Below are 115,343 nucleotides of genomic sequence, written 5' to 3'. Positions count from 1 at the left end.
AGCGAGTATTTTATACGTGATAAATTCAATATCATAATCTGAAAAGTCTTTTATTACATCTTCAGAAACCGTTAATCCAGATAAATTTCTCATATATCTAACGCTATTCATTTTAAAAATAGCAATATGAAAATTGGGATTGTCATTATTTAACCAGTTGGTGTATAGCTTTTGAAAGTCAGTATAAAAATCATCACAAAGTGTATTTAGCAAATGACTGAAATATTCAATCTTTCTAGCATTATCAGCACTCATGGCTACCCAATCAGTAATAAAATCAACCACTAAACTTAAATTGGTTTTGGCTACATTTTCTAATCGATATGCCAATTGACTATATGCTCCAGCATGTTCTATATCAATGTGAAGCAATAATGGAAGATATTTTTTGAATAGGTGTATTTCGTTATCTAAATCGATATTGTAATCCAAGAAGTAAATAAGCTCTAATTGAATTTCAATAGTGGCAATAATTGATAGCTTATCTATAATTTTATCTGCATTTTTTAATTCATTTCTTTTATTTCTAATGGTAAAGAAAATTGATGGCCATAGCTTCTCTAAACTTTCATTATTAATAATACTACTGAATTGTTTCTCAATCCAGCTTACAAATGTTTTTGGTGTTGTTTTCGCAATTAAATCAATTTTAACGATAGATTTTATTCCTATTTCATTGAAGCTTATGTTATCATCTTTGATTAGGCGTTTAATTTCATCTATTACAAACTTTTGGTCTGAATGATATAATCCAGATAGAATATCCATTAATGTAAAATACGAATCAGGATTATTCGTTTCAAGTGTCTTTAAATAAATTTCTTTTCCAAAAGAAGCGTCCTCTTTTGCTTCGCGAGTTATGGCTACTTGAAGATTTCTTGTAGGATAGTTACTTTTTAAATTTTCAAGCAATTCTGGTAGTGCCTTAATATAAATATCAATGTCAACATTTTTAATTTCGTCACAAAAGGTTCTATAATCTTGCCATCGATTGGCAGGCTCTCTATTATCTAATAAGTCTTGTAGAAATTGCAAATGAAAAAGAATTAAATTTTTGACTAAAGTTAAAAAAGAATTGATACCGTTTCAGTAAACAAGGATAAAGTTTTTTACATGACACTAAATGAAATCAAAACATATCAAAAACTATTTAAAGAAAGAAAAAAAACAAAATGTTGTACCTATGTTGTACCTGAACAAAAAAAGCTCCTCAAAATTGAGAAGCTTTTGTCTACGATAACGCAGTTTAAAATGTGCGGGAGAAGAGACTCGAACTCTCACACCTCGCGGCACCAGATCCTAAGTCTGGCGTGTCTACCAATTCCACCACTCCCGCATTTTAATATTTTAATAACTTTTTCTTGCCTAATTCCTAAGTCTAGCGTGTCTACCAATTCCACCACGCCCGCTAAAGGACTGCAAATATAAACAAGATTTTTAAATTGCAAACTGCTTTACCAAAAAAAACATTCTTTTTTTTATACTTTTGATGAAATAACAACATTTACCCCATGAAAAGTATTCAAAATTACATCGCCGAACATAAAGATAGATTCCTAAACGAACTTATCGAACTCCTTAAAATGCCGTCCATAAGTGCAGACTCCGCTTATAAAACTGATGTTTTAAAAACCGCCGAAGCTGTAAAAACCAGATTAGAACAAGCAGGATGCGACACCGTAGAAATTTGCCAAACCGACGGCCATCCTATTGTGTACGGACAAAAAACAATAGATAAAAATCTACCAACCATATTAGTTTATGGCCATTACGATGTGCAACCGCCAGATCCAATTAACCTTTGGGACTCCCCACCATTCGAACCCGTAATAAAAACAACCGAAACACATCCCGACGGTGCCATTTTCGCCCGCGGTGCCTGCGATGACAAAGGCCAAATGTACATGCACGTAAAAGCCATGGAGTTTATGACTTCTACCAACCAACTGCCATGCAACGTAAAATTCATGATAGAAGGCGAAGAAGAAGTGGGCAGCGCTAACCTAGCTACTTTTGTGAAAAACAACCACGACAAACTTAAAAACGACGTCATTTTAATTTCCGACACCGGCATGATTGCGAATGATGTGCCATCCATAACCACCGGTTTACGAGGCTTAAGTTACGTAGAAGTAGAAGTTACTGGTCCAAATCGAGATTTACACTCGGGTCTTTACGGCGGCGCAGTAGCCAACCCAATAAACATTTTAAGTAAAATGATAGCCTCACTTCACGACGAAAACAATCGTATTACCATTCCTGGTTTTTATGATAACGTCGAAGAACTTTCAGCCGAAGAACGTGCACAAATGGCAAAAGCACCTTTCAGTTTAGAACACTATAAAAAAGCCTTAAACATTAACGATGTTTACGGCGAAACCGGATACACCACAAACGAACGCAATGCCATTCGTCCAACACTCGATGTAAACGGCATTTGGGGCGGCTACACCGGCGAAGGCGCAAAAACCGTAATTGCCAGCAAAGCCTACGCTAAAATCTCTATGCGTTTAGTACCAAACCAAGATTGGGAAACTATAACACAACTTTTTAAAACCCATTTCGAAAGCATCGCCCCTAAAGGCGTAACCGTACAAGTAACCCCACACCACGGCGGCCAAGGTTACGTAACCCCAATAAACAGCATAGGCTACAAAGCCGCAAGCCATGCTTACAGCGACACCTTTGACAAAGCTCCAATACCACAACGTAGCGGCGGAAGTATCCCCATTGTAGCCCTGTTCGAGCAAGAATTACAAAGCAAAACCATCCTTATGGGCTTCGGTTTAAACAGCGATGCCATCCACTCACCAAACGAACATTTTGGCGTATGGAACTACCTAAAAGGCATAGAAACCATTCCGCTATTTTATAAATATTTCACTGAGTTTTCTAAATAAATAATTAGGGCGTTACCACAACCTTGCTTTAAGGGCAAGGTTATGGTCGGGCTTTCGGCAGTCGCTTTTTTGTGCACCAAGTATTTCAACCATCTCATTATATTTTGGCAAGCTCTACATTCAGTCCTTTTCAACTATAATACATCCAACACAAAAAGAGCTTCAACAAAGCCTCAATCCCTAACGCAAATCTGCCAACACTTGTAATCAACCAAAAGGAAATAGTATATTTGCACCTTAAGTGAAAGTAATATCAAAAATGAAAAAATTTTTAATCGTCGGCTTAGGTAACATAGGCGAAAAATACGCAAACACACGTCATAACATAGGTTTTAAAGTTTTAGACCATCTGGCAAGCGAAGAGAATCTAACCTTCGAAACCCAAAAACTTGGCGACATAGCCACCTATAAATTAAAAGGACGCACCTTTATTTTACTAAAGCCAAGCACGTATATGAATTTAAGCGGTAAAGCCGTACAATACTGGCTGACCAAAGAAAAAATTCCATTAGAAAATTTACTAGTTATTACAGATGATCTTAATTTACCTTTCGGAAGCATTCGTGTAAAAACCAAAGGAAGCGATGGTGGCCACAACGGATTAAAAGACATTCAAGCCACTCTAAACACTACAAAATATAACCGTTTCCGTTTCGGCATTAGTGACACCTTTAGTAAAGGCAAACAAATAGACTATGTCCTTGGCGAGTGGTGCGATGAAGAAAACAAAATTCTACCAGAACGCTTATCAAAATCCATAGAACTTGTTAAATCTTTCGGTTTAGCTGGTGTAACCAACACCATGAATACGTTTAATGGCAAATAACTGGCCGTCTTAACACAGTAAAAAATACTAGCGTTAGTAGCAGAAAAACTAACATTTTTTCGATGCTAACAATCGCTAGTTTTACTCTTTTTTCTAATCAAACGATCCATTCTACGTTTGTTTTCCTGTTGCAGTAATGAAGGATATAAATTCATAAAAACATTAAAAATCATGATGGTGAACGCTAAAGAATAACTCCCCAAAACCCCTTTATAAAGCGCAACAATTGTCATAAACACAAACCCAATTAAATGCCCTATTTCCGCAATAGTCATCTCACGTCGTATCGTATTTAAATCGGCGTTCTTCTCTTTCAATTTTATTTTCTGATTAAAAAATTTAAAAAAGGTGTTTTTTACAATCCACTTAAAGTACCCAAGTCCAATAATTTTATTCCACTTATCTCGCTTTATAAAATTAAAGTTCTCTAAATAATGGTAAAAAGACTTGTTTTGAATTGCCGCATTTAAAATCAATCCAATTGTCCACGAAATAAAGGCTACCGAAATACTAAAAACAATAGATTTCATACATCACTCCATTTTTTTATCGAAATATACTTATTTAACAATAATTTTTTTAGCAATTTGCAAAGAGCCATCGCTAACTTTTAAAACATACATTCCAGATTGTACTTGATGTAAATTAATAGTTTCATTAATTAATTCTTCATTTATAAAATTTTCGGTGTAAACACGACGGCCTCGTACATCAAATACCTCAACATGCACATTATCAGATACGGGAGAAAAATTCAAATTAAATTCACCTGTATTAGGATTTGGGAACACCTTTAAATCTTCAAGACCAACAGTAACTACTTCTAATGGTTCTAAACTCGTTTCACAAATTTCAATAAACCAAGAGTTTAATGTTCCGGTATCACCAGCTCCTAAATCTACATACTTTAAACGCCAAGTGCCTTTAGCATTTTCACCATTAAAAACAGACAATTTATTTTCAGGTTGATACGTTTCATTAGTTTCGGTATTATTACAATCGAATGCGGTAGCACTATCATCAAACGTTACAAATAAATTCCCTGTTTTACAGAAAAAAGAAGATATTAAATTAACCTCCTCATTATTGGGGCCTACCAAAACAAGTTGCATATCTCCTTTATAGGTATGCGTAATATTAACGCCAACATTAATATCTGTAACGATTGCAGATTCACCGACTTCAATACTGCTTACTTCGTAGATATTTGTATTATCGGGGATATCTATATTTGGTGAGGTAGAATATTCATCACACGTTTTTGTAACGGTATAACCAATTGCAAAATCTTCTTTATTTATAGCAAAAAATATATTCCCAACGGCTTCAACCATAATTCTGCAATTTGCAGCTTGTAAAATAGGCGCTGTAATATTTAAAGAACCATTATTATCGACGTTAGAAGCTAAGGTTGTAGGGTAAGTTAATCCGCCATCGGTAGATAATAAAATATTTACTTTATCTGTATTGATTCCGTTAGCGTTAGTTCCTGCTACATCCCAAGTTATAGTTTGTAAGCTACCACCAGCCCAACTTAATCCAGGTTCGTTTTGCGAGGTTACCACAAAAGGGCCTGCGACATCGGTAGTGGCAAACGTTATACCTGCCGACGATGTTCTGCCATATTCCGCATTATCTCTTACTGTGAGTTTAAAATTTATATCCCGACTTACTGAAGCTAATTTTTCCCAATCGGTAGATCCATTAGAATAAATTAAATCTTCCAACGCCGGAACATACCGTATAGGGTTGGAGGTGCCTTGATAGGAACGCACAAGAGGTCCAGTGCTATTGGTTTCCAATGGCAAACCAGAACTTCCTAAATCATACTGCTCCCAAGTATAAGTATGCGAATCCGTCCCGTCGGCATCAGTAGATGATCCCAATAATTTGTATGGTGTAGAGATAGGAATTACATAAGTTTTTTCTTCAACAAGTGCTACAGGTTCTGCATTGCCACTAGGCCTTTCAATAGCACAAGAGGTTCTAGAGTCGCTAATATGATTCCAAATAAGTTGCAAGCTATTTTGGTGAAAATAATCATCACTATTAGCTTGCACATTATCTGGACTACAAATTCCAGCATAAGCCATTATTGTGGTTCCACTTCCTGGCTCGTATGCACTTTCAGTTGTTCTATTACCACCTCCACAATTATCTTCAACACTATTAAAGGTGTGTAGCGCTCCAAACTGATGGCCTAATTCGTGAGCTACATAATCAATATCATAAGCATCCCCAACAGGAGAATCTGAACCGGTAACACCCTGCGCTTTTTTACCCGAAACACATACAGACCCTAACTCTGCCAAACCTCCAGCTCCCGTACTAAAGGTATGGCCAACATCATAATTTCCTTCACCAATAATAGCATCTATTTCCATTTGACTTTGGTATATTAATGCATCGGCATCATCATTAGAAAAGGTATCGGTATCAATAAAAATAACATCTTTATTATCGGCCACAAACTGCATACTAATAGATAATTCTCGCTCATAAAGCGCATTTACTCGAGTCATAGTAACAATCATGGCATTCATTACAGCATTTTTTTTATCATCAACAGAACTACTGGCTGTTAATCCGGCCGCTTTCCAATGAAATTCAGAATATTCTATAGTACTCGCAATGGCTAATCGGTAAGTTCTTAAAAACCCATCATTTAAAACAGCGGCAACTTCTTTATTATCTTCCGTTTTTTTTGAAACTTCTATATTTTTAAAACCACAAGAAAAAGGGGCGTCTTGTGCTGGCAAATCACTTTTATTGTAAACTACATAATCGCTTTCACCATAATTTATAGGATCTATAAATTGCGTACTAGCTTCGGAAGACATCAACATAGTGTGTAAACCTTGTGGTGTGACACTAAACCGAATGGTATGTCCTGGATGTTCGATACTTTTCCCTATATAACTTCGAGAATTAGGCATTTCAGCTTGAAGATCGGGGTGTAATACAGAAGCTTCTTCTATTTCAAATTGCTCAAAATCTCCGTTAGCTGTAGGGAAGCTTAAAACAACCTCAACCGCCGATTCACTATCACGCTTTGGAGCATCTTTTAAATAATCCTTCAACCCTTCAACATTCAACGTATAATTTATAGCTTTTTCAGGGACGGTTATATTTTCTGAAATTTTAAGTTTAGCAGCCCGACTTTGGGAAGTCTTTGTCCATAAAGCTTTTCCGTTCTGGCTATAACCAAAAATAGAGAATAAAAAAACGAGAAATAAAAAATAAGTGGTTTTAAAGTATAGTCGCTTCATTCTAATATTTTTAAAAAAGGGCATAAACAATAAAAATAGGTTGTTAATTTATGAATAACAAAAAAACGCTCTATCATTTTAAAAATTATACATTTATTGCAATTATTTTCAGCTTTTTAAAATAGTCGGTTTTATTCATGGTTTAATACAGAGTTAATAATTAAATTTGTGCAAAATTGATACGTTGAAATTAAGTAATTCTGCAAACACGATAGAAAACCAGGACACCATTGTAACCATTGGCACCTTTGATGGCGTACACATTGGGCATCAAAAAATAATTAAGCGATTAATTAATGCCGGTAATTTACAGGATTTAAAATCTGTGGTACTCACTTTTTTTCCACATCCACGTATGGTTTTGCAAAAAGATTCGAACATAAAGCTCATTAATACTATAGACGAACGTCATGATATTTTAGAAGCTTTAGGTTTAGATTATTTACTAGTTAAAAAATTTACCACGGCATTTTCACGGCTTTCGGCAGAAGATTTTGTAAAACAAATATTAGTAGATAAACTGCATGCAAAAAAAGTTATTATTGGTTACGACCATCGCTTTGGACGCAATAGAAATGCCGATATTAACGATTTAAAAAAATTCGGGGAACAATTTGGTTTTGAAGTTGAAGAAATTTCGGCTCAAGATATTAACGATGTTGCCGTGAGTTCTACCAAAATTAGAGCTGCTTTATTAGCTGGGGATATAGCCAAAGCGAATAGCTTTTTAGGCTATCCTTTTATGCTAAACGGAACCGTAGTAAAAGGAAAAGGCTTGGGCAAACAGCTTGATTACCCAACGGCAAATATTAACATTAAAGAAGATTACAAACTCATTCCAAAACAAGGCGCTTATATTGTAAATGCAAACATTAACGGCCAATTGGTTTTCGGCATGATGAATATTGGCATGAACCCAACCGTTAACGGAAACAAGCAAACTATTGAAGTGCATTTTCTGAATTTTGACAACGATCTTTATGAAGAAACCCTTCAAATAAATTTATTAGAACGTATTCGTGATGAGGAAAAATTTGAATCGGTAGACGCTTTAAAAGCCCAACTTGCAAAAGATAAAATCTTCACACAAGATTATATCGCAAAACAACATGATTAATAAGTTTCTATTCAAATCTATTGATAATTCGGCACTCATTGTATTCCGAATTATTTTTGGTTTACTCTGTTTTTTAGAATCGGTAGGCGCTATTTTTACGGGTTGGGTTTCCAAGACTTTAGTAGAACCTAAATTCACGTTTTCATTTATTGGTTTCGAATGGCTGCAACCCCTTCCCGGAAACGGCATGTATTTTTATTACGCCATTATGGGCGCTTTTGCCTTTTGTGTTATGCTTGGTTACAAATATAGGTTTAGCATTATAGCATTTACATTAATGTGGGCGGCAACCTATTTCATGCAAAAATCGTCGTATAACAACCATTATTATCTACTTATGCTGCTTAGTAGTATTATGGTTTTTATGCCGGCAAACCGTTATGCTTCTATAGATGCAAACCAAAATGCAAACCTTAAAAAACTCTATATGCCACAGTGGTGTAAATGGGTGTTTGTTTTGCAATTATTTATTGTTTACACGTATGCATCGGTTGCAAAATTATACCCGGATTGGCTCGATACCACGGTTATTGAACTTTTAATGCGAAATAAACAAAACTACCCCTTGGTTGGCGAAATACTTCAGCAAAAAGCTGTGCATTATGTTTTAGCTTATGGCGGAATTTTATTCGACGGATTAATTATTCCATTGCTACTTTTTAAACCCACTCGGAAATACATGTTTTTCATTTCTGTGTTTTTTCATCTATTTAATGCCATTGTTTTTCAAATTGGAATTTTTCCTTTTTTATCATTAGCCTTTTCACTTTTCTTTTTTGAAGCTAAAACCATTCGGAATCTGTTTTTAAAACAAAAGCCTTTTTATTATGAAGAATCCGTAAATCTTCCGAAGCATAAAAACCCATTAATCATTTTATTTTCAATCTATTTTATAATCCAAATAGGCTTACCGCTGAGACATTATTTTATTGAAGATAATGTACTTTGGACCGAAGAAGCCCATCGGTTATCGTGGCGCATGATGCTAAGAATAAAAAGTGGAAGCACCTCTTTTGCTATTGAAAACAAAAAAACAGGTAAACGATTTATTGTTAAATTGAATGATTATTTAACAACGAAACAAAAACGTTCGGCAAGTACAAAACCCGATATGATGTGGCAATTTGCGCAACGATTAAAAAAAGAATACAAAGCAAACGGACAAGATATTGCAGTTTATGTACATTCTAAAGTGAGTGTAAATGGCAGACCGTTTAAACAATTTATAAATCCGAAAGTAGATTTAGCAAGTGTAGAATGGCAGACTTTTAAGCATAGTAATTGGATTTTAAAGTCGGATTTAGAATCTAAATAAGCACCTCCTTTTGGTTAAAACCTTTTCTAATTTACAATTCCTGTGAATTCGTAAAATTCATAGCTAGTAAAAGCCCAAAATAATTCCCAATTCCCTAAATTTGTGGCTTAAATTTTTAGCAGATGTTACAAGTACCTTTTATTAGAGAAAACAAAGATTTGGTTATTAGTCGAATGGAAAAAAGAAACATCGACGCCACAAGTATGATTAACGACGTTATTGCGCTAGATGAAGATCGTAAACGCATTCAAACCGAATTAGACAATACTTTAGCCGAATCCAACGCCATTTCTAAAGAAATTGGAAACTTATACAAAACAGGACAAGCTCAAAAAGCGAATGTTTTAAAAGAAAAAACAAGTCAGTTAAAAGAAACCTCGAAAGAACTTAACGATACATTAAATTCTACCGTGGAATCTTTAACGCAATTACTATATAAAATCCCTAATGTTCCTAACGAAACCGTTCCAAAAGGAAGTACCGAGGACGATAACGAAGAGATTTTTAAAGAAGGAGACATTCCCGTATTGCACGATGGCGCGTTACCACATTGGGAACTTGCTAAAAAATACGATATCATCGATTTTGAGCTTGGTAATAAAATTACTGGTGCAGGATTTCCAGTTTATAAAGGGAAAGGCGCACGCTTACAACGCGCTTTAATTGCTTACTTTTTAGACAAAAATACAGCAGCTGGCTACACCGAATATCAATTACCCCTTTTAGTAAACGAAGCTTCAGGTTTTGGAACCGGGCAATTGCCAGATAAAGAAGGGCAAATGTACCACGTGGGTGAAGATAATTTATACCTAATCCCAACTGCCGAAGTACCGGGAACTAATATTTTTAGAGATACCATTGTGGATGAAAGCGAATTACCAATTGGTATTACAGGCTACACCCCTTGTTTTAGACGCGAAGCAGGAAGCTACGGCGCTCACGTTCGTGGTTTAAATAGATTGCACCAATTTGATAAAGTTGAAATTTTACGTGTAGAACATCCATCACAATCCTACAAAGCCTTAGACGGCATGGTAGAACATGTAAAAGGTATTCTTCAAGAACTAAAATTACCTTACAGAATTTTAAGACTTTGTGGTGGCGATTTAGGATTTACATCGGCTTTAACTTTCGATTTCGAATTGTTTTCTACAGCGCAAGACCGTTGGTTAGAAATTAGCTCGGTATCTAATTTTGAAACCTTTCAAGCGAATCGATTAAAACTTCGATTTAAAAATGCTGAAGGTAAAAACGAATTGGCACATACCTTAAATGGAAGTTCTTTAGCATTACCACGTGTACTTGCTGGTATTTTAGAAAACTACCAAACCGAAGATGGTATTGTAATTCCGGAAGTACTTCAACCATACACCGGTTTTAAGATTATAGATTAAAACACACTTTAGTTTTATAAAAATAATTAAATGGTTTTCATGAATTTGAAAGCCATTTTTTTATGATAATTATTAACCTTAAAAAATTATTTGTAAGTTGCAGTTCCTCATGGTTTAAATAACTATTAGACAGCAACATGGCAGAACATAACGAACTTGGTAAAATAGGCGAACAATTGGCTATCGATTTTCTACTGAAAAACGACTATGATATTTTGGAACGCAATTATCGTTTTCAAAAAGCTGAAGTTGATATTATTGCTCAAAAAGAAGATATTCTCGCCGTTATTGAAGTTAAAACACGATCGACCGCCGATTTTGGAAACCCACAAGATTTTGTGAAACCAAAACAAATTCAGCGCTTAGTAAAAGCGATTGATGAATACGTGACTTCCAACGATCTCGATGTTGAAGTACGTTTTGATATTATCGCGATTGTAAAAGAAGCTAAAGACTTTAAAATTGAACATTTAGAAAATGCGTTTTATCATTTTTGAATTGATCATAAACTTCTGTCGACATTTGCCATTAAAAAAGTTAAACAACAAACCCAACCAAATCTTCAATTTTAGAAATTAACTGAATTGAAATAGTGGTGTTTTTAAGTGAAATTTTATTGTATTTAGATACAAAAATAGTGGCGAACCCCAATTTTTCAGCCTCTAAAATACGTTGCTCTACACGTTGCACGGGACGAATTTCGCCAGACAACCCTACCTCGGCCGCAAAACAAAAATCTTTTTGTAAAGCCACATCTTCATTGGATGATAAAATAGCAGCCACCACCGCTAAATCTATCGCAGGATCGTCCACAGTAATGCCGCCAGTAATATTTAAAAACACATCTTTTGCTCCCAACCTAAAACCTGCACGCTTTTCTAAAACGGCCAAAAGCATATTTAAACGCTTGGCATTAAAACCCGTGGCGCTACGTTGTGGCGTACCGTAAACCGCTGTACTCACTAAAGCTTGCACTTCTATCATTAACGGCCGCATGCCTTCGAGCGTGGCGGCAATGGCATTACCCGATAACTCTTCGTCCTTTTTAGAAATTAAAATTTCGGAAGGATTGGTTACTTCACGCAAACCCGAACCTTGCATTTCGTAAATCCCTAATTCACTAGTAGAACCAAAACGATTTTTATTGGCACGCAAAATTCGAAATATATGATTTCTATCGCCTTCAAATTGTAAAACGGTATCCACCATGTGCTCTAAAATTTTAGGCCCAGCAATGTTGCCATCTTTGGTAATATGCCCAATTAATAATACAGGGGTTGCTGTTTCTTTTGCAAATTTAATAAGCTCCGTAGTACATTCTTTTATTTGTGAAATGCTTCCGGACGAGGATTCGATATAATCACTATGCAAGGTTTGAATAGAATCAATAATCACAATATCGGGTTCTAAAGCTTCAATTTGCTTGAAAATATTCTGCGTTTTCGTTTCGGTTAAAATATAACAATTATTGTTATTCGGATTAATACGTTCGGCACGCATTTTTATTTGTTTCTGGCTTTCTTCACCTGAAACATACAAAGTTTTATAAGGTAATTTTAAAGAAATTTGAAGCAACAATGTACTTTTTCCAATACCGGGTTCGCCTCCCAAAAGCGTTAATGAGCCTGGTACAATACCGCCGCCCAAAACGCGATTTAATTCCCCATCAAACGTGTCTAATCTGGCTTCTTTAGAGGTATCAATATCCTGAATTCTAAGTGGAATAGACGCTCTTTTTGCTGGAGATTTTGGCGTTTTCCAATCGCTTTTCTCTGGCTTTTGCACGACCTCTTCAACTATAGTATTCCAATTTTTACAGGCATTGCATTGCCCCTGCCATTTTGCGTACTGTGCACCACAATTTTGACAAAAAAAAGTCGTTTTTACTTTGGCCATTTTCTAATTTGAAATTATTACCTGCTATTATATTTCTATTATCAGATTTTCAGCTTATTAATATCCGAAATCTTGTTTAATTAAGTTTGCTCTGTAAAGCATATCTTCTCGAGTAATCCCGCCAATTTCATCTAAAACATAAGCAGATTGATAGGTACGCAATGCTCTTTTAGGCTCTCCAGTTTCCTCATAAAAACGTGCAATATAATACGTTCCTAAAAGGGTTTCGGGATATGCTTTTCGCGCTAGTTTACCTAGTTCTTCATAATCTGTAAAACGCTTAGTTTTTTCAATGGCTGCAGAAATGGCTTTAAAGTCGTTAACTAGAATTTTCTTATCAATCCCAAATAATTCATTAATTGTTTTATATTTTTCCTTAAGAAATAAAAGTGGTGAGGTTTCTAATTTAAGAATGGTTTCTTTATATACTTTTTTAGAAATAGGTTGATACACATAAAAAATACTTTCAATAGCATTTGGTATCGCATGTGCTGGTAAAGCGTAATGAGACAACCCTTCAAAACTATCAAAATGATAAACCACGTTATCGTTGTTTACTACTGCTATATCCATATTTAAAGTTGTAGTCATCTGTTTAATAGAAGATAAATCGTCCGTGGTGTTTGCTAAATAGTAAAATATTTTAGAATCGGCTTTAGATAATTTTTCGGGAATATAATCGAGCATATTAGGTGCTAATTCTGGGCTTATTACCACATAACCTTGAAATAATGGATTTGATTTCAGCAAATAATAATTAATAAAATTAGCGGTTTGTCCGTGACCAACAGCCACTCTAAAGTTAGCCGTACGATAAGTCTTTTCTATATAAGGAATAAGTTCCATACCTATAAACTCAAAAAAAGCAGCTCCAGTTTCAATAGGCATCGCGTTTTGTTCGGAATATAACGTATCATAATACCTCGTCCCTATTTGGTTTATCCCTATTACTATAGACTCGGGCATATCTTCCCAATACGCATAATAATCGGCATTTCCCGCGACCGCTTCAAATAAATAATCGGCATCAAAAACCACAATAAGCGGGTAATTTTTATCTGGATTATTATTATAATTACGTGGAAGTTGTATTTTAATCTGGCGTGTTTGACCTAATCGTGGCGAGTCGAAGTTTTCATATTTAACTTGTGCTTCAATCGTATTGAAAACAAGTAAACATAGAAAAAATAAAATACTGAATTTCTTCATTTTAAAAAATGATTAGAGATTGAAACGGCAAGGTATGAAATAAGCAATTACAATTCAAAAAAACAAAAACACTTCTGTTATTTGGTCAAATTTTTTGCTTTTTTTCTATTATAAATGGGTAAATAAATTAGAGATATTCCGCCAAAAACAATTACCATTAAAGTTTGTGAAGCCCACATAATCCAACCGAAAGCAATACTTGGTTGTTCTGCAATTCCAAAAAGCGAAAAAGCGGCATAAATAGCAAGTGGATAAGAGCCTATACCGCCATTAGTGGCAGCAATACTAAAGCTTGCCGAAATAAAACCAATTAAAATGGCGCCTATGGAAATATGATGTAATTCGGTAATAGCAAAAGATGTTACGTAGAACATGAGTAAATACATAATCCAAATAAAAAGCGTATGAAAAATGAATGCCCACTTCTTTTTCATTTTAAAAATACTTAATGCGCCTTCAATTAATCCGTTAGCAAACCCTTTAATTTTTAATGCTAGTTTCGATTGGCTTCTTTTTATTAATCTTAAAAACAAAAGCCCTAATAAAGCACATAGCGCAAGAGCAATTCCAATTTTTACGGGATTAAATTTTTCAACTAAAAAACCATAAATAAAATCGAATTGCAAAAACAACGTAATAGCAATAATGGACAGCATAATAATCATGTCGGCAATACGTTCGGCAACAATGGTTCCAAACCCCTTTTCAAAAGGGACGCCTTCATAATTTGTAAGGATAGATGCTCTGGCAACTTCGCCCGCTCTTGGTATGGTATAATTTATTAAATAGGTAGCAAAAACAGCCATAACGCTATTGCCAAATTTAACTTTATACCCCATGGGTTCTAACATAAAAAGCCAGCGATACGAGCGAGACAAATGACTTAACAACCCTAAAAAAACACCGAGGATAATATAAATATAATCAGCATTTTGAGCGTATTCAATTATTTCTCCAATAGACACTTTGGACAGTGAATACCAAACTAAAAAAACTCCCAATACTAATGGGAGTGTAATTTTAAGGATACTTTTTATTTGTTTATTCAAATGGTTTATTTCAATAAATTAGTGGCTTCATCAGGAAATACTAACGATGGTTTAAACACTTTAGCCTCCTCGATATCCATAAAGGCATAAGTTATTAAAATAAGGACATCTCCAGGGGCAACTAATCGTGCTGCAGCCCCGTTAAGCGTGATTTCCCCACTATTTCTTGGTCCAGGAATGGCATAAGTTTCTAGCCTAGCTCCGTTATTGTTATTCACAATTTGAACCTTTTCACCTTGAATAATATTGGCGGCTTCCATTAAATCTTCATCAATAGTGATACTACCAATATAATTTAAGTCGGCACCCGTTACTTTTACTCGGTGTATTTTAGATTTTACTACTTGAATTTGCATGTGGCAAAGATAATTAATTTAGTGCAATATTATCAATAAGTCTAATATCGTCTGCATATACAGCAATAAATGCGCGATACGCTTTGTTATTCGATTTTCGTTTTACAGGTTTTAAAGTGTCAACTTCAGAAATTATAAAATATTCTAATGTTAATAAATCATGATTTTCAAATTGCTTCTCTACCCATTCCTTAACTTCATTAGCACTTTTTGTGCCAAATTTTTCTTTGGCAGTCTTTAATGTTTTATATATGAAGGGAGCAGCGGCACTAAATTCTGGTTTTAGTCGCGTATTTCGAGAACTCATAGCCAAGCCATTTGCTTCACGATGAATTTTGCATCCCACTATTTCTAAAGGCATTTGATGTTTTTCTACCAGTTTTCTAATAATTTGAAGCTGCTGAAAATCTTTCTCACCAAAATACGCCTTATTTGGTTTTACAATTTCAAAAAGGCGTTTTACAATAGTACCCACACCATCAAAATGACCTTGACGAAATTTGCCTTCCATTTCATGTTCCAATCCATCGAAATCGAAAATTTCAGAAACCGTATTTCCTTCGTAAATATCATCAACGGTAGGCGCATAAACCATAATTTTGGTTTCACTTACCGTTTTCAATAATGTTATATCGTTTTCTAAAGTTCTCGGGTAGGCATCGAGATCGTTAGGGTTATCAAATTGGGTTGGATTAACAAAAATGCTAACCACGACACAATCATTTTCTTCTAAAGCTTTTATTACTAATTGTAAATGTCCTTGGTGCAAAGCACCCATAGTAGGCACGAATCCTAAAGTTAGTTTTTTAGCTTTTACAGCATCAATTGCAGCCGTAATTTGTTGTTTTTCTGAATAAACTTCCACCTTCTAATTAAAATTTAACGCATGCAAACTTAAGATTTTACAAGCAATCTGCATAAAATTTTGTACTTTTGCGTGTTTTTTAACAACAATTAATAACAAACTCAACCTTTTTGATATTAATTATTAAAAAAAAATACGTTAAAAGTCATCAAAAATAAACATATGAAAGATAAGAGGGTATTATACGTATCATCTGAAGTAGTTCCTTATTTACCAGAAACAGAGATTTCGTCAATGTCGTTTGAAGCACCTAGACTCGTAAATCAACAAGGCGGACAAATAAGAATCTTCATGCCACGATACGGGAATATTAATGAAAGAAGACACCAATTACACGAAGTTATCAGGTTATCGGGTATCAATTTAGTAATAAACGACCTAGATATGCCGTTAATTATAAAGGTAGCATCTATTCCGAAAGAACGCATTCAGGTTTATTTTATTGATAATGAAGAATATTTTAAAAGAAAAGCAACATTAACAGATGAAGCTGGAAAATTATTTTCAGATAACGATGAACGTGCTATTTTCTTTGCAAAAGGCGTTATTGAAACGGTTAAAAAGTTAAACTGGGCTCCAGATATTATACATGTACACGGTTGGTTAGCATCGCTACTACCTGTTTACTTAAGAGAATACTACAAAGATGAACCTTTATTTAATGAAAGTAAAATTGTGACTTCCATATATAATCAAAGTTTTAACAATACATTAAATAAAGATCTTATTAATAAAGTTAAATTTGACAATATTAATGATGACGCTATTAAAGTACTCGAAGAACCAACTTATAACAACTTAATGAAGGTTGCTGTAGATTACTCCGATGCCATAATAGTAGGATCTGAAGACATAGCAGAAGACGTAGATGCTTATATAAAAGCATCTAAAAAACCTATATTAGAGTATAAAAGCAAGGATGAATTTGGCGAAGCTTATACAAGCTTCTTTAATAACGAAGTTTTAGGCTAGCCTTCTCAAATTCATTTTAAAATAACTTATGAAAAAAACATTTAAAGCCCTTAAATTTTCGGCTATTTTTCTATTTACATTCACTGGTTTTGTTGCTTGCGACAAAGAATTCGCAGAATTAGATAGCGCCGTTCTTGGAAAAGATAATGCTAATTTTAGTACAGACTTATACCAAGTTCCAATTGTATCTTACAATAAAAAACTAGAATCGGTTCAAGTTAACAACCTATCTTCATATTTATTAGGCGTATTTAATGACCCCGCTTATGGACTAACAAGTGCTAGCATTGTTACCCAAGTAACACCGTCTACTTACGATCCTGATTTTGGAGAAAATGCAACCATTAAATCGGTAGTTTTAACCATTCCATATTATAGCAGAATTAATAATTATGACGATGAAGGCAATGCAGAATACACCATACAAGACTCTTTATACGGTGATTATAACGGCTCTGTAAAACCTTTTAAATTATCCATTTATAAGAATGATTATTTTTTAAGAGATACCGATCTCGATGGAACTACTGCTCAAAAATATTATTCCTACTCCGATGGAGGCTCTGATAACTTGGCGTATAACGGAACTTCTCCTATTAATTTTGACACCCAAAAAAGCACCTTAATATTTCAGGACGACAACGTAATTCCAAGTGCCGATGCTATTGTAACCGTTACAGATGAAGGTACAGACAATGAAGTAACTTCAAGAAGTGTACCTGCATATGTAGCAACACTAGATAATACCTTTTGGGAAAATTTAATTTTAAAAAAAGAAGGCAATATCGTATTAAGTAATGCTAATGAATTTAAAAATTACTTTAGAGGGCTGTTTTTTAAAGCAGAAGCTATCGATAATGATGGAAATATGGTTTTACTTAACATGGCTTCAACAGGAGCTAATATAACCATAACTTATAGTTATGATTCCACCGTAACCGAAGGAGAAACTATAGAAGCAACCTATACCTTATATTTTACAGGAAACACCTTAAATACATTTGTAAACAACATTACCAATGTAACTCTAGAAAATGGAGATGCCACTAACGGCGATAAATCACTCTATTTAAAAGGGGCCGGAAACTCTATGGCTATTGTAAATTTATTTGAGAACGATGAAGCTAAAAAGAATTTCTTAGATGAATTTAGAGTTCCAGAAGGCAACAGCTACAAAAAAGATGACGACGGAAAATTTGTTTTAAACCGCCTAATAAATGATGCCCATTTAGTGATTTACGAAGATGATATTATGCAAACCTTTGCCGATGATGGTAACGGAAACGACTACAGTTTTTTCGATAGAATTTATGCCTACGATGTTAACAACAGTAGTCCAACATATGATTATGCCATAGACCAAACCGAATCTACAACCACACCATTTAGTTCAAAAGTAATTAGTCTTGGCCAACGTATAAGTGATGAAAAAGGTAACTATAGATACAAAATTCGTTTAACAGAACATTTAAACAGAATTTTATTAAACGATTCAACAAATACTAAAATAGGCTTAACCTTATCCACTAACGTAAATTACACTACAAATGCAGCCATTCCTAATAGCGATGGTGCTCATGTAACCAATATACCTGCCGCATCAATAATAACGCCGAAAGGAACCATATTACACGGCTCAAACGACGACGATGACGATAAAAGAATGAAGTTTAAAGTATTTTATACAGAAACCAATAATTAAAAACATCAACATATGTGCGGAATTGTAGGTTATATCGGTTATAGAGAAGCTTACCCCATAGTCATTGAAGGATTAAAACGCTTAGAATATCGGGGATACGATAGTGCCGGAATAGCTCTTTTTGATGGAACAGATCTAAAAATATCAAAAACAAAAGGTAAAGTAGCCGATCTAGAAGAACGTGCCAAAACCGAAATAACCAATACAGGTAATATTGGCATTGGCCATACACGTTGGGCAACACACGGTATCCCTAACGATATTAATTCTCACCCGCACCTTTCAAATTCTGGCGAATTAGTAATAATTCACAATGGGATTATTGAAAATTATGACGCGCTTAAACAAGAATTAATTAGTAGAGGCTATACATTTCAATCGGATACAGATACAGAAGTACTTGTTAATTTAATTGAAGATGTTAAAAAGAAAGAAAACGTTAAGCTTGGAAAAGCCGTACAAGTAGCATTAAACCAAGTTATAGGAGCTTATGCCATAGCCGTTTTTGATAAAACAAAACCCGAAGAAATTGTTGTAGCGCGCTTAGGAAGCCCACTAGCTATTGGCGTTGGCGAAAACGAAAACGAATTCTTTATAGCCAGTGATGCTTCACCCTTTTTAGAATACACAAAAAACGCCGTGTATTTAGAAGATGAAGAAATGGCCGTTATTAGATTTCAAAAAGGAATTAAAATAAGAAAAATAAAAGACGACTGCTTAGTTGAAACCTATGTTCAAGAACTACAATTAAACCTAGAACAAATAGAAAAAGGTGGATACGAGCACTTTATGCTTAAAGAAATCCACGAACAACCTAAAGCTATTACAGATACCTATAGAGGACGATTATTAAGAAACGAAGCTATTATTAAAATGGCAGGTGTTGAAGATAACATGAAGAAATTTTTAAACGCCAATCGTATCATAATTGTTGCTTGTGGAACCTCTTGGCACGCTGGATTGGTTGCCGAATATATTTTTGAAGATTTAGCAAGAATACCTGTAGAGGTTGAATATGCCTCAGAATTTAGATACAGAAATCCTGTAATTACAGAAAACGATATTGTCATCGCTATTTCACAATCTGGAGAAACAGCAGACACATTAGCTGCTATAAAACTCGCAAAATCCAAAGGCGCTTTTGTTTTTGGGGTTTGCAATGTGGTAGGCTCTTCTATTGCAAGAGCATCAAATGCTGGTGCATATACACATGCCGGCCCAGAAATAGGCGTGGCATCTACCAAAGCATTTACAACACAAATTACAGTTTTAACTCTTATAGCTTTAAGGTTAGCAAGAGCTAAAGGAACTATTAGCAGTTCAAATTTCCGCCAACATTTATTGGAATTAGAAATGATTCCTAAAAAAGTAAAACAAGCTTTAGAATCTGACACCATTATTAAAACCATTGCAGACACCTATAAAGGAGCAAGAAACATGCTTTATTTGGGAAGAGGTTTTAACTTTCCAGTAGCCTTAGAAGGCGCATTAAAACTAAAAGAAATTTCATACATTCACGCCGAAGGTTACCCTGCTGCAGAAATGAAACATGGCCCTATAGCTTTAATTGATGAAAACATGCCTATTATTGTAATTGCGACTAAAAAAGGACATTACGAAAAAGTAGTAAGTAATATTCAAGAAATTAAATCTAGAAAAGGAAAAATAATTGGTATTGTTACCGAAGGTGATGTACAGGTTAAAGAATTAGCAGACCACGTAATTGAAGTTCCTGAAACGCTAGAATCGCTTTCACCCTTATTAACCACTATTCCGCTACAATTATTATCCTATTATATAGCAGTACTTTTAAACAAAAATGTGGACCAACCACGTAACTTAGCAAAATCGGTTACGGTGGAATAATTACTTTCGAAAAAATAAATAAATTTCAATAGCTTGGCTTCATTTAGAAGCCAAGCTATTTTTATTAAAGTTCATTTTAACAAAATCATAATTTTACCCCTTATAAATTACGAATAAATACTATGCATGCATATATTTTTCACTATTTTATATAAAATAACCCAAAATATACATATATTGGTATTCTAATACTAAAACTAATTCTTAGAAATGAAAACAATTCTTCCCCTCATCATGTTGTTTTTCTATGTAACAACATTTTCACAAACTACCTTTACTGGTTCAGTTGTAGACGAAAATAACCAACCCATTCCGGGTGCCAACGTTATAATCCTTGGCTCATCTACAGGAAATGTAACCGATTTTGATGGTAATTTCTCATTAACTTACAGCAAAAAACCACCCTTTTCAGTACAAGCCAGTAGCGTTGGATTTGAAACCGTAACCATAGAAATTATAACCAACAATCAAAAAGTAAATTTTATTTTAAAAGAAGGTAATTCGCTAGACGAAGTTATTATATCGGCTTCTAGAACTCCAGAACGTATCTTTGAATCTCCAGTAACCGTTGAACGTTTTGGGATAAAAGAAATTAAAAACACAGCCTCTTCTGATTTTTACGGTGGTCTTGAAAACTTAAAAGGTGTAGATGTTAACACTAACAGTTTAACTTTTAAGTCTGTAAACACCAGAGGTTTTGCAACCTTTGCCAATAATAGATTTATGCAGTTAGTCGACGGTATGGACAATTCCACACCCGCATTAAACTTCCCTCTAGGGAATTTGGTAGGGATGACAGAAACAGATGTATTAAGCGTTGAATTACTTCCAGGCGCCTCCTCAGCCCTATACGGTGCTAATGCCTTCAATGGTATTTTATTTATGCGAAGCAAAAATCCATTCGACCACCATGGCATAAGCGCTTCAGTAAAACGTGGTATTACATCGCAGAAAGCCGCTGGTGATAATGAATACACCGATGTTAGTATCCGTGCCGCCTATAAGTTTAGCAATAAATTTGCTGCAAAAGTAAACTTTGGATATCTAAAAGGAACAGATTGGGCTGCTACTAGCGAAGAAGATAAATTAAACCCTGGAGGCACAAGAGCAAACATAAACTATGATGGTATTAATGTTTATGGTGATGAAGTGTCAACCAACCTAAAAGCAGTTATAGAGAGTCAAGATTTTTTAGATCAACTGCCTAACCCTGCTTTAGTAAATTTAGTACCTTTAGTAGAGGTAAGCAGAACGGGGTATAATGAACGGGCATTAACCAATTATAACGCACGTAGTATTAAGGCTGATTGGGGAGTATATTACCGTCCTTGGGAAAATGATTTCGAAATATCATATGTAGGCAAGGTAGGAACAGGAAACACCATTTATCAAGGTACCAACCGATATAACATTAATAACTTCTTTCAAGAACAACATAAAATTGAATTTAAAAATGATAACTTTTTTCTTAGGGGTTATGTTGTAGGAGACAAAGCAGGTGACTCTTACGATATGGTATTTACAGGTATCAATATTAATAGAGCTTGGAAAGACGACAAAACTTGGTTTGGAGAATATACTGGCGCCTTTATTACAGCTACTTTAGCTGGGGCCAATGAAACCCAAGCACATGCAACAGCAAGACAAGTTGCAGATACAGGCATGTATTTACCCGGATCTCCCGAATTTATAGCAGCATTTAATAAAAGCATCAACGATCCCGATTTATCTACAGGCTCTAAATTTCAAGATGCTTCTAAATATTATCATGTTGATGCCAATTACAACTTTAGCCATCTTATAGATTTTGCAGATATTCAAGTAGGTGGTTCGTATAGAAAATATAACTTAAACTCCTCAGGAACCATTTATACAGATATAGATGCTCCAATTAGCTATTCCGAATTTGGAATTTATACTCAAATTCAAAAAAACATAGAGCTAAACGAAGAAATGGAATTAAAATTAACAGGTTCGGCTCGTTTTGATAAATCTGAATTTTTTGACGGATTTGTATCTCCAAGAATCTCCGCAGCGCTAACACTTAATCAGGATCATAATATAAGAGCATCTATTCAAACAGGATTTAGAAATCCAACAACTCAAGATTTATTTATTGGTTTAAATGCGGGTAGAGCTATTTTGGTTGGTGCTGCCCCTACTAACTTAGACCGATGGACAAGAAATTATAATGTATCACCAGCAGGTATAGCCATCCAGCAACCTGCAAGTATTACACAAACAGGAGCTGCAGCCTACAACAACTCATATACCGCAAGTTCTGCACGAGAACTTGCCGAAACCGGCAACCCAGCAGTATTAGAAATTGCAAACCCAGACCTCGTAAAACCAGAGCAAGTAACCTCTGCAGAGATTGGTTATAGAGGAAAATACAGCAATATTACTATAGATCTTAGTGCTTATTATAACAGTTATCAAGATTTTATTTCTCAAGAAGTGGTTGTTGCACCACTGTATGGAACTGTTGGAGATGGCAGTTTATCTATTGCAGCATTAGCCAATGGAGATAGCCAAGCCTATAGTACATACACTAATTCTGAAGCTAACGTAAATTCATACGGAGCTTCTATCGGCTTATCAACCAAGGTGTTTAGTGATTTCGATTTAAGTGGAAGTTACACTTATGCAAAACTAGATTTCGACCAAAACAAATACCCGGATTTTGCAACAAACTTTAACACACCAGAGCATAAATTTAAAATGACTTTTGGTAATACAGATCTATTTAAAAATTTCGGGTTTAACGTAGCATATAGATTTAGCGACGATTATTATTGGGAAGCTACTTTTGCCAATGGTGTTGTTCCAGAATTTCATGTGGTAGATGCTCAAATTAACTTAAAAATTCCATCCATTAAATCTATTTTCAAGGCAGGCGCTACAAACCTTTTAGGCGATGAATATTTCACAGCAGTAGGTACAGGTCATATTGGATCAATGTATTATGTTTCATGGACAATTAATAATTTATAAGATGAAAAAAACAATAATAAACCCCAAGTATATAGTCATATTATCAGCTTTAATCGGCTTTACAAGTTGTAACGACATTGAAGATGTAAGTAGAGATGATATAGAAATAATTCCAGAACTAACTTCTGGAACAGCCAATTTTTCAACCTATGTATCCTTAGGCGCTTCGTTTACGGCAGGCTATACAGACGGTGCACTTTTTATAGCTGGACAAAACAATTCTTTTCCAAATATATTAGCAAATCAATTTGCCGCTGTAGGAGGTGGAGATTTTACCCAACCCTTAACCAGTGATAATTTTGGAGGCTTGGCAGCAGGCGGTACACGAATAGCAGAGCCAAGACTTATTTTTGGTGGAGCAGGCCCTGTACCCCTAGAATCTTTAATAGGTGATGTTACCGTAACAACAGATATTGTTCTCAATAATCCAACCGGACCATTTAATAATTTAGGTGTTCCCGGCGCAAAAAGTTTTCATTTACTGTCAGATTCTTATGGAAATCTTGAAGGTGTAGGATCGTACGCTAACCCTTACTTTGTTAGAATGGCTTCAAGCTCAAGCGCTACTATGCTAGGCGATGCTATGGCACAAAACCCAACCTTTTTCACCTTATCAGAAATGGGAGCAAATGATGTTTTAAGTTTTGCCGTTTCTGGTGGAAGTGGGCAAGATCAAAAAGGAAATTTTGACCCTTCCACATACGGAAGTAATGATATTACAGATCCAATTGTTTTTGCAAATGCCTTTGAATATTTAGTTACCACATTAACAAGTGGCGGCGCCAAAGGTGTTGTTACCAATGTACCTTATATAACAGATTTAGCACATTTTACAACAGTACCCCACAATCCAATTCCATTAGATGCCAATACGGCTGCATATTTAAATAGCACAGCAGCCTATGGTGCATATAACGCAGGAATTGTTGAAGCTTTCGCTTATTTGGTGAGTAAAGAATTAATTACCCAAGAGCAAGCTGATGCCGAAATTGCAAAAAGAACTATTACATTTTCTGAATCGGCAACAAATGCAGTGGTTATTATAGATGAAAATTTAACCGATTTAACAACTATTGATGAAAACTTAATAAACATACGACAAGCAACTGCCGAAGATTTACTTGTTCTTAGCGCTTCATCCTTTATAGGTACAGAAGCTGTTCAAGGAAATGCACTATCTATAAACGGTGTCGCCGTTCCTCTTGCTGATAAATGGGTTCTAACTCCAGAAGAACAACTAGCTATTAAAGATGCTAGCGATGCTTATAATGCAACTATTAAAACCATATCAGATGCTAATGATAATATTGCATTAGTAGATTTAAATACTATTTTAACCGAGTTAGCCTCTTCCGGAATAGCTTTTGAAGATTACTCGCTAAATGCCAATTTAGTAACCGGTGGTGCCATTAGCTTAGATGGTATTCATTTAACAGCCAGAGGATATTCATATATGGCATATAAATTCCTAGAAGCTATTGATACCGCTTTTGGATCTAACTTCATTGCATCTGGCAATATCCCAAACCCTGGAGATTACCCCACAAATTATTCACCAACACTACCATAAATAGCAATTAATAAATACTTAAAAAGCGTATTCCATTAGGACTACGCTTTTTTATTATAAAAACAACTTTCGTTTTAAATTAAAACCATTATATTTGCACGCGAAAACACAAACGGTTTTCATTGAATTAAAACGCATAATATTAAACACATAAGTAATGTCTAAAGTTACAGGTAAAGTTGCACAAATAGTAGGTCCAGTTATCGATGTTGAATTCGGAGCTGGTGCTGAACTTCCAAAAATTTATGATTCATTAGAAATTAAAAAAGCAGATGGATCGCTTTTAGTATTAGAAGTACAATCTCACATTGGTGAAGATACTGTGCGTACTATCGCTATGGATTCTTCTGATGGGTTAAGTAGAGGAACAGAGGTAACTGCTACTGGTGCACCTATACAAATGCCAGTTGGTGATGATGTTTACGGACGTTTATTCAATGTAATTGGAGATGCTATCGATGGTCTTGGAGATTTACCTAAAGCTGGAGAAGCGGGGTTACCAATTCACCGTCAAGCACCAAAATTCGAAGATTTATCAACTTCAACTGAAGTTTTATTTACTGGTATTAAAGTAATCGATTTAATTGAGCCTTATGCAAAAGGTGGTAAAATTGGTTTATTTGGTGGTGCTGGTGTAGGTAAAACAGTATTAATTCAAGAGTTGATTAACAATATTGCAAAAGGACACGGTGGTTTATCTGTATTTGCTGGAGTAGGTGAAAGAACTCGTGAAGGAAATGATTTACTACGTGAAATGTTAGAATCTGGTATTATTAAATACGGTGATGACTTTATGCACTCTATGGAAGAAGGCGGATGGGATTTATCTAAAGTTGATAAAGCTGGAATGAAAGAATCTAAAGCGACTTTCGTATTCGGACAAATGAATGAGCCTCCTGGAGCTCGTGCTCGTGTAGCATTATCTGGTTTAACTATTGCTGAATATTTCCGTGATGGTGCTGGTGAAGGCCAAGGAAAAGATGTATTATTCTTCGTTGATAATATCTTCCGTTTTACACAAGCTGGTTCTGAGGTATCTGCATTATTAGGTCGTATGCCTTCTGCGGTAGGTTACCAACCAACATTAGCAACAGAAATGGGTGCTATGCAAGAGCGTATTACTTCAACAAAAAGAGGTTCTATTACATCTGTACAAGCGGTTTACGTACCTGCAGATGATTTAACGGATCCTGCACCGGCTACAACCTTTGCTCACTTAGATGCAACAACTGTACTTTCTAGAAAAATTGCTGAGTTAGGTATTTACCCTGCGGTAGATCCATTAGATTCTACTTCTAGAATTTTAACTGCTGATATTTTAGGTGAAGAGCATTATGCTTGTGCACAACGTGTAAAAGAGTTATTACAACGCTATAAAGAATTACAAGATATTATTGCTATTCTTGGTATGGAAGAATTATCTGAAGAAGATAAACTAGCCGTAAGTAGAGCAAGACGTGTACAACGTTTCTTATCTCAACCATTCCACGTAGCAGAACAATTTACCGGTATCCCTGGTGTATTAGTTGATATTAAAGAAACTATCAAAGGATTTAACATGATTATGGATGGTGAATTAGACCACTTACCAGAAGCAGCGTTTAACCTTAAAGGAACTATTGAAGAAGCTATTGAAGCTGGAGATAAAATGCTTGCCGAGGCATAGCCAAAGCAAGTACTGAACTTGTTTCAGTATCATTTTTAATATAACTTTCAATAAAAATTAAAAAGACCCTGAAATAAATTCAGGGTAGTAAAACAAGTTTTACTATGTATTTAGAAATTGTATCACCAGAAGCTACTTTATTTAGCGGAGAAGTAACTAGCGTTGCTGTTCCAGGCGTAAATGGCGAATTCGAAATGTTAAATAATCACGTGCCTATTATTTCTACTTTGAAAGCAGGTTTTGTGAAAATTACAGGAAACGTGGAATTAGATGAAACGGTTCAAGATAAATTTACTAAAAACGCAAAAGGAGCTACTTTGTTAAAAATTAACTCTGGAACGTTAGAATTAAAAAATAATAAATTGATTGTTTTAGCAGACTAAAACATCAAATTATAATATATAAAAAATGCGAAGCTTTACACTTCGCATTTTTTTATACCTAAAATTTAGGATAAAAACCTATACCTTTTTAATCACATTCGTTACAATACCCCAAATTAAAAATTTGTTTTCGGGTGTAATTTTAATAATGGGATAATCGGGATTTTCGGGTTTCAACCACATCTCGTCCCTATCTACTTTTAAACGCTTCACCGTAAATTCGCCATCCAAAAAGCAAACAGCAATTTTATTATTTGTTGGTTCTATACTCCTATCTATTACCAATAAATCATTATCATCTAGCCCAGCACCAATCATCGATTGTCCGCTAACACGGGCATAAAATGTGGTTTCTCTATTCCGAACAAGCTCCGTATCTAAAGATAAATGCTGATGTTGCTGACTAAAATCTTCGGTGGGCGCAGGATAACCCGCCGAAATTCCTGTATCGAAAAAAAGCGCACCTAAATTTTCGGTTTGTTCAGGGTTAAAAAGCGTTAAAGGTGCTGATTTTTTTAACTGTATAGCCATGGGTTTTGGTTTTATTTTTAATGATATTTTAGTCTTAAAAAATATAGATTACTATCATTATTTAGGTTGGTTAAATATAATATTAAAATGAATGCCATTATTATAAAGCATAATTTTCTAAACCTTTAATCGATTTTAATTCAATTTTAAGTTCCTGAAACATATTTATAATACTGCTTAATTTAAGCTCTTCTTCACTGTATTCTTGGGTGTTAATACAACAAGTAAACTCCCAAATTTCCATTATATCAGCTATTTTCACATCGTAAGGCGCATATAATTTATTATCCGAATGAAGCTCCAAACAGCCTTTTTCTTCAATTTTATTATAAACACGTTTATAAACTAAGCCATCATCTTTAGTTAAAACAATATATGTGCGTCCATTTTTAACGTCATCTATTGAATCCATAAACTTTGCTACAATAAAAGAACCATCTTTTACGGGCAACATAGAATCGCCACTTATTGGAAAAGCACGATGCGTTCCCGTAGGTAAAAACGGTAATTTTATTTTCTGAAGTTGCTCAATATATTCCGGATCGGCATACCCTTGTAAATAACCTGCCGAGGCTTTGGTTGGCACAATTTCTATTAAATCTTCGTCCATATCGTTTACCGTTACCGGGAACAACACTCGCTTGTTCCCTACTTCGATAAAAGAAGTGTTTTTAGTGCGACGTAAGTCGTTTTTAACCAAAATATCTATCGGTATATTAAAGTAAACAGAAAGTTCAATTAAACGATCTATTGGCGGTTCTGAGCGTCCTTCTTCATAAGACCCCACAATGGAACGTGTCCACCCTAATTCGTCTGCAAAACGCTCCTGTGAAAAACCTTTCAGGCTTCGTAAATGTTTAATATTCGATTGAATGAATTTCATTAACCTTTTAATATTTAATTTGATTTACTACAAATATAAGCAACAATTACTTTTAAATGTAGCTAATTTTGTAAAACTTATGTATTTAAATTGTCATTCATATTTCAGCCTACGTTACGGAACGATAAGTCCCGAAAAACTGCTTGCCATATCTTCGGAACATGGCTTTAAAACCATGGCATTAACCGACATTAATAATACATCGGCTTGTTTAGATTTTGTTCGATTATCTAAAAAATATAAAATAAAACCCGTTTTAGGTGTCGATTTTAGAAACGGTGCACAACAGCAATTTATAATGCTCGCTAAAAACAATAACGGCTTTCATAATATAAATAGCTATTTATCCACCTTTTTGCACGACACCAAATTAATAATCCCGAAGAAAGCAGATATTTTAGAAGACACCTATGTTATTTATCCGTATAAACACGGCAAAAATTTCAACTTAAAACCCCATGAATATTTAGGTATAAAACCTAAAGATTTAAATACATTCAAATTCTCTAAATGGCATAAAAACAGAGATAAGTTAGTGATTTTACAATCGGTTTCTTTCGAAAGTAAAAAAGGGTTCAACATTCACCGATTACTGCGAGCTATCGATAACAATACGCTGTTAAGTAAATTACCCAAAAGCGAAGAAGGGCAAGAAACCGACGTTATACTTTCAGCTAAAAAGCTAAGTGAAATTTATAATGAATTCCCCGAAATTATTGAAAACACAAAGGTACTTTTAAACCAATGTACTGTAAATTTTGATTTTTCGGGCGATGTACCAAACAATCAAAAATCGTACACAAAAAGTGAAGATTTAGATTTTAAACTCTTAAAAAAACTCACTTATGATGGTTTAGACTACCGCTACCCAAAACCAGATGCGGTAATTTTTAATCGCATAGAAAAGGAGCTCGGTATTATTAAAGAGAAAAACTTTGTGTCCTATTTTTTAATGAATTGGAAAATTTTAAAATATGCCCGAAGCAAAAATTATTATTACGTAGGCAGAGGAAGTGGCGCCAACAGTATTGTAGCGTATTTGCTGCGTATTACCGATGTGGACCCTATAGAACTCGATTTATATTTTGAACGTTTTATAAATCTCTACAGAAAAAACCCGCCAGATTTTGATATCGATTTTTCATGGACCGATCGGGATGACATCACAGAATTTATCTTTAAAACTTTTAAAAACACGGCGCTTTTAGCGGTTTATAACACCTTTAAATTTAAAGCATCGGTACGCGAATTGGGTAAAGTTTTCGGGTTGCCAAAATCGGAAATAGACACGCTAAGTAAAGGGCATTACAACATTAAAACTTTAGATAAATTATCAAAACTAGTCCTTATTTACAGTGAATACCTTCAAGGATTTCCTAATTATTTAGGGATTCATGCTAGCGGTATTATCATTTCAGAAAAGCCTATTCATTATTACACGGCAACGTTTTTTCCGCCGAAAGGCTTTGCTACCACACATTTTGATATGGTAGTTGCTGAAGATATCGGATTATATAAATTTGATATTTTAAGTCAGCGTGGTTTAGGTAAAATTAAAGATACCGTAGCTATTGTAAAATACAATCACCCCGAAAAACCACCTATTGACATCCATGATATTAAACGTTTTAAAACCGACGAAAACATAAAACACATATTACGAAACGCACAGGCTATTGGTTGTTTTTACGTAGAATCGCCTGCCATGCGCATGCTGTTAAAAAAACTACAAGTAGATAATTATTTAGGTTTGGTGGCAGCTAGTTCTATAATTCGTCCGGGTGTTGCAAAATCGGGTATGATGCGTGAATACATTTTACGCTATCGCCATCCCGAACGCCGGAAAACAGCGCATCCGGTATTGCTTAATATTATGCCCGAAACCTACGGTGTCATGGTGTACCAAGAAGATGTTATTAAAGTAGCTCATTTTTTTGGCGGTTTAACGTTAGCCGAAGCCGATAAATTACGTCGTGGTATGTCGGGTAAATTTAGATCGAGAGACGAGTTTTTATCCGTAAAACAAGGCTTCTTTAATAATTGTAAAGCAAAAGGAGAACCACAAGCTGTAGTTGAAGACATCTGGAAACAAATTGAGAGTTTTGCGGGCTATGCTTTTGCAAAAGGACACTCGGCATCCTATGCGGTAGAAAGCTATCAAAGTCTTTTTCTAAAAGCTTATTTTCCGTTGGAATATATGGTGGCAACCATTAATAATTTTGGTGGTTTTTACAGTACCGAACTCTACGTTCACGAAGCCCGAATGCACGGTGGTATTATTGAAGCGCCGTGTATTAACACTAGTTTCAATGACACTATTATTAAAGGAAAAACAATTTATTTAGGATTTATGTTTCTGCATGGTTTAGAGGTTAAAACCATTAATAAAATACTCTCGGAACGCGAAAATAATGGCCCATTTAAACGTTTGGATGACTTTATTGAACGCGTATCAATATCCGTAGAGCAAACAGCACTTCTTATTAAAATAAATGCCTTTCGGTTTACAGGAATTAATAAGCGTGAATTACTTTGGGAAGCCCATTTAAAAACTAGTAAAACCGTAATTCAAGACCATGTTATCAATTTATTTGAAACCAAACGCATAGATTATAAAACTCCAGAATTACCAAGCTCAACACTAGAAGATGCCTTTGATGCTTTAGAACTTTTAGGATTTCCTTTATGCAACCCATTTTATTTATTGGATCAAACTGCTGTGCAACCGTTGCGTGCCCAGCAACTTTCACAATTTAAAAATCGTATTATTTCTATCGAAGGCTATTTGGTTACCACAAAAAACACACGAACATCCAACGGTAATTACATGCATTTTGGAACCTTTTTAGATTACGATGGGCATTTTATAGATACCGTTCATTTTCCGCCAATAGCAAGTAAATATCCTTTTAGAGGAAAAGGGATTTACACGATTACCGGGAAAGTCATCGAGGAATTCGATTGCATAACTATCGAGGTAATCGCCATGGAAAAACTTGCCATAGTGCAAGATCCACGCTATAGCGATCCCTCACCAAAATTTATTACCAAAAATAAAAAAACACCTACAAACCCACATTTAAAATGAATAAAAACCGCTCCATTGTCCACATGGATTTAGACACTTTTTTTGTGTCTTGCGAACGCCTACTCGACAGCCGATTAATTGGAAAACCGGTGCTTATTGGCGGCACATCCAGTCGGGGCGTAGTCGCATCCTGTAGTTATGAAGCACGAAAATTTGGCATCCATTCTGCTATGCCTATGCGTTTAGCAAAATCTCTTTGTCCCGAAGCCGTTATTTTACGCGGAAATGCGGGTATTTACAGTAATTTCTCTAAAGATGTTACCGATGTTATAAAAGATAGCGTTCCGCTTTATGAAAAATCGTCCATCGATGAGTTTTATATCGATTTAACCGGAATGGATAAGTTTTTTGGTTGCCACAAATTAGCTTCGGAATTGCGACAACGTATTATGAAGGAAACCGGACTCCCTATTTCTTTTGGGCTATCCATTAATAAAACAGTCTCTAAAATAGCCACGGGAGAAGCCAAGCCCAACAATGAAATTAAAATTGTATCGGGTACCGAAAAACCATTTTTAGCCCCACTTTCCGTTCGAAAAATCCCTATGGTTGGCGAAGTTACTTATAAATCCCTTTGCGATTTAGGCGTAAAACGTATTAAAACCGTGCAAGATATGCCTATGGATTTAATGCATAAAGTCCTCGGGAAAAACGGTTTAAGCATTTGGAAAAAAGCGAATGGTATCGACCTCAGCCCCGTGGTGCAATACCAGGAACGGAAATCCATTTCTACAGAGCGTACTTTTAATAAAGACACTACCGATGTTTTAAAACTAAAAGGCATTATTATTGCGATGACCGAAAATTTGGCTTATCAATTACGCCGAGGCAATAAGCTAACGGCTTGCATCACGTTTAAAATTAGATATTCCGATTTTCAAACCTACACCCAACAACAGCGTATTCCGTATAGCGCTATGGATCATAGTATTATTCCTGTGGTTTTAGATTTGTATAAAAAACTGTATAACCGTAGATTATTAGTGCGGTTAATTGGCGTAAAATTTAGTCATTTAGTTGAAGGCGGCTATCAAATTAATCTGTTTGAAGACAATGAAAAACAACTGCAGTTAACCCAAGCTATCGATACTATGCGCCAACGCTACGGCGATCGTGCCGTAATAAGCGCTGCTGGTATGGGTGCTAAAAGCATTAGCCGATGGAATCCATTTAATGGCGAACCACCTCCGCTTTTACCAAATAGACGTCGGTAAAACCTGAAAGGCCATTATATTTTAAAAATGTCTATTCTTTTTTCACTGAACCTTAAACACTTACAACTAACCATTTATGCAACATATTAAACAATTCTTCTTTTACAACTGGTTTTGATAAAAAGCCAACACAGCCTTTTTTAAAGCATTTTTCTTTTTCATCATGCATTACGTATGCTGTTTGCATTATAATTTTAGCATCTGGATTTAAATTTAAAATTTTATCCAATGCCACTATCCCACTCATTTCTGGCATTCGTATATCTAATAAAACCAAATCAATATTTGCTGTTTCTTTATAAATACGTACAGCTTCTGTTCCTGTGTTTGCAAATAATATATTTACACCTTTTCCTTTTAATACAATTTTAAAAAGCAACCGAATTAAGGCATCATCTTCAGCAATTAAAATGGTTTTCCCTTTAAGAAAATCAAAATTTTCAACATCTTCTTTTTTCTCTTCTATATAATTAAGTTTTTCTAATTTTAGTGGTATAGTAAACTCAAACAATGCCCCCTCATTAAACTCTGAACTCACCATAATATGACCTCCTAGTAAAGTAACAATACCTTTACAAATTGAAAGTCCTAAGCCTGTGCCTCCATATTTTGTACTACTCTCGTAATTTACTTGCTTAAAACGTTCAAATATTTCATGTTGCTTACTTCTTTCTATTCCAATACCCTGATCTTTCACAAAGAATTTTAAATAATCGGTTTCTACTTCAAAACCAAAAAATATTTCTCCTTCTTCAGAAAATTTTAAAGCATTATTTAAGAGGTTTGAAATAACCTGTTCGAGCCTTCGTTTATCGGTAAGAATTACTAAATCTTGATATGAATTAGGGATTTCAGTTTTAAATAAAATATTTTGCTTTTGTTCTGCTATTTTTAATTGATTGTATGTAATTTCTAGATTCTTAATTAAATCCGGAATATGACACGGTTTTTCAATAATTTTAATTTCGTTCGATTCTATTTTAGCAACATCAATAATATCATCAATTAAATTTAAAAGCTGTTTTGAATTACTATCTATAATTTCTAGATATTTAATACGCTCATCCCTTGTTAAATCATCTCTTTTCAATAATTCAGAAAACCCTAAAACCCCACTCATAGGCGTTCTAATTTCATGGCTCATATTGGCTAGAAAATAATTTTTATGAATATTGGCATATTCAGCCAACTTTCTCGCTTTTATCAACTCGATTTCATTATGCTTTTGTTGTGTTATATCTTGTGCTGCACCACGCAAAGCAATAATATTATTTTCCTTATCTTTTACCGCTTCGCCTTGAGCCCACATCCACCCTTTATCTTCTTCATTATTGCGCATTTGCAATTCTAATTGATAAGGTTCTCCTGTAAGTTTAGTATTTTCAATCGCTAAAATTAATCGTTCCCAACTTTCTTGAGTAAATAAATTATGATGTTCTGAGAAAACAGGCACAGGTTTGTTTGGATCTAAATTATACATTTTAAACAACTCTGCGGTCCATGTTACTTGTTCTGTTTCTAAATCAAAATACCAGCTACCTATATGGGTTATTTCCTGAACCCTATTTAGTTCTTTATCACTTTTTCTAAGCGCTTCTTCTTTATTGTGTAACTCTGTAATATCTGTAAAAGTTGCGGCAAACTCACCTTTTGTTGGTGAAAATAGATGTAAATAAAAATGTTTACCATCTCGTGTTTGGTAATCTTCAATAAATTGCTCTTCTCCCGTTAAAGCCGTTTTTCCAAAGGTTGGAATCCATACCGAAGGATCGTCTTTCAAATACTCTAAAACATCTTTAAGTTTTTGACCTTTTAACACACTTGCATCGACCCCAGCAAGTTCTTCGTATTTTGGGTTGACATCCAAATACTCCCAACCAATAGGTTCGTCTTTAAAATTTGTTATAATTTTTGCATGTAAAAAGCCTTCATTTAAGTTTTCAAAAAGCCTATGATATCTTAAATCTGTAACGGCTAATTCTTCTTCAATTTCTTTAAGTTTATTTATATTATCTAGAGTAATTACCACCCCATTTATCGCTTTATTTGCTGTAATAAAAGGACTAATTCTTTTTAAATAATAATTATCATTTACATCTTTTACTTGCTTTTCTATTACAATAAGTTTTTCTAAAACCTGTTTAGAATCTTCAATAATTGAAGCTCTAGTTTCTTCATTAAAATTTGAAGTAAAGGTAGAAAGCGGCCTACCATAATCTAATTCGGTTAAATTAAAGACTTCGGTAAGACCAGGTGTAAATTTTCGAATGCGTAAATCTGTATCCAAAAATAATGTGGCAATATCTGTATTATCAAGCAAGTTTGTAACATCGTTACTAAGGTTAGTTAGTTCTTTGTTTTTTTCTTGCATTTCTGTATTTACCGTATACAGCTCTTCGTTTACAGACTGTAACTCTTCATTTGTACTTTGTAACTCTTCATTGGATGCCATTAACTCTTCGTTGGACGACTGTAATTCTTCATTACTTGTTTCCAGCTCTTCTATAGCATTTTGTAATTCTGTTTTTACAACTTTTAATTCGTTTTCTAAATCTTCTAATCGTTGGTTTGAAACATCATTAATATTAATAGTTTCAATTTCTAAAGGCTCGTACTTACTTATTTCTTTATCGTTACTAAATTCTATTAAATAGCAATCGCTACTGCTATCATCGATAACAGCTTTATGAAAATTTAGATCGAAAGAAAAATGCTGATCCTCCTTTCTATTTACAACGCCCTTAATGACAATATCTTGTTTTTCACTTTCAAGACGCCTAACACCACTTCTAATAATAGAGGCAATATCTGGATTTACTGTTTTTAATAAATTATTTTGAAAAACACCTTCGGTGTGTGTTAATCGCTTTCCGGCATCGCCTTTTATAAAAAGAATATTAAAATTTTTATCAATAAAGATAGATGCTGGACTAAACTTTTTACTTAAATATTTATGATAAATTAACTCTGGACTATCTTTAGACTTATACTGTGGCGAATGATGAGGTAGCTCCATTGAGGGGTATTTATACGCAATAGTGGAAATACGCTCTCCGTCGTTTGTATGACTTGGAATATGCTTAGATTTAGACATATTTTGGAATATTTTCCACTTTACATCAATAGATTTAAAACACTCTGAAACCTCTCCTAAAGATTCACTATTTCCTAAAAACAAATAAGCAAATTGATTTAACGCAAATTGAAAGTTAAACATCACTTTCTTTTGAATTTTATTGTCGAAATAAATCAATAAATTTCGACATGAAATTAAATCCATCCTTATAAAAGGCGGGTCTTTAATTAAATTATGATTTGAAAACACAATTTTTTCACGAATCCGTTTTATAATTTGAAATTTATCGCCACTTTTTACAAAGTATCGATCTAAGTATGATTTTTCTATTTCGTTTATAATATTAACATGATACATACCAAGCCCAGCAATAGCAAGTGCTTTAGAATCTATATCGGTTGCAAATATTTTAAAATCTAAATTAAGTTGATGTGTACGAATATAATCGTCAATTAAAATAGCTAAAGTATATACTTCCTCTCCTGTAGAACAACCAGCTACCCAAACACGTATTGTTTCATTACTGGTTTTCCTTTTACATATATCTGGTATAACTTCTTTTTTCAACGCTTTAAAAGCATCACTATCTCTAAAAAATCGTGTTACGCCTATTAAAAAATCTTCTTTCAAAGCCTGCTGCTCTGCTATATTGCTAGCTAAATATGTTGAATAATCGAACAGATGTTCAATATTATTAATATTCATCCGCTTTTCTAGCCTACGCAACAGTGTGTTTTTTTTATATTCCCTAAAATCGATACCGGAGTACTTATAAATTACTGTAAGAATATCATAAATTAGAGATTCATTTGATGAGTTCTCTTGAAGTTGCTCCGTTAACAATGGTCTATTTATAGGTTTTTTATAAAAAATTTCTGCAATTTTTTTCGGACTTAAAATATAATCTACTATGTTCGTAGAAATGGCCGAATTAGGCATGCCGTCAAATTGTGCCGTAATGGGGTCTTGTACAATTACAGTCCCGCCTTCTTCTTTAATGGTTTTTATTCCCCGCGAACCGTCGGAACCTGTTCCCGACAAAATAACCCCAACAGATTTATCTTGGAACTCTTCACCCAAAGTATGAAAAAAGATATCTATAGGAAGGTTTAAGTTATGTTTAGGGCCCTTATCCAACAAATATAATTCCGAACCTTTTACATGTAAGTTTTTACTTCTTTGATTTAAATAAATGCAATTAGGCTTAATGGTTTGCTTATCCTCGGCTGTAAAAATAGGCATACTAGTATGCTTACTTAACAACTCGGGCATTAAACTCTTAAAATCTGGAGAAAGATGCTGAATAATAATAAAAGCCATCCCGGTATTATTAGGAACGCTATCAAACAGTGTTTGTATCGCATCTAACCCTCCTGCGGAGGCCCCAATACCCACAACGTAAAAATCGGATTTTTTATTTTTCATACCTTCCAAATCTAAATTTGCATCCTAAGATACAGTTTTTTACTTTTTATTTTTTTTGTGAAAACATCAAACCTGAAAGAACCAATTCAAAAAAAATCATAACACACTATATTCTAAATACATACACTGTTATTATTTTTGTTTTATTTTTTTTATTAAATAATTTAGGGCATCAACATGCTAGATAAGCCCCTTAAAAACGATGTATTTTCTTATTTTATATGGTAATATCAGCTTAACTATAACAAGGCAAAATCATTAAGAAAAACCTCTCAAACCCCGAGTATTTATAGTGTTTTTTATACATTTTAAAACCTACGTAATTTTATACAAAAAATAGACTCTAATTTTTTTAATACGTCCTTTGAATTAAAAAAAACTAACTCAATTATACAGACAAAAAAAAAGCTATCCCGAAAAGAATAGCCTCTAAATTAATTGTTAAAAAATCCCGCTTATTGTCCAGCTTCAGTTTTAGCATCTTCAATCATTTTTTCGTTTGGAAGAATAGCAATATTTACTCTTCTATTTTTAGCACGACCTTCTGCTGTAGCATTATCATGCGTTGGCTGGGTTTCACCATACCAATTAGTTGTAAAACGCCCTGCACTTAATCCTTTTCCTAAAAAATAATTAGTAACAGCCTCTGCTCTATTTTTAGATAAGGTTAAATTAGAAGCTTCGCTCCCAACACTATCGGTATGCCCAACAACTAAAACATTGGTATCTGGATATTCTTGAAAAACAGCAACTAATTTATTTAAAGTTTCTTGCGACGCTGCATTTATATTATACTTTGCCGTATTGAAATACACACCACTATTTTCATCGAAAGTTACCACAATACCATCGTCCACACGTTCTACGGTTGCACCAGGAATTTCGTTTTCAATTTGTTGCGCTTGCTTATCCATTTTATTTCCAATAAGCACACCAGCACCACCACCAATAACACCACCAATAACAGCTCCTAATTCGCCATTACCGCCTTTACCAACGTTATTACCAATAATAGCACCCAAAATACCACCAGCAGCAGCACCTATAACCCCACCTTTTTGCTTGTTATTTGCGTTCTGAACCGATGCACAGCTTGTTACATTTACAGTAAGCATTACTGCTAAAAGGATTAATCCTACTTTGTTTAATATTGTTTTCATAATTAATTTTTAGTTTTTAATAAAATTCATTGAAATGGTAAATGGTTTCCCCTCTACACTAACGGTTTGTTGCCATTGCATACTATAGTTATCTAAATGCACCAATTGCATTCTGTAACCGTAATTGGTTGGAGATTTTCCTTTTTCGTCGGTTGGTTTTAACAGAAAATCGTACAAATCTGTTGTTGGATCTACTTCTTGAATTGTGAAGATAAAATTACGCGCACCAACACTACACTCTGTATTGTTAATGGTATAAATTCCTGTGTTATTATTAGGAATAAATTGCCAATCACTACCTTCAAAACACATTTTTGATGCATCACCAAGTAACGAGACGTTATAAGTTCCTTTTTCACTATAAGAAATAGTACTTAAGGTCCAGTTTCCTTTCATTACTTTTTTTGAAGTACGTACCACTTTTGAAGCTCCGCATGAAACCAATGCCAAGGCTAAAATTAATAAAATTGCTGTTTTTTTCATTTACATGGGATAATTAAATTAATATTCGAGTTTAAAAAATTATAGCTTCTATATCCATTTTCTTTACATAAAAAATGTTATTGTATACGCAAGTTAAGACCCCTATTTGATACAAATAGTCACTTTAAATTATTTTTTTAACGCTATCGAAAAATTATGCTTAACAACTACAAGATACGGAAGATTCTTTGTTAAGTCTATTTTTAATTTTGAAAGAAATTAGGCTACTTTTTTAAGTAAATCGAAACAAGGGCATTTTTTACAACGCTTGTTTTCCCCTTTTTTAAATTTTTTACAGCAGCTACTTTTTACTTTATCAGGAAGGTTTATCCCCGATTTACGTAACATTTTAATTGCCTTTTTTTGTTTTTTCTTGCCCAAAATAGAATATGAAATTTAATAGACCTCAAATTTATCTTGGACAAAAATAACTATTTTTATTAAATCTAAATAAAATTACTTGTTAAAATTACTGCAACCCTTCTGCAGATGCTGACGTTACAGTCAGGTTTTGGATATCTCTATCAAAAAGATACAGTCCACCTTTATCATCACCAATCAAGTTTATTTTATCTAAAATGGTGCGTGCTACCGCTTCTTCTTCTATTTGCTCGGCCACATACCACTGTAAAAAGTTATGTGTTGCATAATCTTTCTCCTCTAAACTAATATGTACTAATTCATTGATACTTGAAGAAACAAATACTTCGTGCTCGAATAACATTTCAAACATTTCTTTAAAGGATGTAAACGTCACATTAGGTGCTGCTAATTCTGAAATTTTAGCATGCCCACCACGCTCGTTTACAAATTTCACAAGCTTTAACATGTGCTCACGCTCTTCGTCCGACTGTGCATACATAAAACTTGCCACACCTTCCAAACCTTTAACCTCGGCCCAACACGCCATAGCTAAATAGATTTGAGAAGACTCTGCTTCTATTTTTATTTGATTATTTAATGCGTTTTCTATCGCTTTTGATAACATAGTTTTTTTGGTTTTTAGTAAAGTTAAGAAATTCTTTTAAAGTCTTTAAAATAAATTTTAAATCGACCTTAGAACCTTACAAGTTTATAATTTTCATTTTTTAAGTCATAATACCCAAAGAGTAGCTTATTATTATGAAAAAAGACATCTTCTGCCGAAACATATTTAAGACTATCACTATATAGCTTTATTTTTTCGAAAACATTTTCATTTACATCTCCCTTTACATAATTGAAATCTAAATCTAATTTTGTTTTAAAATAGGTCGATTTGGTCGTTGTATACGAATTGAAACTCGAAAAAACAGGATTATACATAACAACAGGCACATTGTTAGGTAAAGTGATTGTTGTAGATGTAGTCATCGGCATCATCATACCACCTCCTTGCCACACCTCTTTTACTCCACCAATAATAAAGTGATAAAAATTATCTTTTTTATAACCAGAAACACCTAATTTTCCTGATGAAATTTTCCGAAGAAATTTAGATGTTTCTTCAAATTCACGTGTCGTTACAAAAGGCAAAGCGGTTTTCCCATCTTGAATTATAGCCGAATTTTTAATATTTATCGGCGTCTCTTTATTGAAGTAATAAGATCTTAATACATCACCATCAAGAGACGTAGCAAGTAAAGCCATTTCTTTATTAGAACTTGCTATTTGAAATAATACGTTGTCTAAAAAATAAGAATTTTGTTTTTTAAAATCCTGTAATTTCCCTTTAGGGTATGGAAATTCTTTTCTTTCAATTGAAAAATCGGACAAATTAATAATATACATCAATGTCGATTCTGTTTTATTATCAAAGGTTAGATATAAATTACCACCTTGCTTGTATATTTTATTGTCTTTAGAAACCTGCTCGATAGCATTAGGTATTCTATTATCAATTTTAAATATATTACTCGCTTCTTTTTCTGCGAATATACCCGTCCAATTTTCTAGATAAGAATACTTATTTAAGTTTAATTTTTGTTTCTTATCTAAATCTAAAACCTGCTTATTAACAACTTCTAAACTAAAATCATCATTAAGTTTTTTAATACTAATTTCCTGATCTCCGGTAGCTGTTAAAACGTATAAGTTATTATTATCGCTTACTGTTATAAGATAAGTATCATCATTAAACACAAAATCTAACTCCTGAACACGTGTTGTTTTAGAGCCGAAATTAAAAGTAATAATGCAAAATTTAGTGTAATTAGAATTAGAGTATAATAAACTATATTCTTCTCCGCTAATTTTATTTCCTAACAACACATTATACTTCTTCTTTTTTGAAGATATGTATTGAAAATTAGATTTAACTTTAAAATTATTGTCAAATAAATACGCTTGAATATTCTTTTTCTCTCTAATGAAAATTGCTAAATCATTATTTAGACTATTCGAAATGGAATAAGTGTATTTTTGAAGGCGCTTAGATTCTTGTTCAGATTTTAGCTCCAAAACAATATCCTGACTTAGTAGTTTACTAAGGCAACAAAATAAAGATATAATAGAAAAAAAGATCTTTTTATTCATGTCTAGCTTATCGTCAACCCATTAGCAACATGATCTGTATCTGGGTTAACAAAAACCAATTTCCCTTCTTCACTTTCGGTCATTAAAATCATACCTTCGCTTTCTACACCACGTAAAGCTCTTGGTGCTAAGTTTACCAAAACGGTTACTTTTTTACCAACAACCTCTTCAGGTTTAAAACTTTCGGCAATACCCGAAACAATAGTACGCACATCGATACCAGTATCTACTTTTAAAACTAAAAGCTTTTTAGCTTTCGGCATTTTTTCGGCTTCAATAATAGTTCCAACACGCATATCGAGTTTGGTAAAATCATCAAAAGTTATCGTCTCTTTTTGAGGCTCTACTTCTTTATTTGCAGCTTCGTTTGCTTTTTTACTCGCTTCCAATTTATCCAATTGTTTTTGTATGGTTTCATCTTCAACTTTAGAAAATAACAGTTCTGCTTTACCTATTTTATGCCCAGCAGGAAGTAACACGCTTTTTGTAGTCATTTCATTCCAAGTGGTTTCAGCGTCAAGCTCAGCATGGTTTAATATAGTTTTCAATTTAATTGAAGTAAACGGTAAAAAGGGCTCACTTAAAGTCGCTAATGCCGAAGCGATTTGCAAGGCCACATACATAATAGTTTTTGTACGCTCCGCATCTACTTTAATCACTTTCCAAGGTTCCGCATCGGCTAAATATTTATTACCCAAACGTGCCAAATTCATCATTTCTTGGCTCGCTTCTCTAAAACGGTAACGCTCTATCGAGCTTGCAATAACATCTGGATATGCTTTTAAGGTTGCTAAAGTTTCTTCGTCTACCTGGGCAAATTCCGATGGAGTTGGCACCACACCTTCATAATATTTATTGGTTAAAACCACAACGCGGTTAATGAAATTACCAAAAATAGCAACCAATTCATTATTATTTCTGGCCTGAAAATCTTTCCAAGTAAAATCGTTATCCTTAGTTTCTGGTGCATTTGCTGTTAATACGTAACGTAAAACATCTTGCTGCTCAGGGAAATCTTCTAAATATTCTGGTAACCAAACGGCCCAGTTTTTAGAGGTTGATAATTTATTGCCTTCTAAATTTAAAAACTCGTTTGCCGGTACATTATCCGGTAAAATAAACGAGCCTTCGGCTTTTAGCATGGCCGGGAATATAATACAGTGAAATACAATATTATCTTTTCCTATAAAGTGTACTAATTTAGTGTCTTCATCTTTCCAATACGGTTCCCAATCTTTACCTTCTCGGGCGGCCCATTCTTTGGTAGATGATATGTAACCAATTGGCGCATCGAACCAAACGTAAAGCACTTTACCTTCGCCTCCTTCCGCAGGTACAGGAATGCCCCAATCTAAATCGCGGGTTACGGCTCTTGGGCGTAAACCATCGTCGATCCAAGATTTACATTGTCCGTAAACATTAGGTTTCCAATCTTTTTTATGCCCTTCAAGAATCCATGCTCTTAAAAAAGCTTCGTGCTTATCTAATGGTAAATACCAGTGTTTTGTTTGTTTTAAAGTGGGTACATTACCAGTAATTGCCGATTTCGGATTAATTAAATCCGTAGCATTATGGCTCGTTCCACAGTTTTCACATTGATCGCCATAACTTTCTTCGTTACCACATTTAGGGCAGGTTCCTATGACAAATCTATCTGCTAAAAATTGATTAGCAGCAGCATCATATAATTGTTCCGACGTTTCTTCAATAAACTCCCCTTTAGCATCTAAAGTTTTAAAAAACTCCGAAGCCGTTTCATGATGAATTGGAGCCGAGGTACGCGAATAATTATCGTAAGTTATTCCAAAATCTTCAAACGATTTTTTTATAATAGCATGATATTTATCTACAATATCTTGTGGCGTTACACCTTCATTCTTTGCTTTAATCGTTATAGGTACACCATGTTCATCGCTTCCGCCAACAAATAATACGTCGTTTCCTGTTAAGCGTAAATAGCGGGCATAAATATCTGCTGGCACATAAACACCTGCTAAATGCCCAATGTGTATGGAGCCATTAGTGTATGGTAAAGCTGCGGTTATGGTATATCGTTTTGGTGTGTTCATCAATTTAAAAATTATATTATGAAGTTATTGCGAAAGAAGTACGATTGTGGCAATCTTATGAATAGAAGTTCTATTTCAACAAATCCCCGCACTTCACTCGGAATAACAAGTCGTTTTCAAGCCGTAAAAGTAATCAATTTAAGCCCTATTTAGAAAAAAAATGTACTTTTACGATATGACACGATTTACCCGAATAACTTTATTAATTTGTTCTCTTTTTTTCTTCGGAAAAACAACAGTTTCGGCACAAGAACCTTCATTAAAAAATACTTCAACATTGATACGTCCACCCTATTTAAAAGCTGGCGACACGGTTGCCATTGTAGCACCTTCGGGTATTTTAAAAAACCGATTTGACGAGATAGAACACGCCAAAACCTTACTTAAAAGCTGGGGGTTACACACCGTTGTTGGTAAACACGTGTTTAGTCAAGCGAATCATTTTGCAGGAACCGATGATGAACGCTGTGAAGATTTCCAAAACGCTTTAGACCGTCCTGAAATTAGCGCCATTTGGTGTGCTCGCGGTGGTTACGGCGCTGTTAGAATTTTAGACAAGTTAGATTTCACCAAGTTTAAACAACAGCCTAAATGGCTTATTGGTTATAGTGACATTACCGCTTTGCACAACCTGTTTCATAATAAAGGTATTGAAAGTATTCACGCCATGATGTGTGTTAGCCTGCCTCAAGATGAAAGTAAAATAAAGGAAACCATAGCCACCTTTAAAGATGCTATTTTTGGAACACCTTTACATTACACTTTAAAAGGATCTACTTACAACAAACCAGGTAGCGTTACAGCGCCTTTAGTTGGTGGTAATTTAACCATGTTACACACTATGCTAGGCTCTAACACCAGTATTAATACTGCTGGAAAAATATTATTTATTGAAGAAATTGGCGAGTACAAATATCACATAGATCGTATGTTGCAAAGTTTAAAACGCGCGGGGTATTTTGACAACTGTAAAGGTGTTATTATTGGTGATATTACTCGAGTTAGAAAAAACACCACACCTTGGGGGACATCTATTGAACAATTATTTCTAGATGTTTTAGGTAACTATAATTTCCCCATTGCATTTAATATGCCTGCGGGACACGAAAAAGATAATCGGGCTTTAATTTTAGGACGACCAGTAAATTTAACTGTAACCCATACAAAATCTACCGTTGTTTTTAAAAATGAATAAAGAAGATATAAGGCTGTTGTTTTTGAAGTAAAAAGCTCCTCTGAAAAGTGTAATTCTATGTCATATTGAATCTGTAGACCTATTTTAACATTCCGATAAACCCTATCGACTTCAACAAGTCCAACCTAAAAAATAAAACACAACAGACTTTTTTAAATTTCGTTAAACGCCAAATTGGTTTAAATGATGATCCAAATGTTTGTAAAACATCACATTCCATTCTTTATTGGTTAAAGGTCCAAAGGAGTGGGATGCTTTATTTTCAAAATGATCGGCACCTAAGCGTTGGGTTCTATTAATAAAGTCTACCAATCTGTTTTTTTCTAATTCGAAATTTTTAGTATCAGTAATTATAAATTCGGGTGCTGTACGGCTATTCTTTTTATAAGGTTTATCGCCCACAACTATTGGTTTTACAATAGCTTTAAGCATCCAACGTTTAAAGGCATTTGGTTTAGGGTGTTTTTTATCGTAAACCATTTCATAAGTTACGTTACAATGCGCAAGCATTTGATCGACACTCATTTTGCCCCAAAGTGGTTGTGCTTCACTGTTCAACTTCTTAATCCTATCTACAACAGTTTGAGTTTCTTTCTCATTGAACATATTTTTCATAAGGCAATATTTTAAAATAGTTTAGCGCAATAAATTTATTACTTAATAGCCTTATAAACAAATGTTTTTAAATAAAATAAGCCCATTTATTTTAACACATTTAGACAACAAAAAACTAAACTTAAAACCCTCGTTCATTTTGTATTTTCTCGTAAGCCGCTTGCACTTGTCGGAATTTCTCCTCAGCCCCTTTTTGGTGTTCTTCTCCTAAGTGAAGCACCTTATCGGGGTGGTATTTTTTTACCATGCTGCGGTAAGCTTTTTTAATATCGTCTACGCTCGCACCTTTAGTAATCTCTAACACTTTGTACGCATTATCGCTACTATCGTAGAACATCGCTTTTATACTCTCGTAATCACGAGCACTAATTCCTAAATACCCCGCAATGGTATAAATTTGATTCACCTCACGTTCAGACACTACGCCATCGGCTTTAGCTATTCCGAAAAGAAAATGCATGAGTTGCAAGCGAGATGGGTGATCCATCATTTGCTTAATTTGCAAACACACTTGACGTGTAGAAATATTGCGTTGTTTATTAATATTTTTAAAAAGAGCAAAAGCCGAATTTGCACGTTCTTTTCCATACATATTAACAAATTGCATACGCACAAAATCCAGTTCGCGTTGGTCTTGTTTTCCATCGGCTTTAATAACAATGGAAGCTAAAATAAGCAGACTCACTTCAAAATCGCCCGATTGGGTTTGTGGGCGTTGTTGTGGTCGGGTACTATAAGTGGTTCGGCGATTTTGTTGTGGTTGCCCTTGATTTAAAAAAGGATTGCCTTTTCCATCGGACATAGCATCTACCACGCTACCTAATGCCAATCCTATTATAGCGCCTATTGGCCCACCAAACGACCAACCTAAAGTGGCACCTATCCATTTTGTAAAACTCATGTAGTATTCTTAATTTTTAATGTTTCAAAGATACTATTGTTAGTGGAACTTTTTGCGGTTTTGTTACAACATAAGCAATTTTGTGATGTTTTTAACGTCTGCTACAATTTGGCAGGCATGCGTGTTTTGGATAGTAATGGCCTCCTTTTTATATAGTTTTCTTGTGTTTAATATTTAAACCAGCACTATTGATGGCTATGATACTTTTATATAAGTCTGAACCTAATTTTAGACCAAAAGTAATGGTTGTGTTTATGTAAAAAACAAAGTTGTTTTTAAAAAGAACTATTCGAAGGGATTCGTGCGGTAGCGGAATCCTTATAATATTGTAGCCTTTAGAGCTAATACGCTAAGAAGCTAAAACATTTATCATTAATATCCAAATACATGGCACAGATTGGCACAATTTGGCACACATTGGCACAGTTTGGCACAACTCCAAAAAAAACAGGGGTTTTGTTCGAGTCTTGTTCGAGTTTTGTTCGTCTCTCGTTCGAGTGTATTTTGTTTAGATGGAGGTTTAGACAAACAAAGGAGGAATGAAGGTGTATTTAAACTTGAGGTGTTGGGTTTTCAGAGAGTTGCGGATAAGCCAAGAATTACGGGTTTTGAACTTTATTTCCTTTTTAAAGGAAGTCGAAAAAATAACAACCAGATGCTTTTAGTCATTAAATTCCAAATTAAAAAGTAATATATTGCATACATGAATGATATAACTAGAATTGAATAGCTATTTATTTTGGTTATGCAACTGTTGTACACAACCCAAAAAAATGAACTCAGAAGATTTCTTAAAAATAATAGAATTTGAAGCAGAAGAAATCAACCATTTCTTTAAAAAAGCTAGTATTGAAGGTAGAGGAACTTCACAAGAAGTAGCAGATAGAAGAGAAATTGCAGTAAAAAAATTTCTAGAGCGTTATTTTCCTTTTCCATACAGAATTGCTAAAGGAAATATAATTGATAGTTATGGATTGAGAAGTAACTCTATAGATTGTATATTACTTAACCCTTGTCATCCATATACCGTGACAGATGAAAGTAAATATTCTCTTATTTTTGCAGATGGAGTTGATACAGCAATCGAAGTTAAACCTGACTTATCAAATAAAAATGAATTATTTAGAAGTTTAGATCAAATTAAATCGGTTAAAAAATTAAGAAGAAAAAAAGATGACCATATCAAACTTTTAGGAAAAAAAATCATTGAAGAAATAGAAATCTCTCGTAAACAAATTTCTTCTGTAATTTTCGCTAACAAAACATTTTCTAACATTGAGACATTAATAAAACATATAGGAAATTATTACATTGAAAATAAAATTACTAAAAGAGAACAATTCGACTTAATAGTTATAAACGGAAGGGGTATATTATATAATTCAAGAAAAAATTACAACATTGACTTTCCTGGTTTTGAAGGTTTATATTTTATTGAACACAAGAAAAAAACATTAGCTTCCTTCCTACTTCAATTAAATAAATTTCCACAACCTGAAGAGAAATTTGGTACACCAGTTCTAAATTATTATTACAACGAAAATGAAAAACCTGTTGCAACTTACAATGCTGAAATAAACAAGGGGTTATTAGAAAATGGATAAAGGCAGTATACCCCGCTAGTGCGAGCGTCACGCTCGTACCCAATTAAGTGAAAAAAATGAATGAGGAAACAATTATAACCAAAACGGTAACGGCACAAGCGAGACGCTTGCGCTAGCCGAGGTAATAAAGTTATTCAACAAAAAATAGATTATGTACATAACAATCCAGTAAATAAAGGATTAGTTTATAGCAGTCCTATTGACTATACAGATCAAAAAGGACTTTTAGAAAACATAGTGATTTTTAGAATATACCACACGAAGGGATTCGTGCGGTAGCACAGGAATTTTCTATTCTGTTTTTGTTTGCTAAATTAGTTGCTTGAACAGGTTACCAACAAGCTGAAAAACCGAGCTAAATATGGCACTTAGAGAGTTAAAAAAGGAGTTAAACCAAATGGAAAAAACTGAAATCATTAAACTGATTTCGGAGATATATAAAAAAATTCCTGACGCTAAAAACTACTTAGATATATTCACAACAGGTGATATAAAAAAGTTGGCAGAAAAATATAAAAAAGAAGTTGAAAAATATATTTATCCAAATGGGAGGAATATGGTTTTACGTGAAACCGAAGCACGAAAAATAATTCGCTCAGTTCGCAAAATGAATATTACAGAACTAAATATTCAATTGGAATTACATTATGTAAGTTGCTGTTTAGAAATTATTGACGATTTTGGATATTGGGACGACAATTACTACATGGCAATAGAAAAAATGTTTGACAATGCGGTAAACGGAATATATGAAATGGGAATTGAAGAAAAGTATCTCGAACAAATAAAAACGCTATCTCTTAAAGCGAGTGAATTCGGAATAGAACTTGACTATTAGAACGAGAAAAACCAACGACTAACAACGTATTGTATTAATAAACCTTTAAATACTCTACTAGTGCGAGCATCACGCTCGTACCCGATTAAATAAAAAACATAAGTGCTAAAAAAAATGAATATTGAAAAATATTACAAACAAAGCGGTAACGGCACAAGCGAGACGCTTGCGCTAGCCGAGGAATTAGAAAAATTTAATTTTGACCACTTTTATGAGAACTATCCTTGGGCTGATTTACATAAAACGTCAGAATTTGCCTCTCACTTTGTAATACATAGAGATCATGTTTTATACTTAGAATATGTTAGATATGCTAGAGAATTCGGACATAAATTACCATAAATTATGAATAAATTAATATTTAAAATAACTTTTTTTTGTATTGGCAGCTTGATACATGCTCAAAATTTAGAGAACGTTTTAGAAGCTGACACTATCTACGTCAATATTAATAAAGGTTTTTCTACTTATGAAAGCAAAGATAGCAAATCAGCACATTTACCTTGTTTTCGATATATTTATATTGATCGTGAAATAGAAGAAGATATATTGTTTAGCACCTGTAAATGGTTAGATGAAACTCCTCCATATAAAAAAAATGTAAACACGTCATTTTTAAACAATAAAACAATTATAGATTTAGATTTAATTAAAAAGATAGGCTTCAAAATTGTTTCAAGAAAATTTAGAGGGAAAATATTTTATGTTGTAAAAAACTTAACCTGTGGAAAAATAGAGCTTACCGAAGCTGAATTTAGCAGTTCTTATAGCTCTGTAGAAGACTACCATATAGAATATATTGATATAAAAGAATAATTAATATTTAAAATATAAAATACTGCCTACAACACGTTATATAAAAAATAGCAGCTAAGAGCTAAACAAAAAGTTTGGTTCTTTTCTGCTATCTTTATTTACTAACCGAAAATTGACACATATAAATCTGCTACTTTTCATATAACCAAACGTTATGCAACAGTTAAAATCACGTTCAAAAATTGAATGTTTAGATTAAATTTGTAAATATGATATTATGGATTTAAGTTTAGAAAATAAAAAAATAGAATTAATTCAATGGTTATCAACTTTGAATGACACATCTTTGATTGACAAACTTATGAAATTAAGAGAGAAAGAGAAGAACGATTGGTGGAATGAAATTTCTGCAAGCGAAAAAGAGTCTATCGAAAAAGGAATTCAAGATGCTGATAACGGAAAATTGACTTCTCACTCAAACGTGAAAGGAATCTATGAAAAGTGGTTATAAAATTCTGTGGACTGACCACGCAATTTCTGAACTTAAAGAAACTATTGAATATCTTGAGAATAAATGGACAGAAAGAGAATTAAGAACATTCTCTGCAAAATTAGACCATACAATAGAACTGATTTCAAAATCACCAGAAATTTTCCCAGTATCATTCAAGAAAAAAAAATATTCGAAAAGCTGTAGTCGAAAAACACAACAATCTTTATTACCGAATGAATAAAAATTCAATTGAGATTGTTTCTTTGTTTTCAAACAGAAAGAATCCGAATAAGAAAAATCTATAAAACCATTGCATAACAAAGTACTGTGGTAAAAAACAAGTAAAAACTCATTAACTTTTCACTAAAACACTTCTATAATTATTTTCATAGGTTAGACCAGATTTTGCGATAGCAAAAGCCTGTTTTAAAAGTTTATTACAAACCGCTATTAAGGCTAGTTTTTTACGCTTTCCTTTGGCTACTAATCGATTGTAAATTGCTTTGCAAGCATGGTTATATTTACAGGCATTAAAACTACACATAAATAATAAATTTCTAAGTTTTTGATTTCCGATTTTACTAATTCGTGGACGGCCATTTACACTGCTTCCACTTTTACTAATCACTGGGGTTAACCCAGCATAACTACACAATTCGCTACCGCTCGAGAACCGCTCTCCCGCTAGTGCGAGCGTCACGCTCGTACCCAATTGAGTAAAAAACATAAGTGCTAAAAAAAATGAATGAGGAAACAATTATAACCAAAACGATAACGACACAAGCGAGATGCTTGCGCTAGCAAGGCTACAAAAAACACAATTAATTTGTACAACGAAATAAGATTACATTTATCTTTAGACTTTAAAACACCTAATCTGGCATATCAATTATCAGCGTAATTTCAATTTTAACCAGTAGCCATACTTTAGGATAAGAAACTTATTAGTTTCGTAAATTTAGATAACCAATTAAAATATAAATTATGGCTTCTAAGGATTGTAGTGCTTGCTCGGGAACGGGCCAGAGAAGTTTTGTAGGTGGCAGTAATGCGAGCTATGAACATTGTCCAACCTGTGATGGAACAGGTCGTATCCAATATTATGAACCAATTTCGGATCCAGTAGAACCTATATATAACCCTGACGATGATGACACCCAGACCATAAGTGAACCCAAAAAACCAGTAAGCTCAAAAAGTATAAGAATTGGCTGGTCTATAGCTGCCTTCATAACAGCTTATTTCCTTTTTACTGCTTTAGTTTTAGATAATCTTTATATATCCGGCGGTGTTGGTCTAGTGGCCTTTATGTTGATGTACAAATGGTATAAAATACTTGCGCCTTTAATTCTACTCGCTGTATTAGGTTTTGGTATGTATTCAATTTTTGCTTAGAATATTTTTTTGTGTTTCCAATCATTCCATAACCTTTATACATTCCCATCTGTTTAGAAGAATGTACTTGAATTTACCACGTCTAATTTAGGAATAAAAACAGGCATCAAACATTTCACTTAATGCATATACGGTGTCTTTATCGGCCTCTAATTTGTAATGATTTTCAGGGAAAACATATTCAAACCCATATCTTTTCCAAGCCTTAGCAGCACAGCCCATTTGACCAAAAAGATACTCTGATATTTTCATGAAACAGTCGTCCTTTAATTGACCCGAAACCACATGATGCATTTGCTCTAGGTTGTCTAGGCTAGTACCAAAATTACTAATATTAATGGCATAGGTATCAAAGTCACGAATACTGGCTTCTATAAAAGCTAAAAGAGCCTCTTTATCTACTACACTTGCATATAAGTAAACAATATTGTCCTTCTTTTTTTTAAATTCCATGAATTGTTCGTATTTATTTCGCCCTTTCTATTTAGATATGTTGTTATAAAAAAGTAGTAATGCCATTTAACTAGCCACTGGTAAGCATCTCATTTTGTCCGCTCGTATCCACAAATTTACCGTTTTCCTTATAAATCTCGCGTAGTTTTTTTGAATTGATTGTCCGCCGATAGTACGGGCGCGACGCTCCTACCCGATTGAATAAGAAATATAAGAGTAAAAAAATGAATTATAAAAAATATAATAACCACAATGGTAACGGCACAAGCGAAACCCTTACGCTAGCGGAGATAGCAGAGTAGCAAAGAAAAAACAATACATTTACCACTGCTATAACTTGGCAGATAGGCGCGTTAAGGATAGAAATGGCATCCTTTTTTTGTGCTTCTCCTGTACTTTATATTTAAGCTAAAATTTTTGACAGGTAGAATACTTTACAATACAACCAAACCTAGTTTGCACAAAAAAAGATATAATGGATAGCCTGACCCGCAGGGGAACGCCCAAAGAAATAAACGGGTAAATTTGTCAGGTTTTAAAGGGGGTTAACGACTTAAACCTGACAGTTGTCTTAAATCGCACGATTTTTGATTAACTTTGTACCGAGATTAATTATAAAATAAAAAAATTAAAAGATATGTATCCAGCAGAATTAGTAAAACCTATGCGTGAGGATTTAACCAGCGTTGGTTTTGAGGAATTACACACTGCCGAGGCGGTTGAAGCAGCTATTGCAAAACCAGGAACAACACTTGTGGTTGTAAATTCGGTTTGTGGTTGTGCAGCGGCTAATGCGCGCCCAGGAGCTAAAATGAGCTTAAAAAACGCTAAACACCCAGACCATATTACTACGGTTTTTGCAGGTGTTGATAAAGAAGCTGTTGATGCGGCACGTGGCTTTATGGTGCCTTTTCCTCCAAGTTCACCTTGTATGGCATTGTTTAAAGATGGCGAATTAGTACACATGTTAGAGCGTCACCACATTGAAGGTAGACCAGCTGAGTTAATTGCTGAAAATCTTGCCGATGCTTATAATGCCAATTGCTAGACGCATTTTTTAAACTTAATTCATTATATATTAAAACCACGATTTATCGTGGTTTTTTTACATTATTTATCGACTTTACTTTAATTTTGAGCCATGGTAAAACTAATTTCTTATCCGCTAACTATTATATATGCCTTTGCATTTTTATTAACCATTGTTATATTTCACCCTATACAAGCCTTTTGTTATAGAGTTTTTGGCTACGAGGCACTTAAGAAAAGTGTAGATGTTCTACAATTTTTTTTAATGCGCTGTTTGAATATTCTGGGTACGCGATTTACCTTCGATAACCCTTATGATATTCCTACAGATACCCCTTTAATTATTGTATCTAACCACCAAAGTATGTACGATATATCGCCGCTTATGTGGTATATGCGTAAACATCACCCTAAATTTATTAGTAAAATTGAATTGGGAAAAGGCATTCCCAGCGTATCGTACAATTTACGCCACGGAGGTTCTTGTTTAATAGACCGCAAAAACCCTAGACAGTCTTTACCTGCTATTATGAAATTTGGTGAATACATTGAAAAAACAAAGCGTGCGGCCGTTATTTTCCCTGAAGGTACCCGTAGTAAAGACGGTAAACCTAAGCCTTTTCAAACAAAAGGTTTAGAAATTTTATTAAAAAAAATACCTTCGGCAGTTATTGTTCCAATTACTATAAATAACTCTTGGAAAACATTACGTTATGGCAAATTCCCAATGGGTTTGGGGACCCACATAAAATTTACTGTGCATAAGCCTATAAAAGTTAGTACCTTTGCTAATAAGCAGGATTTGATAAATGTTGTGGAAACTACTATAATAGAACATATAAAACTTTAAAAATACACTCCGATGGCGTTAAAAAATAAACGAATTGAAGTAATGAACTTTTTGGAAAAGGATATTGATGCCTTGGTTCAGAAATATTTAATTCCGATTGAAAAAATATGGCAACCAACCGATTTTTTACCAAATACAGAAGGTAAAGATGAAGAATTTTTTGAAGACGTTCGAGAAATTAGAGAACTAGCCAAAGAGTTACCATACGATTTTTGGGTAGTTTTAGTAGGTGATATGATTACTGAGGAAGCCCTGCCAACTTACGAATCTTGGTTAATGGATGTTGAAGGTGTTGATCAAGTTAACGGTAAGAATGGTTGGTCTAAATGGGTGAGCCAATGGACTGGTGAAGAAAATCGCCATGGCGATGTCCTTAACAAATACCTATATCTTTCTGGTCGTGTAAATATGCGTGAAATAGAAATAACCACACAGCATTTAATTGCCGATGGTTTTGATATTGGTACCGATAGAGACCCTTATAAAAACTTTGTTTATACCAGTTTCCAAGAATTAGCGACTTATATTTCACACAACCGCGTGGCTAAAATAGCAAAAGATCATGGTAATAAACGCTTAGCTAAAATGTGTAAAATTATTTCGGGAGACGAAATGAGACACCACCATGCTTATTCGGAATTTGTAGAACGTATTTTTGAAGTGGATCCCAACCAAATGATGATGGCTTTCCATTACATGATGAAGCAAAAAATAACCATGCCGGCGCACTTTTTACGTGAAACTGGCGGAAAAATAGGATCGGCGTTTGAAGAATTTTCTAACACGGCACAGCGTATTGGGGTTTACACCTCTATGGACTATATTGATATTTTAGAACGCCTTATTAAACGTTGGGAAATTGATAAAATTGGAAATCTTAATGATGAAGCTGAAAAAGCTAGAGATTACCTTATGAAACTTCCATCGAGAATGACACGTGTTGCCGAACGTATGAAAATACCTGAAAACTCTTTTGAATTTAAATGGGTGCAGCCTGCCATTATAAAATAATTTTCTTTTAGTTGATTAACTACAATAATAAAAAATTTAAACCTGTTTTAATGTCTAAAAACAGTGAGGTTACCACTTCAACTGTTTTTAGATATAAACAAAACGGGGCTATTTTGACTTGTGATTATAGTAGCGATTCTATAATTTCTGGGCATTTAATAGCTTTGGTGGACGATAACGGCTGTTTAAACATGCGCTACCACCAGATTAATACCAACGGCGAATTAATGACTGGCACTTGCCAATCGACTCCCGAAATACTGCCAAACGGAAAAATGAGATTGCACGAAACCTGGCAATGGACTTCGGGTGACTTATCTAAAGGCTCTTCTATTTTAGAGGAAATTTAATTTATGCAACATCGAGATAAAGATTATATAAATCGCGTAAATAAAGCTTTAAAGCATATCGATTTACATCTCGATTCCGATACGCTTTCTCTAGAAAACATTTCTAAAGTCGCTTTATTTTCTCCGTTTCATTTTCATCGTATTTTTAAAAGTATCGTTGGCGAAACCCTAAATGCTTATATTAATAGAAAACGTTTAGAAAAAGCCGCTGCAGGCTTAATTCATAAAAAAGATTGCACTATCACCGAGCTAGCGTTACAAAGTGGTTTTAGTAGCAACTCTGCTTTTACCCGAGCCTTTAAGAAATTTTATAACGTTAGCCCTTCAGTATTTAGAAAACAAAACCCTGAAAAATTTAGCAAGATTGGTATAGTTGAAAGCAAGAACGGTCAAGAAAACTTTATGCTCGACAGTTATTTTTGCAATATTAATAACCATTTAAATTGGATTAAAATGCATTCAAAAATTGAAGTTAAAGCATTACCAGAATTACATTTCGCTAGCGTAACACAAATTGGTGTCGATAATATAGACAAAGCTTTTGAGCGGATTATAACATGGGCCACACCAAAAGGTTTAATGCAAAGCCCTGAAACGCGCTTGGCTAGAATTTTTCACGATAGTTTTAAAATTACAGCTGCCGATAAAGTCCGAATGAGTATTTCAATTTTAACAAAACAAGATATTTTAGTTGAAGAGGATATCCATAAAACCACCACAAAGGCTGGGAAGTATATTGTGAGTCGTTTAGAAATTATTCCTCAAGATTTTGAAAAAGCCTGGAGTAGTCTCTTTATTTGGATGCACGATAATGGCTATAAAAAAGCCGAAGCTAATCCGTTTGAAATTTATCAAAACGATATGCGCGAGCATCCGGAAGGGAAAGCTATTGTTGATTTCTATATTCCGGTTAACTAGCTAGTTCATTACGTTTAATAAAAACTAAAGTTGTTTACCCCTATCCAACAACAAACAGACATTAATATTTGTAAATTATCAACCTATAGATTACTTTTGTATTGTTAAAAATGCGAAAAGTCTGTTGTTAGAGCAACAGACTTCTCTTAAATTAACTGTTAAACAATTTCATCCTACCTCTTTGGTCGGAAATAGTGGAATTTAAAGCAACCACATTCTGATAAGACTTATTGATGTTCTAACGACAAGTCTTATCTCTTTTTTAAATACAATCCACCACTGTGGATTGTCTTTTTTAGTTTCACCCAAAATTTTAAATTTTAATGGTAAAAATTAAACTCCCTTAATTAAAGGTCTAAGGGCTTTGACCTTTTTTTATCTCAAATTCAAGTAATTTGAGATAAGACAAAAATACTTAAAATTAGAATCAACCACAAGAAAATCTATACGAAAAAATATTCATATTTTAATCAAAAAAATGTTAAAAAATAAGCTTATGCTTACTTAAATATCATTTACCAATACAAACATAATCAAAATCTATCAAGCGGTAAAATGTCATCAATGTAATTTATAAACAAAATAATCAACAAAGGCTAGATCGCTAAGTAATTTTACTAAAAAAACTAAGGAAATATTAGAAAAATAAATCAACCTCTTTTCTAACCATTTATTTAGAAAATTTCATCGAAATTTCCCCTACACACGTTTAGTCATAAAATGAATTAACCAACATAAAGAACTTATAAAGTGCAAATCTTTCTATTTTTAACCCATGACGAATCAAGAAAACATCATAAATAAAACCATCATTTTTGTAAAAGAAACCCTTAAAGATGCTGAAGGTGGCCACGATTGGTTTCATATAGAACGGGTTTATAAAAATGCCTTATTAATTTCGAAAACAGAACAAGTTGATGGTTTTGTTGTTGCACTGGGCGCCTTACTGCATGATATTGCAGATAGTAAATTCCATAATGGCGACGAAACGTTAGGGCCTAAAGTGGCAGGCGATTTTCTATCGGGATTACATGTTGATGCTTCAACCATTGCACATGTTATAAATATTATTGAAAACATCTCGTTTAAAGGCGGAAATGAGACGCAGAAATTTACTTCTCCAGAATTAAATGTGGTTCAAGATGCCGACAGATTAGATGCCATTGGGGCTATTGGTATTGCGCGTTGTTTTAATTACGGCGGTTTTAAAAACAGAGCCCTTTACGATCCGGAAATAAAGCCAAACCTTAATATGACTAAGGCGGAATATAAAGCGTCCAACGCACCAACCATCAATCATTTTTACGAGAAGTTACTGCTTTTAAAAGATAGAATGAATACGGAAACAGGAAAGCTAATCGCAGAAAAAAGGCATGAATTTATGCTGCAGTTTTTAGAGCAATTTGATAATGAATGGGAAGGTGTTTTATAAATAAGCACCAAATATAGGAGTTGAAATAAAATTTCAAGCTAATAAGCCCATTTCTAAGCAATAGATATTTTAAACCAAAAAAACTCAGGATTAACATATAAGTTAATCCTGAGTTTTTAATTTATGCACTTTTTTAGATTTTTACTGAATAATATGCTTAATTTCCTTTCGATACTGCGAAGCACTTTTACCGGCAATTTCATTAAACTGCTTATTAAAATGCGAAAAGTTGTTAAATCCGCATTCAAAACAAACATCGGCAATACTCATTTTACTTTCATTTAAAAGTTTGGTGGCATGCACTACGCGATATTCATTTACTAATTGCGTAAAGGTTTTTCCTGTGGTTTTTTTAAAGTAACGGCAAAATGCAGGCACGGTCATACTCACTTCATTAGCAATATCATCTAACGCAATATGATCTTTAAAATTAGCATTAATATATTTATAGATAATATTAATTTTATCACTGTCTTGCGGATTGGTTTCTAAGGCAATTCCATCGGCATTTAACAACGTATAATCATCTGTTTTAGACAAATGGTTTAATATTTCTAAAAACTTCAATACGCGTTTTAATCCGTCGTATTCTGCAAGTTTTTCAATTTTTAGTCCAATTTTCTTCTTTGTATTAATTTGAAACCGAATTCCTTTTTTCGCTCTTTCAAATAAAGCTACAATACTTGCCATTTCGGGAACATTTAAAAAATCATTTCCTAAGAAATTAGAAGTAAATTGTACTGTAGTTTCTGTACCATTAGCTGTAAGTCGATCACTAAACCCGTTATGTGGCAAATTGGCTCCTATTAGTATAAGCTGACTATTATTAAAATAAGATAAGTGATTTCCAATATGTGTTTTCCCTTCTCCTTTATTTACATAAACAAGCTCTAACTCGGGATGAAAATGCCAATAGGCATTATTCTTATCGGCCTTTTCTCCATGCTGCCTGACCAAAATAGAACTCCCAAAACTCGGGCTAATTTTTTCTAGTGTAGGTTTCTTAATAATCATAGGGTGAATATTTGATGCAAAATTACGACATATTACGCATACATTATATATTTAATTACCTCAAACATATGCTAAATTAACTTTACATTAGATTAACATTCCATTAACAGATAATTTAGCATACATAGTGGTCAAAATTGTTGTTTTCTTAACTGTATTAGCCCTGTATCTTTGCCTTGGTAATCGAAATGAAAACCAAATTATGAAAAACATTATTAATAACGCTAAAAAACTTGTAATATTTACTACCATATGTGCATCACTAATGGTTCATGCAAATACTATAAAGAAAGAGGTTATTAAAACGTCCTTAATTGTTAATAATGTAAAAGCAGGAAACCAAGTAACTATACTAGACAATAACGGAAGTATTTTATATAAAGAATTTATTGAATCTAATGGAATTTACAAAAAAGGATTCGATTTAACGGCTTTACCTAATGGTGAGTATGCTTTTGAAATAAATAAAGATTTTGAAATTAACACTATTCCTTTTTCAGTAAACAACAATCGTGTTGTATTTAATAAAGATAAAGAGGAAACTATTTTCAAACCATTTATTAGAGAAAAAAACAATATAGTATACATTTCAAAACTTGCTCCTAATTATGCTAGTTTAAAAATTGATGTTTACGCAAATTACAATGGTGTGTTTGAACTTCTTCATACCGATAAGGTAGAGCATACGCAAACCATTGAAAAAATATATAAACTTGAAAAAGGAAATTATAAAATAACAATACACTCTGATAATAAAGTGTACACGAAATTCATTAATAATTAGTTTAATGTCTTATTTAGTTTAGTTTAGTTGATAAGTGGGCTGTGGTGGCCCACTTTTTTTTTGCTTTAAATTGGTCGACGCATTTAAATAATTTCCATAAATATTAAACACCACAATTCTATTCTTATTTAACCCAAAAATATGCTGTTTTAATTAACTAAAAATTAACCTAATAATAACGGTTAAAATAGCACATAAATACATCAAAATCAATGTTTTGAACTTTGGAAAACCCCTGTATCTTTGACCCAGAGAAACGTTAAAAAAACCAAATTATGAAAAACGTAATTAACTGCATAAAAAAAGCATTCTTAATGGTAACTATGTTTACTACTGTATTAAGTTTTGCTAACGAAAATTCATCGGTTATTATTAAAAACGATGCCGATAAAACATCGCTTACTTTAGAAGGAGTGAAAGAGGGTAACCAACTTTCAATTAAAGATCAAAATGGTATTACTTTATATAAAGAGTTTATCCAAAAATCTGGAAATTACACAAAAGGTTTCGATTTAACCAAACTTCCAAACGGTACCTATTCTTTTGAAATTGATAAAGATGTTGAAATTAGCATGATACCATTTACAGTAACATCTTCTGGAGTTATCTTTAATAAAGACGATGAAAAAATTATACACAAACCCGTAACCAGAGTAGTTGGTGATTTACTTTATGTTACAAAACTATCTTTAGATAAAACACCGTTAACTATAGATATTTATGCTCGATCTAGCGATAGCACATCTGAACCTATTTACTCAGAAACCATTGAAAACGCTAAAGTTATAGAACGTGTTTATAAATTAACCGATTTAAATTTCGCTAATTTTGAAATAGTTTACCATGCTGAGGGTAGAGTTTTTACAAAATCAATAAATTAATTTTACACAAAATTTACTCCATAATTACTGGAGAATACAATATTCATTATTAGTTTAATGTCTTATTTAGTTTAGTTTAGTTGATAAGTGGGCTGTGGTGGCCCACTTTTTTTTTGCTTTAAATTGGTCGACGCATTTAAATAATTTCCATAAATATTAAACACCACAATTCTATTCTTATTTAACCCAAAAATATACGCATTTAATTAACATAAAATTGATATAACAATAACGGTTAAAATAACACACAAATACATCAAAATCAATGTTTTACATAAGAAACTTCGGTTATATATTTGACCTATAAACGTTAAAACACCAAATCATGAAAAACGTAATTAAACACCTAAAAAAAGGATTCTTAATGGTAACTATGTTTGCTACCTTGTTAAGTTTCGCAAATGAAGTGTCATTTATTACAATTACAAATGGCGTAGAAAGAACCTCTCTTACTTTAACAGATGTTAAACAAGGAAACCTTCTGTCTCTAAAAGACGAAAATGGTATTATACTATACAAAGAGTTTATTCAAAAATCTGGAAACTACACTAAGGGTTTCGATTTGACTGAGCTTCCAAATGGCACCTATTCGTTTGAAGTTGATAAAGATGTAGAGATAAGCACAATACCTTTTACGGTAATTGAAGGCGCAGTTACTTTTAATAAAGAAGATGAAAAAACCATCTACAAACCCGTGACTAGGGTGGTTGGAGATTTACTTTATGTTACAAAACTATCTTTAGATAAAGCGCCTCTTAAAATTGATATCTACTATGATTCTATTAGTGATGGTAGCTTTTATGAGCCTGTTCACTCTGAAACTATTGAAAACACTAAAGTTATTGAACGTGTTTACAAATTAACTAATTTAGAACATGGTAATTTTGAAGTTGTTTATCAAACAGAAGGACGAACTTTTACCAAATCAATCCATTAATTTAACCTAACTTTTGTTGAAAAGGAGAGCTTTTAATAGTTCTCCTTTTTTTGTATTAATGACGTTATTCTCCAAGAAATTGCGCAGTACGTTTTTCTAAGAACGCAGTTGTTCCTTCTTTAAAATCGGAGGTTCCAAAACTTTTTCCAAATTGTTTAACCTCGGTTTTATAGCCATTTTTACCAGCTTCAAACCCTGAATTTACGGCTTTAATAGCCTTTGCAATAGCTACAGAAGAGTTACGCATTATTTTATTGGCTATTTTTTCAGCCAACGGAATTAAGGCTTCTTGAGCAACTACATGGTTTACTAATCCATAATTTTTTGCCGTTTCCGCATCAATCATTCCAGCCGTCATAATCATTTCTAAAGCACGTCCTTTCCCTACTAACTGTGGCAAACGCTGCGTTCCTCCATAACCAGGAATAACCCCTAAAGACACTTCTGGCAATCCCATTTTGGCATTATCACTTGCAATTCTAATGTGGCAAGCCATAGCCAATTCTAATCCTCCTCCGAGGGCAAAACCATTTATAGCAGCAATAACCGGAGTGGATAAATTGTCAACAAAATCGAACAATAGTTTTTGCCCTTTTTCAGCAAGTTGCTGACCCTTTTCTTCAGAAAAATTCGCGAATTCACTAATATCTGCACCTGCAACAAAAGCCTTTTCACCACGACCTACTAAAACAATCACCTTAGTGTTTCTATCCATATTAGCAACCTTAAAAGCATCATGTAACTCTGCAATAGTATCTATATTAAGTGCATTAAGTTTGCTTGGACGATTAATTGTAATTCGGGCAATACCATCTTGTGTATTGGTTAATATATTTTGGTAATTCATAATATTTTACTTAAAATTAAGTTATTTTCTAAAAATTTATAACCTTATGTTATTTGAGGAAAAACCACTTTAAAAACAGTGCCTCTGTCTGGTTCCGACTCGAAAGATATTTTTCCGTTATAGGTTTCTACTATATTTCTAACCATCGCTAATCCAAGCCCCATACCACTTGTTTTGGTTGTGAATTTTGGTTCGAAAAGCTTATTTCTATTTTCTTCCAATACCCCAGAACCATTATCCGATACCGTTAAAACCACATTACCACCATTAATACCGATATGAATTTGAATTTTAGGATCTTCCTTTTCTGGCATGGCCTGTATGGCATTTTTAACCAAATTAGTTACAACACGAATAAGCTGTGTTCTATCGAAAACGGCTATTATTTCTTCTTCTTCGGCAGTAAAATAAATATAATGTTCGTTAAAAATATCTAAGGCCAGCTTTACAATTTCAACAACATTTAAAGTTTCATTTTGTTGTGCAGGCATTTTTGCAAAGTTTGAAAATGCCGAAGCAATGGAACTCATAGTATCTATTTGCTGAATAAGCGTTTTACTAAACTCATCTAATTTAAAATGTATATTTTCATCTTCAGGATTAAACTTACGCTGAAAACTTTGTACCGTTAAACGCATAGGTGTTAATGGGTTTTTAATTTCGTGTGCCACCTGTTTTGCCATTTCTCTCCAAGCCTGTTCTCGCTCACTTCTAGCCAATTGCACAGCACTATCCTCAAGCTCATCAATCATGCTATTATACGAGTTTACAAGTGTTGAAATTTCCTCACTAGTATCACTAATTACAATTTTTTCATTTCGTTTTTCTAAACGTGTGGTATTTATTTTATCACTAATTGTTTTTAAAGATTTTGTAATGTATTTTGAAAGTAAAAAAGCGACTCCAATAGCCATAATAATTACAAATAAATACACATAAGCAACGCGCTCTAAAAACTCATCAAGCTCTTTAGCCAGAAAATCATCATTTTCTAAATACGGAATATTTAAAATAGCAATGGTTTTAGATTTATTGTCGGTAACATAGGTAAAAGACGACTGAAATGTTTGACCATTTTCAATATGTTTATCCACATATCTGTGGTCCGGAGTATTAGCTATAGCATTTAAAACTTCGGCACTTAAACATTTTTCTACCGCCGATTTTTGCAATCCTGCATTCGAGGCAATTAAAAGGCTTCCTTCCAAATCGTAAAGCACAATTTGAAGTTTATGAATATCGGCTATATTATAAATTTCTTCTTTAAATATATAGGGAATATTTTCAGTTTTTACTTCCCATGTGTTTTGTCTTCCGTTTACCACACGTTTAATATGTGTTTTAGTATTAAGTTCTTTACGTTTTAAGCGTGCGGTATGATAATCTTTAGTTTCTTCTTTATATTGATAGATAACTACAGCAGAAATAAGGACAGATGCCAATAAAACCAAGAGGATCATGGACAAAAATATTCGGGTACGAAGAGATGTTTTTTTTATTTTCATTAATAGAATTGTAGTGGTCTAAATATAACAATAATCGCACCAAAACCAGATTAAAATATAGTTTATACCAAATTATAAAATCTTTTATCTTTTTATAAAACTGAATTTCTATAAATGTAATATGAAAAACAAAAATACAAGCCAAACACAAACCACCAACACATTCTCAAGCATTTGTAAATAATTTCTTTGTATTAGCAAAACTTGTAATATCTTTGTTTATTAAATAAGATTAAAAATTATGAAAAAAAATTTAATTGTATTCGTACTTGTTGTACTTAGCGTTTCGTTTGCAAATTCGCAAGCATTTGTAGGTAAAGGAGATAACAAATTCCAGGTTGGTGCTAATTTGCAAGACAACGGAAGCGGCATTAATGTAAGTTACGACTTTGGAGTTGGAGAAAACATATCTTTAGGTTTATCATCAACATACCTTTTAGGGGTTAATGATGTTGTTTTAGACGATGCTTTCGATACACGTTTTGACCTTAGAGCACGCTTTAACGCAAACTTAGGAAATGTTATTAATGTAGACCCTAATTTTGATATTTACCCCGGCTTAAGTATTGGTCTTAAAAACTTTGGTGGGCATTTAGGAGCACGTTACTTTTTTACAGAAGGTTTTGGTATTTACACAGAGTTCAACACGCCATTTGCAAAGTATAAATCTGAAAACTTAACTGCCGCTGAAACTTTACATAACCAATTTACGGTTAATTTAGGTGCTGTATTTAACTTATAATAATCTTAAAAATTCTGATTTGTTTCAGTAATTTTTACGTAAAAAACCGATAGAAATTAATTTCTATCGGTTTTTTTATGTTTGTTTCTTTAATGGGTTTGTATATCTTGAAAAGTAGCGCGTAAGGAAACGAATACTTTTCCGATTAATACAACATTATTAAATAAGCAATGCAAATAGTTTTTAACACTTATTAAGCTGTTTTTCACAAACTGTATTTGGTGTAGTTATTTATTTTTACTACTTTTGCACTATAACAAATTAAAAGAATTGTTATTAAAAATATTAGGATTGGGGTGTCCCTGGTCGGCATAAAAGGTTGAGTTTTCTCAGCCTTTTTGTTTTTTAAGGAAATTTCTTAAGTCCGTAAACTCTTCCATTTTTTGTGTAAAAATTATGCTTGAATTTGGCAAATGATAAATTTACTCCTTGTGGATTTAAAATGCTCCTTGCAATCGGATAAGCGATTAAATCAGAAAGTTGAAGTCCATTAATATTTTCATTTTTCCAACTAAATTTAGACTTGAAACCGTAGTTTTTAATTCTTTCTGAATTGACATAGTACGTTCCAATTTGTCTGACTTTTTGTATATGTTCTCCTAATTTTGTATCCTCTTTTTTTCCTCGTCTTTCAATGATTATTTCTAACTCATTACAATTTCCAAGATCATCTAAACAAAAGACAGTTCTTTCGAGAATAAAAGAAAGAGATATTTCATAAACATCATTTTCTAATTTCCCATATTTTTTTATGAATTCAGTTTTACTTATTGAAGCGGCAATAATTTTGTATAAAGGTTTTTCTACTAATCTATTAATAGCTTCATAGAATTTATTTTTGGTGTCTAAATCAAATAATATTTGGAATTCGTTATTACATTTCCGAATATCTCTTGAATGAAATATTACATTCTTATTATTCCAAAATTCAGTTTTTATTTGATTAATTTCGGCTCTAATTGACTTATAATTTTCCTCAGAAATAAGAATCCCACACAATAAAAAAATCGGAAAGCTTTTGTCTATTGTCTTTAATCCGTGGTCTCCACTTTCATCAAGGAATAAATAGTATTTCAAATTGTGATTTTTTAGTAAATATACAAATAAAGTGATTTTCGGTAATTACAGCCAACACTATCATAAGCCCTACGCTTTCCCCCAAGCTATTACTTTTCAACCTCTACCCATTGCCCTTTGGTTCGTACTAAAAAGTCGTTATCATACATCGCTTCCGCTTGCACGCCGTATAAATAGTACGTTCCTAAATAAGACGCATTCAGCATCACATTAAACGTTTTGGTGCTGTACTTTCCTTTTTCGGGTAAATCGAAATAGAAATTTACACGATCGTCACGAATATCTGTAAAACGTGCTTGACTTGTTGTACTGCTACCAAAAGCGGTGAATCTCGTATTTACAATTTCCCATCCCGATGGGAATATTTGGGTTAACGCAATATCATTCACATCGTAATCTTTTAAATTACTCACCTGAACGGTAGCCACAAAATCCTGACCTTGCTGTAATTTAGAAACATCTATTTTGTTCCCTTCTAAATTTTTATAAACCACCGAAACACTTAAACCACGTTGTTCGGCCAATTCGCTACCCAACGGTAATTTTCCGGAATTTAAAACTCGAACATACACTAAGTTATCTTTTTGGTTGGTTAAAGTGATCGTGTTAGCGCCGTCATTTACTTGCAACTCGCGTTGTGCAATCGCGTTTTTAGACGCTATCGTTTCTTCTTTTCCGTTGATAGAATAACTTAAGTTTAGCGCTTTTCCGCCATTAACATTTACCATTTTGGCCATAGCCAATAAACTAAACGCCGAGGTTTGTGTACTCATCCAGCGATTGCTCGATAAATCTTTTGCAATGGTTTCTGCCAAATCGCGCATTTGTGTGTTTTTGGTCAGCACCATAGTTTCTAAAGCCATAGCACGGTTTCTATCCACCGATCCGTAGGTATAATAATTATTTTTTAACGGTTTGAAATTAATGTTTGCGGTTTTAGAAATAGCATCACTCGCCTCTTTTTGTCCCGCCAAAGCATAAGCCGCTGCTAAGCGCCATTTGGCTTCGTTAGAGATTTCGCTAAACTCGCGCAAACGGTTCATACTGGATAGATCTGGACTTCCCGCCAACGCCAACGTATATAATCGGTACGCTTGTGCTAAATCGGAATTATAACTTTGGTAGCTTGGTCGCCAATCCCGAGCCGATTGCGTTTGGTATTTTATCCAATTGCTTTTAAAAGTTAATGGCAATACAAAGCCTTTCTTTTCGGCTTCAATCATAAAATGCCCTGCATAACTAGTGCCCCAATCATCGGCGGCATTTTCGCCAATCCAATAACTTAAACCGCCATTTGGCCTTTGAAAATGACTTAAACGCTTAATCCCTTTTTCAATATTCGTTTGAATTTCGGTTTTCTTATCAAAAGTAAGATCGAAAATATCAACTAAAAACAACTGCGGAAACACGCTCGACGTCGTTTGCTCAACACAGCCATGCGGATATTGAATTAAGTACTGCAAACGACGTGAAAAGTCCATTGGAGGCAAAGTAGAGAACTCTACTGTCGCCGTATTTGTTCCCGCAACACCAAATGTTGAAAAACTAAGCGTTTCATTCGCATTTGCTTCCAAGGTTTTATCGATAGCTTTCGATGTTATCGGGTTGGGGTTCACCACATCCAATTCTACTTTATAGCTCGATTTTTCACCATGTCCAGTCGCAATAACCTCAACGGTATTGATCCCTTTTGCTTGACTGACATCCAGTTCAAAATACGTCATTTGTTCATCGGGCTGCGCAAAAGTCATGGTTTTATTTTGTTCACCAACCACTGAAATGCCATCGCTCAATTTCAAACTAATACTTACATTTTTAACTTTAGGTTCCATAGCAAAAACCGTTACCGGAAGCATCACTTTTTCACCCGGACTCAACTTCCGCGGAAGCGTTGCTAAAACCATTAAAGGTTTTTTAACTTCAACAGATTTATCGGTGCTACCGTAAGCCTCATGATCATTATCGCCTGCAACCACCATGGCACGCACGGCTCCAATATAATTGGGAAGTTTTACACTGTGGGTTTTGCTTTGGCCTGCTTCTAATTTAAAAGGGCCTAAATACGTAACCACGGGTTTAAAACGGTTGGCTTTTTTATTTTTTCCACCGGCTGCACTACCATCACCACCAATGGCAAAAACTTGATCGATACTTCCGGAATACGCGCCAATAACATCGTCGAAAACATCCCAAGTTTTTACACCCAAAGCTTCACGTTTATAGAATTCGTTCCATGCATTTGGGGTTTTAAATCGGGTTAAATCTAGCAAACCTTCCTCGACCACCGCAATAGTGTAAGTCATGGGTTTATTATTTTTTTCTGTAATTTTTATATCAAACTTTTGTTCCGGACGCAGTACATCGGGCATCTCTAATTCTGGCTCCAATTTAGTTGCGGGATCTTCCACCATTATTGGAATTACGCCATATAAACGAATAGGTAAATCGTTGGCCGAAATAGCATGTGGCTGTAATAATGAAATATTTACAAACACGTTTGGCGCCATTTGAGAAACTATAGGCACCTCGACTACCGTTTCGCCTTTTTGCGTTTTCACCCATTTGGTACTTAGCACTTCGGTACCGTTTTCAACACTCACTAAAGCGCGCCCCTCGCTACCCGAAGCAAAGGTTAATTTTGCTGTTTCACCAACATTATATTTTTCTTTATCGGCTGAAAAAACAAGCATTTTTGCAGCTTCCTTATCATTCGACCCGGAATTTTGCCACCAATTTTTATAAAAATAAGCAGTACGCCCTGTGGCATGCCCACTAACGGGATCGGAGATTCGTATTAAATAACGTCCGCGATCCTCATTAGGAATTTTTAAATTGAACGTGCCTTTTCCATTTGCATCCGTGTTAATTTTAGAATTAGAATATGGCTTGTGATAACTACTAGATACGTAACTCGATAAATCATCATAAGATGAATTCCACCACCAACGCCATTCTATTTTATACACTTTAACCTCAAGGTTATTTCGTTTTAAAGGTTTTCCTTGAGCATCCACAACAACCACATCGAAAGCTTGATTTTCATCTGTAAAAAAGGAACCATAAGCATTCCCTTTTGGAGAACGTAATCCCACAAAGGACTCATAAGGCGCATACTGTTTAGTAAAGGCATCCATGGAGAAATCGCCGCCATTTTCAAATGCTCGTACTAAAAATTGCGCATTCAGCATACCTGGTGCATTTTTACCAACAGCGAGTTTATTATTAATAGTTGCTAAACCATTTTCGTCCACTTTACCTTCAAAAACAATGGTTTCTTCAGTTTGAAAATTACGAGTAGGATCGTTAAATGTATATTGCTTATAGTTTTCAAAAGCCGTGTAAGCCGTGCTAAACTTGGCTTTAATTTCTGCTTTTAAGTTTTTTCCAACGGCCCCATGCAACCATTTTACATCTAATGTGCCTTTTAGTGGATTATTACTTGTTAAAATTTCATCTTCAAAAGCAACTTTAATTTTTAATCGGTTTGGTTTAACCGTTTCAATTTTTAGTCCTTTATAAAAGGTGGCACCACCAACAGAAACCTTAGCGTTATACTGACCGGTTTTATCTTCATCTGACGTTGGTACGGTGAATTTAAAAACATTGTTTAAATGATCTGCGGTTACCTTTTTATAAACTAGTTTTCCGTTGGGATCTGTAATTTCCAGTTTTACAGGGTGACCGCTTGGTAATTTATTGGTTTTATCATTCAGCATAAAAGTTAAATGCAAGGTATCTCCCGGTCTCCAAACACCACGCTCACCGTAAATATAGCCTTTAAGACCGCGTTGTAAACGATCTCCAGAAACATCAAATTTACTTAGCGATAACGAGTTGGCATCACTAAGTTTTATATAAGTTGTGTTTTTACCTTTGGAAACAATAGCAAAAGCAGCTTTTTTATCGGAATCGATTATGGTTAAACCTTCTTCATCGGTATTTCGACTGGCTAATTCTTGTTGCTGAAAATTATAAATAGTCACTTTAGCATTAGCCTCCGGGTTGGTATTTAAAATATTAGTTACCGCAAAGTAATAGGAATTATTCGCCCCTTGTTTTGCAATAACGCCTAGGTTTGAAGCCAATAAATTTTGGGATACTATTTTGCCTTCGCCGTAATAAGCCTCGTGGCAGGGATTGTTTTCTTCGCGCCAATTATAACTGTAATCTTTATAGCGATAGGTTAAATTATCCCAATAGGCTTCTTCGCGTAACTCTTCATCTTCGGAGTCCATATCAGCGTAATCGCCTTCGTAATAATCTTCCTCGTAATATTCATTATAACCATCATCTTCGGAATTTGAAGTTGTTGGATTTGCTTCGCAATCGTATAATGAATAGGCTTTTTCATAACTTAACTCCACGCGATAAATAGCACCAGGATCGGCTTGAAAAAATCGAGATAAATCGATGCTATATGCTTTCCATTTTCCAGTGTTTTCGGCAGCAGACTGCAACTTTATAGTTTGTTTTGCAATACGGCGACCAACCTTTTTTATATCGTATCTATTATTAGAATTCAAATTATTATCTTGAAGAAACTGCAGGACATTATCTTCAAAAATCTTGATAACTCGCACATCTACGGCACTTAAATTAACGGCTTCAAAATTAAATTTTAAGGCTTCGGAATTGGGCAAAATGGTGCCATTACTAATTAATCGCACTTGAGGTTTTAACTCTTCAAAAGCAATGGTTTCAGAAAAGGGTTGCTTCAATTTAAAATTATCGGTGTTTTTAATACCTTGAAAAACATCAACCTGAATATTCCCCACCAACTTACTGGATGGATACACTTTTAACACATTGCCATCGACAATATATTTTGGGTTTTTACTTTTCTGAATGGTTACTAAACCATCAAAATTTTGCTGTTTTTTTAAAGGATCGGAAAAGTTGATGGATAGGTGCTGTTCCGGCGATTGAATGACATCAACCTCAACAATAGTAAAATTATTAATACCAGGAATCGTCATGGTATTTTCACCTTCGTTGGATGCGTTAATGGCGCTCCCGTTCCATTTCACTTGAATAATATCGTCTTCAATTTTACGACTTATACTATCGATTTTAAATTCGAAATATTTAGCACTTTGGCTCGCTTCATTAAAAACAATATTTAATTTTTTACCGTTTTGCGATGCTTCAACTAAAGTTTTAGCATCGTTAAGTGCCATAATATCTGCCGATTTTATAACACCTTCAAGGTATTGCCAATTTTTGCTGTAGGACTGTAAATTATTAGTTTCAATATTAAAATTTGGGGTTATGGTTTTAAACTGAAATGTATAATTTTTATAACCTTCCGATATATCGTTATAGATTTCTCCAAGTTTCACGGTAACGGTGTATTCGGTGTCCGAATCTAAATATTCGTCAGGAGTAAAAAGTAATGTATGATTGTTTCCAACGATAAGCTTACCCTCAACATGCGGTTTTATGTCCAGAATATTATCGGTAATTTCTTGGTTCATTTCCCAACCTCCAACGGGTTTTGTTAAGTTAATTTGAATAGGCTTAGCCACCGAAGTCCGTCCCGAAGTGGTATAACTTATATAATCTCGAAATTTAAAAATATTATCGGTTTCTTCTACTTTCTTTTTACAAGATGCAAAAGTAATGACAAGCAGCGCGAAGGTTAAAAACTTTTTAAAAGACATAAATAGAGGTGTTAAATGAAAATAAACGCAGATTTAATAAAAAATGATCCTATTAATAAAAAGCAATGCTTCCTTTTAATATTTTAGGTTTCATTAAATTGTTTATAAAGTTAAAAGATTTTACTGATTTTGATAGTTTTATTGATCAAAAAAAGCAGGATTATTCTTAATCAAATTTAAAAACTTAAAGCTTTTTTGAGATATTTCCAAACCTGATGAATTCAACGATTAAAACACCCGATTAACCGTTATTTTATTATTTGATAAGCTTTGTCATAAACCAAATGAGATTCCCAACCACGGTATAAAAAATAGTCGATAAACTTTTTACGTTTTTTTAAAACGTTAGTTTCTTTTAAGGTCTCGGCTTTTTGTTCGGTTAAATTATTAAAAACCTCGATATACTCATCATCGGCGATTTCAGCCAGTGCTTTATTTATATTTGTTTTCCCGATATCTTTTTTTTTAAGTTCAAAAGACAAGCGTCCTTTTCCCCAATGTTTAATCCGGAATTTTCCGCGTACAAAGGCTTTTGCAAAGCGTTCTTCATTAAGAAAATTATGCTCTATAAGGTGCACCGTAATTACATCGATGATTTCAGGAATCATTTTCATCGCGATTAATTTTTGCTTAACCTCCAGATGGCACCGCTCCTGATACGCACAATAATGCTCCATTTTCCTGGTAGCTTCCTCCAAAGTATATGTTTTTATAGGGCGTTGCATAATCAATAAAAATTACAATGAAGTTAACTAAAATATTTTATACTGAATTTACAGCGTGTACTTTAATGCTAAAATGACATTTAATCCGGCAGCCGCAATTCCAGACGAATAGGTTTTATAACGTTGGTTGGTAATATTCTCAACACTTGCTGAAATGGATGTGAATTTATGGATTTGATATTGCATTCTAAAATTTAAGGTGTACCAAGCTGGCGAATACGGATTTCCATCCTGGTCTAACGCATAAATATAATCTTTTTCAATTTCGGAAGGCGCTAATTCATCAAACGATAATTCGGCATTATAATTAGTAAAAGCATCGAGTTTCAACTTGTCCTTCACCCATGTTATATGGGTATTTCCAAAATATGGTGCCACGTGCCTAGCGGGAACCTCAACACCTTCATCTTCCTCGGTACCGCGAACAATACTATATTGAGACGTGATATTTAATGCTTTAGAAATATTGTATTTCATGCCAACTTCAAAACCATAAATCCAAGCTTTGGATGCATTTTGAATGGCTTGCACGTTGCTCAATTCGCCATCGTACATAATTTCTGTCTCACCATTCAAACTATAATCTCTACGCACCAAAGCGTTATCTAAATAGGTATAATAGGTGTTTAAATCTAAAATAAGCTTATCCTTAAAATTTAATTTTAAACCTAACTCACCGCCATAGGCATATTCTGGTTTTAAATCGTCGTTTGGAACGACTACAGAACCCGGTTCGGAATCGAAAACTTTACCAATATCGTCAATGTTTGGCGCTCTAAATGCCGAAGACGCATTCAGCTTCCACTGCATAATATTATTTGGCGACCAACTCACTCCCGCGGTTCCGGTGAGCGCTCCAGCTTCGTTATTAGCCGTGGTAAAAGGTAAATTTAAATAGGCGTTATTATCGGTGAAATCGGCTTTAGAAATTACCTGATTAAAACGCAAGCCCGATTGCAATACAAACTTACTATTTGGTTTATATTTTATGCTAGAATAAACCGCAGCCGATTGCCATGTAGCGCCATTTGGGTAACGGGAAACGGTAGAGTCTACCGTATTTGTATCGACATTCTCATCCGTTCCAATTGATGATACTTTATTATAAATATATTCGAAACCATAAAAGAATTGCAATTTGGAATTTAAAGTTTTTTCTAAATCTAAATTAAATGAATATGCATCTACAGCTTCTTCCCGAACACTTCTAATAGATGATTGAAAATCGCGATCCATTCGGCTTTCTTCAAAATTTTGATACGCCACAGTAGCTTTTATTTTATCGTACAAATTAGAATTACTACTTAATTTAGTCACCTGCAAATTGGACATAAACCAATTTTGTGGCCCATAATTCCATTCTGCGGAACGCAGCGTTCCACTTCGGTATCGAATTAAGCGGTCGTATCTAGGAATATTTGACGATGTCGTGTAAAACAAACCTAAATCGAAGCTTAAATTTTCAAAAGGTTCGTAGCGTACTTTTTGCATTAGATTTAATTGATTGTAACCAGAATGTTTTTGCACTAACGGATTAGAATTTTCTTGAATACCATCTGTACCGTTTTCTACCACCACATATTCGGGTCTTAAATAATCGTCTGGGCCATTTTTTCCCATTTTTAAATCACCAAAATCGGTATAGCTCGCGCTGGTAACAAACCCCCATTTTTTATATCCTAAATTAATATCGAAATGCCCCGTGTTTTCATGACTTGCTGAAGCATATCGCGCCACAACATTCGATTTTATAAGAAGTGAATCTGTGTAAGATAATTGTGGTTTTTGTGTAAAAAAACTCATAACGCCTCCAATAGCATCGCTTCCGTAAATTACAGAGCCTGCTCCCAAGGTTACTTCGGTATTTTGAATTGAAAACGGATCGATGGCAATTACATTTTGAAGATTTCCACCTCTAAAAATGGCATTATTCATACGTACACCATCTACCGTAATTAATAATCTATTGGTTGAAAACCCACGAATCATTGGGCTACCTCCACCCATTTGACTTTTTTGCACATACACTTGCCCCGTAGTTACTAATACATCGGCACTGGTTTGTGGGTTTGTAAACTGTACATTTTTAGCGTTTAGACTTACTATTTTTTGAGGAATATCTCTTTTATTTTGTTCAAATTTTGAAGCCGAAATAACGATTTCTTGAAGTCCTTCGGTATTAGACTCTAAAAACACTTTATGGGATGTACCAATTTCTTGCTTTGTGGTTTGCTTTAAAACATGAGACAAATGCTTAAAATAAATAACTTCGGTGTCTTGAAAGTCGCTTAAAGAAACTTCTCCCATAAAGTTTGTAACTTCAAATTTGGATTTATCGACATTATAAATAGCAACTCCAAAAACAGGTTCTTGCGTGGTTTTATTAAGCACTTTTATATTTTGAGCACAGGCAGCCCATGTATATAAAAGGAAAAAAATATAGTAAAAACATTTCATGATTAACTAAAAACTTGATTGAAAATCTTCAATGATTTTGGTTGTTTAAAACTGCCCAAATGTAATTCAAAATACAGTAAAATCATATTTAAAAACGACTGCCTTTGTCGAGCATTAATCTTTAGATTTTGCAAGGTCTCAAAAGTAGTTTCTAATAATTTTTTTAGAAGGTTTAAATCTTCACCAGTAATGGTGTTTCTAAAATCTTGTTTTACTTGAAACTTACCTTCAACTAAATTAAAATGATCCAATTCACTATCGGTTACATCAGGATAAAAGCCTAAATATTTAGATAAATTCAGTAAAAACAACAGATGAAAATTAGCATAATCATTTTGCTCATCGAGCCACAATAAAGTAGTTTCCAGGTAACTAAATAAAGTTTCATTTTGTTCTTCTTCTCGCAAAGCGCTGCTTAAAACTTCGGATAAAAACATCACAATTGCGCTTTTTAACACATGGGTATGTAAACTACTATATAAATGATTTATGCGTACTTCACTTAAGTTTTGTAACGACCTGTTTTCTTTATAATTAACCGTTATTTCCAATTGAGAAAGTAATTGAAAATAAGCAACTTTGGTATTGCCTTTTTTACTTTTTAAAACACCTCGAAGCAAAAAACTAACAATTCCTAATTCCTTAGTGTAACATTTTACAATTAAATCGTTGTCTCTATATTTTAATTTAGACAATACGATAGCGGGGGTTTTAATAAGCATTATCTTATCACCATTAATTTTACCACTTTGGTTTCGAAAGTGTCTAAATCTGAAATCATAATTAAATACACACCAGAGGCTACAATATTATTTGCCATATTTTTACCATTCCAATATACGGTTCCTCCGTCTATTTCGAGGTTGTAATTATTATACCTAAGATTTATTCTGGATTGTGCCTCGGCGACTAAATTGCCTTCGATATCGGTGATTTTTATGTTTACATTATCGGAAATGTTTTTAATTTTCACCTTTTTTTCAACGATATCAAAATTAGGTCGAACTGGATTTGGATAAGCATAAACGGTTTTTAAATCGTCGGTTGACTGTGAACCACCAGACTTAAAAGACACCAAACCTTTACTGGTTGCAAAATAGATTAAGCCATTAGTTTCATCAATAGAGATATCTTTTACATCGTTAGACGGCAACGGAGAATTATCTGTAGTAAAATGATATATAGTTTCTTGCCCATTTGACGATAAATAAAAAACACCAGAATCCATAGTTGAAATCCATTTATTATTCGATCCATCGACTTTTATATCCGAAATAAATTGGTCTGCTAAAAGTTCTTTGGCAATACCATCTTCTTCAATAATTATTTCATCTGCACTTAAATTTTCATCTGTAAAAAAATTGGACGTATTGTATAATACTCTTAAACCTATTTCTGTACCAATCCATAGTTGATTTGTATTATCTATAGCTAAAGCTTTAATGGCTTTATCTGGTAAATTTCCGTCATCATCAATAATTTTTATTAATGAGTTTCCATTATTTTCATTAAAACCAATAAGCCCATTATCGGCACTTGCCATCCATTTGGTATTATCTCTACCTACAACAAGATCTCCATAGCCTCTATCTTGGATTAACTTGTCTGTAATTAAACTTTCAAAATCATAACTTACCCAAGTATTATTTGTTGGATTTAGTGATTTTAATGGGTTTGCTATTTTACTGTTAGTAACCCATAATATGCCATTTTGGTCAAAAGTTGAAGTACCAATACGAACATCTATATAATTTGGATTAGATATTTTTAAGGATTCTAAGGTACTATTTGTTTGATTATATATCTGTGCAGGAACATCGTCAATAAATTCAAGCATACCTCTAAAAAAGGAACTGATAAAAACTTGATTAGCATTATTTGGGTTTACAGATATATCATTTAATACCCGAGCACCAAAAACATTTTCATATTTAGTATTTATCCATTCTCCGTTATTTAAGTGACTCACTCCCCTAGCATTTAAGCCTCCGCTTCCATATGGATTATAAAATAAATCATAAGCACCATAGGTAACCCAAATACCATTGGGTTCGGCTTGAATAGAAAATGGAATATTCAACAACGGCCCATCGGGATGAATTTCCTCGTAATCCATAGGGTTTAAAATAGAGGTAGATAAAATTCCGAAATCGTTTGTTCCAATATAGATACGATCGGCATATATTTTAGCAGAATTAAAAGATGTTGAAAACTCTTCATTTTTAGAAGCCTGAACAATTAAATTAAAATCAATATCATAAACAAAAACGTCATTCTTAGTGGTAATAACCAATTTATCTTCTATGCTACTTGAACTAAGAGGTAAATTGGGTAGTAAAAACAAACGATTAAAACCTTGATTAGTAATTTCAAAAGACCACTTATTAAAAGCCACTGCAAACAATTTGTTTTGAACCACTTGCAAAGTATAAAATTCGGCAACATGTATCGTTTCCCAATTCTTATAATCGATTAAATTAGGGCTCGTAATGGGAGCTTTTTTAACGCCACCGCCATTACGGCAAGCAGCGTAAATATTTCCTTCAAAAATAGCTATTTGCCTCACTTCAATCTGAGCGCCCAAATTACCGATAAAATAAGAATCTCCAAACTCTAAACGCTCTAAATCGAAAGTAGAAATACCATACCCTGTGGATAAATAAATATAATTATGATACGCCGTAATATGGTTTATTTTTTTTTTATTATCTGTAATTGTTGTTTTATTAACAATATCAACCACTGATAATACCTCACCATTATCAAAAACAATCTCTATTAAACCATTATGATAACCAATGACTAATAACTCATACATTTCACTATAATATATAGTAGAAATCGTTTCTCCAGATAAACCGTTTACAGTTGTTATTTCTTCTAAATGATGTGTTTGAGTATCAAAAGTAAATATGGCATTCTCAGAAGCACCATATATTTTATTGTTACCAACGACTACATCGGTTACTTTATTATATGAAAAATACCCTTCCCAAAGATTGGAAAAATCCTGTGCAAACTGCAAAAGGGGCCACATATAGATTAGAAAAATTACAATTTTTTTAAACATCTTTTTTAGCGTAATTACTGTTTAATAATCCCCTGAATAAAACAACATAAAATGTATTCAAATTCAAATATATTCATATCTAACGAATTTAACTTCAAAAAAATATAATATGCTTATTAAAAAAGTTTCCACACACGTTTAAAAGAATACAAAAAAAGTACTAAGTTTTAGTTTAAAACCTAGTACTTTTTTCATAAAATTTGGTAAAAAGAAAAATAGAACTATATCACCGACTATACTTTAAGTAAGTTTACAGTTGAAAATTTATACTTAGAATTCACAAAATTAAACAATACCTTGTGCTAACATGGCATCGGCCACTTTAACAAAACCAGCTATATTGGCTCCACGAACATAATCAACATAACCATCTTTATCGGTTCCATATTTTAAACATGATTTATGAATATCGGACATGATTTCTTTTAACTTATTATCAACCTCTTCTCTAGTCCAGTTAAAACGTAACGAATTTTGTGTCATTTCTAAACCAGACGTAGCAACACCTCCTGCGTTTGAAGCTTTGCCAGGTGCAAATAATATTTTTGCTTTATGAAATATAGCAATAGCTTCTTTTGTTGATGGCATATTAGCGCCTTCACTCACACAAATACACCCATTACTTATTAGCAATTTAGCATCGGCTTCGTTTAATTCATTTTGGGTTGCACAAGGCAAAGCAATATCGCATTTAACGCCCCAAGGTGTTTTTCCTTTTTCAAAAATTGCTTCAGGGTAGCGCTCCAAATATTCACTAATTCGACCACGTTTAACGTTTTTAAGAGTCATGATAAAGGCTAATTTCTCGGCATCTATACCATCTTCATCATAAATATATCCAGAAGAATCTGAGAGGGTAAGCACCTTACCACCCAATTGCAGCACTTTTTCCGCAGCATACTGCGCTACATTTCCAGAACCAGAAACTAAAACAGTTTTACCTTTAAAACTCTCATTTTTAGTTTCAAGCATTTTTTGCGCAAAATAAACATTGCCATAACCTGTAGCTTCTGGTCTTATTAAGGATCCTCCCCAAGATATTCCTTTTCCAGTTAATACTCCTGTAAACTCATTTCTAAGCTTTTTGTACATACCAAAAAGAAATCCTATTTCGCGAGACCCCACACCAATATCTCCCGCCGGAATATCTGTATTTGAACCAATATGTCTAAATAACTCACTCATAAAAGCATGACAAAAACGCATAATTTCGTTGTCACTTTTTCCTTTAGGATCAAAATCACTACCACCTTTTCCACCTCCCATAGGTAAGGTGGTTAAACTGTTTTTAAAAACTTGTTCGAAAGCTAAAAATTTTAAAATACTCATATTTACAGTTGGGTGAAAACGCAACCCGCCTTTATAAGGACCAATGGCAGAATTCATTTGAATTCTATACCCACGATTTACTTGAATCTCGCCATCATCATCAACCCAACATACTCTAAACATAATAGCACGTTCTGGCTCCACCATACGTAATAATATATTTTTTCCGTAGTATATATCATGTTCAACAATATACGGAATTACAGTTTCTGCAACCTCCTCTACTGCTTGTAAAAATTCTGGTTCTTCACCATTTCTTTGCTTTACTATATCTAAAAATGCTTTAATTTTATTTTTCATTTATTTTGAATGCTATACAAATTATACAATATGTAATTCTACAACACAAATATACATTATTCATAATATACGTGTGCTAATTTTACGAATAATGTAAAACTAGTTTTTCCGTTTTTCTAACAACTATTTGTATTAATTGTTTGTTGTTATGGTTTTTATATCTTTGTTATATTAATACCTTAAAATTGAACATTAATTATGCTTATACCTAAGCGTTTAACTTTTTTGATTTGCTCTTTTTTTGCATTTCAGTCAATAATTGGCCAGTCCAACACATTCAATGAAATAGGTATTATTTTAGGGCCGGTTCAATTTCGATCAGACTACGGTGAACGGAAAAACAGTAAAACAAATGGAGGTAATTCTGGTTTTGGAATTGGTGTAGTGCATTATTTTAACTTTTCATACAACAGAAGTAGGAATGATTTCACCAAATACTTTATCAATCATTTTAAAATTAAAAATGAAATTTCATACAATAAAACCAATTTAGAACATTTAGGAAAATGGGTTGACGCTAGCAGAACATCTGATAACGCCAATAAATTAAGAGCACACAAAGGTGTTGCTGAAAATCTAGATTTTGGTTCTCAACTGGAATTTTACCCTTTAAGCATAAGAGATTTTCAAGTATATAGCCCTAGAATAGCTCCTTATATTGGTTTAGGAATTCATTACACCATATTTTCTCCAAAAGTAAGCACCAATTACGCAAACCCAGATCCTTCTGCTACTGGAAATGTATTAGATTCTAGCAATTTTTATTCCGGTTGGGAATCTGGCTCTGTAGATGCTAGTCCTGGAAATACATTTTCTATGGTTAGTAATGTTGGTATGCGCTATAAATTAAATCGGTATTCCGATTTAATACTCGACTTAAGATTTCAATACTATTTTAATGATTGGGTTGATGGACTTAACCATCAACTAGAATCGAACAAAAATAACGATTGGTTACTTTGGCTAAATGTTGGATATATATACTACTTTGATTAAAATCATATCATTTTTAATTCGGTATATCTAAACGCAATAATTATCTTTAATATTGCTAAATAACACAACTTATGTATAAAAAAAATAGTCTTATTATTATCTGCCTTTTAACCTTATTTTTTAGTTGTAAAGAAGATATAAAAATTACTTTTGAAGACTTAAATATTACTACCGAAAACAATACAATTGTAGAAGTTAACATCCCTAAAGCTCTAGGAAATAAATCTATTACCCACAATATTAACTCGGAAATAGAAAAAGCAGTTATAAGAAACCTGCATATTGGAGAACTTGATAGCATAACTTCCGCTTCTATTGAAGAAAGCATTACAGAATTTAATAAAGCGTTTATAAAATTTCAAAATGATTTTCCTGAAACTGCTCAAATTTGGGACGCTCAAATTGATGGTGAAACTATGCTCAACTCACCAGAAATCATCAGTTTAGCCTTAACATCCTATCTAAATACAGGTGGTGCTCACGGCATGTTGCACATTTCTTTTTTGAATTTTGAAACTTCAACAGGGAAACTAATTCCTAATGAAAATTTAATAACCGATACCGCTGCTTTTAAACAAATAGCACTTCCTTATTTTAGAGAAGCTACAAAAGAAAAATATCTCTTTGAAACGGAATTAGATACATTTACTTTGCCTGAAAACATAGGGTATAATGACGAAGGTATGGTACTTCTTTATAACGCATACGAAATTGCCCCATATTCTACAGGTATTATTGAGTTTGTAGTTCCTTTAAATGAAATTGAAAGTTGTATTAACTTTTAACAGCACGAGATAAGGCTAGAATATAACCTATATGCATCCCTTCGTGTACTAAGTTAAACTGTAACGCATCATCAATACTTGTTAATGTGTTTCCGGTGGTAGACACGGTATATTCGGTATAATTTTTAAAAACGCCATTTTTGTAATCGGCTTCTAGTTGGTTAGTAGTAAACACCAACAGTTTTTTAATGTCATCAACCTCAGCTTGAGTTACATCGCCCTCTGGTTTACTATCTTTTTTGTATTTACCAACCATTTCATCGCTTATATGCAGGGGTAAACCAGATAATTTATAAGCTAACAGCTCTGTTGTAACTAAAATATGAGCCACATTCCATATAATATTATTATTAAAGCCTTCTGGAATTGTATTTAATTGCTCTAGAGTATTGTTTTCAATATGTTTTTGTGCCATGGCACGAAGATTTGCTAATACGTCGAATGTGAATTGCATGTTTTTAAATTTTTGCATAAATATACTTTTAAAACTAAATAAAATCTAAAAATAAATGCAGTTTATTGAAAAACATCTTCCAAATGCATTGGTATAAAACTGAAAATTAATGTTATTTTGCTTCAAATAAAAAATTATGAAAAAAGTATATTATTTAAAAACTTGTAGCACGTGTGTTAGAATTTTAAAAGAGTTAAACCTGCCGCCAGATTTTATTCTTCAGGATATTAAAACAGAACCTATAACCGTAAAGCAACTGGAAGCCATGGAAAAACTTTCGGGAAGTTACGAAGCACTTTTTAGTAAACGCGCCAAGCTTTACAAAGAAATGGATTTAAAAAACCAAAACTTAACCGAGCGGGATTATAAACAGTATATTTTAGAGCATTATACCTTTTTAAGTCGCCCCGTAATTATAAATGGTGATGCTATTTTTATAGGAAATTCTAAAAAAGTAACTCAAGAAGCAATGCTAAGTTTATAGTACCTTCCCCATTATACAATTTAGGCACAACAACTTATTATACCAAACGGTAAACACTTTTTATTACCATAAAAATCTTTTTATACATTTACCGCAGAGCAAAACCTTTTGGGCCCCACCAAGGACGAATTTCAACCTCTAAGCGTTTCGCTTGCACCATGGGGTCGGCGTTAGCTAAACTATCGGCCATTTTTAAAGTTGGCACATTATAAACCGTTATACTTTGCATATCACTTTCATCGACAAATGGCCCAGAGATATCGGCATAACCCAACGCGTACATTTCTGATAAATGCGCTAAATGAAGCTTATGCAAACGTTCATTTTCCTCTTCATTCTGCATGTGGATAGCACTTTTTTTCAAAAATGCTAAAAAATACTGTTGCATAACTATAGTATCTTGTGTTTTTTCATCAATAAAATCAAAGCTTTTAATGCCTTTTGTTTTCAATTCTGCTTTTATTTCTTTTATTGTTTTTTTAATAGGCTCCACCGGAACTTCCACAATTATGGTATCTTTTTCTATTAAGCCAACTTCGCCAGTTGACGTTTGTTTTGTGTCGTTTTTACACGACCAAAATGCTAAAACACATAAAAATGGTAATATTATTCTTTTCATCATTAATAAGATTAAAGTTCTTTATTCCAAGATTTAAAAGGCTGTTTACTTAATAGCGAATTGTAATATTTTACATCTCCGGTAACCTCGTCTCCCAACCACTCGGGTTTTATATACGTTTCATTTTCACTATTTAGTTCGATTTCGGCGACGATTAAACCAGAATTTTCGCCATAAAACTCATCAACTTCAAAAATATGCTGTCCTTTTTTTATTTCATATCGGGTTTTATCAATAATAGACGGTTCGCATAAATCCAATAAGGCTTCGGCTTCTTCTTTTGGAATTTCCTTTTCCCATTCAAAACGAGACACGCCATTTTTAGACGATAGGCCTTTCACCGTAATAAACCCTTGCTCCCCTTTCAACCGCACGCGAACAGTTCTTTCTTTGTTCGTATTTAAAAACCCTTGACAAATACGGGTTTGTTTATAAGCCTCTGCTTTAAAAGCTTCCGATTTTACTAAAAATTTACGTTCTATTTCTACCATAGACTATTCCGCGAAAGCGAAAATGTTTTAAAAATATTAAGTTTAAGAATGGCACTTCACTGTGAATTGATAAATTTACGCTATGTTAACCAATTTACCAATAAGAAAAATTATTCATGTGGATATGGACGCCTTTTATGCTTCCGTAGCGCAGTTGGATAATCCCGATTTAATAGGTAAAGCTATCGCGGTTGGTGGCAGTGGCCGGCGTGGTGTAATTAGTGCGGCAAGTTATGAGGCCCGAAAGTTTGGAGTAAAAAGTGCCATGTCTGGAAATTTAGCCCTAAAACTTTGCCCCGAACTTATTTTCGTAAAAACCGATTTTGAACGTTACAGAGAAATTTCTAAAAAAATAAGAACAATATTTCTGGATTATACCGATTTGGTGGAACCTCTTTCTTTAGATGAAGCTTACCTTGACGTTACCGAAAATAAAAAAGGAAATCCGAGTGCCTCTATGATTGCAGAAGATATTAGAGCACGTATTTTTAATGAAGTGGGATTAACGGCTTCGGCAGGCATTTCTATTAATAAATTTATTGCGAAAGTTGCTAGTGATTATAACAAGCCTAACGGACAAAAAACAGTAAATCCCGAAGAAGTTATCCCGTTTTTAGAAACTTTAGATATTAGAAAATTTTACGGCGTTGGTAAGGTTACTGCCGAAAAAATGTACCAAAAAGGCATTTTTACCGGTATGGATTTAAAACTGAAATCTATAGAATTTCTAGAGGACCATTTTGGAAAATCGGGTTCCTATTTTTATAACGTCGTGCGTGGTATACATACCAGCGAGGTGAAACCTAACCGCATTAGAAAAAGTTTGGCAGCCGAGCGTACGTTTAGTGAAAATTTATCTTCGGAAGTTTTTATGATGGAAAAGCTAGATCAAATTGCTGAAGAAGTCTCTAAACGCTTATTAAAAAGTAACGTTGCAGGAAAAACGGTGACTTTAAAAATAAAATATAGCGATTTTAGTTTACAAACTCGAAGTAAAACCCTGCCCTATTATATAAGTGATGAAGATATTATTTTAAATACGGCTAAAGAATTATTGTATCAAGAAAAAATGAGTAATTCGGTTCGATTATTAGGTATTTCCCTTTCCAATTTAAATACGGAAACCAAGAAAATTGCGGAACAAAAAGCAATAAGTGTTCAGTTAAAATTTGGATTTTAATATTTTTTTCTTCCAAAAATATTTCAAATAAAATAGCTGAGCTTGCAATAATTACGTTTTTTTAAGTGATTTCACCCCTATTTTTAATCTTACAATTCGACCCTGCTATTTAGATAGATTAAAAATAACGCATAAAATTTTAATTATTTGTAATAAATATCTTAAATAAATAAACTAAAACGATTCTAAATAGACTAATCGTGAATTATCAACAATTACACTGTTCTTATTTGGACTTAGTATAAATAAGAGTATTTTTGACAAAAAAAATATTCATGTTTGCAACCAAAACATACACCAGCTTTCTACTATTAATTTTAAGTTTTTCTGTTTTTAGCCAAAACGGTGATATCTACGGTAAAGTTAAGTTTGATAATAACGACATTGTTTTGGGCGCTTATGTTTCTATAAAAGGAGATCGTTTTTTAAAAGAAACAGCGACTGGAATAGATGGCGAATTTTTGTTTAAATCTGTTCCTTATGGTAATTACACCATCGAAATCCACTCTTTAAATGCTAAACAAAAAATTATTCAGGTTTTAGTAGATTCAAATAAAAAGTCCTTAAAAATTACTTTACCTTATAATAATCTACAAGATTTAGACCAAGTCCTTGTAAAAACAAAAACTGAAAAACGAAAAACCGAAGAAAAAGGCTTTGCCGTTAATGTAATAGAAACCAAAGAAGCCAGCCTTAGAAACATACAAACTAACGAACTGCTAAACACTACTGTTGGCGTAAAAATTCGCCAAAATGGCGGTTTAGGTTCTCACGTACAATATTCTTTAAACGGCTTATCTGGAAATTCTATACGCATTTTTATCGATGGTATTCCAATATCCATGTATGGCTCTTCTTTTAGCTTAAACAGCATTCCACCTTCAATGATAAAAAATATTGAAGTTTACAAAGGTGTTATTCCAGGGCATTTAGCAGACGATGCTTTAGGTGGTGCAATTAATATTGTGTTACATAAAGGCACAAAAACAAATTTAAACGCCTCGGTTTCTTATGGTTCTTTTAATACCATTCAAACTAATTTAAATGGTTTATATCGTTTTGACGACTCTGGTTTTACGGTAAAAGCATCAATATTTAATAATTATTCGGATAATGATTATAAAGTTTGGGGCGGTCAAATAAAAGATATTGCACAAGATGGAAGTCAAACCCCAATAACAGCAAGACGGTTTTATGATGCTTATAGATCTACAGGAGGCATGGCGCAAATTGGTTTTACAGATGTAACATGGGCCGACCAATTTTTAGTTGGTTTTACAGCCTCTGAGGATTACAAAGAAATTCAACATGGTGCTTTTGTTACGCTTCATCCCTACTACGGAAGGTTTAGCGAAACAGAAGCCAAATTAGCCAATTTAACTTACCAAAAAAAGGATCTTTTTATCGAAGGTTTTGATGTAAATGTAACCGGTTTATACGGTAAAAGAAGCACTGTTGTAAATGATACCGTTGCTGCTGCATATACTTGGGCCGGAGAAAAACAAATTCGTTTTGATGGTGAAGCGCTTAATTACACTTGGGGCTCTCAACAAGAAGGTGGGCCAACCTTAACAACAACGAACAGAAATGTAGCCTCTATAAGAACAGGGCTTGCTTATGCCATTAATGAACATCACAAAATATTATTAAACCATATTTATAGTGGACTTGATAGAGATGATAGTGATGAAATGCAATCGCTACTAGAAAACACCTTTAAACAAACAAGTGACTTATATAAAAATATTTATTCCTTAAGCTATGAACTTAATCTTCTTGAAGATAAATTAAAACTTAATCTCTTTGGAAAGCACTACCGACAAAAAGTAAAAAATACCAAACCTGTATTTAATAGTGACGGAACTGAAGTAATTGATGAGATTTTTGAAAGTGATAAAGATTATAACGGTTATGGTTTTGCGGCGTCTTATGGCATTCTTCCAAATATCATGTTATTAACCTCGGCAGAAAAAGCCATACGTTTACCTAGTGAAACAGAAGTTTTTGGAGATGTAGCTGGCAATGTAGAAGCCAACTTAAATGTAAAACCAGAAATTAGCAAAAACTACAACATTGGGTTCCGATTCGGAAAATTCAAGATTAACAAACACGCCTTTACCCTTTCTACAACGCTTTTTTCAAGAAATATTGAAGATTTAATTGGTTTTGGTGCAAATGCCGACCGAATTGTAGAAAGTAGTGACGAACTTGTACAATATGAAAATTTTGATGAAGGCACGACATCGCAAGGCATAGAAGCTGAAATAAACTATAGCTACAACAATAACTTAGGTATTAACTTCAATTTTTCGCGTTTAACTTTAGAGTCTAGAAATAGAGCTGGGAATATAGTAGATATCCCTAACACACCATTATTTACTATAAATTCTGGATTACGTTATTCTATTAAAAACTTTCTTCAAGAAAAATCGCGCCTAAACTTATTTTACAACACCTATTTTACAGACGAGTTCTCTTATATAATGAGCCAAGGCACTAACGTTGGCGGTCTTGATGCATTTTTAGTGCCCACACAATTTATACAAGATTTTGGACTTAGCTATACCTTTCCTAAAGAAAATTTTGTAATAAGTTTTGATGCTAAAAATATTTTTAACGAAGCAGCTTACGATAATCGCTCTGTACAAAAACCAGGAAGAGCATTCTATTTAAAACTAAATTATATAATCAATAAATTTTAATATATCTAATAAACCTGTAATATGAAACATACTTTTTTAAATTTCAAAACAATAACCTTATTTACCGCAATTGGTTTAATGACCGCTTGTACAAGTGATGACAGCGATGGAATTGAAGCGCCAACACAACCTGAACAATCTGAAAGATGGATAACAGTAACTGGAGCTAGAATGGGAACAAACCCTGCCGACGGAAATGGTGGAACACTAATTTACGCTATTAGTAACGAGGATGCTAAAAACCCAGAAACAGTTGTAGATGTTTTTAATAATGGTTTTGTAGCACCTTCTAATAGAACGGCTAGATTACAAGCCTCTGAAGATGGAAATACTATATTCAACATTAGCTACGCAGGTGACACTGGTGGAAACTATACTAAATATACCGTAGAAGGAGGTAAAGATTTTATGCCAACAGGATCTGAAATAAGTATTGCAGAATATGTTGGTACAGCCCCAAGATGGATAAAATTATTTGATGGCGATCAAACAGGTTCTGCTGTATATGTATCAACCGAACACCAAGTTGATGATAATGATACCCCAGACGATGTAACAGATGACACCTATTTACGTACCGAAGCAAAAGTAGGTGTGGTTACTTTAGACTTAGTAAATTCTTCCATTAAAAACTTTAAAGAAGTTAGTGTGCCTTTAAACGCTGAAGAAGAAGCTGCTGGTTATTATTTTTCTAGAGTTGATATGCCTACTTTAAATGCTGCTGGCGATAAATTATATATTAGTGGCCGTTTAAGTAAAGTAGATCCTACGACTTTAGAAAGTGATAGTGGCTATGAAATTTTAGGTTCTAAAACAATTGTATTAGATTATCCAACACTAGCTAATCCAAAAGTAATCACTTCAACCGTAGGTCACGGAAACACCAACGGATATCGTAGTATAAATTCTTTTGAATACAACGGAAGTGTATATCAAGCTAACCAAGGCGATCCTAATGGTTCTCATATCTTAAAAATTGGAGCCAATAATGAATATGATGATTCTTACGTATTTAGCTTAGATGCAGCTTTAGGTTTAGAAGATACTTATATAGTAGCATGGAGACCTACAAGTCATGGGAAAGCTATAATAGCTTACGAGCATGCCGGATCTGCAACAGGATCTGCAGGAAAAACTCAAGGATTTTTTGCCTTGGCTGATTTAAACTCAAAAACCGCAACAAAACTTGACGCTATTCCTTCAAGTGACGATTTATATTTATATCAATATCAAGGTTTTGCTATTTATGAAAACGAAGTGTATTTAACAGTAGCCCCTGTTGGCCAAGACGGAAACATCTATGTGGTTGATACCGAAACTGGAGACGTCACTCAAGGTGCTCAATTAATAAACGCCACCGGAAGTCACTTTATTGGAACCTTCTAATACAATTTATTAAAACTTATAAGTAAAAAGGACGGCTTTAACACCGTCCTTTTTTTTGAAATTAACAAAGCTTGTTTGCAAAATTAAGAGCAACAAAAAGGAGATGTAAATTTTAATTATTTACATCTCCTTTTATATTAACCTGTAAAATAAGGCGCTTTATTATAAACTACAAGTTGTAATTTCTGAAACTCTTAACGTATTTACCATACCTTTATCTTGAATTGGCATGGCTGCTAAACTAATAACCATATCTCCAACTTCTACATATCGCTCTTTAGAAGCTATAGCATTAACATCTTCTATAGTTTCATCTGTACTAACAAACCTATCATAATAAAAAGCACGAACACCCCAAAGCAAACTTAAACGTGTTAAAATACGCTTATTTGAAGTAAACACTAAAATATGACAAGATGGTCTCCAAGCCGAAATTTGAAACGCCGTATACCCACTATTTGTTAAAGTAGAAATAGCACTCGCATCTATTTCGTTTGCCATTAAAGCAGCGTGATAACAAATCGATTTTGTAATATATCTATTGGTTCTAATATGCGGTGGTAATTGTGGTACTTGTATTAATTTAGAATCTTCAACACTTTTTAAAATGTTGCTCATTTGTCTTATAACTTCAACAGGGTATTTACCAACCGAAGTTTCACCAGAAAGCATAACAGCATCGGCTCCATCCATTACAGAGTTGGCCACATCATTTACTTCCGCTCTTGTTGGTGTTAAACTTTCTATCATAGTTTCCATCATTTGCGTTGCAATAATGACTGGAATTCTAGCTTTTTTGGCGCGTAATACCAATTGTTTTTGGATTAACGGTACTTCTTCTGCAGGAACCTCAACACCTAAATCACCACGAGCTACCATAATACCATCACAATGTGTCACGATTTTATCAATATTCTCTACAGCTTCGGGTTTTTCAATTTTAGCAATAATTGGAATTCTATGTGTTCCATGTTCTGCTATTAAATCACTTAATTGTATTAAATCTTCAGCATGACGTACAAAAGATAATGCAATCCAATCAACGTCTTGACTGATTGCAAAAATAGCATCTTCGATATCTTTTTCTGTAAGTGCAGGTTGAGATATGTTTGTATTAGGAAGGTTGACTCCTTTTTTAGATTTTAATGGTCCTCCTTGAACAACTTTGGCTAAAACTTCCGTTTTTCCATCGGTAGAAACCACTTCGAAATGTAATTTTCCATCGTCTAAAAGAATACGTTCTCCTGGCTTTGCATCTTGAGGAAACCTGTCATAAGTCATGTAAACCCGCTCTTTTGTTCCAACAAAACGTTCTCCTGTAGCAAAAGTAATTTCGTCGCCTGGATTTACAAACACATCATCTTCCATAACCCCAACACGAAGTTTCGGGCCTTGTAAATCGCCTAAAACAGCTGCAGTAAAACCAAATTCTTCGTTTAATTCACGAATCATTTTAATCCGTTCCGCAACATCGTTATAATCAGCATGAGAAAAGTTAATTCTAAATACATTAACACCTTCTTCAAGCATGCCTTTTAATACGTCTTTTGTGCTTGTAGCGGGCCCTAAGGTTGCTACTATTTTGGTTTTTTTTCTTAATGCCATTAGCTAAAAATTAAATTGTCTTTTGATTTTAATTGATTTATATCAATACTATAAGCTGTTGCTATTTGAGATATTTTCAATATACTATCTATAATATATTTTTCCCTACTTAAACTAAACTCGTTTTCAATTTTTAAAAAAAAGTTTACACGCTTATATTCTGGTATTAAATGCGTTGTTTTTATTATTTTTTCTTGGTTATCAAATAAAGAACCAAAACTAACTTCCTGAAAAACTTCTGTTTTACAACTATTAGACACTAAGTTCCAAGTGGTTAAGTGTTTTTTGTCTTCCCATTCAAATATAGAATAGTTAGATTTCCCATTGTTCAAGTCTAAATCATCAATTCTTCGAGCTAGCTTTATTTTTAATTCTTTATTAAGAAGATAAGCTAAACGATAGTCCTCAAGCGTACAATGTATTGCAATTAATGTGCATAACACATTATCAAAAACATCATCAAGAATCAGTTTATGAACAGCCATAACTTCTTTTTATTAAATGTAAATATAATATTTATAACAATTACCAAATACATGTTTTAACGTTTCTTAGTAAGAATCTATACTAAAACGTTATAGTTGTCGGTTTTTTATAATTAGAGAATAAATCTATATCTTTACTTTATTCTTAAATTCAATTTATTATGAGTACTATAACCAAATCTCACACCAAACTATTTAATATTATTGCTGGAATTAGTGTTTTAGGAGTACTTGCCTATTGTTTTGGATACTAAATAGGAAAATTCTTCTTCTATATTTTTGGCTAAAATTTAAAGCCAACCGATAAAAGAATAAATCGTTCAACAAGATTATGTTCAAAAAATGAGGTGGAAAATTCGTTGTTACTTATATTTCTATAAACTTTATTGTTCAATATATTATTAAACTTTAGCGCATATTCTATATTATTTTTCTTACAAATAAAAACACTGTCCAAAAACAAATCTCCAGAAATATTAGCATTTAAATCGGGATTAAAATATTGGCTATTCAATTTAAATTGAACATTATTTTTTATATGATTTATAGAAAAATCATTCTTAAATGTTGTAAATGTACTAGAATCAGAATTCAAAACAGTATAATTGCTCATATTAACTTCCACCTTATTCACAAAATTGATATTTCCAGAAAAACCTGTACGGATGTTTAATTCTCCTAAAAAGGATTTGTTTTTAATATTTCGTAAACCTGAAGTATTTACAATATTTTGATATGTATTAATATTATAAGAACTGTTTAAATTAAAAGTAGACTTTAATGGGTCTAAATATTTTTCGACACTCAAGCCAAAAGCTAGCCTTTTATTATTACTTACATTTAGTATTGAGGTATAGTAATCTCTGGTTTCGCTTAAATTTAATTTGTTAACATACCCATATTTTTGGAAATTATAATTTGTATAAATATTAAACTGAAAAAGATTATAAAAATCATTTATTCTATACCCTAAATTTAAGGAGTGATTTTTAAACACCTTGAACGTAAAATTGTTATTTAATAAACTTCTAGAATTTGTATGAATTAACCCGGAATAAGTTTTATCTGCATGAGGTGTTCGATTCGATAAACTATATTTAGAATATAAACTCGATTTTTTATTTAAATAATAAACAATCCCAAAATTTGGACTCACCAAAAATCTATTTTTACCGTAATTTTCTGTTACATTAAAATCGTTAAAGGTTGTGTTTAATAATTCGTTTTTAAAACTTACAGGAAACCCCCACTTTCCAACTTTATATTGATAATCAATATTAAAATACAGTTTAGACAATTTATAATACACATCATTAGATAGAAACTGATTGTCTATAGAAATATTATTTAATTCTGAATTAATAAAATTTTCATCAAAATTATATCCTGCAATAAACGAAACCTCTACATTTTTAAGTTTTGAAAGCAATTTAGCTTCTAAGTTTACTAAGTTCTTTTTTAATTTTATATCCTGATTAAAACTTTCTGTACCAGAAAAAACATCTACATTTTGAGGTAATGAATTCGTTGAAATATGAGATGACAGTTGAAACACTTTTTTAGAGTTTATCTTATAGGTATACTCTAAATTGTTTTTTAAAAACAAATTCTTACTAGCTGTTTCGTTTTCAAAAAAGTTTTCGTTATTAAAACCTATAGAAGTACTTTTAATATTTTGAAAATCTAATTTACCAGTGTTGGTTAATAGCGATTTTTTATTAATATGATAAATCAGCTCATAATCAAAAGTGTGTATGGACGGTTTTTTAACAAAACTTTCTTCAGTATTAACTGCATATTCAATAGTGTCTAAATAATAAAAACTACCTGTTCTTTCATTCCTTATAAGTTTATCGTTAAACATACTATAATTTGCTTTTAAAGACAGTTTTTTGTTAAACTTATACAAGCCGTTTACACTTCCAAAATAATTACTATTTACAGAAACTCTATTGTCTGTAAGTATAGAATTAAAATTATTCGTGTTTACTAAGTTTGTAGTTCGCTGGCTTATTTCTTTACTTTTAGAGATATCAAAATTATTAGTATTAAAATTATTTGGACTATAATTTTCGGCAATATTATTGTAACTTAAAGTTGAAAACCCTTTAAGAGTTTTTGAAACTGAAATAGCATTGGTTTTTAAATACGCTTTTTCCTTTAATCCTGCTCCTAATTCTATATCGCCAGAGACATCTGTTTTCCCTTTTTTTAGAACTAAATTTACCGCAATATCTTGAGATTTTTTAACTCCTTTTAATAATGGGTTTGCATTATAATCCTCAATGGCTTGAATACCTTCAACAATGTCTGTATTTATATTTTTCGTTCCAATAGTGTAATTTTGATTAAAAATATCATCACCATCAAGAAGCAAGTGAGTTACCTGATTTCCTTTAAATTTAAGCGCTCCATTATCACTTACCGAAATTCCTGGTAATTTTTTTAATAAATCTTCAATAGCGCGTTCGCTACCATCTTTAAACTTATTAATATTGTATGTTACCGTATCTTTTTTTACAATTACGGGCTGCTTTTCGGCTTTAACAAAAACTTCGTCTAGCTTTGTTAAACGCTCATCTAAGTTAAAATTAAGAGCTAGTTCTTTATTCGCTTTTAAATCATCAATTTTTATTTTTTCTACACCGTTAACATGTGTAATTATAGAGGCTTCAACAAAAAAATCTTTATTAGTTTTAGGCAATTCAACCGAGTAAAATCCAGCATCGTTTGTAATGGCATAACTCAACACAACATGATCTGTAGTCTTTATTAAAACACTACAATAAGGTATAGGCTCAAGGTTTTTAGTAGATTTTACATAACCACTTAATATACTTTGCGCATTTGTAAACCACGTAAAAAAAAGCAAAACCATAACTAAAAGTATGGTTTTGCTTATCTCAAAATAATTCAATATATTTAGATTCACTTAATATAAGTTTCTATTCCTCTTTTAGGTATTGTCATAGTACCCCCGTCAGGGGCTCGAAAATGTAACAGTTCATTATACTTTTTTTCATATTCGTCTGTAAACATATCCCAAGTAATTGTTTTTTTATCTAAATAAGGATTCTCTATTTTGGCGTTAACACTCTTAATTTCAAGTGTATTGGCTACAATTTTTAATGCATGACCATCATTAGAATATACTTCTAATATTAAACCAGGTAACCCTGTAAATTTCCATGGACCTGTTTGATAGGGTACATCTGTTGTGAAAAATGCAATATAATCCCTACCTCTATAATTTACAGTAGCCTTTTGACAACTATACCCAATAATATTTTTAAATTCATTTTTCATTTTCCAATTAAAAAGGGCTATAGTATCTCTAACTAAAAAAGGTTTCATTAAAATCCGTTCAACACTATAAATACTTCTTTGCTTATAGTCTTTAAAAATAAAATGATTGTTTTTGGGTTTTATAGATATTGTAACCCCTTCTTCAGAATCCTCTTCTTCTATAAAATTAGCATTGCCTAACACATCTTCTTCATATAATGCCGCATAATTATTTGCGCTTAACAATCCATTAAACACAAATGGTGTTGGAGCTCCTTCTCCTTGTAAAGAATGTGTATAATTTACTAATAATACATTTTTAGCTACATTAGCTTCTTGAGCTAACAACATACAAGGTACAAAAAATATAAAACTTATAATTTTTATCATTTTGTAATATTTAATTAATCATCAATATCATCACCACCATCACCTAAGTCTCCATCTTCATAACCAACACCTAAGTCTCCATCTTCATAACCAGCAGCTTCTTCTCCAACACCCATATCAGAACTCATATTGCTATCTTGCATTGACACCCACATTACAGCTGCCATCAGAGCTTGATCACAATTATCCCTAGTAAAACTAGCTACAGCATAACCTTGAAACCTAACAGTAACTGTACAACTAGAATAATCTAAACTCTCATAATTTAGATCCGTACTGTAATTTTCAAAATTGGACTCAATTTCATTTATGTCTTTATTACTTGTAAAAGACATAGTAAGTAATACTGTAACAAATAAAACAAAAAATTTTTCATAATAATTAAAGTTAAGTTAAAAAAGTTATTTTTATATCTTTCAAAAGTATATGTAACAAATACTAAAACCAATTAAAAAATTAATATTTTTATTAAAAACTTAATAAGTATGAGTATAGGTCTTAACATCAAGAAAAAACGCAATCAAAAAGGGGTGTCACAAGAATTACTAGCTGAAAAATTGCATATTTCTCAAGCCACACTAAGTAATATTGAAGCTGATAAATCAACTCCAGACGTTATTCTGCAACAACAAATAGCAAATACTTTAGACACTAATATTGATGAATTACTAAATGGAAAAACCATTTTTGTAAATAATAATAACCAACAAGGAAGGGTTGGTTACGCAGAAATTGTTAACCAACTATCTGAAAAAATCATTGAACTCTACGAGAATCAATTGAAAGAAAAAAATCAAGAGATTGCAGCACTAAAAAAAGCTTTAATGACTAAAGTATAGCTATCTATCTATTTCATTTTGAAATACAAAAAAAGCACGTTTTGAAGCCTTTTCTTCTGCTTTTTTCTTTGAAGTTGCTCGCGCCTTTGAGACCACTTTATCATCTATTGAAAGTTTTACTGAAAAATGCCTAACATCATCATTTCCTGTATCCTCATAAACATTATACCTGAAAATTTTCTTTTCTTTCTGGCACCATTCAATAAGTAAACTTTTATAGCTAATCACTTTTCCCTCCAAAGTGGTGATATCCACATGAGGCACAATGATACGGTGATAAATAAATTTTTCGCAATATTTATAACCTCTATCTAAAAAAATAGCACCAACCAAAGCTTCGAACAAGTTTCCATGAATATTATCACCAAACTGTCCTTTTGGAATTTTACTTTCTACTAAGTTTATTAGTTTTAAATCTTTACCCAACTCATTTAAATGCTCTCTACTTACAATTTTCGAGCGCATTTTAGTAAGGTAACCTTCATCTCCACTTGGTACTTCTAAATATAAGTGCGATGCTACAACTGCACTTAGCATAGCATCTCCTAAAAACTCTAATCGTTCATAATTAATAGCATTTCCTTCGCTATCTTTTATGTTCATCGACCTGTGCGTAAAGGCCTTATTGAAATACTTTATATCCTTAGGTTTAAAACCAAGGATTTTATTTATTTCCATAAAAAAATTCCCGTTGCGTTTAAAACGGGAATTTAATATGTTACGAATGTATTTCATTCGGGATTTAATCTAATTTTTTGAATACTACACAAGCGTTGTGACCGCCAAATCCAAATGTATTACTCATTCCTACTTTTATATCTCGCTTTTGCGCCTTATTCAAGGTTAAATTTAATTCTGGATCTATATTTTCGTCCACAGTACTGTGGTTTATGGTTGGAGGTACAATACCTTTTTCCATAGCTAAAATAACCGAAATTGCCTCAATAGCACCTGCTGCACCCAATAAGTGCCCGGTCATAGATTTTGTTGAATTAATATTTATGTTTTTAGCGTGATTTCCAAATATTTCTGATATTGCCTTAAGTTCTGCAACGTCTCCTAAAGGGGTCGATGTACCATGTGTATTAATATGGTCTACATCTTCCGGTTTAAGTCCTGCATTTTTCAAGCAATTTCTCATAACCGCTACAACACCAACACCGTCTGGATGAGGCGCCGTCATGTGGTATGCATCAGAAGATAAACCTCCTCCAATAAATTCCGCATAAATTTTTGCTCCTCTTGCTTTAGCATGCTCATATTCTTCTAGAATTAGTGCACCTGCACCTTCCCCTAAAACAAAACCATCACGCGTTCCATCAAATGGACGTGAGGCTGATTCTGGACTTTCATTTCTAGTTGATAATGCATGCATAGCATTAAACCCACCCATTCCTGCAATGGTTACTGCAGCTTCGCTTCCTCCTGTAACAATTACATCACAATGCCCTAAACGAATCATGTTTAAAGCATCAAACATAGCGTTAGCTGAAGATGCACATGCCGAAACCGTTGTATAGTTCGGCCCCATAAAACCATGTTTTATAGAGATGTTTCCTGGCGCAATATCTGCAATCATTTTAGGAATAAAGAACGGGTTAAAACGTGGTGTTCCATCTCCAGCTGCAAAGTTTAATACTTCATTCTGAAAGGTTTCCAATCCACCAATTCCTGCTCCCCATATAACACCGACTCTTAATTTATCAACAGCCTCTAAATTCAATTTAGCATCTGCAATGGCTTCATCTGCAGCAACCATAGCGTATTGTGCAAATCGGTCCATTTTACGAGCCTCTTTTCTATCAAAAAAATCTGTTGCATTAAAGTTTTTTAATTCGCAAGCGAATTTTGTTTTAAACTTTTCGGCATCATAATATGTTATAGGCGCAGCACCGCTTTTACCACTCATTAGACCATCCCAATATTCTTCTTTGGTATTGCCTATTGGTGTTAAAGCCCCTAATCCTGTGACTACAACTCGCTTTAATTCCATAAAGTATTTTGCTTATTTTGCTGCTTCGATGTATGATATAGCTTGACCTACTGTTGCAATGTTTTCAGCTTGATCATCTGGAATTTGGATATCAAATTCTTTTTCGAATTCCATTATTAATTCCACAGTGTCTAAAGAGTCTGCTCCTAAGTCGTTTGTGAAGCTAGCTTCAGTTACAACTTCATTCTCGTCTACTCCTAATTTATCAACGATAATAGCTTTTACTCTTGATGCAATGTCTGACATAATTTTTAATTTTAAGTTTTATTAGTTGGCAAAAATAAAAAACTTTATTTTTAAAACACACCTTTACCTTAAAAATGTGTGTCTAATTTACTAAAAATAGTTTTAAGTATTTCTGTTTTACCTTCTAATTGTTAATTTTTATTCTTTTTTTTGTTTGAATAATTATTAAACACATTGTCTGTAAATGAAACGAATTGTAATTTTTGCGTCCGGAAGTGGTACTAATGCTGAAAATCTAATAAAGTTTTTTCACAACAGAGAAAATGCTTCTGTTATTCAAGTTCTAACAAACAATCCTCGTGCCAAAGTTTTAGATCGTGCTAAACAATTAAACGTTAGTGCTTTTTCTTTTAATAAGGTAGCGATATCTAAAACAGAAGATGTTTTAAACCTATTAAAAGCATCGAAGCCTGATTTAATTGTTTTAGCTGGATATTTATGGAAATTCCCCGATAATATATTAGAAGCTTTTCCTAATAAAGTAATAAATGTACATCCTGCCTTATTACCAAATTACGGAGGTAAAGGGATGTATGGCATGCACGTGCATAATGCTATTGTTGAAAATAAAGAAAAAGAAACCGGTATTACCATACATTATGTAAATGAACATTACGATGAAGGTGCCATTATTTTTCAAGCAAAATGCCATGTAAATGAAACCGATACAGCCGATGATGTTGCCGCTAAAATTCATAAATTAGAGATGGAGCACTTTCCAAGGGTTGTAAACCAACTATTATCTTAATAAAATTTAAATATTAAAATGAGCAGATTTCCGCCTTCGCGGAAATGAAAAAAATGGCAAATTCTAAAAAGAAATACTACACCGTTTGGAAAGGAAAAAAAACAGGCGTTTTTAAAAAATGGAACGACTGCAAAAAACAAATAACAAATTTTGATGGCGCACAATACAAATCGTTTCCAACTTTAGAAGCTGCCGAAGCTGCACTACAAGGCAATTATTTTGATTATATTGGAAAAAGTAAAACTTTTAAAAGTGAGTTAACGCCCGAACAACTCAGGAAAATTGGACAACCTAATTATAATTCTATTTCAGTTGATGCCGCTTCTAGCGGAAATCCAGGCATTATGGAATACCGTGGCGTAGACACTAAAACGAAAAAACAAATTTTTATTCAGGGACCTTTTGAAGAAGGCACTAATAATATTGGTGAGTTTTTAGCGCTTGTTCATGGGTTAGCCATTCTTAAAAAAAATAATAGTGATCGTATTTTATATACAGATTCTCGAACAGCTATGAGTTGGGTTCGTAATAAAAAATGCAATACCAAATTAGAGCGCAATACCAAGAACAAACCAGTTTTCGATTTGGTAGATCGTGCCGTAGAATGGCTTAAAAACAATAATTACAATACGGTTATTGTTAAATGGGAAACTAAAGCTTGGGGAGAAATCCCTGCCGATTTTGGACGAAAATAAAACATACTATTAAAACCAATAACACGCTAATATTATGACTACTTCAAAAAGTTAACAACCATCTATTTTATATTACAAACAATAAACTTTAGGAAATATAGCATATAAAACAGATAAATTCTAATAATTTATTAGAGAAATGGTCCTTAAAAAAACCATATATTTGCAGAAAATTATCAAGAACTTTCATGGGTAAATTAGTAATAGTTGGCACGGTAGCTTATGATGCTATTGAAACGCCATTCGGTAAAACCGATAAAATATTAGGCGGAGCAGGTACGTACATTGGTCTATCGGCATCAAACTTCAATGTAGATTCGGCTATTGTATCTATTGTTGGCGGCGATTTTGAACAAAAATACTTAGACTTACTTTCTAGTAAAAACATCAATATTTCGGGTATTGAAATTGTAAAAGAAGGTAAAACATTCTTTTGGAGTGGAAAATATCATAACGATATGAACTCTCGCGACACGTTAATTACAGAGCTAAATACTCTTGAAGATTTTAACCCAATTGTTCCAGAAAACTATAAAGATGCCGAAGTGGTTATGTTAGGAAACTTGCATCCTCTCGTACAAGCTGGTGTATTAGATCAAATGACCACTAAGCCAAAATTAGTGATTTTAGATACTATGAATTTCTGGATGGATATTGCCCTTGAAGATTTACACAACGTTATAAAACGTATCGACGTCATCACCATTAATGATGAAGAAGCCCGACAATTAACTGGCGAATACTCGTTGGTTGTTGCTGCGCGTAAAATTCATGATATGGGACCAAAATACGTAGTTATTAAAAAAGGAGAACATGGCGCTCTACTGTTTCATAATGAGCAAATGTTTTACGCCCCAGCCTTACCTTTAGCAGAAGTTTTCGATCCTACAGGAGCAGGAGATACTTTCGCTGGTGGTTTTGCAGGATATTTAGCAAAAACAGGAGATGTCTCTTTCGAAAACATGAAAAACGCTGTAATTTACGGTTCTGCATTAGCATCGTTTTGTGTAGAAAAATTTGGAACAGAACGCATGGAGAATCTATCCCATAGTGAAGTACAAAAACGTTTGATGCAGTTTAAACACTTAACACAATTTGAAATAGAATTAACATAAACTAGCGCGCTCATAATTTGGGCGCGTTTTTAATTGAATATAAAAAAAGAGACCCGGTCTCAATATTACTATAAACACCATCTTTCTTGTTAAAACAAGAATAAAAAAAGCAATGCGGAAAGCATAAAACATATTTAAACTATGAGTGATGCCCTAAAACACGAATGTGGAATAGCTGTTATTAGACTATTAAAACCGTTAGAATTCTATAAAGAAAAATACGGTAGCGCATTTTATGGCGTAAATAAAATGTATTTAATGATGGAAAAACAGCACAATCGTGGTCAAGACGGTGCTGGATTGGCAAGCATTAAATTAAACACAAAACCCGGAGAACGCTATATTAGCCGTGTACGTTCTATTGCACAACAACCTATTCAAGATATTTTTGCTCAAATTAACGACCGCGTTAACGCCGAGTTTAAAGCACACCCCGAGTACATGAACGATGTGGCTGCTCAAAAAAAGAATATCCCTTATATTGGCGAGGTTTTACTAGGGCATGTTCGCTATGGTACGTTCGGAAAAAATAGCGTAGAAAGTGTTCACCCTTTTTTAAGACAAAATAACTGGATGCATCGTAACCTAATTATGGCCGGAAACTTTAACATGACCAATGTAAAAGAGTTATTTGGTAACTTAATTGAATTAGGACAACACCCAAAAGAATACACCGATACCATTACGATAATGGAAAAAATTGGTCATTTTCTAGACGATGCTGTTAGCAAAATATATCGCGATTTAAAAAAAGAAGGTTATAACAAACAACAAGCCTCTCCTTTAATTGCTGAACGTTTAAAGGTTGCCAAAATTTTAAAACGCGCTGCTAAAAACTGGGATGGTGGCTATGCTATGGCAGGATTAATTGGTCATGGTGATGCCTTTGTATTACGCGATCCAGCTGGAATTAGACCTGCTTATTATTATAAAGATGATGAAATTGTAGTGGTAGCGTCTGAACGTCCTGTAATTCAAACCGTGTTTAATGTGAAGTTTGAAGACGTCAAGGAATTAGAACCAGGGCAAGCTATTATTACTAAAAAATCTGGTGAAGTTAGACTGAAGCAAATATTAGCACCACTAGAACGCAAATCATGTTCGTTCGAGCGTATTTATTTTTCTAGAGGTAGCGATGCCGAAATTTATCAAGAGCGTAAAATGCTAGGTCGTTTACTTATGCCAAAAGTTTTAAAAGCTATTGATAACGACACCCAAAATACCGTATTCTCTTTTATTCCAAATACAGCCGAAACATCATTTTTCGGGATGATTGAAACGGTTGAAGATTTCATTAATAAAAGAAAAACAAATGCTATTTTAAATGGACAGCGCTCTATATCTGCGGAAGATGTAACCGATATTTTATCCGAACGTGCCCGTGTTGAAAAAATAGCAATTAAAGATGTTAAATTAAGAACTTTTATTACTGAAGATAGTAGTCGTGACGATTTAGTAGCACACGTATACGATGTTACCTATGGCGTTATTAAGCCTACAGATAATTTAGTAATTATTGATGATAGTATTGTAAGAGGTACCACTTTAAAGAAAAGTATCTTAAAAATGCTAGATCGCTTAAGTCCTAAAAAAATCATTGTAGTATCATCGGCGCCACAAATTCGTTATCCCGATTGTTATGGTATTGATATGGCCAACCTAGAAAGCTTAATAGCCTTTCAAGCGGCACTAGAGTTATTAAAAGACAATAACAAGTTTGATATTGTTGAAACCGTTTATCATAAATGTAAAGAACAAACCGAATTAAAAGATAAACACGTACAAAATTTTGTAAAAGAAATTTACGCTCCATTTACAGACGAGCAAATTTCAGATAAAATAGCAGAACTATTAAGCGATGAAACCATAAAATCTGAAGTAAAAGTTATTTTCCAGTCTGTTGAAAGTTTACACAAAGCTTGCCCAGAACATTTAGGCGATTGGTATTTTACTGGAAATTATCCAACCGATGGAGGAAATCGTGTAGTTAACCGTGCTTTCATTAATTTTTACGAAGGAAATAATGAACGCGCCTATTAATATTTTAAAATGTAATCCTTTTAAACAAAGTAGCTTACACATGTATTTCACCTTGTAAAAATGTATTTCATCTAATATAATATTGATTTAGAATATTTCCGCATACATTAGACCCACCATAACATAAGTAGGTTAAGTTCATGGTAGATTTGGGGCAAAAAGGTGAACATCTCTGTTCACCTTTTTCATTTTAAAAACCTTTCAGAATACTACAATTCAATAATTAACAACACACTCGTGTTTATTGTTTTATTGAAATTATATTAAATAAAAAAAGCCGCTTCTATTTAAAGAAACGGCTTTTCTAATAGTATATATTATTACTTACTTTGCTTCAGCATAACGTCTTTCAACTTCATTCCAGTTAACAACACTAAAAAATGCTTTAATGTAATCTGGACGACGGTTTTGGTAGTTTAAGTAATAAGCATGTTCCCAAACATCTAAACCTAAAATAGGCGTTCCTCCACAAGTTACACCTGGCATTAATGGATTGTCTTGGTTTGGTGTAGAACAAATTTCTATTTTTCCACCTTTATGTACACATAACCATGCCCAACCAGATCCAAAACGAGTAGCCGCAGCTTTACTAAACTCAGCAATAAACTCATCTTTAGATCCAAAAGTAGACTCAATAGCATCTTTTAATTCTCCTGATAAATAACCTTTATCTTCAGGATTCATCACAGTCCAAAATAAAGAGTGGTTAAAAAATCCACCTCCATTATTTCTCACAGCTGCATTATCCATATCTAAATTTGCAAGAATATCTTCAATAGATTTTCCTTCTAAATCTGTACCAGCGATAGCGTTATTCAAATTATTTGTATATCCTTGGTGGTGCTTTGTATGGTGTATTTCCATAGTGCGTGCATCCATATGCGGTTCTAAAGCGTCGTAAGCGTACCCTAATTCTGGTAATTCAAAAGCCATAATTTTTATTTTTATTTAATTAATATTTAATTTATTTCAAATTTACATATAAAACGGGGTAATTAAAAATAATAAATTGTTATCAACTCATCAAGAGTTTTTATCTTGTATCAAAATTTAAATTCATGCAAAGCAAAAAACCTTTTACTATTTACAACGCCTCGGCGGGCAGCGGAAAAACTTTCACCCTAGTAAAAGCCTATTTAAAAATCCTTTTTAACTCCAACAAACCCTATTTATTTAAGAATATTTTAGCAATTACCTTTACAAATAAAGCTGTTGCAGAGATGAAAGGACGTATTATTGATACGTTAAAGCAATTTTCAGATGAAGACATTCTCAAGTTGGAAAACCCGATGTTTTTATCCATTTGTAGTGAATTAGATTTAAAACCCGAACAACTTCATAAAAAAGCCCGTATCCTTTTAGAAAGTATTATACATAATTATGCCGCTTTCGATATTTCTACCATCGATGGTTTTACCCATAAATTAATAAGAACTTTTGCCCACGATTTAAAACTGCCTTTAAATTTTGAAGTAGAATTGGACCAAGATTCCTTGTTACGCGAAGCCGTAGATAGTTTAATCTCTAAGGCAGGAACCGATGATGTACTAACCAAAGTATTAGTCGATTTTGCTATTGAAAAAGCCGACGACGATAAAAGTTACGATGTCGCTTTCGATTTTAATAAAATTGCCAAACTACTCGTTAATGAAAATGATATTCCTTTTTTTGAAAAAATAAAAGATAAAACCTTAGACGATTTTAAAACTTTAAAAGCGAAGTTGAAAAAGGATATTATACAAGAGGAAGAATTTATTGCCGAAAAAGCCAAACTACTTTTAGCACAATTTGAAGCATCGGGATTAGAGTTTAAAGATTTTTCTAGTGGTTATGTGCCAAAACACTTCGAGAAACTGGCTAACAAAAATTTAAATGTTGCTTTTGGAAACAAGTGGCAAGAAAATCTAGAAAATGGCACACTATATCCAAAACGGGTTAGCCCAGAAACAGCCGGAATTATTGATAGTTTACAACCCGAAATAAATCTTGTTTTTAACATAACCAAACAAGCCGTTTTTAATCACAAATTTCTAAAAGCCTTTTATAAAAACATCACGCCATTATCGGTTTTAAGCGCTATTAATGCAGAACTTACTTTATTAAAAGAAGATCAAAACAAAATGCTCATTTCAGAATTTAACAGCATTATTAGTAAAGAAATTAAAGATCAACCTACGCCCTTTATTTACGAGCGTATTGGCGAGAAATTTAATCATTATTTTATCGATGAGTTCCAAGACACCTCAGAAAGTCAATGGAGTAATTTAATTCCTTTACTCGAAAACTCGGTAGCTTCGGAAAACGGAACAACTATGCTCGTTGGTGATGCCAAACAAGCTATTTACCGTTGGCGCGGCGGAAAAGCCGAACAATTTATAGAGCTATTCAATAAAAAGAGTCACCCCTTCCCTATTGAACAATTTGTGGATAATTTACCCGATAATTACCGAAGCTTTAAAGAAATTGTAGATTTCAATAATAGCTTCTTTAAATTTCTGTCTCATCAAATTTTCAAAAAAGAAGATTATAAAGATTTATACGAACATGCGGGCCAAAACATAAAAAAAGAAAACGAAGGTTATGTGGAATTATCATTTTTAGATTTTGAAAAAGAAGATGATAAAGATGTGCTTTTTCCAGAGAAAGTACACGAAAACATAAAAAACTGCTTAGCAAACGGTTATAAATTACAAGATATTTGTGTTTTAGTTAGAAAGAAAAAAGAAGGTGTGGCGGTTGCAAACTATTTGAGTCAGCAAAACATTCCTATAATATCATCGGAAACCTTACTTATCAATAATGCCCCAGAAGTTGTTTTTACAAATGCCGTTTTAGGTTATTTAATGCAACCAAAAAACGATGAGCTTAAAATGGAAGTTTTAGATTATTTAGCCAAACTCTTTAAAGTTGAAGATAAACATGGGTTTTTCGCAAATCATTTAAAACTTAATAGTTCAGAATTCTTTAAAAGCTTCGAAAACTATAACATTTTCATAAACGGCGATACACTTTTACAATTGCCGCTTTACGATTTAGCCGAAACTATTGTTAGAAGTTTCAATTTAGTAGAAACATCCAATGCTTATGTGCAATTTTATTTAGATATTGTTTTAGATTTTTCACAGAAAAAAGGCTCGGATATTTCGGCATTTTTAGAATATTTCGATAAGAAAAAGGAAAACCTCAGTATTATTTCCCCGAAAGGGCAAGATGCTGTACAAATTATGACCATCCATAAATCTAAAGGTTTAGAATTTCCGGTGGTTATTTTCCCTTATGCCGATTTAGATATTTACAGAGAAATAGAACCCAAAGAATGGTTGGAAATTGATAAAGAAAAATACAACGGATTCTCACATACGCTATTAAACTTCAATAAAGATTTTGAGTTTTTTGGTGAGCAAGGTCTGCACATATTTGAAAATCATAAAGCCGAACAGGAATTGGATAACATCAATTTACTTTATGTGGCGCTTACGCGTCCCGTTGAGCAACTGTACATTATATCTAAAAATGACAGTGCTTTAAAAGAAGATGCCAAATTGAAAAAATATTCGGGTTTACTTATCAATTATTTACAGCATGCTAATCTTTGGAACGCTAATGAATTAACTTATACTTTTGGTGATATTAAAAAAACATCGAAAGAAACCTCTACGTTAAAAGCAACCAATATTCAGCACGAATTTATTTCAACTTCCAAAGAACAACACAATATTAAAGTGGTTACAAAGTCTGGTTTCCTCTGGAATACCAACCAAGAAGAAGCTATAGAAAAAGGGAATTTAATCCACGATATTATGTCGCACATTAAAACAAAAGATGACGTTGATAAGGTGATTCAAGATTACATAACCACTTCGATAATAACCCCAAAACAAGCTACCGAATTAAAACCATTAGTTTTAGATATTGTAAATCACCCTAAACTTAAAACATTTTTCACTAAAAATAATACTATATATAATGAACGTGATATTATAACCAAAGAAGGTGTTATTCTACGTCCAGACCGTGTGGTTATCAACACAAAAAACGAAGCTACCATTTTAGATTATAAAACAGGGGCCGAAAATAAAAAACACGAACAACAATTACAGCTTTATCAAAATATTTTAGAAAGTATGGATTTCAAGGTGAATAATAAATTTTTAATATATATCAATGAAAAAATTCTGGTAAAAGAACTTTCTTCTTAAAAACCTACTTTTCAAACGTAATATTAACAGGATTTATACTACAAAAAATACAAATAATCATTTTTAAAAAAGATATAATCGGTTATATATCAAGAAATATCACCACCGCTTTTTTTTACCTTTTTATCTTTGTTAATAAATATTAACAACTTACTTTTGTATTTAATTTAACACTTAAAATTAAACTTTATTAAATATGAAAAATCTTAGCAGATTATTATTCGCTATGTTGCTGGTACTTAGTTATAGCAATGTTAATGCGCAAGACAAAAACAATCCATGGCAAATATTCATTGGTGTAAACGCAGTTGATGCTTATCCGTCTGGTGATGGTAGTTTATTTGCCGGAGGTGGTTTCGCAAGTGATACGTTCGGTGATGAATTTGTTAACACTTCAGATCACTGGAATATATTACCTTCTTTATCTACCATTTCTGTATCAAAATATTTAGGTGATGGTTTCTCTTTTGGAGTAACAGGATCTTTAAATAAAATTGATAAATGGGGAGATATCTCTTCTAATCCTGATACAACCAACAAGGTTTCAGACTTGTCTTATTACGGTGTTGATGGAACCTTTAAATATAATTTTTTAGATGGTACTACCGTAGATCCTTTCTTAGGTGTTGGTGGTGGTTACTCTTGGGTTAACGACATTGGATCGGGTACCTTAAATGGTACTGTAGGTTTCAATATTTGGTTTAATGATAATATTGGTTTTACACTTCAAACAGGATATAAACATTCTTTCGAAACCTACCTAGATTCTCATTTCCAACATTCTGCTGGTATTGCAATAAAATTTGGAGGAACAGATACTGATGGTGACGGCGTATTTGATAAAGATGATGCTTGTCCAGATGTTGCTGGTTTAGAAGCTTTCAATGGTTGTCCTGATACTGATGGCGATGGCATTGAAGACAGTAAAGATGCTTGTCCAAACGAAGCTGGAACAACTGAATTTAATGGCTGCCCTGATACGGATGGTGACGGTATTGCTGATAAAGATGATAAGTGTCCTACAGTAGCTGGTTTAAAATCTTTAAATGGATGTCCAGATGCTGATGGTGACGGTGTTACTGATGCTGATGATAAATGTCCTTCTGAAGCTGGCCCTGCTGCAAACCAAGGTTGTCCTTGGGCTGATAAAGACGGTGACGGTGTTTTAGACAAAGATGATAAATGTCCTGAAGTAAAAGGTACAGTTGCTAATGCTGGTTGTCCTGAAGTTACTGAAGAAGTTCAAAAACAACTTAACAGTTATGCTAAAACCATCTTATTTGATACAGGTAAATCTACAATTAAAGCACAATCTGCTGCTGTATTAGCAGATATTATTTCTATATTAAAAGAATATCCAACTGCGAAATTTACTGTTGAAGGACATACTGATAGTGTTGGTAGCGAAACTCTAAACCAAAAACTATCGGAATCTAGAGCGAATGCTGTTAAAGATTATTTAACTTCAAAAGGTATTAATACAACTAGATTATCTGCCATTGGTTATGGTGAAGCTAAACCAATTGACACTAACATGAACAGAGCTGGTAGAGCAAATAACAGACGTGTTGAAATTAACTTAGCTAAATAATTTTAGATCGAGTTAACTTTAAATAAAATAAGTTTACAAAAAACGCTTCGGATATCCGAAGCGTTTTTTATTTTTATAAAATGATAACAACTTTCATTTTTGATGTTTTAAGTGATTTAAAAAAGAACGATTATAACCTTTCTAAAATCACCTTTGTATTACCCAGTAAAAGAGCTGGACTCTTTTTAAAACACCAACTAGCGCAAGTTTCGCAACAAACTATATTTGCTCCAGAAATAATAAGTATTGAGGAATTTGTTGAAGATTTATCGGGACTAAAAACCACATCGAACACCGAGTTACTTTTTGAGTTTTACAACAGTTATTTAGCACTTACAAAAAAAGAAGATCAAGATACTTTTGAGTCTTTTTCCAAATGGGCGCAAATACTCCTTCAAGATTTTAACGAAATTGATCGTTACCTCATTCCACAGGAAAACATTTTTAATTATTTAAGTGATATTCAAGAATTAACCCATTGGTCCGTTGAAGCAAACCAAACCGATTTTGTTAAAAAATATTTACAATTCTGGAATAAACTTCACGACTATTACAAACACTTTACCGCACAGCTTTTAAGTAAAGACATGGGCTACCAAGGTTTAGTTTACAGAAAAGCAGCCGAGTTTTGTGAGACATACATAAACAGCAATCCCGAAAAACAACACGTTTTCCTTGGGTTTAACGCATTAAACACAGCCGAGGAGACCATTATCCAAAAACTATTAGAAAGTCGCTTAGCAAAGGTATATTGGGATATTGATAGCGTTTTTATAAACAATCCCAAACACGATGCTGCATTGTTTACAAGACAGCATAAAAAAAACTGGAACTATTTTAAAAAACAACCTTTTGAATGGATAACAGAAAACTATTCCAAAGAAAAAAACATCAATATTTATGGGGTTCCAAAAAACATTGGGCAAGCCAAATACATTGGTACGCTTTTAAAAAATATTGAAGCCGAAACCAAATCCCTACAAAGCACTGCCGTTGTTTTAGGGGACGAAAACTTATTGATTCCCGTATTAAATTCAATACCTGCATCGGTAGACGCCCTTAATATCACTATGGGGTTTCCGTTAAAATCGATACCGTTGGCCTCATTATTCGAAAGCCTATTTCACATCCATAAAACTTCGGGCAACGCCTTCTATTTTAAAGATGTGGTTAATATATTATCGCATCAATTTATCCGTCCGTTATTTTATAAGGACAACATAGATTATGCCGCAAAAATAATTGAAACCATTGATAGTAATAACTTAGTTTATCTCACTGTTGGACGCATAAAAGACATAACAAATCCATCGAATGATATTCTAGATTTACTATTTTCAAACTGGAATACCACTATAGATTTAGCATTAAAAAACTGCGCACAAATTATTTCTAAAATAAAATATTATTTAGATGAAAATAAAGACGCGAATCTCCTTTCGCTAGAATATCTCTTTCGATTTAATGAATTATTTAACGCCTTATCACTACTAAATTCCGAGTACAACCACATTAAAGATATTTCAACTTTATTTGGCGTTTATAAAGAATTATTAAGTTCGGAAACTTTAGATTTCCAAGGCGAACCTTTACAAGGTTTACAAATTATGGGAATGTTGGAATCTCGTGTTTTAGATTTTGAAACTGTCATTATTTCATCGGTTAACGAGGGTATTTTGCCATCAGGAAAAAGCAATAATTCTTTTATTCCATTCGATGTTAAAATAGAAAACCAATTACCAACCTATAAAGAAAAGGACGCGGTTTACACTTATCACTTTTACAGATTGTTACAACGCGCAAAAAACGTGTATATTCTTTACAACACGGAAGCCGATGCATTAACTGCCGGTGAAAAAAGTCGTTTTATTACCCAATTAGAATTAGAAAATATCCACAATATTCATCACGAAATTATTGCACCACATGTGCCTGTTATTACACCCGAATTAAAAGTGGTGGAAAAGACCGAAGATTCGCAAAACAGACTAAAAGACATCGCTGCAAAAGGATTTTCACCATCGTCTTTAACAAACTATTTTAGAAATCCGATGGATTTTTATTATCAGAAAATTTTAAAAATTAAAGAACACGACGAGGTTGAAGAAACCGTTGCCGCCAACACGTTGGGAACAGTGGTACACAACACCCTCGAAGATTTTTACAAACCTTTAATAAACTCGTATTTATCGGTTGATATTATTAAAAAATTAAAAACTCAAATTAATGAAAAGGTTACTTTTCATTTTAAAAATGAGTTTAAAGAAGGGGATATTACCAAAGGAAAAAACCTTATTATTTACGAAATAGCAAAACGCTATGTTTCAAATTTTTTAAATCTAGAAATTGAAGATTTAAAAGCTGGAAACGAAATAAAGATTATCGCGATAGAATCTAACAACAACGTTTTAATCGAAATTCCAGAACTCGATTTCCCTGTGAAATTAACAGGAAAAGTGGATCGTGTGGACGAGTATAACGGTGTGACCCGAATTGTAGATTACAAAACGGGGCGCGTAGATTCTGGTAAAGTTGAAATAGTAAATTGGGAAGATCTCACCACAGACTACACCAAATACAGCAAAAGTTTCCAAGTGTTAACTTATGCGTATATGATGTTACTTTCCAATGAAATTACACTACCTGTGGAAGCAGGGATCATTTCATTTAAAAATTTAAAAGCAGGATTTTTAAAGTTTTCGAAAAAAGATAAATCTGGAAACGGCGCTAAAAAAGACAGCCTAATAACGCAAGACACACTCGATAATTTCTATATTGAATTGAAAACATTGATTTTAGAAATTTGCAATCCTAATATTCCATTCACCGAAAAAGAAGTTTAAAATGGTTTTAAAAGATACACATATTATTGAAGGCAAGCATGATAAACCCATTTTAATCGATGTAAGTTTTAGTGCTGAAAAACAAAATCTACCCATCATTATTTTTTGCCATGGCTACAAAGGTTTTAAAGATTGGGGCGCTTGGAATTTAATGGCAAACGCTTTCGCGGAAGCGGGATTCTGTTTTATAAAATTCAATTTTTCGCATAACGGTGGCACTATGGAACAGCCTATAGATTTTCCCGATTTGGAAGCCTTTGGAAATAACAATTACACCAAAGAATTAGACGATTTAGAATCGGTTATCGATTGGGTTTGCACCAATGAAACTATAAAATCTGTTGGGAATTTAGAAGCCATAAACCTTATTGGCCACAGCAGAGGTGGCGGTATTGTTGCTATAAAAGCCGAAGAGGATCACCGTATTAAAACAGTGATTAGTTTAGCTGGCGTATGCGATTTAGGTAAAAGAACCGCAACTATTGGCGATTTAACCGATTGGAAAAACACAGGCGTAAAATATGTTTTAAACGGACGAACAAAACAGCAAATGCCACATTTTTATCAATTTTATGAAGATTTTATTGCAAACGAAGAACGATTAACTATTAAACGAGCCGTTTCAAATTTAAACATACCGCATTTAATTATTCACGGAGATGCCGATACCAGCGTACTCATTGAAGAAGCCGAAAATCTTCATGAATGGAACCCCAAAAGTGAATTCCAAATTATTGAAAACGCTAACCATGTTTTTAATGCCAAACATCCTTGGGAAAGCGCTATTTTACCTAAAGAACTTCAGTCTGTTATAGACGTATCAATTTCATTTATAAATCGAGCTATGTAGCTGTTCTTTTCAATTTGAAAACCCTTGAAATAGACCATTTAATTCTTTTTAAATAAAGTATTTTTTACATTTGTTTTATGGAAAATAGTAATGTACCCTTAAATGATATTTACGCTCCAGAAAAACGCATTTATGTTGCTACAGACTGTATTATTTTTGGCTTCGATAAAGGTATTTTAAAACTATTAGTCTTTGAACGACGCGTTGAACCCTTAAAAGGTAAACTCTCGCTTATTGGAAGTTTTGTAAAACCAAATGAAAGCGCCTACAATGCCGCTAATAGAGTTCTAAATGAAATTACTGGCTTAGATAAGATTTTTTTGGAAGAGCTAAAAACCTATTCTAATACGGATAGAGATCCAGGTGCGCGATGTATTTCTATTGCTCACTATGCATTAATTAGAATTGATGATTATGATAAGGAATTAGTTGCAAAACACGATGCCATTTGGTATGAAGTAGACAAACTCCCGAGTTTAGTTTTAGACCATGATTTAATGGTTGAAGATGCGCTTAACCGATTACGAAGAAAAGCACGTTTCTACCCTATTGGTTTTGAATTACTACCTAAAAAATTCACTATCCCTCAGTTTCAAACTTTATATGAAGCTATTTTTCAAAAAAAACTAGATACACGCAATTTTAGAAAAAAATTAATGTCTCTAAAATTACTTATTCCGTTGAATGAAAAGGATAAATCGGCTTCTAAAAAAGGGGCTTTTTTATATAAATTCGATTATAAAAAATATAAGCGGTTGGAGCAACAAGGTTATAATTTTTCTTTGTTTAAAAATTAAACTAACGTAAAACACTTCATTTTTGGAAGACTAAAATCCTCTTTAAAAATAAAATCCCTTTAAGTATAATTACTCAAAGGGATTTTAAATATATTCTAAGTATACTAAATTTTAATTAGCCACCTCTTCATTTATAAATTTAATTATTTAATGCTTCTGCACCACCAACAATTTCTAAAATCTCGTTGGTAATAGCTGCCTGACGTGCTTTATTATAAGTTAATTTAAGCTGATCTCTTAATTCAGTTGCGTTATCAGTTGCTTTGTGCATAGCCGTCATACGAGCTCCATGTTCACTTGCAAAAGAATCGCGTATACCTTTGTATAATTGTGTTTTTAAAGACTTAGGAATTAACTCTTCGATAATTTCTAATTTCGATGGTTCGAAAACATAATCAGAGTTATTAACAGCAGCACCTTCCACAGGTACAATTGGTAAAAATTGCTCTTTGGTTACAATTTGCGTTGCTGCATTTTTGAATTTATTATAAACAATATCAATTTTATCAAATTCAGCAGCAATAAATTTCGTCATTAAAATCTCTGCAATTTCCGCAACATTATCAAAAGTTAAGTCATCAAAAATATCACTTTTATTATCGATAACCTTATTTGTTTTAGCAAAAGCATCATTCCCCTTTTTTCCTATAGTAAGATAAGACACCTCCATATCGGCATAAGTTTCAGAGGATAATTTAGACACTTCTTTAATAATGTTAGAATTAAAAGCACCTGCCAAACCTCTATTAGAGGTTATGGTTACAATTAACACTTTGTTCACTTCACGTTGCGTGGCATATGCGCTTCCAGAATCAGCATCTAAAGTGGCACTCAAACTTTGTAAAAGCTCGGTTAACTTATCTGAATAAGGACGCATTGCTGTAATAGCATCTTGTGCCTTTTTTAACTTTGCCGCCGATACCATTTTCATGGCACTGGTAATTTGCATCGTTGAAGATACTGATGATATTCTGTTACGTATTTCTTTAAGATTAGCCATTCTTTATTTTATAAAGACTCTGCGATTGCCCTCAGAGTGACGTTAATGATATAATTAAAGTTTAAAAAGCTATGAGTTAAAGATCTAACTCATAACTTAAAACTAATTTATGCGTTATATTTAGCTGAAAGCTCCTTACATACTGCTGTTAATGTATCGGTCACCTCATCTGTTAATTTTCCAGATTTTAAAGTATCTAAAGCACCTCTATGTTTAGCATTTAAGAACTCAATAAAATCTCTTTCAAATTCCTTTATTTTATTTACAGGAACATCTTTTAATAAGTTTTTAGATCCTGCATAAATAATTGCAACTTGATCTTCAACAGTAAAAGGATCGTTCTGAGCTTGTTTTAAAATCTCCACATTACGTTTACCCTTTTCAATTACATTTAAAGTAACCGCGTCCAAATCTGATCCAAACTTAGCGAAAGCTTCTAATTCACGGAATTGTGCTTGATCTAATTTTAAGGTACCTGATACTTTTTTCATTGATTTAATCTGTGCGTTACCTCCAACACGAGATACAGAAATACCTACGTTAATTGCTGGACGAACCCCAGAGTTAAACAAATCGCCATCCAAGAAAATTTGACCGTCTGTAATTGAAATTACATTGGTTGGAATATATGCTGAAACATCGCCTGCTTGTGTTTCAATAATTGGTAAAGCTGTTAAAGAACCTCCACCTTTTACCAATGGCTTTAAAGCATCTGGTAAATCGTTCATATCCTTAGCAATATCATCATTATTAATGACTTTTGCAGAACGCTCTAATAATCTAGAGTGTAAGTAGAAAACATCTCCAGGATAAGCTTCACGTCCTGGTGGACGACGTAATAATAAAGATACCTCACGGTAGGCTACGGCTTGTTTAGATAAATCGTCGTAAATAATTAATGCTGGACGGCCAGTATCTCTAAAATACTCTCCGATAGCAGCACCTGCCATTGGGGCATATACTTGCATTGGAGCTGGATCGGAGGCATTTGCCGCTACTATTGTAGTATAAGCTAAGGCTCCTTTTTCTTCCAACACTTTAGCAATGTTTGCAACAGTAGATGCTTTTTGCCCTACAGCAACATATATACAATATACAGGTTCACCTGCATCGTAAAATTCTTTTTGATTTAAAATGGTGTCAATACAAACGGTTGTTTTACCTGTTTGACGGTCACCAATAACCAACTCACGTTGTCCACGTCCTACAGGAATCATAGCATCAATAGATTTGATACCTGTTTGTAATGGCTCTGTTACGGGCTCACGAAAAACAACACCCGGTGCTTTACGCTCTAGTGGCATCTCGTAAGTATCTCCAGTAATAGGTCCTTTTCCATCGATTGGGTTTCCTAAGGTATCAACAACACGACCTACAATGCCCTCTCCTACTTTAATTGAAGCGATGCGTTTTGTACGTTTTACTGTCGATCCTTCTTTTACCCCAGATGAACCACCTAATAATACAATACCAACATTATCTTCCTCAAGGTTAAGTACAATACCTTCTAAACCGCCTTCGAATTCTACTAACTCACCATATTGTGCGTTAGCCAAACCGTAAGCACGTACAATACCATCACCTACAGTTAATACAGTTCCTACCTCATCTAATGAAGCACTTGCTTCAAAACCTGAAAGTTGTTTTTTTAAGATTGCTGATATTTCAGCTGGATTTACTTCTGCCATCTTTTTAAATATTTAGACCCTTCGACAAGCTCAGGGCAAGTCTTAGTTTAATGTAAATTCTTGTTTTAATTTATTTAACTGATTTGCAACACTTGCGTTATACTGCATATCACCAATTCGTAAAATGAAACCACCTAAAATGCTTTCATCTATAATATTTTTTACTTCAATATTCTTTCCTGTAAGTGTTTTAGCTTTTGCTAAAACAATTTCCTTTAATGCTGATGTTAGTTCTACTGCTGTAGTAACTGTTGCCATTTCAACCCCTTTCGAATTATCTAACAATTGATTATACTTTACAGCTACCTCACCTAAAATATTAATTCTATTATTAGCGATTAAGGTATCAATTAAGTTATTAGTTAATACATTAGAGTTTTTAAAAACCTCTAACAAAGTTGATTTTTTAATTGAAGAAGGAATTACAGGGCTTTGAAGTGCTTCGCTTAAATCTTTACTTGTAGCCAAAGTATTAGCGATTAACTTCATATCATTACCAACAATATCTGCTGTATTTTGATCTGATGCTAAACTTAATAATGCTTTTGCGTAACGTATTGCTGCTCTTGCTCCCGCCATTATAACTTAGTTTAAAGATTTTTCAGCTAACATCGTTTCAACCAATTGTAATTGCTTGTCTTTGTTAGATAATTCTGTACGCATTACTTTTTCGGCAATTTCTAAAGAAATGCCCGCAACCTGATTTTTAAGTTCGGCCAAAGCGGCTTTCTTTTCACCTTCAATAGCAGCTTGTGCTTGAGCTATCATTTTGTTAGCTTGACCTTCTGCTTCAGATTTAGCGTCTTCAATCATTTTGTTTTTCATCTCGCGTGCTTCTTTAAGCATGTCTTCGCGTTCTGCTCTAGCTTCTTGTAAT

94 protein-coding genes, 1 tRNA gene and 1 pseudogene (2 of these 96 cut by a window edge) are annotated in these 115,343 nt (G+C 33.4%); 49 read left to right on the top strand and 47 right to left on the bottom strand.

From position 1 onward, the window contains the following. Both FQU21_RS09540 and FQU21_RS09535 read right to left on the bottom strand, forming a co-directional pair. Positions 1-1,035, bottom strand: partial view of a hypothetical protein gene (locus tag FQU21_RS09540; RefSeq protein ID WP_147677770.1) — the 5' portion only. 546 nt of this gene lie to the left of the window's left edge; only the first 1,035 of its 1,581 coding nucleotides appear in the window; the start codon lies at positions 1,033-1,035; its stop codon lies off the left edge, out of view. A 219-nt stretch (positions 1,036-1,254) separates the two neighbouring features. Further along, a tRNA-Leu gene (locus tag FQU21_RS09535) sits at positions 1,255-1,336 on the bottom strand. A 175-nt stretch (positions 1,337-1,511) separates the two neighbouring features. Between FQU21_RS09535 and FQU21_RS09530 the strand changes: the two genes are divergently transcribed. Next, positions 1,512-2,900, top strand: a complete 1,389-nt coding sequence (locus FQU21_RS09530; RefSeq protein ID WP_147677769.1) for a dipeptidase — start codon at positions 1,512-1,514, stop codon at positions 2,898-2,900. A 259-nt stretch (positions 2,901-3,159) separates the two neighbouring features. Next, positions 3,160-3,726, top strand: a complete 567-nt coding sequence (pth, locus tag FQU21_RS09525) for an aminoacyl-tRNA hydrolase (protein WP_147677768.1) — start codon at positions 3,160-3,162, stop codon at positions 3,724-3,726. A 65-nt stretch (positions 3,727-3,791) separates the two neighbouring features. Here the strand turns inward: pth and FQU21_RS09520 are convergent, their stop codons facing one another. Together FQU21_RS09520 and FQU21_RS09515 are read right to left on the bottom strand one after the other, a co-directional pair. Further along, entirely contained in the window at positions 3,792-4,256 is a 465-nt protein-coding gene (locus tag FQU21_RS09520; RefSeq protein WP_246124815.1) for a glycosyl-4,4'-diaponeurosporenoate acyltransferase CrtO family protein, read from the bottom strand. A 30-nt stretch (positions 4,257-4,286) separates the two neighbouring features. Next, positions 4,287-6,995: a T9SS type A sorting domain-containing protein gene (locus FQU21_RS09515; RefSeq protein ID WP_187269358.1), complete on the bottom strand. Its 2,709-nt coding sequence runs from the start codon at positions 6,993-6,995 to the stop codon at positions 4,287-4,289. Between the two features lie 184 nt (positions 6,996-7,179). Between FQU21_RS09515 and FQU21_RS09510 the strand changes: the two genes are divergently transcribed. The 4 genes from FQU21_RS09510 to FQU21_RS09495 all read left to right on the top strand — a co-directional run bounded on the left by FQU21_RS09510 (position 7,180) and on the right by FQU21_RS09495 (position 11,318). Then, positions 7,180-8,112, top strand: coding sequence for a bifunctional riboflavin kinase/FAD synthetase (locus FQU21_RS09510; protein ID WP_147677766.1), 933 nt, complete (start codon positions 7,180-7,182; stop codon positions 8,110-8,112). Continuing rightward, positions 8,105-9,427: an HTTM domain-containing protein gene (locus tag FQU21_RS09505; RefSeq protein ID WP_147677765.1), complete on the top strand. Its 1,323-nt coding sequence runs from the start codon at positions 8,105-8,107 to the stop codon at positions 9,425-9,427. The genes FQU21_RS09510 and FQU21_RS09505 overlap by 8 nt, the downstream gene beginning before the upstream one ends. Positions 9,428-9,549: 122 nt before the next feature. Beyond that, positions 9,550-10,821 carry a serine--tRNA ligase gene (gene serS / locus FQU21_RS09500; RefSeq protein ID WP_147677764.1) on the top strand — a complete coding sequence of 424 codons (1,272 nt, stop codon included), beginning with the start codon at positions 9,550-9,552 and terminating at the stop codon, positions 10,819-10,821. A 137-nt stretch (positions 10,822-10,958) separates the two neighbouring features. Further along, on the top strand, positions 10,959-11,318 hold the full coding sequence (locus FQU21_RS09495) for a YraN family protein (protein ID WP_147677763.1): 360 nt from the start codon (positions 10,959-10,961) through the stop codon (positions 11,316-11,318). A 40-nt stretch (positions 11,319-11,358) separates the two neighbouring features. On the opposite strand, the gene radA is transcribed toward FQU21_RS09495, so the two are convergent. The 5 genes from radA to panC form a co-directional block, all read right to left on the bottom strand. Continuing rightward, positions 11,359-12,717 carry a DNA repair protein RadA gene (gene radA, locus FQU21_RS09490; protein WP_147677762.1) on the bottom strand — a complete coding sequence of 453 codons (1,359 nt, stop codon included), beginning with the start codon at positions 12,715-12,717 and terminating at the stop codon, positions 11,359-11,361. 57 nt (positions 12,718-12,774) lie between these two features. Beyond that, on the bottom strand, positions 12,775-13,926 hold the full coding sequence (locus FQU21_RS09485) for an alpha/beta hydrolase (protein ID WP_147677761.1): 1,152 nt from the start codon (positions 13,924-13,926) through the stop codon (positions 12,775-12,777). A 77-nt stretch (positions 13,927-14,003) separates the two neighbouring features. Beyond that, positions 14,004-14,975, bottom strand: coding sequence for a lysylphosphatidylglycerol synthase transmembrane domain-containing protein (locus tag FQU21_RS09480; protein ID WP_147677760.1), 972 nt, complete (start codon positions 14,973-14,975; stop codon positions 14,004-14,006). A 5-nt stretch (positions 14,976-14,980) separates the two neighbouring features. Continuing rightward, positions 14,981-15,331, bottom strand: a complete 351-nt coding sequence (gene panD, locus FQU21_RS09475; RefSeq protein WP_042499542.1) for an aspartate 1-decarboxylase — start codon at positions 15,329-15,331, stop codon at positions 14,981-14,983. A 13-nt stretch (positions 15,332-15,344) separates the two neighbouring features. Next, the gene (panC, locus tag FQU21_RS09470) at positions 15,345-16,196 is read right to left on the bottom strand and encodes a pantoate--beta-alanine ligase (RefSeq protein ID WP_147677759.1); all 852 of its coding nucleotides are present in this window, start codon (positions 16,194-16,196) and stop codon (positions 15,345-15,347) included. A 162-nt stretch (positions 16,197-16,358) separates the two neighbouring features. Here panC and FQU21_RS09465 point away from each other — a divergent pair, with 162 nt between their 5' ends. The 7 genes from FQU21_RS09465 to FQU21_RS09435 all read left to right on the top strand — a co-directional run bounded on the left by FQU21_RS09465 (position 16,359) and on the right by FQU21_RS09435 (position 27,349). Continuing rightward, entirely contained in the window at positions 16,359-17,168 is an 810-nt protein-coding gene (locus FQU21_RS09465; protein WP_147677758.1) for a glycogen/starch synthase, read from the top strand. Between the two features lie 28 nt (positions 17,169-17,196). Beyond that, entirely contained in the window at positions 17,197-18,870 is a 1,674-nt protein-coding gene (locus FQU21_RS09460) for a BamH family beta-barrel-assembly machinery protein (RefSeq protein WP_147677757.1), read from the top strand. A 12-nt stretch (positions 18,871-18,882) separates the two neighbouring features. Continuing rightward, positions 18,883-20,736 (top strand): glutamine--fructose-6-phosphate transaminase (isomerizing), encoded by a 1,854-nt coding sequence (glmS, locus tag FQU21_RS09455; RefSeq protein ID WP_147677756.1) that lies wholly within the window; start codon positions 18,883-18,885, stop codon positions 20,734-20,736. A gap of 210 nt (positions 20,737-20,946) precedes the next feature. Continuing rightward, positions 20,947-23,730 carry a TonB-dependent receptor gene (locus tag FQU21_RS09450; protein WP_147677755.1) on the top strand — a complete coding sequence of 928 codons (2,784 nt, stop codon included), beginning with the start codon at positions 20,947-20,949 and terminating at the stop codon, positions 23,728-23,730. Between the two features lies 1 nt (position 23,731). Next, entirely contained in the window at positions 23,732-25,300 is a 1,569-nt protein-coding gene (locus FQU21_RS09445; protein ID WP_187269357.1) for an SGNH/GDSL hydrolase family protein, read from the top strand. 157 nt (positions 25,301-25,457) lie between these two features. Next, positions 25,458-26,966, top strand: a complete 1,509-nt coding sequence (gene atpD / locus FQU21_RS09440; protein WP_147677754.1) for a F0F1 ATP synthase subunit beta — start codon at positions 25,458-25,460, stop codon at positions 26,964-26,966. A 104-nt stretch (positions 26,967-27,070) separates the two neighbouring features. Further along, positions 27,071-27,349, top strand: coding sequence for a FoF1 ATP synthase subunit delta/epsilon (locus FQU21_RS09435; protein ID WP_147677753.1), 279 nt, complete (start codon positions 27,071-27,073; stop codon positions 27,347-27,349). Positions 27,350-27,427: 78 nt separating this feature from the next. Here the strand turns inward: FQU21_RS09435 and FQU21_RS09430 are convergent, their stop codons facing one another. Continuing rightward, complete coding sequence (locus tag FQU21_RS09430; RefSeq protein ID WP_147677752.1) at positions 27,428-27,880, bottom strand: LexA family protein; 453 nt, start codon at positions 27,878-27,880, stop codon at positions 27,428-27,430. Between the two features lie 100 nt (positions 27,881-27,980). Further along, entirely contained in the window at positions 27,981-28,763 is a 783-nt protein-coding gene (locus tag FQU21_RS09425; RefSeq protein WP_147677751.1) for an XRE family transcriptional regulator, read from the bottom strand. Between the two features lie 79 nt (positions 28,764-28,842). Between FQU21_RS09425 and FQU21_RS09420 the strand changes: the two genes are divergently transcribed. Continuing rightward, positions 28,843-31,851 carry a DNA polymerase III subunit alpha gene (locus FQU21_RS09420; RefSeq protein WP_147677750.1) on the top strand — a complete coding sequence of 1,003 codons (3,009 nt, stop codon included), beginning with the start codon at positions 28,843-28,845 and terminating at the stop codon, positions 31,849-31,851. Further along, complete coding sequence (dinB, locus tag FQU21_RS09415) at positions 31,848-33,065, top strand: DNA polymerase IV (RefSeq protein ID WP_147677749.1); 1,218 nt, start codon at positions 31,848-31,850, stop codon at positions 33,063-33,065. Before FQU21_RS09420 ends, dinB (FQU21_RS09415) begins: the two co-directional genes overlap by 4 nt. A gap of 52 nt (positions 33,066-33,117) precedes the next feature. On the opposite strand, the gene FQU21_RS09410 is transcribed toward dinB (FQU21_RS09415), so the two are convergent. From FQU21_RS09410 to metG, 6 genes are all read right to left on the bottom strand, one after another. After that, entirely contained in the window at positions 33,118-37,566 is a 4,449-nt protein-coding gene (locus FQU21_RS09410; protein ID WP_147677748.1) for a chemotaxis protein CheB, read from the bottom strand. Positions 37,567-38,021: 455 nt separating this feature from the next. Next, positions 38,022-38,726, bottom strand: a complete 705-nt coding sequence (locus FQU21_RS09405; RefSeq protein WP_147677747.1) for a YiaD family glycine zipper/OmpA-like lipoprotein — start codon at positions 38,724-38,726, stop codon at positions 38,022-38,024. Between the two features lie 9 nt (positions 38,727-38,735). Beyond that, on the bottom strand, positions 38,736-39,209 hold the full coding sequence (locus tag FQU21_RS09400) for a lipocalin family protein (RefSeq protein WP_147677746.1): 474 nt from the start codon (positions 39,207-39,209) through the stop codon (positions 38,736-38,738). A 469-nt stretch (positions 39,210-39,678) separates the two neighbouring features. Next, positions 39,679-40,197, bottom strand: a complete 519-nt coding sequence (locus tag FQU21_RS09395; protein WP_147677745.1) for a ferritin — start codon at positions 40,195-40,197, stop codon at positions 39,679-39,681. A 68-nt stretch (positions 40,198-40,265) separates the two neighbouring features. After that, positions 40,266-41,723, bottom strand: coding sequence for a hypothetical protein (locus tag FQU21_RS09390; protein ID WP_147677744.1), 1,458 nt, complete (start codon positions 41,721-41,723; stop codon positions 40,266-40,268). Between the two features lie 2 nt (positions 41,724-41,725). Continuing rightward, the gene (gene metG / locus FQU21_RS09385) at positions 41,726-43,792 is read right to left on the bottom strand and encodes a methionine--tRNA ligase (RefSeq protein WP_147677743.1); all 2,067 of its coding nucleotides are present in this window, start codon (positions 43,790-43,792) and stop codon (positions 41,726-41,728) included. A gap of 160 nt (positions 43,793-43,952) precedes the next feature. Between metG and FQU21_RS09380 the strand changes: the two genes are divergently transcribed. After that, complete coding sequence (locus tag FQU21_RS09380; RefSeq protein WP_246124814.1) at positions 43,953-44,987, top strand: S66 peptidase family protein; 1,035 nt, start codon at positions 43,953-43,955, stop codon at positions 44,985-44,987. 162 nt (positions 44,988-45,149) lie between these two features. Here FQU21_RS09380 and FQU21_RS09375 read toward each other — a convergent pair whose 3' ends face one another. Both FQU21_RS09375 and FQU21_RS09370 read right to left on the bottom strand, forming a co-directional pair. Then, on the bottom strand, positions 45,150-45,602 hold the full coding sequence (locus FQU21_RS09375; RefSeq protein ID WP_147677742.1) for a DUF1569 domain-containing protein: 453 nt from the start codon (positions 45,600-45,602) through the stop codon (positions 45,150-45,152). 121 nt (positions 45,603-45,723) lie between these two features. Next, on the bottom strand, positions 45,724-46,503 hold the full coding sequence (locus FQU21_RS09370) for a TerB family tellurite resistance protein (RefSeq protein WP_147677741.1): 780 nt from the start codon (positions 46,501-46,503) through the stop codon (positions 45,724-45,726). Between the two features lie 773 nt (positions 46,504-47,276). On the opposite strand from FQU21_RS09370, the gene FQU21_RS09365 reads away from it, so the two are divergent. From FQU21_RS09365 to FQU21_RS09340, 6 genes are all read left to right on the top strand, one after another. Beyond that, positions 47,277-48,107, top strand: coding sequence for a DUF6602 domain-containing protein (locus tag FQU21_RS09365; protein WP_147677740.1), 831 nt, complete (start codon positions 47,277-47,279; stop codon positions 48,105-48,107). Positions 48,108-48,468: 361 nt separating this feature from the next. Continuing rightward, the gene (locus FQU21_RS09360; protein ID WP_147677739.1) at positions 48,469-48,945 is read left to right on the top strand and encodes a DUF6155 family protein; all 477 of its coding nucleotides are present in this window, start codon (positions 48,469-48,471) and stop codon (positions 48,943-48,945) included. A 114-nt stretch (positions 48,946-49,059) separates the two neighbouring features. Next, positions 49,060-49,287 (top strand): hypothetical protein, encoded by a 228-nt coding sequence (locus tag FQU21_RS09355; protein ID WP_147677738.1) that lies wholly within the window; start codon positions 49,060-49,062, stop codon positions 49,285-49,287. A gap of 3 nt (positions 49,288-49,290) precedes the next feature. After that, on the top strand, positions 49,291-49,761 hold the full coding sequence (locus FQU21_RS09350; RefSeq protein ID WP_147677737.1) for a hypothetical protein: 471 nt from the start codon (positions 49,291-49,293) through the stop codon (positions 49,759-49,761). Between the two features lie 217 nt (positions 49,762-49,978). Next, the gene (locus FQU21_RS09345) at positions 49,979-50,212 is read left to right on the top strand and encodes a hypothetical protein (RefSeq protein WP_132215541.1); all 234 of its coding nucleotides are present in this window, start codon (positions 49,979-49,981) and stop codon (positions 50,210-50,212) included. Continuing rightward, complete coding sequence (locus tag FQU21_RS09340) at positions 50,196-50,435, top strand: type II toxin-antitoxin system RelE/ParE family toxin (RefSeq protein ID WP_246124813.1); 240 nt, start codon at positions 50,196-50,198, stop codon at positions 50,433-50,435. The genes FQU21_RS09345 and FQU21_RS09340 overlap by 17 nt, the downstream gene beginning before the upstream one ends. Positions 50,436-50,546: 111 nt before the next feature. Here FQU21_RS09340 and FQU21_RS09335 read toward each other — a convergent pair. Continuing rightward, a pseudogene (locus tag FQU21_RS09335) lies at positions 50,547-50,870 on the bottom strand (transposase); the annotation flags it as partial. Positions 50,871-51,178: 308 nt separating this feature from the next. On the opposite strand from FQU21_RS09335, the gene FQU21_RS09330 reads away from it, so the two are divergent. Beyond that, positions 51,179-51,589 (top strand): DnaJ-like cysteine-rich domain-containing protein, encoded by a 411-nt coding sequence (locus FQU21_RS09330; protein ID WP_147677736.1) that lies wholly within the window; start codon positions 51,179-51,181, stop codon positions 51,587-51,589. An 87-nt stretch (positions 51,590-51,676) separates the two neighbouring features. Here FQU21_RS09330 and FQU21_RS09325 read toward each other — a convergent pair whose 3' ends face one another. Then, complete coding sequence (locus tag FQU21_RS09325; RefSeq protein WP_147677735.1) at positions 51,677-52,042, bottom strand: hypothetical protein; 366 nt, start codon at positions 52,040-52,042, stop codon at positions 51,677-51,679. 637 nt (positions 52,043-52,679) lie between these two features. Between FQU21_RS09325 and FQU21_RS09320 the strand changes: the two genes are divergently transcribed. The 6 genes from FQU21_RS09320 (at position 52,680) to FQU21_RS09295 (ending at position 57,632) form a co-directional block, all read left to right on the top strand. Next, positions 52,680-53,090: a BrxA/BrxB family bacilliredoxin gene (locus tag FQU21_RS09320; RefSeq protein WP_147677734.1), complete on the top strand. Its 411-nt coding sequence runs from the start codon at positions 52,680-52,682 to the stop codon at positions 53,088-53,090. A gap of 93 nt (positions 53,091-53,183) precedes the next feature. After that, positions 53,184-53,921, top strand: coding sequence for a lysophospholipid acyltransferase family protein (locus FQU21_RS09315; protein WP_147677733.1), 738 nt, complete (start codon positions 53,184-53,186; stop codon positions 53,919-53,921). Positions 53,922-53,933: 12 nt separating this feature from the next. After that, positions 53,934-54,932 carry an acyl-ACP desaturase gene (locus FQU21_RS09310; protein WP_147677732.1) on the top strand — a complete coding sequence of 333 codons (999 nt, stop codon included), beginning with the start codon at positions 53,934-53,936 and terminating at the stop codon, positions 54,930-54,932. A gap of 50 nt (positions 54,933-54,982) precedes the next feature. Then, the gene (locus FQU21_RS09305) at positions 54,983-55,282 is read left to right on the top strand and encodes an avidin-fold protein (protein ID WP_246124812.1); all 300 of its coding nucleotides are present in this window, start codon (positions 54,983-54,985) and stop codon (positions 55,280-55,282) included. 3 nt (positions 55,283-55,285) lie between these two features. After that, the gene (locus tag FQU21_RS09300) at positions 55,286-56,200 is read left to right on the top strand and encodes an AraC family transcriptional regulator (protein ID WP_147677730.1); all 915 of its coding nucleotides are present in this window, start codon (positions 55,286-55,288) and stop codon (positions 56,198-56,200) included. 775 nt (positions 56,201-56,975) lie between these two features. After that, on the top strand, positions 56,976-57,632 hold the full coding sequence (locus FQU21_RS09295) for an HD domain-containing protein (protein ID WP_147677729.1): 657 nt from the start codon (positions 56,976-56,978) through the stop codon (positions 57,630-57,632). A gap of 141 nt (positions 57,633-57,773) precedes the next feature. Here FQU21_RS09295 and FQU21_RS09290 read toward each other — a convergent pair whose 3' ends face one another. Continuing rightward, positions 57,774-58,646, bottom strand: coding sequence for an AraC family transcriptional regulator (locus FQU21_RS09290; RefSeq protein WP_147677728.1), 873 nt, complete (start codon positions 58,644-58,646; stop codon positions 57,774-57,776). 202 nt (positions 58,647-58,848) lie between these two features. Between FQU21_RS09290 and FQU21_RS09285 the strand changes: the two genes are divergently transcribed. From FQU21_RS09285 to FQU21_RS09275, 3 genes are all read left to right on the top strand, one after another. Continuing rightward, positions 58,849-59,430, top strand: coding sequence for a hypothetical protein (locus tag FQU21_RS09285; protein WP_147677727.1), 582 nt, complete (start codon positions 58,849-58,851; stop codon positions 59,428-59,430). 275 nt (positions 59,431-59,705) lie between these two features. Next, positions 59,706-60,311, top strand: coding sequence for a hypothetical protein (locus tag FQU21_RS09280; protein WP_147677726.1), 606 nt, complete (start codon positions 59,706-59,708; stop codon positions 60,309-60,311). 325 nt (positions 60,312-60,636) lie between these two features. Next, positions 60,637-61,248 (top strand): hypothetical protein, encoded by a 612-nt coding sequence (locus FQU21_RS09275; RefSeq protein WP_147677725.1) that lies wholly within the window; start codon positions 60,637-60,639, stop codon positions 61,246-61,248. Between the two features lie 64 nt (positions 61,249-61,312). Here the strand turns inward: FQU21_RS09275 and FQU21_RS09270 are convergent, their stop codons facing one another. Then, positions 61,313-62,095: an enoyl-CoA hydratase/isomerase family protein gene (locus FQU21_RS09270; protein WP_147677724.1), complete on the bottom strand. Its 783-nt coding sequence runs from the start codon at positions 62,093-62,095 to the stop codon at positions 61,313-61,315. A 44-nt stretch (positions 62,096-62,139) separates the two neighbouring features. Continuing rightward, complete coding sequence (locus tag FQU21_RS09265; protein ID WP_147677723.1) at positions 62,140-63,600, bottom strand: sensor histidine kinase; 1,461 nt, start codon at positions 63,598-63,600, stop codon at positions 62,140-62,142. Positions 63,601-63,841: 241 nt separating this feature from the next. On the opposite strand from FQU21_RS09265, the gene FQU21_RS09260 reads away from it, so the two are divergent. After that, complete coding sequence (locus tag FQU21_RS09260; protein ID WP_147677722.1) at positions 63,842-64,342, top strand: DUF6646 family protein; 501 nt, start codon at positions 63,842-63,844, stop codon at positions 64,340-64,342. A 345-nt stretch (positions 64,343-64,687) separates the two neighbouring features. On the opposite strand, the gene FQU21_RS09255 is transcribed toward FQU21_RS09260, so the two are convergent. The 7 genes from FQU21_RS09255 to gdhA form a co-directional block, all read right to left on the bottom strand. Next, positions 64,688-65,419 (bottom strand): DUF3800 domain-containing protein, encoded by a 732-nt coding sequence (locus tag FQU21_RS09255; protein ID WP_147677721.1) that lies wholly within the window; start codon positions 65,417-65,419, stop codon positions 64,688-64,690. A gap of 89 nt (positions 65,420-65,508) precedes the next feature. Continuing rightward, positions 65,509-71,079: an alpha-2-macroglobulin family protein gene (locus FQU21_RS09250; RefSeq protein ID WP_147677720.1), complete on the bottom strand. Its 5,571-nt coding sequence runs from the start codon at positions 71,077-71,079 to the stop codon at positions 65,509-65,511. A 248-nt stretch (positions 71,080-71,327) separates the two neighbouring features. Next, positions 71,328-71,804, bottom strand: a complete 477-nt coding sequence (locus FQU21_RS09245) for a regulatory protein RecX (RefSeq protein WP_147677719.1) — start codon at positions 71,802-71,804, stop codon at positions 71,328-71,330. 48 nt (positions 71,805-71,852) lie between these two features. After that, complete coding sequence (locus FQU21_RS09240; protein WP_147677718.1) at positions 71,853-74,261, bottom strand: TonB-dependent receptor plug domain-containing protein; 2,409 nt, start codon at positions 74,259-74,261, stop codon at positions 71,853-71,855. Positions 74,262-74,263: 2 nt separating this feature from the next. Further along, a complete protein-coding gene (gene recO, locus FQU21_RS09235) occupies positions 74,264-74,983 on the bottom strand; it encodes a DNA repair protein RecO (RefSeq protein WP_147677717.1) in 720 nt (239 codons plus the stop codon). After that, positions 74,983-77,331, bottom strand: coding sequence for a type IX secretion system anionic LPS delivery protein PorZ (gene porZ, locus FQU21_RS09230; protein ID WP_147677716.1), 2,349 nt, complete (start codon positions 77,329-77,331; stop codon positions 74,983-74,985). The genes recO and porZ overlap by 1 nt, the downstream gene beginning before the upstream one ends. A 285-nt stretch (positions 77,332-77,616) precedes the next feature. After that, positions 77,617-78,960, bottom strand: coding sequence for an NADP-specific glutamate dehydrogenase (gene gdhA / locus FQU21_RS09225; RefSeq protein ID WP_147677715.1), 1,344 nt, complete (start codon positions 78,958-78,960; stop codon positions 77,617-77,619). A 198-nt stretch (positions 78,961-79,158) separates the two neighbouring features. Between gdhA and FQU21_RS09220 the strand changes: the two genes are divergently transcribed. Further along, entirely contained in the window at positions 79,159-79,956 is a 798-nt protein-coding gene (locus tag FQU21_RS09220; RefSeq protein WP_246124811.1) for a THC0290_0291 family protein, read from the top strand. Positions 79,957-80,027: 71 nt separating this feature from the next. Next, on the top strand, positions 80,028-80,741 hold the full coding sequence (locus tag FQU21_RS09215; protein ID WP_147677714.1) for a DUF3298 and DUF4163 domain-containing protein: 714 nt from the start codon (positions 80,028-80,030) through the stop codon (positions 80,739-80,741). Here FQU21_RS09215 and FQU21_RS09210 read toward each other — a convergent pair. Beyond that, the gene (locus FQU21_RS09210) at positions 80,731-81,213 is read right to left on the bottom strand and encodes a DinB family protein (RefSeq protein ID WP_246124810.1); all 483 of its coding nucleotides are present in this window, start codon (positions 81,211-81,213) and stop codon (positions 80,731-80,733) included. The genes FQU21_RS09215 and FQU21_RS09210 overlap by 11 nt on opposite strands. A 118-nt stretch (positions 81,214-81,331) precedes the next feature. Here FQU21_RS09210 and FQU21_RS09205 point away from each other — a divergent pair, with 118 nt between their 5' ends. Beyond that, on the top strand, positions 81,332-81,679 hold the full coding sequence (locus tag FQU21_RS09205; RefSeq protein WP_147677713.1) for an arsenate reductase family protein: 348 nt from the start codon (positions 81,332-81,334) through the stop codon (positions 81,677-81,679). 88 nt (positions 81,680-81,767) lie between these two features. On the opposite strand, the gene FQU21_RS09200 is transcribed toward FQU21_RS09205, so the two are convergent. Continuing rightward, on the bottom strand, positions 81,768-82,298 hold the full coding sequence (locus tag FQU21_RS09200; protein WP_147677712.1) for a YciI family protein: 531 nt from the start codon (positions 82,296-82,298) through the stop codon (positions 81,768-81,770). Between the two features lie 11 nt (positions 82,299-82,309). Then, positions 82,310-82,789 carry a CYTH domain-containing protein gene (locus FQU21_RS09195; RefSeq protein ID WP_147677711.1) on the bottom strand — a complete coding sequence of 160 codons (480 nt, stop codon included), beginning with the start codon at positions 82,787-82,789 and terminating at the stop codon, positions 82,310-82,312. A gap of 82 nt (positions 82,790-82,871) precedes the next feature. On the opposite strand from FQU21_RS09195, the gene dinB (FQU21_RS09190) reads away from it, so the two are divergent. The 3 genes from dinB (FQU21_RS09190) (at position 82,872) to FQU21_RS09180 (ending at position 88,057) form a co-directional block, all read left to right on the top strand. Further along, entirely contained in the window at positions 82,872-83,969 is a 1,098-nt protein-coding gene (gene dinB / locus FQU21_RS09190) for a DNA polymerase IV (RefSeq protein ID WP_147677710.1), read from the top strand. Positions 83,970-84,244: 275 nt separating this feature from the next. Further along, positions 84,245-86,671, top strand: coding sequence for a TonB-dependent receptor (locus FQU21_RS09185; RefSeq protein WP_147677709.1), 2,427 nt, complete (start codon positions 84,245-84,247; stop codon positions 86,669-86,671). A 21-nt stretch (positions 86,672-86,692) separates the two neighbouring features. Continuing rightward, the gene (locus tag FQU21_RS09180) at positions 86,693-88,057 is read left to right on the top strand and encodes a hypothetical protein (RefSeq protein WP_147677708.1); all 1,365 of its coding nucleotides are present in this window, start codon (positions 86,693-86,695) and stop codon (positions 88,055-88,057) included. A gap of 162 nt (positions 88,058-88,219) precedes the next feature. Here the strand turns inward: FQU21_RS09180 and pyk are convergent, their stop codons facing one another. From pyk to FQU21_RS09155, 5 genes are all read right to left on the bottom strand, one after another. After that, the gene (pyk, locus tag FQU21_RS09175) at positions 88,220-89,662 is read right to left on the bottom strand and encodes a pyruvate kinase (RefSeq protein ID WP_147677707.1); all 1,443 of its coding nucleotides are present in this window, start codon (positions 89,660-89,662) and stop codon (positions 88,220-88,222) included. Then, positions 89,662-90,147, bottom strand: a complete 486-nt coding sequence (locus FQU21_RS09170) for an IPExxxVDY family protein (protein WP_147677706.1) — start codon at positions 90,145-90,147, stop codon at positions 89,662-89,664. Before FQU21_RS09170 ends, pyk begins: the two co-directional genes overlap by 1 nt. A 283-nt stretch (positions 90,148-90,430) precedes the next feature. Further along, complete coding sequence (locus FQU21_RS09165) at positions 90,431-93,025, bottom strand: peptidase associated/transthyretin-like domain-containing protein (RefSeq protein WP_187269356.1); 2,595 nt, start codon at positions 93,023-93,025, stop codon at positions 90,431-90,433. A 50-nt stretch (positions 93,026-93,075) separates the two neighbouring features. Continuing rightward, on the bottom strand, positions 93,076-93,822 hold the full coding sequence (locus FQU21_RS09160; protein WP_246124809.1) for a GLPGLI family protein: 747 nt from the start codon (positions 93,820-93,822) through the stop codon (positions 93,076-93,078). 14 nt (positions 93,823-93,836) lie between these two features. Then, on the bottom strand, positions 93,837-94,157 hold the full coding sequence (locus FQU21_RS09155; RefSeq protein ID WP_147677704.1) for a hypothetical protein: 321 nt from the start codon (positions 94,155-94,157) through the stop codon (positions 93,837-93,839). 150 nt (positions 94,158-94,307) lie between these two features. Here FQU21_RS09155 and FQU21_RS09150 point away from each other — a divergent pair, with 150 nt between their 5' ends. Next, positions 94,308-94,661: a helix-turn-helix domain-containing protein gene (locus FQU21_RS09150; RefSeq protein WP_147677703.1), complete on the top strand. Its 354-nt coding sequence runs from the start codon at positions 94,308-94,310 to the stop codon at positions 94,659-94,661. Here FQU21_RS09150 and rnc read toward each other — a convergent pair whose 3' ends face one another. From rnc to FQU21_RS09135, 3 genes are read right to left on the bottom strand one after another with little or no spacing between them, the layout of a single operon-like run. Beyond that, complete coding sequence (rnc, locus tag FQU21_RS09145) at positions 94,662-95,396, bottom strand: ribonuclease III (protein WP_147677702.1); 735 nt, start codon at positions 95,394-95,396, stop codon at positions 94,662-94,664. A 7-nt stretch (positions 95,397-95,403) separates the two neighbouring features. Continuing rightward, positions 95,404-96,654, bottom strand: a complete 1,251-nt coding sequence (gene fabF / locus FQU21_RS09140) for a beta-ketoacyl-ACP synthase II (RefSeq protein WP_147677701.1) — start codon at positions 96,652-96,654, stop codon at positions 95,404-95,406. A gap of 12 nt (positions 96,655-96,666) precedes the next feature. Continuing rightward, positions 96,667-96,900, bottom strand: a complete 234-nt coding sequence (locus FQU21_RS09135) for an acyl carrier protein (RefSeq protein ID WP_007647141.1) — start codon at positions 96,898-96,900, stop codon at positions 96,667-96,669. A 184-nt stretch (positions 96,901-97,084) separates the two neighbouring features. Between FQU21_RS09135 and purN the strand changes: the two genes are divergently transcribed. The 4 genes from purN (at position 97,085) to FQU21_RS09115 (ending at position 101,498) form a co-directional block, all read left to right on the top strand. Continuing rightward, positions 97,085-97,648, top strand: coding sequence for a phosphoribosylglycinamide formyltransferase (gene purN / locus FQU21_RS09130; RefSeq protein ID WP_147677700.1), 564 nt, complete (start codon positions 97,085-97,087; stop codon positions 97,646-97,648). A gap of 53 nt (positions 97,649-97,701) precedes the next feature. Continuing rightward, complete coding sequence (locus FQU21_RS09125) at positions 97,702-98,343, top strand: ribonuclease H1 domain-containing protein (RefSeq protein ID WP_147677699.1); 642 nt, start codon at positions 97,702-97,704, stop codon at positions 98,341-98,343. 188 nt (positions 98,344-98,531) lie between these two features. Beyond that, a complete protein-coding gene (locus tag FQU21_RS09120) occupies positions 98,532-99,458 on the top strand; it encodes a PfkB family carbohydrate kinase (protein ID WP_147677698.1) in 927 nt (308 codons plus the stop codon). 141 nt (positions 99,459-99,599) lie between these two features. Next, on the top strand, positions 99,600-101,498 hold the full coding sequence (locus tag FQU21_RS09115; RefSeq protein WP_147677697.1) for an amidophosphoribosyltransferase: 1,899 nt from the start codon (positions 99,600-99,602) through the stop codon (positions 101,496-101,498). Positions 101,499-101,822: 324 nt separating this feature from the next. Here the strand turns inward: FQU21_RS09115 and FQU21_RS09110 are convergent, their stop codons facing one another. Next, positions 101,823-102,431, bottom strand: a complete 609-nt coding sequence (locus FQU21_RS09110) for a superoxide dismutase (RefSeq protein WP_147677696.1) — start codon at positions 102,429-102,431, stop codon at positions 101,823-101,825. 125 nt (positions 102,432-102,556) lie between these two features. Between FQU21_RS09110 and FQU21_RS09105 the strand changes: the two genes are divergently transcribed. The 5 genes from FQU21_RS09105 (at position 102,557) to FQU21_RS09085 (ending at position 111,778) form a co-directional block, all read left to right on the top strand. Further along, on the top strand, positions 102,557-105,697 hold the full coding sequence (locus FQU21_RS09105) for a UvrD-helicase domain-containing protein (protein ID WP_147677695.1): 3,141 nt from the start codon (positions 102,557-102,559) through the stop codon (positions 105,695-105,697). Positions 105,698-105,893: 196 nt separating this feature from the next. Continuing rightward, on the top strand, positions 105,894-107,288 hold the full coding sequence (locus tag FQU21_RS09100) for an OmpA family protein (protein WP_147677694.1): 1,395 nt from the start codon (positions 105,894-105,896) through the stop codon (positions 107,286-107,288). An 80-nt stretch (positions 107,289-107,368) separates the two neighbouring features. Continuing rightward, complete coding sequence (locus tag FQU21_RS09095) at positions 107,369-110,131, top strand: PD-(D/E)XK nuclease family protein (protein ID WP_246124808.1); 2,763 nt, start codon at positions 107,369-107,371, stop codon at positions 110,129-110,131. A gap of 1 nt (position 110,132) precedes the next feature. Continuing rightward, complete coding sequence (locus tag FQU21_RS09090; RefSeq protein ID WP_147677693.1) at positions 110,133-110,981, top strand: alpha/beta hydrolase family protein; 849 nt, start codon at positions 110,133-110,135, stop codon at positions 110,979-110,981. A 77-nt stretch (positions 110,982-111,058) separates the two neighbouring features. Further along, entirely contained in the window at positions 111,059-111,778 is a 720-nt protein-coding gene (locus FQU21_RS09085; protein ID WP_147677692.1) for an NUDIX hydrolase, read from the top strand. 139 nt (positions 111,779-111,917) lie between these two features. Here FQU21_RS09085 and atpG read toward each other — a convergent pair whose 3' ends face one another. The 4 genes from atpG to FQU21_RS09065 all read right to left on the bottom strand — a co-directional run. Then, positions 111,918-112,778: an ATP synthase F1 subunit gamma gene (gene atpG / locus FQU21_RS09080; protein ID WP_147677691.1), complete on the bottom strand. Its 861-nt coding sequence runs from the start codon at positions 112,776-112,778 to the stop codon at positions 111,918-111,920. A gap of 107 nt (positions 112,779-112,885) precedes the next feature. Continuing rightward, positions 112,886-114,466, bottom strand: a complete 1,581-nt coding sequence (gene atpA, locus FQU21_RS09075) for a F0F1 ATP synthase subunit alpha (RefSeq protein ID WP_147677690.1) — start codon at positions 114,464-114,466, stop codon at positions 112,886-112,888. Between the two features lie 42 nt (positions 114,467-114,508). Then, the gene (atpH, locus tag FQU21_RS09070; protein ID WP_147677689.1) at positions 114,509-115,045 is read right to left on the bottom strand and encodes an ATP synthase F1 subunit delta; all 537 of its coding nucleotides are present in this window, start codon (positions 115,043-115,045) and stop codon (positions 114,509-114,511) included. A gap of 6 nt (positions 115,046-115,051) precedes the next feature. Further along, positions 115,052-115,343, bottom strand: partial view of a F0F1 ATP synthase subunit B gene (locus tag FQU21_RS09065; RefSeq protein ID WP_147677688.1) — the 3' portion only. It continues 209 nt past the right edge of the window; 292 of the gene's 501 nt are visible here — the last part of the coding sequence; the start codon falls outside the window, past its right edge — the gene reads right to left on this strand; its stop codon occupies positions 115,052-115,054.

This window comes from Algibacter pacificus (genome assembly GCF_008033385.1).
In the GTDB taxonomy this organism is placed as follows: domain Bacteria; phylum Bacteroidota; class Bacteroidia; order Flavobacteriales; family Flavobacteriaceae; genus Algibacter; species Algibacter pacificus.
The sequence above is the reverse complement of the archived record's forward strand: the minus strand, read 5'-3'. Positions and strand labels throughout refer to the sequence as shown.

What these genes read in the sequence shown, in the direction of transcription:
- FQU21_RS09530 (WP_147677769.1), top strand. Translation starts at nt 1,512, where the DNA reads ATGAAAAGTATTCAAAATTACATCGCCGAACATAAAGATAGATTCCTA.
- pth (WP_147677768.1), top strand. Translation starts at nt 3,160, where the DNA reads ATGAAAAAATTTTTAATCGTCGGCTTAGGTAACATAGGCGAAAAATAC.
- FQU21_RS09520 (WP_246124815.1), bottom strand. Translation starts at nt 4,256, where the DNA reads ATGAAATCTATTGTTTTTAGTATTTCGGTAGCCTTTATTTCGTGGACA.
- FQU21_RS09515 (WP_187269358.1), bottom strand. Translation starts at nt 6,995, where the DNA reads ATGAAGCGACTATACTTTAAAACCACTTATTTTTTATTTCTCGTTTTT.
- FQU21_RS09505 (WP_147677765.1), top strand. Translation starts at nt 8,105, where the DNA reads ATGATTAATAAGTTTCTATTCAAATCTATTGATAATTCGGCACTCATT.
- serS (WP_147677764.1), top strand. Translation starts at nt 9,550, where the DNA reads ATGTTACAAGTACCTTTTATTAGAGAAAACAAAGATTTGGTTATTAGT.
- FQU21_RS09495 (WP_147677763.1), top strand. Translation starts at nt 10,959, where the DNA reads ATGGCAGAACATAACGAACTTGGTAAAATAGGCGAACAATTGGCTATC.
- radA (WP_147677762.1), bottom strand. Translation starts at nt 12,717, where the DNA reads ATGGCCAAAGTAAAAACGACTTTTTTTTGTCAAAATTGTGGTGCACAG.
- FQU21_RS09485 (WP_147677761.1), bottom strand. Translation starts at nt 13,926, where the DNA reads ATGAAGAAATTCAGTATTTTATTTTTTCTATGTTTACTTGTTTTCAAT.
- panD (WP_042499542.1), bottom strand. Translation starts at nt 15,331, where the DNA reads ATGCAAATTCAAGTAGTAAAATCTAAAATACACCGAGTAAAAGTAACG.
- FQU21_RS09465 (WP_147677758.1), top strand. Translation starts at nt 16,359, where the DNA reads ATGAAAGATAAGAGGGTATTATACGTATCATCTGAAGTAGTTCCTTAT.
- FQU21_RS09460 (WP_147677757.1), top strand. Translation starts at nt 17,197, where the DNA reads ATGAAAAAAACATTTAAAGCCCTTAAATTTTCGGCTATTTTTCTATTT.
- glmS (WP_147677756.1), top strand. Translation starts at nt 18,883, where the DNA reads ATGTGCGGAATTGTAGGTTATATCGGTTATAGAGAAGCTTACCCCATA.
- FQU21_RS09450 (WP_147677755.1), top strand. Translation starts at nt 20,947, where the DNA reads ATGAAAACAATTCTTCCCCTCATCATGTTGTTTTTCTATGTAACAACA.
- FQU21_RS09445 (WP_187269357.1), top strand. Translation starts at nt 23,732, where the DNA reads ATGAAAAAAACAATAATAAACCCCAAGTATATAGTCATATTATCAGCT.
- atpD (WP_147677754.1), top strand. Translation starts at nt 25,458, where the DNA reads ATGTCTAAAGTTACAGGTAAAGTTGCACAAATAGTAGGTCCAGTTATC.
- FQU21_RS09435 (WP_147677753.1), top strand. Translation starts at nt 27,071, where the DNA reads ATGTATTTAGAAATTGTATCACCAGAAGCTACTTTATTTAGCGGAGAA.
- FQU21_RS09430 (WP_147677752.1), bottom strand. Translation starts at nt 27,880, where the DNA reads ATGGCTATACAGTTAAAAAAATCAGCACCTTTAACGCTTTTTAACCCT.
- FQU21_RS09425 (WP_147677751.1), bottom strand. Translation starts at nt 28,763, where the DNA reads ATGAAATTCATTCAATCGAATATTAAACATTTACGAAGCCTGAAAGGT.
- FQU21_RS09420 (WP_147677750.1), top strand. Translation starts at nt 28,843, where the DNA reads ATGTATTTAAATTGTCATTCATATTTCAGCCTACGTTACGGAACGATA.
- dinB (WP_147677749.1), top strand. Translation starts at nt 31,848, where the DNA reads ATGAATAAAAACCGCTCCATTGTCCACATGGATTTAGACACTTTTTTT.
- FQU21_RS09410 (WP_147677748.1), bottom strand. Translation starts at nt 37,566, where the DNA reads ATGAAAAATAAAAAATCCGATTTTTACGTTGTGGGTATTGGGGCCTCC.
- FQU21_RS09405 (WP_147677747.1), bottom strand. Translation starts at nt 38,726, where the DNA reads ATGAAAACAATATTAAACAAAGTAGGATTAATCCTTTTAGCAGTAATG.
- FQU21_RS09400 (WP_147677746.1), bottom strand. Translation starts at nt 39,209, where the DNA reads ATGAAAAAAACAGCAATTTTATTAATTTTAGCCTTGGCATTGGTTTCA.
- FQU21_RS09395 (WP_147677745.1), bottom strand. Translation starts at nt 40,197, where the DNA reads ATGTTATCAAAAGCGATAGAAAACGCATTAAATAATCAAATAAAAATA.
- FQU21_RS09390 (WP_147677744.1), bottom strand. Translation starts at nt 41,723, where the DNA reads ATGAATAAAAAGATCTTTTTTTCTATTATATCTTTATTTTGTTGCCTT.
- metG (WP_147677743.1), bottom strand. Translation starts at nt 43,792, where the DNA reads ATGAACACACCAAAACGATATACCATAACCGCAGCTTTACCATACACT.
- FQU21_RS09380 (WP_246124814.1), top strand. Translation starts at nt 43,953, where the DNA reads ATGTACTTTTACGATATGACACGATTTACCCGAATAACTTTATTAATT.
- FQU21_RS09375 (WP_147677742.1), bottom strand. Translation starts at nt 45,602, where the DNA reads ATGAAAAATATGTTCAATGAGAAAGAAACTCAAACTGTTGTAGATAGG.
- FQU21_RS09370 (WP_147677741.1), bottom strand. Translation starts at nt 46,503, where the DNA reads ATGAGTTTTACAAAATGGATAGGTGCCACTTTAGGTTGGTCGTTTGGT.
- FQU21_RS09365 (WP_147677740.1), top strand. Translation starts at nt 47,277, where the DNA reads ATGAACTCAGAAGATTTCTTAAAAATAATAGAATTTGAAGCAGAAGAA.
- FQU21_RS09360 (WP_147677739.1), top strand. Translation starts at nt 48,469, where the DNA reads ATGGCACTTAGAGAGTTAAAAAAGGAGTTAAACCAAATGGAAAAAACT.
- FQU21_RS09355 (WP_147677738.1), top strand. Translation starts at nt 49,060, where the DNA reads ATGAATATTGAAAAATATTACAAACAAAGCGGTAACGGCACAAGCGAG.
- FQU21_RS09350 (WP_147677737.1), top strand. Translation starts at nt 49,291, where the DNA reads ATGAATAAATTAATATTTAAAATAACTTTTTTTTGTATTGGCAGCTTG.
- FQU21_RS09345 (WP_132215541.1), top strand. Translation starts at nt 49,979, where the DNA reads ATGGATTTAAGTTTAGAAAATAAAAAAATAGAATTAATTCAATGGTTA.
- FQU21_RS09340 (WP_246124813.1), top strand. Translation starts at nt 50,196, where the DNA reads ATGAAAAGTGGTTATAAAATTCTGTGGACTGACCACGCAATTTCTGAA.
- FQU21_RS09330 (WP_147677736.1), top strand. Translation starts at nt 51,179, where the DNA reads ATGGCTTCTAAGGATTGTAGTGCTTGCTCGGGAACGGGCCAGAGAAGT.
- FQU21_RS09325 (WP_147677735.1), bottom strand. Translation starts at nt 52,042, where the DNA reads ATGGAATTTAAAAAAAAGAAGGACAATATTGTTTACTTATATGCAAGT.
- FQU21_RS09320 (WP_147677734.1), top strand. Translation starts at nt 52,680, where the DNA reads ATGTATCCAGCAGAATTAGTAAAACCTATGCGTGAGGATTTAACCAGC.
- FQU21_RS09315 (WP_147677733.1), top strand. Translation starts at nt 53,184, where the DNA reads ATGGTAAAACTAATTTCTTATCCGCTAACTATTATATATGCCTTTGCA.
- FQU21_RS09310 (WP_147677732.1), top strand. Translation starts at nt 53,934, where the DNA reads ATGGCGTTAAAAAATAAACGAATTGAAGTAATGAACTTTTTGGAAAAG.
- FQU21_RS09305 (WP_246124812.1), top strand. Translation starts at nt 54,983, where the DNA reads ATGTCTAAAAACAGTGAGGTTACCACTTCAACTGTTTTTAGATATAAA.
- FQU21_RS09300 (WP_147677730.1), top strand. Translation starts at nt 55,286, where the DNA reads ATGCAACATCGAGATAAAGATTATATAAATCGCGTAAATAAAGCTTTA.
- FQU21_RS09295 (WP_147677729.1), top strand. Translation starts at nt 56,976, where the DNA reads ATGACGAATCAAGAAAACATCATAAATAAAACCATCATTTTTGTAAAA.
- FQU21_RS09290 (WP_147677728.1), bottom strand. Translation starts at nt 58,646, where the DNA reads ATGATTATTAAGAAACCTACACTAGAAAAAATTAGCCCGAGTTTTGGG.
- FQU21_RS09285 (WP_147677727.1), top strand. Translation starts at nt 58,849, where the DNA reads ATGAAAAACATTATTAATAACGCTAAAAAACTTGTAATATTTACTACC.
- FQU21_RS09280 (WP_147677726.1), top strand. Translation starts at nt 59,706, where the DNA reads ATGAAAAACGTAATTAACTGCATAAAAAAAGCATTCTTAATGGTAACT.
- FQU21_RS09275 (WP_147677725.1), top strand. Translation starts at nt 60,637, where the DNA reads ATGAAAAACGTAATTAAACACCTAAAAAAAGGATTCTTAATGGTAACT.
- FQU21_RS09270 (WP_147677724.1), bottom strand. Translation starts at nt 62,095, where the DNA reads ATGAATTACCAAAATATATTAACCAATACACAAGATGGTATTGCCCGA.
- FQU21_RS09265 (WP_147677723.1), bottom strand. Translation starts at nt 63,600, where the DNA reads ATGAAAATAAAAAAAACATCTCTTCGTACCCGAATATTTTTGTCCATG.
- FQU21_RS09260 (WP_147677722.1), top strand. Translation starts at nt 63,842, where the DNA reads ATGAAAAAAAATTTAATTGTATTCGTACTTGTTGTACTTAGCGTTTCG.
- FQU21_RS09250 (WP_147677720.1), bottom strand. Translation starts at nt 71,079, where the DNA reads ATGTCTTTTAAAAAGTTTTTAACCTTCGCGCTGCTTGTCATTACTTTT.
- FQU21_RS09245 (WP_147677719.1), bottom strand. Translation starts at nt 71,804, where the DNA reads ATGCAACGCCCTATAAAAACATATACTTTGGAGGAAGCTACCAGGAAA.
- FQU21_RS09240 (WP_147677718.1), bottom strand. Translation starts at nt 74,261, where the DNA reads ATGAAATGTTTTTACTATATTTTTTTCCTTTTATATACATGGGCTGCC.
- recO (WP_147677717.1), bottom strand. Translation starts at nt 74,983, where the DNA reads ATGCTTATTAAAACCCCCGCTATCGTATTGTCTAAATTAAAATATAGA.
- porZ (WP_147677716.1), bottom strand. Translation starts at nt 77,331, where the DNA reads ATGTTTAAAAAAATTGTAATTTTTCTAATCTATATGTGGCCCCTTTTG.
- gdhA (WP_147677715.1), bottom strand. Translation starts at nt 78,960, where the DNA reads ATGAAAAATAAAATTAAAGCATTTTTAGATATAGTAAAGCAAAGAAAT.
- FQU21_RS09220 (WP_246124811.1), top strand. Translation starts at nt 79,159, where the DNA reads ATGCTTATACCTAAGCGTTTAACTTTTTTGATTTGCTCTTTTTTTGCA.
- FQU21_RS09215 (WP_147677714.1), top strand. Translation starts at nt 80,028, where the DNA reads ATGTATAAAAAAAATAGTCTTATTATTATCTGCCTTTTAACCTTATTT.
- FQU21_RS09210 (WP_246124810.1), bottom strand. Translation starts at nt 81,213, where the DNA reads ATGCAAAAATTTAAAAACATGCAATTCACATTCGACGTATTAGCAAAT.
- FQU21_RS09205 (WP_147677713.1), top strand. Translation starts at nt 81,332, where the DNA reads ATGAAAAAAGTATATTATTTAAAAACTTGTAGCACGTGTGTTAGAATT.
- FQU21_RS09200 (WP_147677712.1), bottom strand. Translation starts at nt 82,298, where the DNA reads ATGAAAAGAATAATATTACCATTTTTATGTGTTTTAGCATTTTGGTCG.
- FQU21_RS09195 (WP_147677711.1), bottom strand. Translation starts at nt 82,789, where the DNA reads ATGGTAGAAATAGAACGTAAATTTTTAGTAAAATCGGAAGCTTTTAAA.
- dinB (WP_147677710.1), top strand. Translation starts at nt 82,872, where the DNA reads ATGTTAACCAATTTACCAATAAGAAAAATTATTCATGTGGATATGGAC.
- FQU21_RS09185 (WP_147677709.1), top strand. Translation starts at nt 84,245, where the DNA reads ATGTTTGCAACCAAAACATACACCAGCTTTCTACTATTAATTTTAAGT.
- FQU21_RS09180 (WP_147677708.1), top strand. Translation starts at nt 86,693, where the DNA reads ATGAAACATACTTTTTTAAATTTCAAAACAATAACCTTATTTACCGCA.
- pyk (WP_147677707.1), bottom strand. Translation starts at nt 89,662, where the DNA reads ATGGCATTAAGAAAAAAAACCAAAATAGTAGCAACCTTAGGGCCCGCT.
- FQU21_RS09170 (WP_147677706.1), bottom strand. Translation starts at nt 90,147, where the DNA reads ATGGCTGTTCATAAACTGATTCTTGATGATGTTTTTGATAATGTGTTA.
- FQU21_RS09165 (WP_187269356.1), bottom strand. Translation starts at nt 93,025, where the DNA reads ATGGTTTTGCTTTTTTTTACGTGGTTTACAAATGCGCAAAGTATATTA.
- FQU21_RS09160 (WP_246124809.1), bottom strand. Translation starts at nt 93,822, where the DNA reads ATGATAAAAATTATAAGTTTTATATTTTTTGTACCTTGTATGTTGTTA.
- FQU21_RS09155 (WP_147677704.1), bottom strand. Translation starts at nt 94,157, where the DNA reads ATGTCTTTTACAAGTAATAAAGACATAAATGAAATTGAGTCCAATTTT.
- FQU21_RS09150 (WP_147677703.1), top strand. Translation starts at nt 94,308, where the DNA reads ATGAGTATAGGTCTTAACATCAAGAAAAAACGCAATCAAAAAGGGGTG.
- rnc (WP_147677702.1), bottom strand. Translation starts at nt 95,396, where the DNA reads ATGAAATACATTCGTAACATATTAAATTCCCGTTTTAAACGCAACGGG.
- fabF (WP_147677701.1), bottom strand. Translation starts at nt 96,654, where the DNA reads ATGGAATTAAAGCGAGTTGTAGTCACAGGATTAGGGGCTTTAACACCA.
- FQU21_RS09135 (WP_007647141.1), bottom strand. Translation starts at nt 96,900, where the DNA reads ATGTCAGACATTGCATCAAGAGTAAAAGCTATTATCGTTGATAAATTA.
- purN (WP_147677700.1), top strand. Translation starts at nt 97,085, where the DNA reads ATGAAACGAATTGTAATTTTTGCGTCCGGAAGTGGTACTAATGCTGAA.
- FQU21_RS09125 (WP_147677699.1), top strand. Translation starts at nt 97,702, where the DNA reads ATGGCAAATTCTAAAAAGAAATACTACACCGTTTGGAAAGGAAAAAAA.
- FQU21_RS09120 (WP_147677698.1), top strand. Translation starts at nt 98,532, where the DNA reads ATGGGTAAATTAGTAATAGTTGGCACGGTAGCTTATGATGCTATTGAA.
- FQU21_RS09115 (WP_147677697.1), top strand. Translation starts at nt 99,600, where the DNA reads ATGAGTGATGCCCTAAAACACGAATGTGGAATAGCTGTTATTAGACTA.
- FQU21_RS09110 (WP_147677696.1), bottom strand. Translation starts at nt 102,431, where the DNA reads ATGGCTTTTGAATTACCAGAATTAGGGTACGCTTACGACGCTTTAGAA.
- FQU21_RS09105 (WP_147677695.1), top strand. Translation starts at nt 102,557, where the DNA reads ATGCAAAGCAAAAAACCTTTTACTATTTACAACGCCTCGGCGGGCAGC.
- FQU21_RS09100 (WP_147677694.1), top strand. Translation starts at nt 105,894, where the DNA reads ATGAAAAATCTTAGCAGATTATTATTCGCTATGTTGCTGGTACTTAGT.
- FQU21_RS09095 (WP_246124808.1), top strand. Translation starts at nt 107,369, where the DNA reads ATGATAACAACTTTCATTTTTGATGTTTTAAGTGATTTAAAAAAGAAC.
- FQU21_RS09090 (WP_147677693.1), top strand. Translation starts at nt 110,133, where the DNA reads ATGGTTTTAAAAGATACACATATTATTGAAGGCAAGCATGATAAACCC.
- FQU21_RS09085 (WP_147677692.1), top strand. Translation starts at nt 111,059, where the DNA reads ATGGAAAATAGTAATGTACCCTTAAATGATATTTACGCTCCAGAAAAA.
- atpG (WP_147677691.1), bottom strand. Translation starts at nt 112,778, where the DNA reads ATGGCTAATCTTAAAGAAATACGTAACAGAATATCATCAGTATCTTCA.
- atpA (WP_147677690.1), bottom strand. Translation starts at nt 114,466, where the DNA reads ATGGCAGAAGTAAATCCAGCTGAAATATCAGCAATCTTAAAAAAACAA.
- atpH (WP_147677689.1), bottom strand. Translation starts at nt 115,045, where the DNA reads ATGGCGGGAGCAAGAGCAGCAATACGTTACGCAAAAGCATTATTAAGT.